Annotated in this window: 100 protein-coding genes, 1 pseudogene and 1 riboswitch (1 of these 102 running past the window's edge); of the genes and pseudogenes, 42 read left to right on the top strand and 59 right to left on the bottom strand. The window is 70.9% G+C overall.

All coding sequences use genetic code 11. The features are described 5' to 3' along the window. On the top strand, positions 1–281 hold the 3' portion of the coding sequence (locus ACIA47_RS26615) for a peptidoglycan-binding protein (RefSeq protein ID WP_396711177.1). The gene continues 292 nt to the left of window position 1, outside the view; the window shows 281 of its 573 coding nt (coding positions 293–573); its start codon lies off the left edge, out of view; its stop codon occupies positions 279–281. Between the two features lie 173 nt (positions 282–454). Here the strand turns inward: ACIA47_RS26615 and ACIA47_RS26610 are convergent, their stop codons facing one another. The 3 genes from ACIA47_RS26610 to ACIA47_RS26600 all read right to left on the bottom strand — a co-directional run bounded on the left by ACIA47_RS26610 (position 455) and on the right by ACIA47_RS26600 (position 5,757). After that, on the bottom strand, positions 455–973 hold the full coding sequence (locus ACIA47_RS26610; RefSeq protein ID WP_396711176.1) for a TrmH family RNA methyltransferase: 519 nt from the start codon (positions 971–973) through the stop codon (positions 455–457). 210 nt (positions 974–1,183) lie between these two features. After that, positions 1,184–3,667 carry a DNA topoisomerase (ATP-hydrolyzing) subunit A gene (locus tag ACIA47_RS26605; protein ID WP_396711175.1) on the bottom strand — a complete coding sequence of 828 codons (2,484 nt, stop codon included), beginning with the start codon at positions 3,665–3,667 and terminating at the stop codon, positions 1,184–1,186. A 32-nt stretch (positions 3,668–3,699) separates the two neighbouring features. Further along, positions 3,700–5,757 carry a DNA topoisomerase IV subunit B gene (locus ACIA47_RS26600; protein ID WP_203120398.1) on the bottom strand — a complete coding sequence of 686 codons (2,058 nt, stop codon included), beginning with the start codon at positions 5,755–5,757 and terminating at the stop codon, positions 3,700–3,702. 379 nt (positions 5,758–6,136) lie between these two features. On the opposite strand from ACIA47_RS26600, the gene ACIA47_RS26595 reads away from it, so the two are divergent. Then, on the top strand, positions 6,137–7,393 hold the full coding sequence (locus ACIA47_RS26595) for a hypothetical protein (RefSeq protein ID WP_203120399.1): 1,257 nt from the start codon (positions 6,137–6,139) through the stop codon (positions 7,391–7,393). 141 nt (positions 7,394–7,534) lie between these two features. Next, positions 7,535–8,398: an alpha/beta fold hydrolase gene (locus ACIA47_RS26590; protein ID WP_203120400.1), complete on the top strand. Its 864-nt coding sequence runs from the start codon at positions 7,535–7,537 to the stop codon at positions 8,396–8,398. Positions 8,399–8,417: 19 nt separating this feature from the next. On the opposite strand, the gene ACIA47_RS26585 is transcribed toward ACIA47_RS26590, so the two are convergent. After that, positions 8,418–8,588 carry a hypothetical protein gene (locus tag ACIA47_RS26585; protein WP_158629581.1) on the bottom strand — a complete coding sequence of 57 codons (171 nt, stop codon included), beginning with the start codon at positions 8,586–8,588 and terminating at the stop codon, positions 8,418–8,420. 197 nt (positions 8,589–8,785) lie between these two features. Here ACIA47_RS26585 and ACIA47_RS26580 point away from each other — a divergent pair, with 197 nt between their 5' ends. Beyond that, positions 8,786–9,409, top strand: a complete 624-nt coding sequence (locus ACIA47_RS26580) for a hypothetical protein (RefSeq protein WP_203120401.1) — start codon at positions 8,786–8,788, stop codon at positions 9,407–9,409. Positions 9,410–9,609: 200 nt separating this feature from the next. Further along, positions 9,610–9,981 carry a hypothetical protein gene (locus ACIA47_RS26575; RefSeq protein ID WP_396711174.1) on the top strand — a complete coding sequence of 124 codons (372 nt, stop codon included), beginning with the start codon at positions 9,610–9,612 and terminating at the stop codon, positions 9,979–9,981. 36 nt (positions 9,982–10,017) lie between these two features. Here the strand turns inward: ACIA47_RS26575 and ACIA47_RS26570 are convergent, their stop codons facing one another. Next, positions 10,018–10,923 carry a DUF72 domain-containing protein gene (locus tag ACIA47_RS26570; protein WP_203120402.1) on the bottom strand — a complete coding sequence of 302 codons (906 nt, stop codon included), beginning with the start codon at positions 10,921–10,923 and terminating at the stop codon, positions 10,018–10,020. A gap of 133 nt (positions 10,924–11,056) precedes the next feature. Here ACIA47_RS26570 and ACIA47_RS26565 point away from each other — a divergent pair, with 133 nt between their 5' ends. Next, positions 11,057–11,560 carry a DinB family protein gene (locus tag ACIA47_RS26565; protein ID WP_396711173.1) on the top strand — a complete coding sequence of 168 codons (504 nt, stop codon included), beginning with the start codon at positions 11,057–11,059 and terminating at the stop codon, positions 11,558–11,560. A gap of 54 nt (positions 11,561–11,614) precedes the next feature. Here ACIA47_RS26565 and ACIA47_RS26560 read toward each other — a convergent pair whose 3' ends face one another. The 3 genes from ACIA47_RS26560 to ACIA47_RS26550 all read right to left on the bottom strand — a co-directional run bounded on the left by ACIA47_RS26560 (position 11,615) and on the right by ACIA47_RS26550 (position 14,714). Then, positions 11,615–13,678 carry a glycogen debranching N-terminal domain-containing protein gene (locus ACIA47_RS26560; RefSeq protein WP_396711172.1) on the bottom strand — a complete coding sequence of 688 codons (2,064 nt, stop codon included), beginning with the start codon at positions 13,676–13,678 and terminating at the stop codon, positions 11,615–11,617. Continuing rightward, positions 13,675–14,124 carry an SCP2 sterol-binding domain-containing protein gene (locus ACIA47_RS26555; protein ID WP_396711171.1) on the bottom strand — a complete coding sequence of 150 codons (450 nt, stop codon included), beginning with the start codon at positions 14,122–14,124 and terminating at the stop codon, positions 13,675–13,677. The genes ACIA47_RS26560 and ACIA47_RS26555 overlap by 4 nt, the downstream gene beginning before the upstream one ends. A gap of 80 nt (positions 14,125–14,204) precedes the next feature. Then, a complete protein-coding gene (locus ACIA47_RS26550; RefSeq protein WP_396711170.1) occupies positions 14,205–14,714 on the bottom strand; it encodes a DUF664 domain-containing protein in 510 nt (169 codons plus the stop codon). Between the two features lie 78 nt (positions 14,715–14,792). Between ACIA47_RS26550 and ACIA47_RS26545 the strand changes: the two genes are divergently transcribed. Then, positions 14,793–15,308, top strand: coding sequence for a 2'-5' RNA ligase family protein (locus ACIA47_RS26545; RefSeq protein ID WP_203120407.1), 516 nt, complete (start codon positions 14,793–14,795; stop codon positions 15,306–15,308). 209 nt (positions 15,309–15,517) lie between these two features. Then, the gene (locus tag ACIA47_RS26540) at positions 15,518–15,703 is read left to right on the top strand and encodes a hypothetical protein (RefSeq protein ID WP_091401337.1); all 186 of its coding nucleotides are present in this window, start codon (positions 15,518–15,520) and stop codon (positions 15,701–15,703) included. A gap of 16 nt (positions 15,704–15,719) precedes the next feature. Here the strand turns inward: ACIA47_RS26540 and corA are convergent, their stop codons facing one another. After that, on the bottom strand, positions 15,720–16,850 hold the full coding sequence (gene corA, locus ACIA47_RS26535; RefSeq protein ID WP_396711169.1) for a magnesium/cobalt transporter CorA: 1,131 nt from the start codon (positions 16,848–16,850) through the stop codon (positions 15,720–15,722). 154 nt (positions 16,851–17,004) lie between these two features. Between corA and ACIA47_RS26530 the strand changes: the two genes are divergently transcribed. The 5 genes from ACIA47_RS26530 (at position 17,005) to ACIA47_RS26510 (ending at position 21,875) form a co-directional block, all read left to right on the top strand. Further along, positions 17,005–18,963 (top strand): amino acid transporter, encoded by a 1,959-nt coding sequence (locus tag ACIA47_RS26530; protein ID WP_396711168.1) that lies wholly within the window; start codon positions 17,005–17,007, stop codon positions 18,961–18,963. Between the two features lie 86 nt (positions 18,964–19,049). After that, positions 19,050–19,161: riboswitch (SAM riboswitch) on the top strand. A gap of 32 nt (positions 19,162–19,193) precedes the next feature. Beyond that, positions 19,194–19,334, top strand: a complete 141-nt coding sequence (locus ACIA47_RS26525) for a hypothetical protein (RefSeq protein ID WP_167362419.1) — start codon at positions 19,194–19,196, stop codon at positions 19,332–19,334. Positions 19,335–19,434: 100 nt separating this feature from the next. Further along, positions 19,435–20,322 carry an ABC transporter substrate-binding protein gene (locus ACIA47_RS26520; protein ID WP_396711167.1) on the top strand — a complete coding sequence of 296 codons (888 nt, stop codon included), beginning with the start codon at positions 19,435–19,437 and terminating at the stop codon, positions 20,320–20,322. Positions 20,323–20,361: 39 nt separating this feature from the next. Continuing rightward, positions 20,362–21,135, top strand: coding sequence for an amino acid ABC transporter permease (locus ACIA47_RS26515; RefSeq protein ID WP_396711166.1), 774 nt, complete (start codon positions 20,362–20,364; stop codon positions 21,133–21,135). Beyond that, a complete protein-coding gene (locus tag ACIA47_RS26510; protein ID WP_238410783.1) occupies positions 21,132–21,875 on the top strand; it encodes an ATP-binding cassette domain-containing protein in 744 nt (247 codons plus the stop codon). Before ACIA47_RS26515 ends, ACIA47_RS26510 begins: the two co-directional genes overlap by 4 nt. A gap of 28 nt (positions 21,876–21,903) precedes the next feature. Here ACIA47_RS26510 and ACIA47_RS26505 read toward each other — a convergent pair whose 3' ends face one another. Both ACIA47_RS26505 and ACIA47_RS26500 read right to left on the bottom strand, forming a co-directional pair. Continuing rightward, the gene (locus ACIA47_RS26505; protein ID WP_396711165.1) at positions 21,904–23,478 is read right to left on the bottom strand and encodes a Na+/H+ antiporter; all 1,575 of its coding nucleotides are present in this window, start codon (positions 23,476–23,478) and stop codon (positions 21,904–21,906) included. 113 nt (positions 23,479–23,591) lie between these two features. After that, positions 23,592–26,948 (bottom strand): BTAD domain-containing putative transcriptional regulator, encoded by a 3,357-nt coding sequence (locus tag ACIA47_RS26500; protein WP_396711164.1) that lies wholly within the window; start codon positions 26,946–26,948, stop codon positions 23,592–23,594. Between the two features lie 138 nt (positions 26,949–27,086). Between ACIA47_RS26500 and ACIA47_RS26495 the strand changes: the two genes are divergently transcribed. The 3 genes from ACIA47_RS26495 to ACIA47_RS26485 all read left to right on the top strand — a co-directional run bounded on the left by ACIA47_RS26495 (position 27,087) and on the right by ACIA47_RS26485 (position 29,177). Further along, the gene (locus ACIA47_RS26495) at positions 27,087–27,965 is read left to right on the top strand and encodes an alpha/beta fold hydrolase (protein WP_396711163.1); all 879 of its coding nucleotides are present in this window, start codon (positions 27,087–27,089) and stop codon (positions 27,963–27,965) included. Positions 27,966–28,332: 367 nt separating this feature from the next. Beyond that, positions 28,333–28,782 carry a hypothetical protein gene (locus ACIA47_RS26490; protein WP_203117834.1) on the top strand — a complete coding sequence of 150 codons (450 nt, stop codon included), beginning with the start codon at positions 28,333–28,335 and terminating at the stop codon, positions 28,780–28,782. After that, positions 28,779–29,177: a hypothetical protein gene (locus ACIA47_RS26485; RefSeq protein WP_203117832.1), complete on the top strand. Its 399-nt coding sequence runs from the start codon at positions 28,779–28,781 to the stop codon at positions 29,175–29,177. Before ACIA47_RS26490 ends, ACIA47_RS26485 begins: the two co-directional genes overlap by 4 nt. A gap of 43 nt (positions 29,178–29,220) precedes the next feature. Here the strand turns inward: ACIA47_RS26485 and ACIA47_RS26480 are convergent, their stop codons facing one another. The 3 genes from ACIA47_RS26480 to ACIA47_RS26470 form a co-directional block, all read right to left on the bottom strand. Beyond that, positions 29,221–31,389, bottom strand: a complete 2,169-nt coding sequence (locus tag ACIA47_RS26480; RefSeq protein WP_396711162.1) for a hypothetical protein — start codon at positions 31,387–31,389, stop codon at positions 29,221–29,223. A gap of 8 nt (positions 31,390–31,397) precedes the next feature. Continuing rightward, on the bottom strand, positions 31,398–32,600 hold the full coding sequence (locus ACIA47_RS26475) for a low temperature requirement protein A (protein ID WP_203117830.1): 1,203 nt from the start codon (positions 32,598–32,600) through the stop codon (positions 31,398–31,400). A 98-nt stretch (positions 32,601–32,698) separates the two neighbouring features. Beyond that, on the bottom strand, positions 32,699–33,640 hold the full coding sequence (locus ACIA47_RS26470; RefSeq protein WP_396711161.1) for an SDR family NAD(P)-dependent oxidoreductase: 942 nt from the start codon (positions 33,638–33,640) through the stop codon (positions 32,699–32,701). Between the two features lie 131 nt (positions 33,641–33,771). Here ACIA47_RS26470 and ACIA47_RS26465 point away from each other — a divergent pair, with 131 nt between their 5' ends. Next, positions 33,772–34,590, top strand: coding sequence for a helix-turn-helix transcriptional regulator (locus tag ACIA47_RS26465; protein ID WP_396711160.1), 819 nt, complete (start codon positions 33,772–33,774; stop codon positions 34,588–34,590). Positions 34,591–34,615: 25 nt separating this feature from the next. On the opposite strand, the gene ACIA47_RS26460 is transcribed toward ACIA47_RS26465, so the two are convergent. Next, entirely contained in the window at positions 34,616–35,383 is a 768-nt protein-coding gene (locus ACIA47_RS26460) for a TetR/AcrR family transcriptional regulator (protein WP_203117824.1), read from the bottom strand. A gap of 201 nt (positions 35,384–35,584) precedes the next feature. On the opposite strand from ACIA47_RS26460, the gene ACIA47_RS26455 reads away from it, so the two are divergent. The 4 genes from ACIA47_RS26455 to ACIA47_RS26440 all read left to right on the top strand — a co-directional run bounded on the left by ACIA47_RS26455 (position 35,585) and on the right by ACIA47_RS26440 (position 39,479). Then, the gene (locus tag ACIA47_RS26455) at positions 35,585–36,877 is read left to right on the top strand and encodes a sensor histidine kinase (RefSeq protein ID WP_396711159.1); all 1,293 of its coding nucleotides are present in this window, start codon (positions 35,585–35,587) and stop codon (positions 36,875–36,877) included. Next, positions 36,865–37,530 carry a response regulator gene (locus ACIA47_RS26450; protein WP_396711158.1) on the top strand — a complete coding sequence of 222 codons (666 nt, stop codon included), beginning with the start codon at positions 36,865–36,867 and terminating at the stop codon, positions 37,528–37,530. The genes ACIA47_RS26455 and ACIA47_RS26450 overlap by 13 nt, the downstream gene beginning before the upstream one ends. A 102-nt stretch (positions 37,531–37,632) precedes the next feature. Further along, positions 37,633–38,694: a Gfo/Idh/MocA family oxidoreductase gene (locus tag ACIA47_RS26445; RefSeq protein ID WP_396711156.1), complete on the top strand. Its 1,062-nt coding sequence runs from the start codon at positions 37,633–37,635 to the stop codon at positions 38,692–38,694. 236 nt (positions 38,695–38,930) lie between these two features. Continuing rightward, entirely contained in the window at positions 38,931–39,479 is a 549-nt protein-coding gene (locus ACIA47_RS26440; protein WP_396711155.1) for a DUF1062 domain-containing protein, read from the top strand. A gap of 41 nt (positions 39,480–39,520) precedes the next feature. Here ACIA47_RS26440 and ACIA47_RS26435 read toward each other — a convergent pair whose 3' ends face one another. The 4 genes from ACIA47_RS26435 to ACIA47_RS26420 all read right to left on the bottom strand — a co-directional run bounded on the left by ACIA47_RS26435 (position 39,521) and on the right by ACIA47_RS26420 (position 42,144). Further along, the gene (locus ACIA47_RS26435; protein ID WP_203117816.1) at positions 39,521–39,679 is read right to left on the bottom strand and encodes a hypothetical protein; all 159 of its coding nucleotides are present in this window, start codon (positions 39,677–39,679) and stop codon (positions 39,521–39,523) included. A gap of 86 nt (positions 39,680–39,765) precedes the next feature. Further along, complete coding sequence (locus ACIA47_RS26430; RefSeq protein ID WP_203117814.1) at positions 39,766–39,990, bottom strand: winged helix-turn-helix domain-containing protein; 225 nt, start codon at positions 39,988–39,990, stop codon at positions 39,766–39,768. 557 nt (positions 39,991–40,547) lie between these two features. Further along, on the bottom strand, positions 40,548–40,769 hold the full coding sequence (locus ACIA47_RS26425; protein ID WP_030335934.1) for a hypothetical protein: 222 nt from the start codon (positions 40,767–40,769) through the stop codon (positions 40,548–40,550). Positions 40,770–41,049: 280 nt separating this feature from the next. Further along, positions 41,050–42,144 (bottom strand): PIN domain-containing protein, encoded by a 1,095-nt coding sequence (locus ACIA47_RS26420; RefSeq protein WP_203117812.1) that lies wholly within the window; start codon positions 42,142–42,144, stop codon positions 41,050–41,052. Positions 42,145–42,363: 219 nt separating this feature from the next. Here ACIA47_RS26420 and ACIA47_RS26415 point away from each other — a divergent pair, with 219 nt between their 5' ends. Further along, positions 42,364–44,400: a glycosyl hydrolase family 28-related protein gene (locus ACIA47_RS26415; RefSeq protein WP_396711153.1), complete on the top strand. Its 2,037-nt coding sequence runs from the start codon at positions 42,364–42,366 to the stop codon at positions 44,398–44,400. A gap of 45 nt (positions 44,401–44,445) precedes the next feature. Here the strand turns inward: ACIA47_RS26415 and ACIA47_RS26410 are convergent, their stop codons facing one another. The 4 genes from ACIA47_RS26410 to ACIA47_RS26395 all read right to left on the bottom strand — a co-directional run bounded on the left by ACIA47_RS26410 (position 44,446) and on the right by ACIA47_RS26395 (position 48,455). Next, positions 44,446–45,081, bottom strand: a complete 636-nt coding sequence (locus ACIA47_RS26410; protein ID WP_396711151.1) for a hypothetical protein — start codon at positions 45,079–45,081, stop codon at positions 44,446–44,448. 13 nt (positions 45,082–45,094) lie between these two features. Next, complete coding sequence (locus tag ACIA47_RS26405; protein WP_396711150.1) at positions 45,095–46,195, bottom strand: SRPBCC domain-containing protein; 1,101 nt, start codon at positions 46,193–46,195, stop codon at positions 45,095–45,097. A 68-nt stretch (positions 46,196–46,263) separates the two neighbouring features. After that, a complete protein-coding gene (locus ACIA47_RS26400; RefSeq protein ID WP_396711149.1) occupies positions 46,264–47,313 on the bottom strand; it encodes an NAD(P)H-dependent flavin oxidoreductase in 1,050 nt (349 codons plus the stop codon). Between the two features lie 29 nt (positions 47,314–47,342). After that, positions 47,343–48,455 (bottom strand): hypothetical protein, encoded by a 1,113-nt coding sequence (locus ACIA47_RS26395; RefSeq protein WP_238410360.1) that lies wholly within the window; start codon positions 48,453–48,455, stop codon positions 47,343–47,345. Between the two features lie 493 nt (positions 48,456–48,948). On the opposite strand from ACIA47_RS26395, the gene ACIA47_RS26390 reads away from it, so the two are divergent. Together ACIA47_RS26390 and ACIA47_RS26385 are read left to right on the top strand one after the other, a co-directional pair. Beyond that, positions 48,949–51,267, top strand: a complete 2,319-nt coding sequence (locus tag ACIA47_RS26390; protein ID WP_396711148.1) for a M64 family metallopeptidase — start codon at positions 48,949–48,951, stop codon at positions 51,265–51,267. 171 nt (positions 51,268–51,438) lie between these two features. After that, on the top strand, positions 51,439–51,711 hold the full coding sequence (locus tag ACIA47_RS26385; RefSeq protein WP_203117809.1) for a hypothetical protein: 273 nt from the start codon (positions 51,439–51,441) through the stop codon (positions 51,709–51,711). Between the two features lie 29 nt (positions 51,712–51,740). On the opposite strand, the gene ACIA47_RS26380 is transcribed toward ACIA47_RS26385, so the two are convergent. Continuing rightward, a complete protein-coding gene (locus tag ACIA47_RS26380) occupies positions 51,741–53,009 on the bottom strand; it encodes an Nramp family divalent metal transporter (protein WP_112624877.1) in 1,269 nt (422 codons plus the stop codon). A 269-nt stretch (positions 53,010–53,278) separates the two neighbouring features. Here ACIA47_RS26380 and ACIA47_RS26375 point away from each other — a divergent pair, with 269 nt between their 5' ends. Genes ACIA47_RS26375 through ACIA47_RS26365 form a run of 3 tightly spaced genes read left to right on the top strand, consistent with a single transcriptional unit; the run spans position 53,279 to position 55,583 of the window. After that, a complete protein-coding gene (locus ACIA47_RS26375; RefSeq protein ID WP_203117807.1) occupies positions 53,279–53,686 on the top strand; it encodes a GntR family transcriptional regulator in 408 nt (135 codons plus the stop codon). A gap of 20 nt (positions 53,687–53,706) precedes the next feature. Next, positions 53,707–54,597 (top strand): ABC transporter ATP-binding protein, encoded by an 891-nt coding sequence (locus ACIA47_RS26370; RefSeq protein ID WP_203117805.1) that lies wholly within the window; start codon positions 53,707–53,709, stop codon positions 54,595–54,597. Beyond that, positions 54,594–55,583 carry a transporter gene (locus tag ACIA47_RS26365; protein ID WP_203117803.1) on the top strand — a complete coding sequence of 330 codons (990 nt, stop codon included), beginning with the start codon at positions 54,594–54,596 and terminating at the stop codon, positions 55,581–55,583. The genes ACIA47_RS26370 and ACIA47_RS26365 overlap by 4 nt, the downstream gene beginning before the upstream one ends. A 392-nt stretch (positions 55,584–55,975) precedes the next feature. On the opposite strand, the gene ACIA47_RS26360 is transcribed toward ACIA47_RS26365, so the two are convergent. The 7 genes from ACIA47_RS26360 to ACIA47_RS26330 form a co-directional block, all read right to left on the bottom strand. Next, positions 55,976–56,806, bottom strand: a complete 831-nt coding sequence (locus tag ACIA47_RS26360) for an ABC transporter permease (RefSeq protein WP_396711147.1) — start codon at positions 56,804–56,806, stop codon at positions 55,976–55,978. After that, a complete protein-coding gene (locus ACIA47_RS26355) occupies positions 56,803–57,768 on the bottom strand; it encodes an ATP-binding cassette domain-containing protein (RefSeq protein WP_396711145.1) in 966 nt (321 codons plus the stop codon). Before ACIA47_RS26355 ends, ACIA47_RS26360 begins: the two co-directional genes overlap by 4 nt. A gap of 175 nt (positions 57,769–57,943) precedes the next feature. Continuing rightward, positions 57,944–59,206 (bottom strand): ROK family protein, encoded by a 1,263-nt coding sequence (locus ACIA47_RS26350; protein WP_396711144.1) that lies wholly within the window; start codon positions 59,204–59,206, stop codon positions 57,944–57,946. Positions 59,207–59,318: 112 nt separating this feature from the next. Beyond that, positions 59,319–60,422, bottom strand: coding sequence for a sugar-binding protein (locus ACIA47_RS26345; RefSeq protein WP_091401241.1), 1,104 nt, complete (start codon positions 60,420–60,422; stop codon positions 59,319–59,321). Between the two features lie 52 nt (positions 60,423–60,474). Beyond that, the gene (mmsB, locus tag ACIA47_RS26340) at positions 60,475–61,773 is read right to left on the bottom strand and encodes a multiple monosaccharide ABC transporter permease (RefSeq protein WP_396711143.1); all 1,299 of its coding nucleotides are present in this window, start codon (positions 61,771–61,773) and stop codon (positions 60,475–60,477) included. Continuing rightward, on the bottom strand, positions 61,770–63,317 hold the full coding sequence (gene mmsA, locus ACIA47_RS26335) for a multiple monosaccharide ABC transporter ATP-binding protein (protein ID WP_203117789.1): 1,548 nt from the start codon (positions 63,315–63,317) through the stop codon (positions 61,770–61,772). Before mmsA (ACIA47_RS26335) ends, mmsB (ACIA47_RS26340) begins: the two co-directional genes overlap by 4 nt. 544 nt (positions 63,318–63,861) lie before the next feature. Then, positions 63,862–65,040 carry an alcohol dehydrogenase catalytic domain-containing protein gene (locus tag ACIA47_RS26330; protein ID WP_396711142.1) on the bottom strand — a complete coding sequence of 393 codons (1,179 nt, stop codon included), beginning with the start codon at positions 65,038–65,040 and terminating at the stop codon, positions 63,862–63,864. A 134-nt stretch (positions 65,041–65,174) separates the two neighbouring features. Here ACIA47_RS26330 and ACIA47_RS26325 point away from each other — a divergent pair, with 134 nt between their 5' ends. The 5 genes from ACIA47_RS26325 (at position 65,175) to ACIA47_RS26305 (ending at position 69,999) form a co-directional block, all read left to right on the top strand. Further along, the gene (locus ACIA47_RS26325; RefSeq protein WP_396711141.1) at positions 65,175–65,759 is read left to right on the top strand and encodes a TetR/AcrR family transcriptional regulator; all 585 of its coding nucleotides are present in this window, start codon (positions 65,175–65,177) and stop codon (positions 65,757–65,759) included. Next, positions 65,756–66,586: an alpha/beta fold hydrolase gene (locus ACIA47_RS26320; protein ID WP_396711140.1), complete on the top strand. Its 831-nt coding sequence runs from the start codon at positions 65,756–65,758 to the stop codon at positions 66,584–66,586. The genes ACIA47_RS26325 and ACIA47_RS26320 overlap by 4 nt, the downstream gene beginning before the upstream one ends. A gap of 27 nt (positions 66,587–66,613) precedes the next feature. Further along, on the top strand, positions 66,614–66,745 hold the full coding sequence (locus ACIA47_RS26315; RefSeq protein ID WP_396711139.1) for a hypothetical protein: 132 nt from the start codon (positions 66,614–66,616) through the stop codon (positions 66,743–66,745). Between the two features lie 115 nt (positions 66,746–66,860). Then, complete coding sequence (locus tag ACIA47_RS26310) at positions 66,861–68,543, top strand: ATP-binding cassette domain-containing protein (protein WP_396711138.1); 1,683 nt, start codon at positions 66,861–66,863, stop codon at positions 68,541–68,543. Then, positions 68,533–69,999 carry an aminotransferase class V-fold PLP-dependent enzyme gene (locus ACIA47_RS26305; protein ID WP_396711137.1) on the top strand — a complete coding sequence of 489 codons (1,467 nt, stop codon included), beginning with the start codon at positions 68,533–68,535 and terminating at the stop codon, positions 69,997–69,999. Before ACIA47_RS26310 ends, ACIA47_RS26305 begins: the two co-directional genes overlap by 11 nt. A gap of 17 nt (positions 70,000–70,016) precedes the next feature. Here ACIA47_RS26305 and ACIA47_RS26300 read toward each other — a convergent pair whose 3' ends face one another. Next, the gene (locus ACIA47_RS26300; protein ID WP_112638248.1) at positions 70,017–70,415 is read right to left on the bottom strand and encodes a hypothetical protein; all 399 of its coding nucleotides are present in this window, start codon (positions 70,413–70,415) and stop codon (positions 70,017–70,019) included. A gap of 378 nt (positions 70,416–70,793) precedes the next feature. Here ACIA47_RS26300 and ACIA47_RS26295 point away from each other — a divergent pair, with 378 nt between their 5' ends. Together ACIA47_RS26295 and ACIA47_RS26290 are read left to right on the top strand one after the other, a co-directional pair. After that, positions 70,794–72,053, top strand: a complete 1,260-nt coding sequence (locus ACIA47_RS26295) for a glycoside hydrolase family 16 protein (protein ID WP_112585396.1) — start codon at positions 70,794–70,796, stop codon at positions 72,051–72,053. 169 nt (positions 72,054–72,222) lie between these two features. Next, entirely contained in the window at positions 72,223–73,245 is a 1,023-nt protein-coding gene (locus ACIA47_RS26290; RefSeq protein WP_203117779.1) for a DUF4331 family protein, read from the top strand. Positions 73,246–73,328: 83 nt separating this feature from the next. Here ACIA47_RS26290 and ACIA47_RS26285 read toward each other — a convergent pair whose 3' ends face one another. Further along, positions 73,329–73,559: a DUF2188 domain-containing protein gene (locus ACIA47_RS26285; RefSeq protein ID WP_091401205.1), complete on the bottom strand. Its 231-nt coding sequence runs from the start codon at positions 73,557–73,559 to the stop codon at positions 73,329–73,331. Between the two features lie 74 nt (positions 73,560–73,633). Beyond that, positions 73,634–74,293 (bottom strand): M23 family metallopeptidase, encoded by a 660-nt coding sequence (locus tag ACIA47_RS26280; RefSeq protein ID WP_112585386.1) that lies wholly within the window; start codon positions 74,291–74,293, stop codon positions 73,634–73,636. 122 nt (positions 74,294–74,415) lie between these two features. Between ACIA47_RS26280 and ACIA47_RS26275 the strand changes: the two genes are divergently transcribed. The 3 genes from ACIA47_RS26275 to ACIA47_RS26265 are packed head-to-tail and all read left to right on the top strand — an operon-like array spanning position 74,416 to position 78,158. Beyond that, complete coding sequence (locus ACIA47_RS26275; protein WP_396711136.1) at positions 74,416–76,863, top strand: PEP/pyruvate-binding domain-containing protein; 2,448 nt, start codon at positions 74,416–74,418, stop codon at positions 76,861–76,863. Continuing rightward, positions 76,860–77,525 carry a hypothetical protein gene (locus ACIA47_RS26270; protein ID WP_396711134.1) on the top strand — a complete coding sequence of 222 codons (666 nt, stop codon included), beginning with the start codon at positions 76,860–76,862 and terminating at the stop codon, positions 77,523–77,525. The genes ACIA47_RS26275 and ACIA47_RS26270 overlap by 4 nt, the downstream gene beginning before the upstream one ends. Positions 77,526–77,576: 51 nt before the next feature. After that, positions 77,577–78,158: a TetR family transcriptional regulator gene (locus ACIA47_RS26265; protein WP_203117773.1), complete on the top strand. Its 582-nt coding sequence runs from the start codon at positions 77,577–77,579 to the stop codon at positions 78,156–78,158. 23 nt (positions 78,159–78,181) lie between these two features. Here the strand turns inward: ACIA47_RS26265 and ACIA47_RS26260 are convergent, their stop codons facing one another. The 5 genes from ACIA47_RS26260 to ACIA47_RS26240 all read right to left on the bottom strand — a co-directional run bounded on the left by ACIA47_RS26260 (position 78,182) and on the right by ACIA47_RS26240 (position 83,908). Then, positions 78,182–78,454 (bottom strand): SH3 domain-containing protein, encoded by a 273-nt coding sequence (locus ACIA47_RS26260; protein ID WP_396711133.1) that lies wholly within the window; start codon positions 78,452–78,454, stop codon positions 78,182–78,184. Between the two features lie 206 nt (positions 78,455–78,660). Continuing rightward, entirely contained in the window at positions 78,661–79,974 is a 1,314-nt protein-coding gene (locus ACIA47_RS26255; RefSeq protein ID WP_203117769.1) for a hypothetical protein, read from the bottom strand. Between the two features lie 14 nt (positions 79,975–79,988). Beyond that, positions 79,989–81,515, bottom strand: coding sequence for an alkaline phosphatase D family protein (locus ACIA47_RS26250; protein WP_396711132.1), 1,527 nt, complete (start codon positions 81,513–81,515; stop codon positions 79,989–79,991). Between the two features lie 117 nt (positions 81,516–81,632). Then, the gene (locus ACIA47_RS26245; protein WP_396711131.1) at positions 81,633–82,616 is read right to left on the bottom strand and encodes a hypothetical protein; all 984 of its coding nucleotides are present in this window, start codon (positions 82,614–82,616) and stop codon (positions 81,633–81,635) included. Continuing rightward, on the bottom strand, positions 82,613–83,908 hold the full coding sequence (locus tag ACIA47_RS26240; protein ID WP_396711130.1) for an MFS transporter: 1,296 nt from the start codon (positions 83,906–83,908) through the stop codon (positions 82,613–82,615). Before ACIA47_RS26240 ends, ACIA47_RS26245 begins: the two co-directional genes overlap by 4 nt. Positions 83,909–84,128: 220 nt before the next feature. Here ACIA47_RS26240 and ACIA47_RS26235 point away from each other — a divergent pair, with 220 nt between their 5' ends. Then, positions 84,129–85,508, top strand: a complete 1,380-nt coding sequence (locus tag ACIA47_RS26235) for a DNRLRE domain-containing protein (RefSeq protein WP_396711129.1) — start codon at positions 84,129–84,131, stop codon at positions 85,506–85,508. Positions 85,509–85,566: 58 nt separating this feature from the next. Here ACIA47_RS26235 and mmsB (ACIA47_RS26230) read toward each other — a convergent pair whose 3' ends face one another. From mmsB (ACIA47_RS26230) to ACIA47_RS26145, 18 genes are all read right to left on the bottom strand, one after another. Then, positions 85,567–86,817, bottom strand: a complete 1,251-nt coding sequence (gene mmsB / locus ACIA47_RS26230) for a multiple monosaccharide ABC transporter permease (RefSeq protein WP_203117762.1) — start codon at positions 86,815–86,817, stop codon at positions 85,567–85,569. After that, a complete protein-coding gene (gene mmsA, locus ACIA47_RS26225; protein ID WP_203117753.1) occupies positions 86,814–88,352 on the bottom strand; it encodes a multiple monosaccharide ABC transporter ATP-binding protein in 1,539 nt (512 codons plus the stop codon). Before mmsA (ACIA47_RS26225) ends, mmsB (ACIA47_RS26230) begins: the two co-directional genes overlap by 4 nt. An 83-nt stretch (positions 88,353–88,435) precedes the next feature. Continuing rightward, the gene (chvE, locus tag ACIA47_RS26220) at positions 88,436–89,578 is read right to left on the bottom strand and encodes a multiple monosaccharide ABC transporter substrate-binding protein (RefSeq protein ID WP_112585359.1); all 1,143 of its coding nucleotides are present in this window, start codon (positions 89,576–89,578) and stop codon (positions 88,436–88,438) included. A gap of 311 nt (positions 89,579–89,889) precedes the next feature. Next, complete coding sequence (locus ACIA47_RS26215) at positions 89,890–91,545, bottom strand: glycoside hydrolase family 27 protein (protein ID WP_203117744.1); 1,656 nt, start codon at positions 91,543–91,545, stop codon at positions 89,890–89,892. Between the two features lie 326 nt (positions 91,546–91,871). Beyond that, the gene (locus ACIA47_RS26210) at positions 91,872–92,858 is read right to left on the bottom strand and encodes a LacI family DNA-binding transcriptional regulator (RefSeq protein WP_203117743.1); all 987 of its coding nucleotides are present in this window, start codon (positions 92,856–92,858) and stop codon (positions 91,872–91,874) included. 412 nt (positions 92,859–93,270) lie between these two features. Next, positions 93,271–95,379 carry a family 43 glycosylhydrolase gene (locus ACIA47_RS26205; protein WP_203117742.1) on the bottom strand — a complete coding sequence of 703 codons (2,109 nt, stop codon included), beginning with the start codon at positions 95,377–95,379 and terminating at the stop codon, positions 93,271–93,273. Positions 95,380–95,717: 338 nt separating this feature from the next. Further along, entirely contained in the window at positions 95,718–97,220 is a 1,503-nt protein-coding gene (gene araA, locus ACIA47_RS26200) for an L-arabinose isomerase (protein ID WP_203117741.1), read from the bottom strand. A gap of 26 nt (positions 97,221–97,246) precedes the next feature. Further along, positions 97,247–98,236: a galactofuranose ABC transporter, permease protein YjfF gene (yjfF, locus tag ACIA47_RS26195; protein WP_396711128.1), complete on the bottom strand. Its 990-nt coding sequence runs from the start codon at positions 98,234–98,236 to the stop codon at positions 97,247–97,249. Next, positions 98,233–99,303 (bottom strand): ABC transporter permease, encoded by a 1,071-nt coding sequence (locus tag ACIA47_RS26190; protein WP_145791168.1) that lies wholly within the window; start codon positions 99,301–99,303, stop codon positions 98,233–98,235. The genes yjfF and ACIA47_RS26190 overlap by 4 nt, the downstream gene beginning before the upstream one ends. Continuing rightward, on the bottom strand, positions 99,300–100,841 hold the full coding sequence (locus ACIA47_RS26185) for a sugar ABC transporter ATP-binding protein (protein ID WP_203117740.1): 1,542 nt from the start codon (positions 100,839–100,841) through the stop codon (positions 99,300–99,302). The genes ACIA47_RS26190 and ACIA47_RS26185 overlap by 4 nt, the downstream gene beginning before the upstream one ends. 188 nt (positions 100,842–101,029) lie before the next feature. Next, the gene (locus ACIA47_RS26180) at positions 101,030–102,034 is read right to left on the bottom strand and encodes an ABC transporter substrate-binding protein (RefSeq protein ID WP_396711127.1); all 1,005 of its coding nucleotides are present in this window, start codon (positions 102,032–102,034) and stop codon (positions 101,030–101,032) included. A gap of 129 nt (positions 102,035–102,163) precedes the next feature. Next, the gene (locus tag ACIA47_RS26175) at positions 102,164–102,856 is read right to left on the bottom strand and encodes an L-ribulose-5-phosphate 4-epimerase (RefSeq protein WP_181518457.1); all 693 of its coding nucleotides are present in this window, start codon (positions 102,854–102,856) and stop codon (positions 102,164–102,166) included. After that, positions 102,853–104,535: a ribulokinase gene (araB, locus tag ACIA47_RS26170; RefSeq protein ID WP_396711126.1), complete on the bottom strand. Its 1,683-nt coding sequence runs from the start codon at positions 104,533–104,535 to the stop codon at positions 102,853–102,855. Before araB ends, ACIA47_RS26175 begins: the two co-directional genes overlap by 4 nt. 740 nt (positions 104,536–105,275) lie before the next feature. After that, complete coding sequence (locus ACIA47_RS26165) at positions 105,276–106,064, bottom strand: ABC transporter permease (protein ID WP_203117738.1); 789 nt, start codon at positions 106,062–106,064, stop codon at positions 105,276–105,278. Further along, complete coding sequence (locus ACIA47_RS26160) at positions 106,061–107,038, bottom strand: ATP-binding cassette domain-containing protein (RefSeq protein WP_396711125.1); 978 nt, start codon at positions 107,036–107,038, stop codon at positions 106,061–106,063. Before ACIA47_RS26160 ends, ACIA47_RS26165 begins: the two co-directional genes overlap by 4 nt. A 34-nt stretch (positions 107,039–107,072) precedes the next feature. Next, entirely contained in the window at positions 107,073–107,915 is an 843-nt protein-coding gene (locus ACIA47_RS26155) for a DUF4097 family beta strand repeat-containing protein (RefSeq protein WP_396711124.1), read from the bottom strand. A gap of 72 nt (positions 107,916–107,987) precedes the next feature. Then, positions 107,988–108,512, bottom strand: coding sequence for a hypothetical protein (locus ACIA47_RS26150; RefSeq protein ID WP_203117719.1), 525 nt, complete (start codon positions 108,510–108,512; stop codon positions 107,988–107,990). 90 nt (positions 108,513–108,602) lie between these two features. Continuing rightward, positions 108,603–109,751, bottom strand: coding sequence for an FUSC family protein (locus ACIA47_RS26145; protein WP_396711123.1), 1,149 nt, complete (start codon positions 109,749–109,751; stop codon positions 108,603–108,605). Between the two features lie 239 nt (positions 109,752–109,990). Between ACIA47_RS26145 and ACIA47_RS26140 the strand changes: the two genes are divergently transcribed. After that, a complete protein-coding gene (locus tag ACIA47_RS26140) occupies positions 109,991–112,222 on the top strand; it encodes a hypothetical protein (RefSeq protein WP_396711122.1) in 2,232 nt (743 codons plus the stop codon). A gap of 9 nt (positions 112,223–112,231) precedes the next feature. Here the strand turns inward: ACIA47_RS26140 and ACIA47_RS26135 are convergent, their stop codons facing one another. Beyond that, entirely contained in the window at positions 112,232–112,987 is a 756-nt protein-coding gene (locus tag ACIA47_RS26135) for an SDR family oxidoreductase (protein WP_203118589.1), read from the bottom strand. 119 nt (positions 112,988–113,106) lie between these two features. On the opposite strand from ACIA47_RS26135, the gene ACIA47_RS26130 reads away from it, so the two are divergent. Further along, a complete protein-coding gene (locus tag ACIA47_RS26130; RefSeq protein ID WP_396711121.1) occupies positions 113,107–113,760 on the top strand; it encodes a methyltransferase domain-containing protein in 654 nt (217 codons plus the stop codon). Positions 113,761–113,902: 142 nt separating this feature from the next. Continuing rightward, positions 113,903–114,661: pseudogene (locus ACIA47_RS26125) on the top strand (ice-binding family protein); the annotation flags it as partial. 55 nt (positions 114,662–114,716) lie between these two features. Here the strand turns inward: ACIA47_RS26125 and ACIA47_RS26120 are convergent. Beyond that, a complete protein-coding gene (locus ACIA47_RS26120; protein WP_396711228.1) occupies positions 114,717–115,022 on the bottom strand; it encodes a hypothetical protein in 306 nt (101 codons plus the stop codon). 41 nt (positions 115,023–115,063) lie between these two features. On the opposite strand from ACIA47_RS26120, the gene ACIA47_RS26115 reads away from it, so the two are divergent. Beyond that, positions 115,064–115,171, top strand: coding sequence for an LPXTG cell wall anchor domain-containing protein (locus ACIA47_RS26115; RefSeq protein WP_396711227.1), 108 nt, complete (start codon positions 115,064–115,066; stop codon positions 115,169–115,171). The last annotated feature ends 172 nt before the right edge of the window (positions 115,172–115,343 follow it).

Genomic DNA, 115,343 nt, shown 5'->3' with positions numbered 1-115,343 from the left:
ACCAGACCGATGCCGCGACGAAGAACTTCCAGCGCGACAAGGGCCTCTCAGCGGATGGCTCCGCAGGCCGGAACAGCTGGACGAAGGCCGGCGACAAGCTGGTGCAGCACGACAACCAGAACGGATGGCTGTACGTGGTGTACCACGGGGCGACGGGTTCCCGGAGCCCGTACGGCTCGCACCAGTTCGTCCTACAGCGTTCGCCCGACGGGAACTACCGCTTCTACCCGCCCCAGGGCAGCGGCCCCTACTGGGCCGCCTACAACTCCCGCACCTGCTGACCTCGCCCAACCCGGCGGTCTGACCAACTGAGCGTCATCGGGAGTGGCCCGACGCCCGCGCGGTGACCAGCGACTCGCACGGTAGGCCCGGACGCGACGGGACCGGTTGTCCGGACCTACCGTGCGGTTCTCCGGCCCGATCGCCATTGATCCAGCGGCGACCGGGCGCCGTACTAGAGGAGGCCGGCCAGTTTGTAGAGGACCAGGGAGCCGGCTACCGCGACGTTCAGGCTGTGGCCGTGGCCGACCATGGGAATCTCCACCGCCGCGTCCAGCTGGTCGAGCGCCTCGGGCGGGATGCCGGTCGCCTCGTGGCCCAACAGCACCACGGTGCGCCCCCGAGCGGCGGGCAGATCACCGAGCCGGACGGCCTCGTCGGCCAGTTCCACCCCGAGGACCCGGCTGCCGGCGGCCCGTTCGGCGGCCAGCCAACGCAGCGGACTGCCGACCCGGTGAACGCAGCCCGGCCGGCGCAGCGTGTTGCCCCGGGCCAGGGCCTCGTCCACCCAACGGAACGGTGGCACGGCGAGGCAGGCGCCGACCGCGTCGCACGTACGCAACAGGGTGCCCAGGTTGGCGCCGTGCAGCGGCCAGAGTGGCGCGGCGATCAGGTGACCCCAACAGCGGTGGGGCCGGGGACGGCGGGCGGCGCGTAGCTCACGCCTCGGCCGGACCCGGATGGCGGCGCTCACGCCGCGCCGGCGACTCCGCCGGACAGGATAGAAATCATGTTGAGGGGCGCTTCGCGGTGCACCCGGACCCTCACCGACAACAGAGGGCACCACCATACCGTGCTGGCGGAGACCCCACCCCGCATGATCGTGCTCAATCCAGGATCGAGCACGATCTTCGGGCCGCAGGTGCCGGACCGGCCCGGGGGGCGGTGCGACAACGCGGGTGGGTCAGTCGCGTTCGATCAGGTGGCCTACCACCGTCGGGCCGAGCATCACCGCGAAGCCGCTGCCGTCGCGGCGTGGGTCCGCCGCGGGCAGCTCCACCGGGTCGCCGGTGGCTGTCGCGCCGACCGGTCGCGGGCCCACCCAGGCAACGGCCACGTCCGTCTCACCCTTGAGGAAGCGGTGCGCACGCACGCCGCCGGTCGCCCGGCCCTTCGCCGGGTACGCCTTGAACGGCGTCACCTTGACAGTCGCGCCGGTGGAGGTGACCACCATCGGCTCACCGTGCCCCGGGTCGTCGGTGCGCACCGCGCCGAAGAACGCGACCCGCGCCCCGGCCGGCAGGTTGATGCCGGCCATACCGCCGCCCTTGAGGCCCTGCGGCCGGACCAACCCGGCGGGGAAGCGCAACAGCGACGCCTCCGAGGTGACGAAGGTCAGCGTCTCGGTGCCGTCGGTCAGCCAGGTCGCCCCGACCACCTCGTCACCGTCGCGCAGACCGATCACCTCGAACTCGTCGGAGCGAACCGGCCACTCCGGCGAGCAGATCTTCACCGCGCCCTGCCGGGTGCCCAACGCCAGCCCCGGTGAGCCCTCCGCCTGCCCGCCCAGCGGGGCCAGGCCGACGACGGTCTCCCCCGCCGCCAACGGCACCAGCTCGGCCGCGGACATACCGCCACGCAGTGACACAGTGCCCGCCTGCTCGGGCAGCACCGGCAGCGGCAGGACGTCGACCTTGAACGCCCGACCGGCGCTGGTCAACAGCAGCACCCGACCACGGGCGGTGGAGTGCGCGATGGCGCGTACCGTGTCGTGCTTGACCCGGCCGTTGCGTCGGCGCCCCTCGGAGCTCTCCTCCGACTCGGCCGCGGTCCGCGCGACCAGCCCGGTCGCGGAGAGGATCACCTGGCACGGGTCGTCGGCGACCTCCAGCGGGCCGGCCGGTGCGGACGCGGCCAGCACCTCCTTCAGGTCACCGTCGACAAGCGTCGTACGACGATCGGTGGCGAACTGCTTGACCACGGCCGCCAACTCGTCGGAGACCACCTTCTTGAGCACCCGCTCGTCGTCGAGGATCTTGCTCAGCTCGGCGATCTCGGAGCGCAGCCGCTCCTGCTCGGCCTCCAGCTCGATCCGGTCGAACTTCGTCAACCGGCGCAACGGCGTGTCCAGGATGTACGTGGCCTGGATGTCGGAGAGGCCGAACCGGCTCATCAGCCCGTCCTTCGCGGCCTGCGCGTCGTCGCTGCCCCGGATCAGCCGGACCACCTCGTCGATGTCCAGCAGCGCGATCAGCAGACCGTCGACCAGGTGCAGCCGCTCCTGACGCTTGCGCCGACGGTACGAGGTACGCCGGGTGACCACCTCGTACCGGTGGGCCAGGAAGACCTCCAGCAGCGCCTTGAGGCCCAGCGTGCGCGGCTGCCCGTCGACCAGGACCAGGTTGTTGACGCCGAACGACTGCTCCAGGGGGGTCAGCCGGTAGAGGTCGGCGAGCAGCGCCTGCGGGTTGACCCCGACCTTGCACTCGACGACGAGCCGGGTGCCGCTCTCCCGGTCGGTGAGGTCCTTGACGTCGGCGATGCCGGTCAGCCGCTTGGTCTTGGTGACCTCGTTGGTGATCGCGGCGATGACCTTTTCCGCGCCGACGCCGTAGGGCAGCTCGACCACGGTGATCGCCTGACGGCCCCGGCTGCCCTCGATCGGGCCGATCTCCACCTTGCCGCGCATCCGCACCACGCCACGCCCGGTCTCGTACGCCCGGCGCACCTCGTCCAGGCCGAGCAGCACCCCACCGGTGGGCAGGTCGGGGCCGGGGACGAACTCCATGAGTTTGTCCAGAGTGGCGTCAGGGTGGTTGATCAGCCAGCGGGCCGCGGAGACGACCTCCGCCAGGTTGTGCGGGATCATGTTGGTGGCCATCCCGACCGCGATCCCGGACGCGCCGTTGACCAGCAGGTTGGGGAAGGCCGCCGGCAGCACTGTCGGCTGGGTCAGCGACCCGTCGTAGTTGGGCTCGACGTCGACGGTGTCCTCGCCCAGCTCACCGACGAGCAGCATGGCCTCGCGGGACATCCGCGCTTCGGTGTAACGCGACGCGGCCGGGCCGTCGTCGGGGCTGCCGAAGTTGCCGTGCCCGTCGATGAGCGGGACGTTGAGGGAGAAGTCCTGCGCGAGGCGGACCATGGCGTCGTAGATCGCCGTGTCCCCGTGGGGATGGTACTTTCCCATCGTATCCCCGACAATTCGGGCGGACTTCACGTGCCCACGGTCGGGGCGGTAGCCCTGCTCGTACATCGACCAGAGGATGCGCCGGTGCACGGGCTTGAGGCCGTCGCGCGCGTCGGGCAGGGCGCGGGAGTGGATGACCGAGAACGCGTACTCCAGGTAGGAGTCGGAGACCTCGGTGACCAGCGGGTTGTCGAAGACCCGCGCGCCGGCCTGGTCGAACGAGGAGAGGTCGACCTTGTTTTCCTTACGGCGTGCCATGACTCAGCTCTCCATCGGAACGGAACGGGCGCTCATGCGTCGATCGCATCCCGGTCGACGCGGTCGGCGGAGTCGATGAGCCAGTTGCGGCGCGGCTCGACCTTCTCGCCCATCAGCAGTTCGAGGATGCGTTCGGCGGCGTCGACGTCGTCGAGGGTGATCCGGCGGACGGCACGGGTGGCCGGGTTCATCGTGGTGTCCCACAGCTCGTCGGCGTCCATCTCACCGAGACCCTTGAACCGTGGGATGGGCGTGACGATCTGCTTGCCGGCCTTTTCCAGCTTGCGGACCGTCGTCTCCATCTCGGCCTGCGTGTAGGTGTAGACGGTCTGCGGGCTGCGCCCCTTGGTGGTGATCTTGTGTAGGGGCGGCATCGCGGCGTAGAGCCGACCGGCCTCGATCAACGGTCGCATGTACCGGGCGAACAGGGTGATCAGCAGCGTACGGATGTGGGCGCCGTCCACGTCGGCGTCGGCCATGATCAGCACACGGCCGTAGCGCAGCGCGGAGAGGTCGAAGGTACGCCCCGAGCCGGCGCCGAGAACCTGCACGATGGCCGCGCACTCGGCATTGTCCAGCACCTGCTGGAGGTTGGCCTTCTGGACATTGAGGATCTTGCCGCGGATCGGCAGCAGCGCCTGGTATTCCGAGGAACGGGCCATCCGGCTCGTCCCCAGTGCGCTGTCACCCTCGACGATGAACAGCTCACTGCGATCGATGCCGGTCGCCCGGCAGTCGACCAGCTTCGGCGGCATGGACGCGCCCTCCAGGGCGGTCTTGCGCCGGGCGGCGTCCTTCTGTTGCTTCTGGGTGAGTCGCACCCGGGCGGCGTCGACGATCTTCTGCAGGACGGTGCGCGCCTCGGCCTTGGTGCGCCGGTCCTCCAGCCAGGCTTTGATGTGCGCGTCGACCAGGGACTGGAGAACCTTGGTGATGCCGGTGGTGGAGAGCTCGTCCTTGGTCTGCGAGGTGAACTGCGGCTCGGGGATCCGCACGTGCACCACCGCCGTCATCCCCTCCAGGACGTCGTCCAGGGTGGGTGGCTCCTCCTTGGCCTTGAGCAGACCGCGGGTGTTGCGGATCGCGTCGGCGAGCGCGCGGACCAGGGCCCGCTCGAAGCCCTTGCGGTGGGTGCCGCCGTGCGCGTTGCGGATGGTGTTGGTGAAGCACTCGACCGTGCGCTCGTAACCGGTGCCCCACCGGAACGCCACCTCGACCTCGGCGCGCCGCTGCACGTTGGACTGCATGACACCGTTGGCGTCGGCGGCGTTCTCCCGGTAGGTGCCCTCGCCGTTGACCAGCAGGGTGCCGGAGACCGGCCGGTCGCCGGCCGGGGCGAGGAACTCCACCATGTCGCTGAGCCCGTTGGGGTAGTGGAACCGCTCCTCGGCGGGCGCCTCGCCGGTCAGGTCGCGCAGCAGGTAGGTCACGCCGGGGACCAGGAACGCGGTGTTGCGCAGCTTCATCCGGACGGCGTCGACGTCGAGCGCCGCCCCGGTCTCGAAGTAGCGGGCGTCGTGCCACCAGCGGATCGAGGTGCCGGTGCGCTGGCCGCGCTTCATGGCGCCGGCCACCTGGAGCCCGGGGCCGGCGGTGAAGGGGGCGTCCGGCCCGTCGCCGTCGAAGATGCCCGGGACGCCGTGCCGGAACGACATCGCGTGGATCTTGCCGGCCCGGCGGACGGTCACGTCGAAGCGGCGGGACAGCGCGTTGACCGCCGACGCGCCGACGCCGTGCAGGCCGCCGGAGGTCTTGTAGCCGGAGCCGCCGAACTTGCCGCCGGCGTGCAGCCGGGTCAGCACCAGCTCGACGCCGGAGATGCCGGACTTGGCGTGCACGTCGGTGGGGATGCCCCGGCCGTCGTCGTCGACCTGCACCGAGCCGTCGGCGTGCAGGATCACCTCGACGTGGCTGGCGTGACCGGCGACACCCTCGTCGGTGGAGTTGTCGAGGATCTCGTTGACGAGGTGACCCACGCCACGGCTGTCGGTGGAACCGATGTACATGCCGGGCCGCTTGCGGACAGCGTCCAGCCCCTCAAGGTGGGTGAGGTCATCGGCCCCGTACAGGGTGTCAGGCTCTGCGGTCAACTGGTCGTACTCCCCGGTCTCGGCGGTGTGCTGCCGGTTACCGGCGACATCAGCCGGCGTGGCGCGCCGCAGCGAGCCTAGCCCGAGGCTAGGACAAGTGTCGGAGGCCCCGCGCGACCCGCCGCGCGTCGGTCCACGGACGTGAGCCAGCAGACAGCATCAGGTGATCATGGGATCACCCAGGGAGACCGTGGCCGGCCCGCTCCCGACGCTCACGACGATCGCGACCGATTGAGCGCAGGAGCTGACCTCAGCGGTGCGCCTACACACGCGTGTCTTTCACCGAACGAATCTGTTACGGGCCATTGACGCCCGTTGCACGAGGGTGATGTGATCTCGCTCTCAGAGAATCTTTCATCTTTCGATGGTTGGGGGCCCCATGCCCAGGTTCCGGCGTACCGCGCTCGCCGCGGGACTAACGATCGCCATGGCCGCGTTGTCGACCGCCGTCGCGCTGCCCGCACCCGCGTCCGCCGCGTTGCCCACCGCCGCGGTGGCACTCGGGGACAGCTTCATCAGTGGCGAGGGCGCCGGGGCGTACACCCCGGTCGTTGACGTCAACGGAGTCAGCCAGGGCTTCCCCGGTTGGACCGCGGCGAACAACAACGCGTTCTTCTGCCACCGCTCGGCGAACGCCTCGCTCAACCAGGCCAACCTGCCGGGCATCCAGAACCGGTTCAACCTGGCCTGCTCCGGTGGTCAGCCACACGACATCGCCAACGCCTCCCAGGCGCGGACCAACGGTCGTACCGTCGCCTCGCAGCTGAGTCAGCTGCGCGCTGTCGCGCAGACCCAGGACATCGACCTGGTGCTGGTCGGCCTCGGCTCCAACAACAGCTCGTTCACCTTCGGCAGTGTCGCGGAGAAGTGCGCCAACCGGTTCATCGCCGACGCCTGGACCGGCTGGTGGGAGTTCTGGGCGTACCTGAACGGGCCGGTGGAGCAGAAGCCGTGCAGCGACGCCGACCTGGCCACCGCCGCGCAGCTCAGCGCCGCGACCGCGGAGACCACCGCGGCCGTACGCCAGATCCTGACCACCCTCGACCAGGTGGACGCGGACGGGCAGCACCGGGTGGTGTTTCAGGACTACACGAACCCGCTGCCGTTGGACCTGAACCAGCAGTTCCACGAGGAGGACAGCCGGGACGACACCCGGGACAAGTTCCGTGACCTGGGTGCCGAGCGGTACGCGGGCGGTTGCCCGATCCACCGGGCCAGCCTGGCGCCGGGGCACCGCTTCTCCCAGGGCCTGGGCAGCATCGTGAAGTCCACCCGGGACACTCTGGCCGCCGAGTTCCCCGCCGACGAGCTGGTGTACCTGAACGTGCAGCAGGCCTTCAACGGCGCCCGGCTCTGCGAGCAGACCAGCAGCCCGAGCGGCGCGCTGGCCACTCCGATCCGGCTTCAGGACGGCGCGACCGGCACCTTCGTCACCAGCCTCGCCGGCAAGGACAAGATCGCCATTCAGCGCATCGCCAACACCTGCGTCACCTACTTCCAGACCTGCCAGGAGTCGTGGCACCCGAACGCCACCGGGCACCAGGTGCTCGGCCAGTGCCTCAGCGGCGCGGCCTCCACCAGCGCCCGTTCGGTGGCCTGCGTGCGGGCCAGCAACGGGGCGATCTCAGTCTCCTGACCGCAGCGTCCCTCGGAGGGCTCCGCCATTCGGCGGGGCCCTCCGTCGCGTCCGTCGAGCGCGCGGCACGTCCGCCCACCGCTGTCGTGGGCTCCACGCCTGCTACTACCCGCCGGTAACGTCAGGCCGTAGTCTGGGCCGGTGAACGGGGACCCGGAGTACGCGCAGGAGTTCGTCGATGTCGACGGTGGCCGGTTGGGTGTGCAGGTCTATCCGGAGCCGGACGGGGTGCCGGCCGCGCCGGTGGTCGTGATCTGGCCCGCGATGGGGGTCCGGGCCCGGTACTACCGGCCCTTCGCCGCCGCGCTGCGCGCCGCCGGACTGGCCGTGGTCGTGGCCGACCTGCGCGGCACCGGGGCGAGCACGCCCGCGCCGAGTCGGGCGGACCGGCACGGTTACGCCGAACTGGCCGACGACGTCGGCGCCGTCCTGGCCGCCCTCAAGCCACGTCTGGACGGACGAACCCGACTGCTCCTCGGGCACTCGCTCGGCGGGCAGGCCGCGCTGCTGCACCTCGCCCTGCACGGCAGCGGCGAGGTGGACGGGTTGGCGCTGCTGGCGGTCGGCATCCCGTACTGGCGGAGCTATCCGGGCCGGCGCGGCCTCGGCGTACTGCCCTACACCCAGGGGATCGCCGCCACGGCGGCGCTGCTCGGGGTCTGGCCGGGCTGGGGCTTCGGCGGTCGGCAGGCACGCGGCGTGATCCGCGACTGGGCCCACACCGCGCGGACCGGCCGATTCCCCCGGCTCGACGGTACGGACACCGAGGCCGCCGTCCGCGCGGTGCGGACCCCGGTGCTGGCCGTCAGTGTGGACGACGACCAGTTCACCCCGCACGAGACCATGGACCACCTCTGCGCGAAGCTCGCCGGCGCCCCGGTGACCCGGGAGCGGTACACAGTGGCGCAGGCCGGTACGACGTTGGACCACTTCACCTGGGTCCGCGCCAGCAATCCGCTGGCGCGGCGGATCGCCGGTTTCGTCGGCGACCTGCCGCCCCGCTGAGCCGAACCGGCCGGTCGGCTCACTCGTCCTGGTCCAGCGGCACCAGTTCACCGTCCCGCTCCACCTGAATCTCGGCGTGCTCCTTGCGGGGTGCGACCTCTGCGGTGTTCCGGTGTGGGTCGTTGTCGGGGTGCATGAGCACCGCGTCTGTTTTGGGGGTCTTCTCCCGGCTCTCGTCCGGCTGTGACATCGCGTTCCCCTCTCGTCGGCGTCGCTCGGGATCTACCCACCACCGGGCGAACGACTCCTGCTCGGGGCAGATCGACCCGCCGACGCCACGGATGTCCGGTAGCGGCCCTCCACCGCGCGGATCGGCCCGCCCGGGGCGGGGTTAGCCGCCCGACCGGCGGGTAAGCCGCACCGCCCGACACGGCGGAAGGGGATCACATGTCCGAACGGCATACCGCACTGCGCTCGATGCACGATCTGGGCCTGGCGGCCTGGTTTGGCGGCTCCCTCATGGGTGCCTTCGGCGTCAACGGCGCAGCGGCGAAAATCAGCGACTCGACCCAGCGGCTCCCGGTCGCCTCGGCCGGATGGTCCAAGTGGACGCCGGTCAACGCGGCCGCGATCGGCGCGCACCTGGCCGGCGCTGTCGGCGAGCTGGTGACCGAGAGCCCACGGGTGGCGGCCCAGTCCGGCGTCGCCCGGGCCAGCGCCATCAAGACCGCGTTGACCATCGGCGCGCTCGCGGTCACCGGCTACAGCCGATTGCTCGGCATGCGGCTGGAGAAGGCCGGCGGACCGTCGGTGAGCGGCGCCACCGAGCCGAACCACCAGACCCCGGCCAGTGTTGCCTCGTCGCAGCGGCAGATGAAGCTGCTCCAGTGGGCCATTCCGGCGCTGACCGGGACCCTGGTCGTGGTCACCGCGTACATGAGTGAGCAGCAGAAGCCCGGCCAGGTGTTCCGCGGCATGCTCGGTCGCGCCGGTGGGATGAAGGGCGCCTCGAAGAGCATGATCAAGATGGGAATGAACGGCAAGCGGCCGATGGCGATGGCCGGACGCTGAACGTCGGGCCGGCCGGCGTCCCGCCGCCACCTCGACGGCGGGGCGCTGGCCGGCCCTACGCGAGCACCGCAGCGATGACGGGTCGGCGCCCGCAGCGGCGGGCGCCGGCGACATGTCGTACACCGGGCTCGGGCGGGCGGCCCCGGCCCGAGGACTGCACATCGTCCGCCGCTGGCGGCGGACCGACGAGCGGGGTGGCCATGACGGCGCACAAGGGGCGCAGCGGTGACAACGACCGGCAGGAGCCGGAGGCGACCAAGCCGTGGGGCACCGGCGACGGCTTCGACGCCGACGCGCCCTGGGGCACGGCCGACGACTCACCGATGGACGAGGGCAGCGAGGAGACAGCGGTGCCCGAGGGACGGCGCGGCGAGCGACGCGCGGGTGCTCCGGCGGGCCGGTCGGACCCGGCGGGACGGCACGGCTTCGGCTCGGTCGAGCCGACCCGTACGACGATGGCCGGACCGGGCGCCCCACCCGATCCCGCCCCCAGCGGCCGGAGCTTCCCCGACGACGCGGACATCGGCGAGTCGACCCAGGACGCCCTGCGCAGCCGGGGACGGCGGTCCTGAGCGGACCGGCGCCCGGCCGAGCGGCCCGTGCCGCGATCAGCCGGTCGCCGGAGCGGCCTGCTCGACGACCATCGTCTCGGCGAGCAGTTGCGCCAGCCGAGTGGCGTCGCGCTGGGCCTGCCCGGCGCAGCAGTTGTTGAACAGCACGTGCAGCTCGTCGGGGAGATCGGCGAACTCGGCCAGCCGTCCGGCCCAGTGCCGCAGCTCGTCCTCGGCGTACGCGTACCGGAACTTCTCCTGCTTGTCGCCAGCGCCCCAGGCGTCGCTGTGACCGTGGAACCGGACGATCGCCGGTTCCGCCGTCATGGTCAGGATCGGTGGCACCGACGACGGATGCCCCTGTGGCATGTCGACGCAGACCACTGACAGGTCGTGGGCGCGTAGCAGGTCCAGAGTGTCCGCGGCCGCGTCGTCGTCCAACCAGGAGCCGTGCCGCAGCTCCACAGCGACAGGCCACGGCTGGCAGCGCTGCGCCAGCTCGACGATCCGGCGTTCGGCCGCGGGGCTGCGCACCAGCCACGGCGGGAACTGCAACATCACCACACCCAGCTTGCCGGCCGCCGCGATCGGGTCGAGGGCCGCGCGGAACCGGGCCCACAGCTCGTCGTACGCCGGCTCCGGTAGGTCCCGGCGGCGGATCCGGCTCGGGCCGCTGGTCGGTCGCAGGTCCCGGGGCAGCACGGCGACCGGTGTCGGGTGACCGGTGAAGAGGCTGAACGCCTTGACGTCGAAGGTGAAGTCGTCGGGTGTGGCGTCCACCCAGCCCTGGGTCGTCTCCGGCACCGGGATGGCGTAGTAGGACGTGTCCACCTCGACCATCGGGAACTGGCTGGCGTAGAAGCCCAGTCGACGGGCCGGCGTGCTGGCCGAGCGCGGGTACCACCCGGAGCGCAGCAGGGTCTGGTCCGCCCAGGACGACGTGCCCACCTTAATCACACCCATGTCGTTCAGTGGACCGCCACCGGCGCGGATCGGCAACCGCTGGCGGGTCTTCGGTCGTGGAGGTGTCGTGCCCGAGAGTGTCGGTGCCTCGCCCTACGGTGGCACCGGGTGGACATCAACGAAGGGTGGCGGCATGACCAGCACTGAGCAGCTCACCGGTGAGCGCACCGACCTCCTGCAGAGCCTGCGCAGGCACCGCGGTTTCCTCTTGCAGACGGTCGACGGGCTCACCGACGAGCAGGCGGCCAACCGCCCCACCGTCAGTGGGCTCTGCCTCGGTGGCCTCATCAAGCACGTGTCCGGCGTCGAGCACCGGTGGATGCTCTTCGCCGTCGGCGGCGCGGAGGCGATGGGCCGCGAGGAGATCGACTGGGTCGGTCAGTTCCAGATGTTGCCGGGCGAGACACTCGCCGGGTTGGTCGAGCGCTTCCAGAAGGTGGCCGCTCAGACCGACGAGTTGATCGGCACCCTCGACCTGGACGCGGCGCACCCGCTGCCGCAGGCGCCGTGGTTCGAGCCGGGGGCGAGTTGGACAATCCGGCGGGTGCTGCTGCACCTGATCGCCGAGACGGCCCAGCACGCCGGGCACGCCGACATCCTGCGGGAGTCGATCGACGGCGCCAAGACCATGGGCTGACCCTGACCCTGGGCGATCGGCGCTGGCGGGTGCCGCGCTGGTCGCCGACGGGCCTCAGCGGAGTCGGGGGCGGTGCCGACCCTCGGTGGTCCGATCTCTGGCGTAGGCGTCGGAGTGGCCCCAGCGACCCGGGACGTCCAGCAGCTCCAGCCGACCGAACCCCTCCGGGACGGCCGGGTTCACCAGCAGGTTGTCGCCGGCGGGTCGCAACCCCAGGGTGGTGCTCAACAGCATCAGCAGCGCCCCGGACGACCACGACTGCGGGCGGCCGGCCCCCGGCAACTGGACCGGATACTTCGTCAGGCTCCGCTCGTGGCCGGCGATCGCCTCCGGCACCGCCCCGCCGAGAGTCTGCGCCATGTCGAAGATGCCGCCCGCGATCGTGGCTGCCTGCGTGTCGAAACGGTAGCGGCGCAGCCCGGCGGCGATCAGGGCGTTGTCCGCCGGCCACACCGCGCCCAGGTGGGCGCCCACCGGGTTGTACGGGCGCTGCCCGGTGGCGAAGGTGCGCACCCCCCAACCACCGAACAACCGCGGTCCGACCAGATGCTCGGCGACCGCCTCCGCACGGTCGTCCGGGACGATGCCGCTCCACAGCAGATGTCCCATGTTGGAGGCCAGCGCGTCGACCGGCTCACCGTACGGGTCGAGAGCCAACGCGTAGTACTCCCGGTGCGGCAGCCAGAAGTCCCGGTTGAAGCGGTCCTTCAACGCGGCCGCCTCCCGCTCCAGCCGGTCGGCGTACGCGGGGTCGCCCCAGAACTCCCGGGCCAGCCGGGCCCCGCGCCTCTTCGCGTCGTACGCGTAGCCCTGCAACTCGCAGGTGGCGCGGGGAAAGGCGGGTTGCTGGTCGTCGGCGCTGGTGATCCCATCCGGGGAGTCCTTCCAGCACTGGTTGATCGCGCCGTCGCGCTCGTTGCGACGCTGGTAACGCACGTAGCCGTCCCCGGTCAGGTCGCCGTACTCGTCGATCCAGTCCAGCGCCATCCGGGCCGGGTGGCGCAGCTCCCGGACCAGGTCCGCGTCACCGGACCACCGCTCGTACTCGTCGAGCAGGACGACGAAGAGCGGGCTGGTGTCCGCCGATCCGTAGTACAGCGCGTTCGCCCGGTCGCCGAATGCGCCGGACTCGCCGTAGCGGAGGTGGGCCAGGATCTTGCCCGGCTCCTCGTCGAGATCGTCGTCGAGCTGGCCACCCTGCATGAAGGCCAGCATCCGCAGCGTCGCGGGTGCCAGTTGGGGGGTGAACGCCAGCGTCTCCAGACACGTGATGATGCTGTGTCGTCCGCACAACCACATCGCCCACGGCAGACCAGCGATCGGCACCCGGGCGTCGTACGACAGCGGCCGGTACCGCAGTGCCGCCAGGTCGGCCAGGCTGCCCCGGTACATCTCCTCCAGTCCGTCGCGTTCGGCCACCAGTTGCGGTGCCTGGTCCATCCAGTCGGCCAGGCTCTCGCGCATCCCGGTACGCACGGCCCGCTGGTGGGACTGGAGGGAGGCGCGTACGTCCTGCCCGTCCGCACCGCCCATGGTCATGGCGACGTGCAGGTCGGTCTCCCACTTCCCCTCCGGGGCGATCCGGATCCGGAACGTCATTCCCCCCTCGTCCACCTCGACCGGAACGGTGCTCCGCACGGTGGTCTGGCGGACGAACCGCTGCCGCTGGTAACGCAGCACGAGCTGCTGGTTCGCCGAGTCCGCGGTGACCTCGACGGCCCGCTGGCGGAGGCGGCCGATCTCGGCGATGTCGGTGAAGTCGCTGCCCATCTCCACTCGAATCGTGAAGTCGGCGGGCTGTGGCGAGTGGTTGAGCACCGTGATGTTCTCGTGCAGACAGTCGTGGATCGAGCGGTGGCGGATGATCGACACGTCGGCGTCGACGTAGTGGCTGGCCGCGCCGGGGACCAGGAAGAACCGGGTCTCGAAGTAGGTGAGGTCGTCACGGGAGAGCGCGTTGATCCGTTCACTGTCGATCTTGAGCACCCAGTGCGACAGGAAGCGGGTGTCGTACGCGAAGAGCCCCACCGGCGACCGTGGGTCGGCCTCGATGTCGCCCTGGGCGTCGCTGATCGCGAACACGTTGCCGGCGATCACGTGGAGCAGTTCCTGCCTCACGACCGTTGCTCCCGAGCGTCCGTCGCGCTTCGGCCCGAGGCTTGGGCGGCCACGGTGTTTCGGTCCGAGGCCCGAGCGGCCATGGCGGTTTGGCCCAGATCCCGCGGGTGGCGGGCGCCGCTGGGCCCCGCGAAGATCCGCCGCAGCAGCATCAGCAGTTGCATGTTCCCCTGCAGGATCAGCTCGTTGCGCAGCAGAGCCGCGCCGGGGTGCAGCTGCCCGTTGACCATCAGGTCGAACACCCACCGGTCCGCGCGGACCACCAGATCGGCGTCATCGGCCGACCGTGCCGCCCGGACCTGTTGGTCGGCGATGGTCAGGTACCAGTGATCGGTGCCGGCGTCGTCGCGAACGTCCAGCCGCAGCGTCCCCGCTGTGGTCTCCGGCAGGTCGGGCCGCCGACCGGTGTCCAGCTGTCGCAGGTACTGCTCCGCCGTCGCGCCCATCGGGTCCCCTCCCCACGGTTTCCCGCAGGATCACCCGCGTCTGGGTGAGCCCGGCTCACCTGAAAAGGGTGAGGGGCGCGTCAGCCAACCCCGATCAGGCCGCGCACGTAGGCGGCCTGGCCCACGTGTTGCAGGTCGTCGTCGACGATGCTGACCAACCGGACGCCGAGGGTGACCGGCGGGTCCCACGCCTCGTCGACCACGCGGTCCAGGTCTGCCGGGCCCAAGCCGGCCAGGAAGCGTCCGGTACGCGCTGCGACCGCCTGGTAGTAGTCGATCAGCGCCTGCGCGCTCTCCGGCCGCACGGCAGCGACCTGAGCGGGCGAGTGCCCGTAGCCGGTGTTGTCGGGGTCGGCGGCGAGCCCGAACCGACCCGCCCAGTCGCCGCTCACCCAGATCTGCTCGGCGTCGAGCAGGTCGGCGACGTGGTGGTCCTGCACCCGGGTGAGGTGCCAGACCAGCCAGCCGACCGAGTTGGCGCCCGGCCCGGGCTGGTGACGCAGTTGCTCGGGGCTGAGGCCGTCGACGGCCGCGCGAACGAGGTCGGGCAGCCGGTCGTACGCCTCGGTCAGCAGGTCACTCACGTCCACGGGTACGCCTTCCTGGTCGGTTTCCGAACAGGTACCGCCGGACCAGGGCGCGCAAACCTCGGCCGCTACGGTGATCGAATGGTCGCCGCGGTGGAGTTGTACCTGGACCCGGACGCCACCCGCCGGATCCGGGTGCTCTGGGACGCACTGGAGGCCGAGGGGGTGCAGAGCATGCGCTCGCTGCTGGAGCAGCGCCACCGTCCACACGTCTCGCTCATGGTGGCGCCCCGTTTCGACAGGGAGCAGGTCGCCGAGGCGCTACAGGGGACGGTGGTGGCCGCCCCGCTGCGGCTCGACTTCCAGCACGCCGGCCAGTTCGTCGGTCGGGTGCTCTGGCTCGGCCCGGCACCCACCCCGGAGTTGCTGGCGCACCACCGGCTGGTGCACGACCGGCTCGCCGCCGCCGGCATCGCCCTCGCCGAGCACTACCAGCCGGGGCGGTGGGTGCCGCACTGCACGCTCTCCATGCGGGTGCCGAACACGCTGATGGCCGCCGCGGTGCGCCGCTGCCTGGAGGTGTTGCCGCTGGCCGCGACAGTGGTCGGCGCGGCGCTCACCGACCACGCCCGCGGCATCGCCCACCCGCTGTCTTGACCGTGCCTCGACCGTCGAGGCGTAATGTCCGGTTTGGCGGGCGACAGTCGGAAACCCGAAAACAAGCGGTGCGGATGCGGCCGGGCGTGGGAAGGTTCGAGTGGCTGTCGTACCGGTGGTGGGCTGCTCACAGGCGGTCCGCCCATCCGGTGTGGCGCGGGGTCACCCCGCGTCGCCCACGGCGGCTTCGACGAGGAGAGGCAGGGCCCATGCAGGCTCAGCGCAGGCCACCGCGCACGGAGCGGAGCCAGACCCGGGACGACCGGACCGGCGGCGGAATGACCGGGGCGGCCACGCCACTGACGATCTGGGCGGCCGCCGTACTGCTCGGCCGCATCGGTGCCGGCGACGACGACGTCGAGGACGAACGGCACATCCTGCGCGGCATCGAGTGAATCCGGGCCGCGCGGCTCAGAGCCAGCCGCGCCGCTTGAAGATCACATAGAGGGTGCCGCAGACCAGCAGCATCAACAGCAGCGCGAAGAGGTAACCGAAGCGCCAGTTCAGCTCCGGCATGTGGACGAAGTTCATGCCGTACACGGTGCCGATGAGCGTGGGAGCGAACAGGATCGCCGCCCAGGACGAGACCTTCTTCAGCTCCTCGTTCTGCGCGTAGCTGGCTGCGGTGAGGCTGCGCATCTCCTCGTTCTGCTGCTGCGAGACGAGCGTGGCGTTGACGGTGAGGATGTTCTGCAACAGGTGCCGGAAACCGTCCACCCGCTCGACCACCTGGGTCAGGTGGTCGGTCACGTCGCGCAGGTAGCGGCGCAGCTCCTCGTCGTTGCTGGCGCTGCCGGGGCCGTCGGCCAGCGCGTCGAGCACGCTGAGCAGGGGCCGGGCGGCCCGCTGGAACTGGATGACCTCGCGGCTGAGCCCGTAGATGCGGCGGCTGGCGTTCGGGTCGCCACCGAACACCTGGGTCTCGATCTCGTCGATGTCGTTCTCCAGTCCGGCCACCACCGGCGCGTACCCGTCGACGACCTGGTCGAGGATCGCGTACAGGATCGCCTCCGGCCCCCGGGCGAGCATCTGCGCCTCGGTCTCCAGCCGCCGCCGCACCGCGGCCAGGTCGGGCGCCTCACCGTGTCGGACGGTGACCACGAAGCCCGGCCCGATGAACAGGTGCAGCTCGGAGAACTCGACCTCCTCCCGCAGGTCGTTGTAGCGAGCGGCGCGCAGCACCACGAACAGGGTGTGCGCGTACCGCTCCAGCTTCGGCCGCTGGTGGGCGTTGATCGCGTCCTCGACCGCCAGGTCGTGCAGCCGGAACTCCCGGGCCAGCGAGGTGATCTGGTCGATGCCCGGCCGGTACAACCCGATCCAGGCCATCGCGCCGTCCTGCTCCTGGAGGCAGCGGTACGTCTCGGCGAGGCCGGACGGCGAGGCGAACCGGTGCCCTCGGATGTAGACCGCGCTGTCCACCAGGCCGCCGCGGGACTCGGCGGGCGACTCCGTGGGCGGCGGCACACCGACCCTCGTCTCGTACTCGTCGAGTTGGCGGCCGAAGCCACCACCCGGGCGGAAGCGACGGCCGCCGACCATGCCCTGTCCCCTCCCCCGGTGCCGTCCGGTCCAGCCCGGGGCGCTGCTTCCCCAGTGTCCCGGGACCGAAACCCGCCGAGGCGTCGGCTGGGTTCCGCGCACCGGCGGACGTGGCCGGCCCGTCGGGCGGATACTCACGGTGACCGTGGGCGGGATGACGGGGGACGCGCCGGTGACTGTCGACAGACGCGCCGGCCGGTTGCGGGGGTGGCTGCTCGACGCCGGCTCGGACCAGGCCGTGCAGCACCCGGGGCCGCACGGGCGCCCGCCGGAGCACCGGCACCACCCGTGGTGGAAGGTGATGTGCCTGACCGGTGTCGACTACTTCTCCACGTTGGGTTACCAGCCGGGCATCGCGGCGCTGGCCGCCGGGGCGCTCTCACCGGTGGCGACCCTGGTGCTGGTGCTGGTGACCCTGCTGGGGGCGCTGCCGGTCTACCGGCGGGTGGCGGTGGAGAGCCCGCACGGTGAGGGCTCCATCGCGATGCTGGTACGCCTGCTGAGCTACTGGCCGGGCAAGTTGCTGGTGCTGGTGCTGCTCGGTTTCGCGGCCACCGACTTCATCATCACCATCACCCTCTCGGCCGCCGACGCGACGGCGCACATCGACGAGAACCCGTTCTGGCCGAGCGGGCTCAAGGGTCACGAGGTGCTGGTCACGCTGCTGCTGGTGTCGCTGCTGGGCGCGGTGTTCCTCAAGGGATTCACCGAGGCCATCGGGATCGCGGTCGTCCTGGTCGCGGTCTACCTGACGCTGAACGCGGTGGTGGTGGCCGACGCGCTGTGGCGGGTGGTGACGCATCCGAGCGCGGTCGGCGACTGGACCACCATGCTGACCACCGGGCACGGCGATCCGTGGCTGGTGGTCGGGCTGTCGCTGCTGGTCTTTCCGAAGCTGGCGTTGGGTCTGTCCGGCTTCGAGACCGGGGTGGCGGTCATGCCGACCGTACGGGGTGACCCGCAGGACTCGGAGGCACGTCCTCTGGGCCGGATCCGTGGCGCGCGCCGGCTGCTCACCACCGCAGCGGTGATCATGAGCGTCTTCCTGATCACCAGCAGCGTGACGACCACCGTGCTCATCCCGCCGGAGGCGTTCCAGCCGGGTGGGCCGGCGAACGGGCGGGCGCTGGCCTACCTGGCGCACGCCCACCTCGGCGAGGTGTTCGGCACCGTCTACGACCTGTCCACCATCGGAATCCTCTGGTTCGCCGGGGCATCGGCGATGGCCGGTCTGCTCAACCTCGTGCCGCGCTACCTGCCCCGCTACGGCATGGCGCCGGCCTGGGCGCGTGCCGTCCGGCCGCTGGTGCTGGTCTTCACCGCCGTGGCGTTCCTGATCACGATCGTCTTCGAGGCCAGCGTGGACGCGCAGGGAGGCGCGTACGCCACCGGGGTGTTGGTGTTGATCACCTCGGCCGCGACGGCGGTGACGCTCGCGGCGCTCCGGCAACGTCAGCGCGGCCGCACCATCGCGTTCGGAGTCATCGCGGCGATCTTCGTCTACACCACGCTGGCGAACGTGGTGGAGCGCCCGAGCGGCGTCAAGATCGCGGGCTGTTTCATCGGCGGGATCATCCTGGTGTCGGTGCTGTCCCGGCTGATGCGGGCCTACGAACTGCGCGTCGACCACGTCGAGCTGGACCACGCCGCAGCCCGGATGATCGACGAACGCGCCGGACGACGGATCCGCCTCATCGCGCACGAACCCGACCGGCGCGACGAGGCGGAGTACCGCGCCAAGCTGGCGCAGACCATGGCGGACAACGACTTTCCCGACGACGGCGACGTCATCTTCGTCGAGGTCACTGTCACCGACCCCTCCGACTTCGAGACGGAGCTGCTGGTCCGCGGCGGGGTGGTCGACGGTCGCTTCCCGGTGCTCAGCCTGGCCAGCTCGTCGGTACCCACCGCGCTCGCCGCTCTGTTGCTGGAGATCCGCGACCGCAGCCGTCGGCGCCCCCACATCTACTTCGAGTGGTCCGAAGGCGGCCCAACCCGCAACTTCCTGCGCTACCTGGCGTTCGGACAGGGTGCCATCGCCTCGGTGACCCGGGAGATCCTGCGCCGCCAGGAGCCCGACCCGCACCGTCGGCCGCACGTGCACGCCGGCTGACCTGCGAGCCGACAGTCCGTCGCGCACCGTGAGCGTGGTCATAACGACTGGACGATCCACCCGCTCCTGCTGCTAGCCTCGGCGCAGGTCATGAGCGCCAGCGCGAAGCCCCGGCTCGCTGGCCGGCAACCCTCCTCCGCGGTGGGGTGCCCCGGGTGAAGACCAGGCACCGGCAGCACGTCGGTGCAAGCGTGGCCTGGCACCCAGGTCAGCACAGACCCGGGAGAACCATGCGCATCCTCAGCACCACCCCACCGACCGACGTCGCGGACTCCCGCACCGGTCGACCCTCGCCCGCACTGATCCGGCGGCGGCACGTGGACATGATGCGAATGTGCAGCGCCGCCTGTCGTCGCGGCATCGCGCTCTAGCACCACCCTCCCAAGCTCCTTTCCCACCGGTACGCCCATCGGGCGCGCCGTCGGTGGCGCACGTCCGTGCGCGCCGAGACACCACCCTTCGGAGACACCCGTGCGATTCCTTCCTGCCCTGACCCGCGCCGCCGCCCTGGGCGCGGCCACGATCCTGGCCGTCACCGCCCTCACCGCCTGCGGCGACGACAGCTCGTCCGACGCCACCGCCAACCCGTACGGCCTGGCCCAGTCGGGCGTGCTGCGCGCCGGAACGTTGACCGATGCCCCGCCGAACGTGTACCTCAAGGACGGCAAGTTCACCGGCTTCGACAACGACCTGCTGACCGCCGTGGCCGGCAAGCTCGGTCTCACTGTCGAGTTCGTCGGCACCGACTTCTCCGCGCTGCTCAGCCAGGTCAACAACCGCAAGTTCGACGTGGGCAGCTCCTCGATCACCATCACCGAGGCCCGCAGGAAGACAGTCGACTTCGGCAACGGTTACGACTTCGGCTACTTCGGCCTGGACGTCCCGGCCGGCTCGCCGATCACCGGCTTCGACCAGCTCGCCGGCAAGCGGGTCGTGGTGGTGCAGGGCACCGTCCAGGACGACTACGCCACCGGCAAGCAGCTCAACCCGGTGCGGGTGCCCGACTACAACGGCGCGATCAACCAGCTCAAGGCGGGCACGGCCGACGCCTGGATCGCCCCGGCGGAGATCGGCGAGAAGTCGGCCACCGACAGCAACGGCAAGATCACCGTGGCGGCCAAGCAGCTCAGCCCGGCACCGACCGCGTACGCCGTGGCCAAGGGGAACGACAAGCTGCGCGAGGCACTGAACAAGGGCCTCGACGAGGTCATCGCCGATGGCACCTGGAGCCGGTTGCAGGCGCAGTACTACCCGGGCCGACCGATCCCGGCGGATTTCACGCCGGGCAGCGGCACGGTGAAGGCCCCGTCCGCGTCGACCGCGCCGTCGGCGTCGGCGTCCGCGTCGACCGCATCCTGAGCCGGTGACGAGCGAGCAGGGCGGTAGGAGGAGCGACCGATGGATCCGTTGAGCACCCTGTGGGAGACCTTCTTCGACTGGGACGCGATGCGCGAGGCGCTGCCCGAGATGCTGACCGTCGGGTTGCCCAACACGCTGATCCTGGCGGTCTCCGCCGCCCTGCTCGGCTCGGTGCTGGGCCTGCTGCTGGCCGTCGCCGGGATCTCCCGCAGCCGCTGGCTGCGCTGGCCGGCGCGGGTCTACACCGACGTGTTCCGGGGGCTGCCGGCCGCGGCGACGATCCTGCTGATCGGCGTCGGGCTGGCCCCGCTGGGCATGCAGGTCTGGGGTCCGGATCCCTACCCGTTGGGCATCCTGGCGCTGTCGCTCATCGCCGCCGCGTACATCGGGGAGATCTTCCGCTCGGGCATCCAGTCGGTGGAGGCCGCCCAGTTGGAGGGCGCCCGGGCGCTCGGCTTCTCCTGGGCCGACGCGATGCGGCTGGTGATCATTCCGCAGGGCATCCGGCGGGTGCTGCCGGCCTGGGTGAACCAGCTCATCGCGCTGATCAAGGACTCCAGCCTGGTCTACTTCCTCGGCCTGGTGGCCAGCCAGCGGGAGCTGTTCCGGATCGGGCAGGACTACGCGGCCACCACCGGCAACGAGTCGGCGCTGCTGCTGGCGGGGCTCTGCTACCTGGCGTTGACGGTCCCGCTGACGCACTTCGTGAACTGGATCGACCGGCGGCTGCGTAACGGCCGGCCGGCAACCGCGTCGACCGAAGAGGACGACGACATCGCGTCGTACGCCGCGACGGAAGGAGATCGGCGATGACCACCGCCACGACGACCTCGGTCAGCCTCGACGTACGCGACGTGCACCTCGCCTTCGGACCGAACCGGGTGCTGCGCGGCGTCGACCTGTCGGTGCCGCGAGGCGCGACGGCCTGCGTCATCGGACCGTCCGGGTCGGGCAAGTCCACGCTCCTGCGCACCATCAACCGGCTGATCGAACCGGACCGGGGCGACGTGCTGCTGGACGGGCGCAGCGTGCTGGGCGACGACCCGGACGCGCTGCGGCAGCGGGTGGGCATGGTGTTCCAGCAGTTCAACCTCTTTCCGCACATGAGCGTGCTGCGCAACGTCACGCTGGCGCTGCGGCGGCTGCGCAAGCTCGGTACGGACGAGGCGGAGACCGTCGCCCGGGCCCAGTTGGAGCTGGTGGGGCTGGCCGGCAAGGCGAACTCCCGGCCGGCGCAGCTCTCCGGTGGTCAACAGCAGCGGGTGGCGATCGCCCGCGCGCTGGCGCTGCGGCCCGAGGTGATGCTCTTCGACGAGGCCACCTCGGCGCTCGACCCGGAGTTGGTCAAGGGCGTCCTCGGGGTGATGGCCGACCTGTCCGCCGCCGGCATGACCATGGTGGTGGTGACGCACGAGATGGGCTTCGCCCGGCAGGTCGCCGACACCGTCGCCTTCATGGACCGGGGCGTGGTGCTGGAGGCCGGCCCGCCCGAGGCCATCTTCCAGCGGGCCGAGCATCCGCGACTGCGCCGTTTCCTCGACCAGGTGCTCTGAGCCGCGCCGGTCGGACCGCCGCCGACGGTCACTCGTTGGGCCCGCGCCCCAGCAGCCGGATCTCCTCGTTGTCCAGCGCAGATTGAAGTTCCTGGAGCACCAGGTCGTCGATCTCCCGGTTGTCGCGCAGCCGGGTGACCTCCCGCCTCTTGTGGGCGAGAACGCCGAGGCGCAGTCGGCGTTCCAGCCGGCGCTCCTCGGCGGTGTTCCCACCGCTCTCGTCGAGGTCTTCCAGATGCCGCCGGTACTCGGCTTCCAGCCGACGCACCGATTCATCCTGGGCACCGATTTCCGCGGCGACCTGGGGAAGAGCGGCCAGGCCCACCTCGGTGGCCCGCCGCCGGGCGTTGCGGGCCTCGTCGACGCGTTCCGGGTCGCCGCTCAGCCCGGCCCAGCGCACGACCAACGGCAGGGTGGCGCCCTGAAGCAGCATGATCAGCACGATCACCAGCGCGGTGACGAAGATGATCAGATCCCGTTCGACCACCGGTTGACCGTCGACCATCACCGTCGGGACGGCCAGTGCGGCGGCCAGCGAGACCGCGCCCCGGAAACCGGACCAGCCCGCGACGGTCCCCACCCGCCAGGCGGACGGCCCGTGGCTCGGGTCCATTATCCGGCGGCGCCGCAGCCGCGCCGACTGCGCGGTCAGGTAGACGAAGAGCAGGCGGGTGCCGATCACGACCAGGGTGACCACCAGCACGATCAGCAGAGCCCGCTCGGGCGAGGTGCTGGTGATGCTCCGCACCGAGCGGGGAATCTGCGTGCCGAGCAGGACGAACAACCCGCCGTTGATCAGGAACGTGGAGAGGTCCCAGAACGCGTACGCCAGCACCCGGGACCGGGCGCGGATCACCCGTGGGCCGGCGTAGGCCAGCACCAGGCCGGCGACCACCACCGCCAGCACACCGCTGGCGTGCACCGCGTCGGCGAGCAGGAAGGCTCCGAACGGGGTCAGCACGCTGAGCGCGCCCTCGCGCAGCGGATCGTCGAGCCGCTTGCGGATCAGCACCACGGCGGCCCCCACCAGCAGACCGGCGACCACGCCGCCGACACTGGCGCCGACGAACTCCTCGCCGATGCCCAGGACGCCCGGCTCGGCGCTGTGGCTGAGCAGACCCACTGCCACCGCGAAGACCACCAGCGCGGTTCCGTCGTTGATCAGGCTCTCCGCGTGCAGGGTGGTGAGCAGCTTCCGGGGCAGCCGCTTGGCCAGGCCGGTGACCGCGGCGGCGTCGGTCGGCGCGAGGACCGCGCCGAGCACCCAGGCGGCGGCGGGATTCACCCCGAGCGCCTGCGCGGCGAACGACACCGTGACCATGGTGAGCACCACCAGCACCACGGCGAGCAGCCCGATCACCGGCAGGTTGGCCCGGATCTCCCGCAGGCTGATGGTGAGGCTCTCCCGGTACAGGATCGCCGGCAGGAAGATCAGCAGGACCAGGTCAGGTTCCAGGGTGACCCCGGACAGCGGCGGCGTGAGCCCGAGCAGCACGCCCAACGCGATGAGCAGGACCGGCGGGGCGACCCGGTACCGACCGCCGAGGGTGGTGCCGACGAGGACGGTGACACCGAGCACCACGATCAGGATGAGCGCCTCCACGCGTACCCCCCTCGGACCATGGCCGACGGTGGACGCGCCGGTGGTTCCATCTGACCGCACCGGCCGGTGGGTTCCGGCGGAAACTGGCAAGTCGCGGTGCCGGCGGGCGCGGGTCAGTCGGTGGCGCGGGCGCGCGCTGTCACCGCACGGGCCGTACGACGGTGTTCGGCCGCCTCCTCGGGCCGGCCCAGCGCGGCGGCCAGGTCGGCGAGGTGCCCGGCCACCGGGCCGACGGTGAGCACCCCGCTGCCGGCGGCCAGCTCGGCGGCGGCCGGCAGCAGCTCGGCGTGGACCCGGGTCATCGTGGCCTGGTCGTCGAGGGCACGCGCCGCCCGACCGACGAGGCAGAGCCGCACCTCACGCAGCAGATCGTGCGGCCCCTCGGGAAGCGCCCGCAGCGCGGCCGCGGCGGCGTCCCGGTCGCCTTCGGCGAGCAGCAGCAACGGCCGGACCCACGGTTCGTGCGGACCCCAGTCCAGGTCGGCCCAGTCGTCCGCGCCAAGCACGGTGATCAGCCGATCGGCCCCGCCGGGCCCGGTCGTCGGCCGGTCGGCGTCGGCCAGCCGCAGGCCGAGTACGGCCAGTGGGAGCAGCCCCTGGGTCAGCCCCGGCATGCCGTCGGCGCTCACGCCCTCGGCCGCCGAGCGGTACGCCTGTGCCGCCGCGTCCGAGTCGCCGTCGAGGGCCAGGCGCAGTGCGGCGTACCACCGGGTGAAGACGTCGACCAACGGCAGCTCGTACCGTTCGGCGAGGCGGTCGGCGGCGCGGGCGTGCTCGTCGGCGGCGGGCCGGTCGGCCAGCGCGCAGTTGGCCTGGACCAGGACGAGGTGGCCGAGCACCTCGAAGGTCACCAGGTGGTGCCGGGCGGCCAGCTCGACCAGTTCCACGCCGATCCGGGCCCGCGCGTCGGCCAGACCGACGCGGTGGAAGGCGTGCATGAAGCGGGCGTTGAGCGCGAAGGCCAACAGCCCGGGATCGCCGAGGTCGCGGGCGATCGTCTCGGCCTCGACGGCGGCGCGGCGGCCACGATCGGTGGTGGTGCCGCGCAGCTCCAGCGCGAGGGTGCTCAGCAGCCGGCTGCGCTGCATCGAGCCGATCGGGCCGAGCCCGGTCAGGGCGTGCTCGGCGGCTCGGACGATGTGCCCGGAGAGCAGGTCGTCGTCGTTGCGCGTCCAACTGGCGGGCACGTCGAAGCCCGCCAGCGCCTCCTGGATCAGCAGGGGGTCGCCGGTGGACTCGGCGACGGTGATCGCCTCGGCACGCCGTAGCCGTGCCTCGGCCAGCCGGCCCGTCACGGCAAGCGCCCGCCCCAGGCCGAGCAGCGCGCTCACCCGCCCACGCGGCTCGACCCCGCCGGCGCGGTCGTACGCGTCGATCGCCTGGCCCCACAGGCGCGCCGCCTCGTGGGGGTTGCCGCCCCGTTCGGCCCCCTCGGCCGCCACCCGGGCGTACGTCGACGCCTCGGCGGCGTGGACCGGCCCGCCGGCGCGCAGCAGGTGGTACGCGAGGGCCGCCGGCTCGACGGGTTCCCGCTGTCGCAGCACCTCGGCGACGGCCGCGTGCCAGGTGGCGCGGCGCGGCGCGGACAGGTCGGCGTAGAGCGTGTCGCGGACCAGGATGTGGGTGAAGCGCAGCCGCCCGTCGGACTCCCGTTCGGTGAGGAACCCGGCCGCCAGGGCGCGGTCCACGGCGTCCAGCGCTGTCGTCGGGTCACCAGCCAACACGCCCAGCACGTCCGGGTCGAGGTCCCGGCCGAGCACGGCCGCCTGCCGCAGCACGGTACGGGTCGAGGCGGGCAACTGCGCCAACCGGTGCCGGATCACGTCGCGTACCCCGGGCGGCACGGCGGCCAACCCCGCCTGCCCCGTGCTCGCGTACAGCTGGGCCAGTTCGCGGACGAAGAACGGGTTACCGCCGCTGCGCTGGTGGATCGACCGGGCGGTGGCCTGGTCCAGTTCCGCCCCGACGATGGCGCCGGCCAGCTCGCCGGTCGCCGACGCGGGCAGGCCGGCAAGATACTCCCGGACCGGCTCCAGCCCCGCGGCGCGGGCCAGGGTGGCGGTCAGCTCCGGGCTGATCTCGGTGGCCCGGTAGGTGCCGACGATCAGCACCGGCCCGCCGGCCGGCTGCGGGCCGGTGAGCAGTGCGGTCAGCAGGTCCAGGGTGTCGCCGTCGGCGCGGTGCAGGTCGTCGAGGACCAGCAGGACCGGCTCCCGGTCGGCGGCCGCCGAGATCAGCGAGGCCACCGCGCGGTGTCGACGGAATCGCACGGTGGCGGGGTCAGCCGACCCGTCAGCTGACCCGTCAGCCGACCCGTCTTCCGAGTCGGCGGTGACGGCGGCGGGGGCGACGACGGGGGCGGCGGTCCCGGCGAGCGCGTCGGTGATCTGGGTCCACGGCCACGCTGGCGGAGCGCCCTCGTACTCCGGGCTGCGTCCCCACGCCGTGGTCCAGCCCTCGGCGGCGAGTCGCCGGGTCAGGGCCTCGGCCAGCGCCGTCTTGCCGGCGCCCGGGTCGCCGCTGAGCAGGGCGAGCGTGGGCCGGCGGCGAAGGGACGCGGCCTCGGCGGCGCGCCGCAGCCGCTCCAGCTCCGCGTCGCGGCCCACGAACGGGCGCTGCTCCGCCTGGACGGGACGAACGGGTTCCCCGAGGCCGGGGGTGACGGCCCGGTCGAGGGCCGGGGCGAGGTGCGACGCCTGGGCCAGGATGTCGGCTTCCAGCCGTCGCAGCTCGGGCCCCGGGTCCACGCCCAGCTCGGTCACCAGGACGTGGCGGGCCTCCCGCAGCGCGGCCAGCGCGTCGCCCTGCCGGCCGGCGCGGTACCGGGCAGTCGCAAGCAGCCGCCAGGCGTCCTCGCGCAGCGGATGGCTGGCCAGGTGCGCCGGTAGGTCCGCGGCGGCGTCGTCCGGTCGGCCCACCGCCAGGAGCGCCTCGGCCCGCCGCTCGACGGCCAGCATCCGCAGCTCGTCCAGCCGGTTGATCTCCGCGACCGCCCAGGACTCGTTGGCGCAGTCGGCGTACGCGGGCCCGCGCCAGAGCCCGAGCGCCGCGTCCAGCGCGGCCAGGGCCGGCGCGGGACGCCCGACCGCCAGCAGCCGGGCCGCCTCGCCGACGGCCGCCTCGAACTGTCCGGCGTCGACCGCGTCCGGAGCGGCCTTCAGCGCGTACCCGGGCGGCTCGGTGACCAGGATCCGGGCCGGCTGGCGGGGTGGTCTGTCGGGCTCCAGGGCCCGGCGCAGGTCGGCGACGAAGGTCCGGATCGCGCTCACCGCGCCGTCCGGTGCGACCTCCCACAGGTCGTCGACGAGACGATCCACCGGCACCACCCGACCGTGGGCGATCAACAGCCGGCCCAGCACCAGGCGCTGCCGGTGTCCCCGCAGGGGGACCGGGCCGCGCTCGGTAGCGGCGATCACCGGCCCGAGTACGCCGAAGGTCACCGCGACGGGCGCCGTCAGCTGCCTGGTCATGGCACCAATCTAGGCCCGTGGCCCGGTCGGCACTGATCCGACGCTGACCGGCTGCTGATCACCGCCGGGCAGGCTCGGTGAGGTACGACGGCGACGGGCCACCGCCCTCGCCGGCACTGCTCACCAGGAAGGTTCCCCGTGGACCCGAAGATCAACGGATTCGCCTACCGACGCGTCACCGTCGCCGACGGCGTGACGCTCAACGCCGCCGTGGGCGGTTCCGGGCCGGCAATCATGCTGTTGCACGGCTTTCCGCAGACCCACCTCATGTGGCGACACGTCGCCGCCGATCTCGCCGCCGACCACACGGTCATCTGCCCCGACCTGCGCGGCTACGGCGACAGCGACAAGCCCGTCGACACCGACGGCACCGGGTACGCCAAGCGCACCATGGCCGCCGACATCGTGGCGCTGGCCGGCGCGCTCGGTCACGATCGGTTCGCGTTGGCCGGGCACGACCGGGGCGCCCTAGTCGCGTTCCGCGCCGGCCTCGACCATCCGGCGGCGGTCAGTCAACTGGCCCTGCTCGACGTGCTACCCACCCTGGACATGTGGGACGTGCTGCACGGCGCCAGCGCCGCGGTGGCGTTTCACCTCTATCTGATGGCGCAGCCGCCCGGCCTGCCGGAAGAGATGATCGCCGGCAGCCCGGACGCCTTCTTCGGTCATTTCCTGGATGTCTGGACCCGTGATCCGGAGGCCCTGCCGCCGGAGGTGCGGACCGCGTACCTGCGCGCGTCCCGCGAAGCCGTCCCCTCGATCGTCGCCGACTATCGGGCGTCCGCCGGGATCGACGTGGCCCACGACGCCGCTGACCGGACGGCCGGCAACCGGCTGCGGATGCCGGTGACGGTGCTGCAGCAGGACTGGGGTGCGGCGCTGGGCTACGACGCGGCGGCGGTGTGGCGGGCCTGGGCACCGGACCTGGACCACCAGACGGTCACCTGCGGACACTTCATGGCGGAGGAGGCCCCCGCCGAGGTGCTCCGGGCGCTGCGCAAGCTGCTCGCTCGTTGATCCATCGGCGACCCGGCCCACCACTGCCACCATGGGCAAGATATCCGACACCAGTTGTCCCGGATGGCCGTGCGGCCGGGTCGCCGCGCCTCAGCCGCGCCAGAGCCCAAAAAACCGGCCAGTAACAGGCTTTGACCTGCGGGAACGCGACGTTACACCAGGTGGACGCCAACCGGTCATCGGTGATACACAGGCAGATACCGACAGCCAACGACGTCACGTCGCTCCATCTTCTTGCCCAACGACCGTCCACAGGCAACGAACCACTGGGCTCGCCGCACGGACCGCAGCTCGACACTCGCGAACCACCGAACGGCACCGGCCCACCGGGCGCTGCCGGACGCCGGTCCTCGACCAAGGAGTTGCCGTGGGAAACCTACGAATCCGATCCCGCCACCAGCCGTACGAGATCGCTGTTCTGGCCGCGGCGCCGCTCTGCGGCATTCTGATGATAGCCCTCGATGTGCGACCGACGTCCGTCCAGACGTCGATGCCGGAGCCGATCCGGATCGCCTGGGAGCTGGGTCTGATCGCGGTGGGTGTGGGTGGGCTACTGGGCATCCTCTGGCCCGGCCGGCTCTCCACCGGGCTCGGCCTCGAACTCGCATCGGTGCTGGTGCTCGGCACGATCACCGGCATGTACGCGGTGGCCGTGGTGGTCATGTCGGGCCGAAATGCCATCGTCTCGACGTCGTTCGTGATGGCGGTGACGGTCGGATCGCTCTGGCGGGCCGCGCAGATCGCCATCGACCTACGTCGCCTGGCCCGAGCGTGCGAGTTCGTGACCTACGAACAGTTGCAGGCAGGTGTCACGTGAATACCGCACCCGCGCCAGCCGCACCGCACTGGGTGCAGGTGGCGCTCAGCGTGCTCGGCATCCTCGGCGGAGGCACCGGCCTGGCCGCGATCGCCACCGTCGTGGTGCAGCGGGGCAAGTTCAAGGCCGATGCCGCCGACACGCTCACCGAGGCCGCCCTCACGCTCGTGCAGCCGTTGCAGACGCGGATCACCCAACTGGAGGGCGAGGCGTTCAGCGCCCGGTCCGAGCTGGGAACGCTCCGCGAGCAGGTCAACCAGTTGCAGTTCGTGGTCCGGGTGCTCACCCGGACACTGGATCGCTGGCGTGCCGCGATCCGCGCCCCCGACGCCACGTTGCGCAAGGTCCGTGCGACGGTGGCGGAGTCCGATCGCATTCCCGAGATGGACCGTTGACCGCAGTGGTGTCCCCGCACCGCCCGGCCCACGGCCGGCAGGCTCAGCCGGCAGCCCGGAGGCGTTCGGTGAGCTCGCGCACCGCCGACCGGAACTCGGGGTCGGTCTCGCCCGGATGGTGCCCCCGTAGCGGCGGCGCGGACCGCTCCCCCGGTGCCGGCAGCAGGTCCGGTGGGTCCCGCAACCGCCGGTCGACCCGGCCCGCCGGATCGGCCGGGTCCGGGGGTGGATCGCCGGGGCGGTGTGCGGCGAAGACCCAGCCGCCGACCGGGTCGGTGTCCCGCCAGAGGTTGAGCCACCGCCACTCGACCCGCTCCCCCACCTCACGCAGCACCTCCTCGTTGAGGTAGGCCGGAAAGAGCCGGGCGTACAGGCGGTCCAGCGGTGACCCGTAGGTGAGCAGCGCGACCCGCTGACGTACGTGCGGGGGCAGCCGCAACACCGCAAGAGCGAGCAGCGCGGACCCGTGGCTGTGCCCACAGAGCAACACCCCGACGTGCCGCTCGGCCAGTTGGCTGATCCGGTCGGCCAACTCGGGCACCGCGCGGTCGGCGTAGCTCGGCGGCGCGAACGGGTGCGCGGCCCGGGGCCAGAAGGTGCCCAGGTCCCACAGGATGCCGACGTGCCGGCGAAACCACGGAGTCCGATAGGCGAACACACCACCGGTCAACAGCGTGAGCAGCAACGCGGCGAGAAGGTAGCTGCCCCCGCTGAGCCCCATCTGGACGGCTGCGGCCGGCAGCCCGAGCAGTTGCCGGGTCAACTCCTCCGGTTCACGCCCGGTACCCCCCACCAGACTCGTGGCCAGTCCGACCACCGCGAGCGCCGCGTACGTGGCGGCCAGCAGACCCAACCACTCGGTGAACCGCGCCCGGGCGATGGTCTTCGTCGTCAGCAGTAGCCGGCCGACCGCCTCCGGTGGCACGACCGGGAAGTCACGGGCGGCGATCGCCGCCGCCGCACGCCGCCGGCGCCGCCGCGACACGACGCTCAACGCGCCACACAGCAGCACCGCCGCGACCACGTGCAGGAAGAAGGCCAGCAGCGTCCAGCGATACGCCAAAGGTGGCCCACCGTCACCGCGGTAGCCGCCGAGCAACTCCCCCGTCTGGTAGACGAGGCCGGCGGATAGCGCGCCGGTCAGGCCGACCGCGAGGGTGGCGAGGACCGCCGCGCCCAGGCCCCCCGGCAGCGCGGACCGGCCGCCCACCCGACCGCGCTGCCACAGCACCACTCCGCTGAGCAGCACCAGCAACATCATCTGGCCGAGCAGCGCCCCGCCCGCGATCCCGCCGTAGCCGGGAAGCCCGGTCGCCGACGACCAGTCGCGCCGGTCGTTTGCCACGGTGGCAAGGGTCGCCACGCTCAGGACAGCCGACACCGCGCCCGCCGTGCGGGCGGTCCAGGTCGCCGTGCGGGCGGTCGCCGCCCGGTCGATCATCCCCGAAGCGGCGAGCAGACCGACGCAGGTCAGCAACACCGCCACGCTGAGCGCCAGCAGCAGCGTCGTGGAGAACGTCGCGCCGCTGGCGCGACGGGCCGTGAGCAGCATGACATTGAGTACGCCGAGCGCGGCGGCCACGTGGATCGCGCGCAGCCGGTGCACCAGCGGCTCCACGGCCCACAGTGGGTTGTCGGCCGGGCCGGACCGACGGGTGCCGAGGAGCCGCAGAACCGCTATGGCGGCGATCGGCAGGAGCGCCAGCACGGCCAGCCGCTGCCCGACGTGCCGGCCGTCGAGCCCGGCCATTGTGTCGAAGGGCGGACGGCAGCGGGCCGCACCGAGACACCGCCAGGCGAGCAGGTCGAGGGCGACTCCCGCGATGGACACCACGTACAGCACTGTGAGGTTGAGCGCGAGGAGCCGACACAGCACGCTGACCGCGGCGGCGCGGCGGCGGTCCGTGGGGCGCATCCACACGGCCAGGTTGCTGAGCATGAACGGCAGCAGGAAGACCATGGCGAGGGTCCGGCCGACCGTGCCCGAGGGCAGGTCACCCCAGCGGTACGCCTCCAGCGTCACCCCGTCCGGGCCGACGCCGTCCGACCGGGCGGCCCGGTGGAAGCCCCCGCTGCCGTCGCCGGCGACCTGCCGGACCTGCGACTGGTCGAGGATGACCGTGGGGTCCGCCCCGGACACGCCGTGCACCCGCAACTCCACCACGTCGTGTCGTCGCGGTTGGTCGTCGTGCCGCGGCCTTCCCCCTGGCATCGGCGGAGCTATCCGGGTCGCCGCTGGGCGGGTGCGTCGCTCTCCCCGGACTGGCGGATGAACCGCCGCAGTCCCGGCATAGCGTCGAACAGGACGATCAGCAGCAACACCCCGGCGACGACGGCGCTGTTGACAAGTTGCGGGGACCGCACGGTGGCCAGCCCGCCCACGATGATGGCCGGCACACCGACCAGGCGCGCCCAGGGCCACCTGCCGTCGACCACCGCCGCGAGCATGATCCGGGCGGTCAGGAACAGCGCGGGGCCGATGACGCCCACGGTCGTCTGCCCCGTTTCGTGTTCTCCCGGGTGGTCGATCGTCATTTCCATGGCCACCGAGGTGGCCAGCACACCAGCGATCATGACGAGGTGCAGGTAGCCCGCCATCAGCGTCAACTTGCTGCCGGGCGGGCCCTCCGCCTCGATTCTGGCGCCCAGCCGTCCGCCCGCGGGCACCAGATAGAGCCGGGCAAGGGCCACCGCGGTCACGAACGCCAGGGCGAAGGCCGCCGTGCTGTCCCGGCCCAGGCCGGACTGGCTGTAGGTGACGCCGGCGATCAGGATCAGCTCACCCAGGGCGATGATGAAGATCTGTTGGTACCGCTCGGAGAGGTGTGTTCCGTTCACCTGGAGTTCCGGCCAGGTGCTGCGTCCGAGCCGCGGAAACGGCCAGCGCAGCCGCGCCAGGGAGTACTCCAGCACGAGGGCGAGCACCCAGAGCACCTCCCGGGCCGGAGCCACGGCTGCCCCGACCACCCAGAGCACACCGGAGATCGCGAACCAGACCGCCACCCGCAGGCTGCGCACCTGTAGCGGGTGCCCCTGCAGGGCGGGGATCAGGATCGCCGCCCGACCCAGGTGGATGGCCACGTAGGCGACGGCGAACACCATGGCGTGCCGGTCGAACACTGTGGGTACGGCCGCCGCCATCAACAGGCCGCCGAACATCGTCCACAGCAGCAGGGTGACGATCAGCGGGGCCCGGGGGTCGAACCAGTCCGCCGACCAGGCGGTCACGAACCACACCCACCAGAGCGCCGCCAGCATCAGCAGCACCTGGAAGCCACCGTTGAAGCTGGGGTCGTCGAGCAGCGCCCGGGACAACCGGGTCAGCGCGAAGATGAACGCCAGGTCGAAGAAGAGCTCCAGGAACGACGCCTTGCCCGGGTTCTCCCGCCGGAGCAGCAGCTGTCCCGGAAGCCTGCCCGCCATCGCCATCCTTCCCCGGCCCGCAGCTGCCACCGCCGCCCCAGTCGTACCACCCGGACTGCCGGGCCCGGGTCGGTTCCGCCGAGCCTGGGCCGTCGTCGTCAGCGGGCGGCGGTGACGCCGCGCTGGGAGATCAGGTCGGACGCCACGGTCCAGAGCCGCTCGGCGTTGCCCGGGTCGACCGCGTACGCGGCCACCCCGCTGTAGTCGGCGGGCCGTTCGGTGACGACCGGGGCCTCGGCGCAGTCCTCGAAGTAGCGACCCCCGACACCGTCCAGCAACGGGGACGCCGCGAGCAGCACCGAGGTCGCCGCACCCTGTTGCGGGGTCTTGTGCATCTCCTTGGGCGACTTGAGCCCACCGGTGTGCTTCTGCAAGCCGGTGGCGATCGCGCCCGGGTTCAGCGCGTTGGAGTAGATCCCCTCTCCGGACCAGCGGCGTGTCACCTCGACCGCCAGCAGGGCCTCGGCGCTCTTGGACTGCCCGTAGGCCAGCAGCGGGTCGTACGGGCGGAACGCGAAGTGCAGGTCGTCGAAGATCACCGGGGAGAAGAGGTTCCCGCTGGAGCTGACCGACACCACCCGGGCGCCGCCGGCCGCGGCGAGGGCGTCGTGCAGGCCGACGGTCAACGCGAAGTGCCCCATGAAGTTGGTGGCGAACTGCATCTCCCAGCCCTCGGCGGTGCGCTCCAGCTCGGGCAGCGCCATGATCCCCGCGTTGTTGACCAGGATGTGCAGCGGCTGGTCCCAGTCGGCGACGAACTGGCGTACCGAGGTCTGGTCGGCCAGGTCCAGCGCGCGGACGGTGACCCGCTCCGCGCCGATGCTGGCCGCGATGTCGGCGGCGGCCTGCTCGCCGGCCGCGACCCGGCGGACCCCGAGCACGACCTCGGCGCCGGCGGCGGCGAGTGACCGGGCCGTCTCGATGCCGATACCGGCGGCACCGCCGGTGATGACGGCCCGCTTGCCGGTCAGGTCCACCTCGGCGATGACCTCGTCGGCGGTCGAGGCGAAACCGAAGGGGGTGGTGATGCGCTCTGTCATTGCTGTCCCGTCTCTCGATCACCCTTACTCCGACACTGTCACCCCGGTGGCAGGCGTTAGCCGGTTCCCTGTTTTTCCTGGTAGTGGCAGGACCAGGCTGGGCGGTCGGTGGCGGCTCCTACGATGGGCGGGTGAGCACGGCCGGCCCGCTGGGCGAATACCTGCGTGCCCGGCGCGAGCTGATCGGGCCGGGTGACGTCGGCCTGCCCGCGCACGGCCGTCGGCGGGTGCCCGGCCTGCGGCGCGAGGAGGCGGCCCTGCTCGCCGGCATCAGCGCCGACTACTACCTGCGGTTGGAGCAGGGGCGCGATCGGCACCCGTCGACGCAGGTGGTCGAGGCGCTGGCCCGCGCGCTGAGGCTGGACGCGGACGCCGCGGCACACCTGCACGGCCTGGCCCGGCCGGTGCCGGCCCGCCGGGCGGCGCGACCATCGGAGCGGGTGCCGGTGGGTATCCGGCAGTTGGTCGGTTCGTGGGCCGAGCCCGCCTTCGTGCACGGTCGACACCTGGACGTGCTCTTCGCCAACCCCGTCGCGACCGCGCTGGCGCCGATCTTCACCGCCGGGGTGAACCTGCTGCGCGCAGTCTTTCTGGACCCGAGCGTGCCGGCGCTCTACCCGGGTCTGACGGCGGTCGCGGCCAACGCGGTGGCCGGCCTGCGCGCACAGGTCGGCCCCGAGGTGGACGACCCCCGCCTCATCGAGCTGGTAGAGGAGCTGACGGCCGGCAGCGAGCGGTTTCGGCGGTTGTGGGCCCGGCACGACGTCACGGCCCGTGCGGGCGGCGGGGTGCGGGTGTTCCAGCACCCGGAGCTGGGCGAGTTGGCGCTGCGCTACGAGAAGCTCGCGATCAGCGGCACCACCCAGTCGCTGGTCGTCTATCACGCCGAGCCGGGCAGCCCGTCGGCGCGCTCACTGGCCCGGCTGGCTCGACGGGCGGCACCGCGCTAGCCTCGCCGTCCCCGAAGCGGGCCGGCTATCGGGTGGCCGCCCGCTCGGCGACCACCACCGAGATCCCGTCGAGGACGCGTTGCAGACCGAACTCGAACGCGTACTCCGGGCCGTACGCGGCGCCGTGCTGTTGGCCGGCCGCGGTGCCGACCCGGGACGCGGTGGGGTAGGCGCCGGGTTTCAGGAAGGTCTCCAGCCAGGGCGCGTGCGACTGCCACCACTGACCGTCGGTCATGCCGGTCTCGCGCTCCAGGTCGACCACTTCGGAGGCGGCCCGGGCGGCGCTCTTGACGTGACCCAGCACGAGGGTGAGCACCGCGTCGACCTCGACGTCGGTGAGCCCGATGTCGACGATCGCGCCGAGCTCGTAGTCGTACTTGGCCATCAGGTTCGGGCCGAGCACCGGTCGGGCCGTCTCGGCCCGCAGCATCCAGGGATGCCGTTGGTAGAGCGCCAGATTGTCGCGGGCGATCCGTTCCAGCCTGGTCCGCCAGTCGCCCTCGACGACGGGGCGCGGCATCTCGCCGTACGCGGTGTCGATCATGACGGCGACGAGTTCGGCCTTGCCCGGCACGTAGGTGTAGACCGACATCGTGCCGACCCCCAGCGCCTCACCGACCCGGCGCATGGTCAGCGCGTCGAGCCCCTCGGCGTCGGCGATGTCGATCGCGACCCGGACGATCCGGTCGACGCTGAGCGCCGGACCCGCGCTGCGACTGGTCGGCTCGCGGGTGCGCCAGAGAAGGGCCAGGCTGCGGGCCGGGTCTGCGGTCGCCTTGCGCTCACTCGCCATGGTGCGGCCATCCTAACAACGAGGCCGTACGCCGTACGACCGCGCCGGCCGCCGTCAGCACTGGTCACGCGGGCCGCGCGACGGCGCGTTCTTCCCGTTTCCGGAACCCCCGCACACCCGGTCGCCGGTAGTGCTGGGCATACCCGAAGAGTGGATCTGGACGGCTGGGGCACCCGGTCGCTCGCGATTAGCGTCTGCTGCATGACCTCGGAACACCCTTCACACCTGGCCGAGGCGCTACGCCGCCGCCGCTGGCTGATCTCCGCGTGGCCCTGGCGCGCACTGGCCTACCTGGTGACCACAGTGCCGATCGCCGGCGTCCTCGGCGTCGGGCTGCTCGTCATCGGCGCCCCCCTGCTGGCCGCTGCCAACGGGCTCCGACAGCACGGCCGACCGCCGAGCATCGCGCTGATGCTGTTCCTGATCACCGGCAGCATCATCCTGCTGGCGTTGGCCCCGCTCCTGAGCTTCGCGGTGGCCGCCATCGAGCGGTGGCGGGTCGGGCTCGTCGACGGTCGTCCGCTGCCCTCGTCGCCGTGGCCGGGCCTGGCCGCCCGATACCGCAGCGCCGCCACCTGGCGGGAGGTGGCGTACCTGTTCTGGCTGGGCGGGTTCACGCCGGTCGCGTACTGGGTGTTCCTGGTGCTGGTGCTGCTCGACCTCGGGATGATCTCCAGCCCCTGGCTGGCCGGCGACGCCAACCAGCCGGTGGTGATCTGGCAGCCCATCGACAGCACCGGCGAAGCCATTCCGTACGCGATCGTCGGGGTGCTGCTGATCCCGGTGCTCTGGTACGCCATCGGCCTGCTCGCCGCCATCCAGGCAGCAGTGGCCCGGTGGTTGCTGGCCCACCCGGTGGACGCGGCGGCGCTGCGCGAGGTCGCCCGCTCCCGCACCCGACTGGTCGGCGCGTACGAGGCCGAACGCCGCCGCATCGAGCGCGACCTGCACGACGGCGCACAGCCCCGGCTCACCAGCCTCACCCTCCAGCTGGGGCTGGCCCGGCTGGACGTACCCGAGGACTCCCCCGCCTCCCGACCACTCGCCGTGGCGCACGACCAGGCCCGGGGTCTGATGGTGATGCTGCGGCAGTTGGTGCACGGCATCCGCCCGCAGAGCCTCACCGACCTCGGCCTGGCCGGCGCCGTACGCGAGCTGGCCGACGCCGCCACCATCCCGGTCGCCGTGCACGCCGACCTGCACGACGAGCTGCCGGAGATCGTGGAGACCACCGCCTACTTCGTGGTGTCCGAGGCGCTGGGCAATGTGGCCCGGCACTCCCGAGCGACCCGCGTCGACGTACGCCTCACCCGCGCAGCCGGTGACCTCGTCGTCGAGGTGACCGACGACGGTCACGGCGGCGCCGACGCGGCCCGGGGCACCGGCCTGACCGGGCTCGCCGACCGGGTCGCCGCCGTGGACGGCCGGCTGCTGCTGTCCAGCCCGCCCGGCGGCCCTACAGTGGTCCGGGTGGAGTTGCCATGCCGCCGGTGACCCGGGTGGTGCTCGCCGAGGACGAGGTGCTGCTGCGAGAGGGTCTGGTCGCCCTGCTGACCCGCTTCGACTTCACGGTCTGCGCAGCCGTCGGCTCCGCACCGGACCTGCTGGCGGCGGTCCGCGACCACCAACCGGACCTGGTGCTGACCGACATCCGGATGCCGCCGGGTCGCCGCGACGACGGGCTGCGCGCGGCCGTCGCGCTGCGCACCGAGCGACCTGACCTCCCGGTCGTGGTGCTCAGCCAGTACGTGCAGACCGGGTACGCGGCGGCGCTGCTGGACAGCGGCGACGGCCAACGGGTGGGCTACCTGCTCAAGGACCGGGTCGCCGAGGTCACCGAGTTCGTCGACACGCTGCGCCGGGTCGCCGGCGGCGGCACCGCCATCGACCCGGACGTGGTCCGGCAACTTCTGCACCGCCCCCGCGACCCGCTCGCCGCACTGTCCGTCCGGGAACGCGAGGTGTTGGCGCTGCTCGCCGAGGGGCGGTCCAACGCGTCGATCGCCGGCCGGTTGCACGTCAGCGAGGCGGCGGTCGGCAAGCACGTCGGCAACATCCTGCTCAAGCTCGACCTGCCACCCAGCGACGACACCAACCGTCGGGTGTTGGCGGTCCTCACCTACCTGCGCGCCGACCCGGTGGCCTGACCGGCGCCGGGCCGAGATCGGGCCCGACCGCCCCCGGCGTAGATTCTTCTCAGCGGTACCGACGCCAGGTCAGGGCGCGGACCATCAAGACGGGGGCACGGCATGGCGAAGGCGCTGCGGGTTGGTCTGCTGGGGTACGGGCTGGCGGGCCGGGTGTTCCACGCGCCGCTGATCGCCGCGACTCCCGGGCTGCGGCTCGACGCCATCGTGACCCGTGATCCGCAGCGACGCGAGCAGGCCCGACAGCACTTCCCGGACGCCCGCCTGGTCGACGACGCCGACGAGCTGTGGCGTACCCCGGACGCCCTGGACCTGGTCGTGGTGGCGACGCCGAACCGGCAGCACGTGCCGATGGCCCGCGCGGCGCTCGCCGGCGGCCTGCCGGTCGTCGTCGACAAGCCCCTCTCTCCGACCGCCGCGGAGGGCCGCGTGCTGATCGACGAGGCGACCGAGCGTGGGGTGCCGCTGACGGTCTTCCAGAACCGGCGCTGGGACGGCGACTTCCTGACCGTCCGCCGCCTGGTCGAGCAGGGCGAGTTGGGGCAGGTGCTGCGCTTCGAGTCCCGGTTCGAGCGGTTCCGTCCGACGATCAAGCCGGGCTGGCGGGAGCTCGCCGGTCCGGAGGAGGCCGGCGGTGCCCTCTTCGACCTCGGCGCGCACCTCGTCGACCAGGCGGTGCAGCTGTTCGGCCGGGTCGACCGGGTCTACGCGGAGGTGGACCGTCGCCGCGCGGGGGCGGCCGTCGACGACGACGCCTTCGTGGCGTTGACCCACGCCAACGGGGTCCACTCGCACCTGTGGATGGGCGCGGTGACCGCCCAACTCGGGCCGCGCCTGCGGGTGCTGGGCGATCGGGCCGGCTACACCAGTTACGGGCTGGACGTGCAGGAGGCGGCGCTGCACGACGGTGGCCGACCGGACCAGCCGGGTTGGGGCGAGGTCCCGTCGGACCGCTACGGCCTGCTCGGCGTCGACGGTGACCTGCGGCCGGTGCCCACCGAGCCCGGCGCGTACCAGAGCTTCTACGCCCAGGTGGCGGCTGCGCTGCGCGACGGCGCGCCGATGCCGGTGGACCCCCGGGACTCCGTCCACACTGTCGAGTTGATCGAGCTGGCCCACCGGTCGGCGGCCGAGGGCGTGGTGCTGCCGGTCCCGACCGCCTGACCGGGGCCTGACACCCGGTCGGCACGTCCCGCCGGCGGGGCCGTCCTTGCAGACGCGAAAACCAGTGGAGCGGCGCCGCCGTACGCCGTTACCGTGCTGCGCAACCAGGTCGTCTAGGCAAGGACGTGCCGTTGTACACCCTGTGAGACCTCCCGAGAGCTGATCTGTCGCGCGTCGCGCAGCTGCGCCGCGCTCCTTTTTGCTGCGGACTTCTCACTGAAAACCGGTGTACCTCTGTGCTCAGAAATTGGGCCGTCGTGCCCACCTGCCTGCCCATCATTCGCCGCCGTTGCCACGCGTGCGCGTCCCACCGCCTTCGGGCGAGCGGCAAGTTCCGGGTCAACGCCAACCACAAGATCCTCGACGTCTGGCTTCTCGCGCTCTGCACCGGGTGCGGGGAGACGGCGAAGCTCACCGTCCTGGAGCGGATGACAGTGCGCTCCATCCCACCCGAACTGCTGGACCGGCTCCATGCCAACGACCCCGGCCTGATCGCCGACCTGCTCCAGGATCCGGCCGTCCAGCACCGAAACCGGTTCGCCCTGGACTGGACCGACGCCTGGCGTCTCGACACCGGCGGATCGGATCACCTGGACCTCGACGTGATCGACGTCGCGGTCCGCAACGCGGCGCGGATCCCGGTCCGGCCGACCCGACTGATCGCGGAGGGTTGCGGCCTCTCCCGGGCCGAGGTCGACCGACTGATCACGGAGGGGAAGATCGTTTCGGCGTTCCGGTTGAGCGGCAAGCTCTCCGGGGACTTCACCTTCACGCTGAAGCGCTGACCCGCCCTCGGGGCCTGTCGGGCACGACGCCGGGCAGGCCCCTAGTCGGCGTTCCGCTCGGATCGGGCCTCGTCCGGCGCGCGAGCGTCGTCGTCAGTCAAGGCGTCGTCGGACGTCGTGGCCAGGTTGGCGAGCCGGCGCTCGGCCTCCCGGACCTCTTCGTCGAGCCTGGGGTTCTCCTCGTCGGGACCCTGCGACATGGGGACCTCCATGGGGCGCGACCGGCAGACCTTCGTGTACCCAGCCTGAGGGCGGAGACACGGAGGTCTGCCACCGCCCCTTGAAATCAGATGTCCTCGGCAACCCACAGGCCACGGCCCTGCAGACCCACCACCAGGCCGCGTGTCTGAAGAACGATGATCGCCCGCTGGACCGTGGTCACACTGACGTCGTAGAGGTCCGATAGTTCGTTGTAGGTGGGCAGACGCTCCCCTGCCGCGTACTCGCCGCTCTTGATCCGTGCGGCGAGATCCTCAGCCACCTCGCGGTATCCGCCGGTAGGTATGGGCATGTGAAGGTTCCTTCGTTCGGCACCTTCCATCGGATCACGCCGCCCACAGGCCTTCAAGACCAACATTGCCTTAGGTACTAAAGGTCTCTAAGATTGAACGCATAGTGGTCGGTTCCTTCGTTCGGCAAGCGGTGGACCGGACCACGATCCCGCCCAGGGGCGAAGGCGAACAGGTCGACCCTGGGCGGGCCTGATCGCGTCTCGCGAAAGGCGTACCAATCATGCCGATCGACGAACCCGTGTCCAAGGCGACCGAGTTGTTCACGGCCGAACGGGTATTGGATGCCCACTGGACTCGGGCCCTCGAGAGGCCATGGCGAGCTGGCGGCTGCCTTGAGTGCCAAGGTCGCGACAACTGCTCGCAACTGGATTGGGCGTTGGCGCTTCTGGCGGACGTTGCCTCCGTCATGCTTCAGAAGCGGTGACCTGCGAGCTGGACGTGGTCGGCGGGTGAACCGCTGAGCGATTGCGGCGGACCAACGTACCGAGCGCCGGGCCGGTCGGCGGGCGCGCCGGGCTGGAGCCCGGGAGCGTTGCCGACCCGGCCCGGTGCCGGATCAGCGCTGCTTCAGCTCGCGCCAGGATGGGTGGGTGCCGCGCCAGGCGTCGGCGAGGATGGCCGCCGAGGCCCGGCTTGGGCACTGCTGCACCCGCTCACGACCCGACGCCCCACCGATCTGGGCGCGGACCTCCCAACCCTGCCCGTCAGTACGGATGTACACGTCCCGGCGCCCGCGCGGGGTCGTGTCTCCGTTCCACCAGTGCTCCTCCACCTTCATTCGCCGACCGTATAGCAATTCCCGCGCCGAGGGTACGGCGCAGGTATGCCCGGACCGGGGCAATGGCGACAATCCAGACGCATTTCGGGCCAACCGTTGACGGTTCGAAACCATAACGGGCGGTTCTCCGGCTCCTGACTTGCGAATCAGGAGCCCCGCCCCACTCTGCCCCCTCCCCGCAACTCCCACCCCCCAGCCGTTGTTGATCAAGAGGTTCCCGTCCTCAGTCGCGTTCCCGCTGACGCGAACCTTCTGATCGACACGGGCCGGGCGGGGCGGGTCAGGTCTGGGTTGTCAGCAGGTAGTCGTCGGCTTCGGGGCTCCAGCGCAGCTCCAGCACCCCGGCGGTGGCGGCAGCCTTGCAGAACTGCAGGAAGCTGCGGTAGCCGAGCTTCTTCTCGCTGAAGTCGGGGCGGGCCCGGCGTACCTGGTTCTTCAACCCGGACAGCGCCACCGGGTTCCCGCCGCTACCCAGGTCCGCCACGACGCCCCGGAGTAGGCCGAACGCCACCTCGCGGTCGCCGTGCTCGGGTAGCGAGACCTCCGGGTCACCCTTCGCCGGGCCCTCGGCCAACTCAATCACGTTGCGCTCGGCGAGGTGACGCAGCAGTTCGCCGAAGGTGCGGAAGCCGTAGTCGGACTCGCTGAAGGTGGGGTCCTTGCGCAGCAGGGTGCGCTTGAGTCGGGAAGCGGTGACCTCACCGTTGGCGCTGCCCTGCAACCCGGCGACCGACTGGGCCACGAAAACGGCGAGGGCGTCCACGTCCCGGCCGGGCTCCTCCCCCGCCGGACGGCGGTCCACCTCGGGCTCCTGCTCCCGCTCCGGCTCGGGTGGGCGCTGCTCGGCGCCGGCCTGCCGGGTGGCGGGACGCGCGCGCCTACCCCGGGCCGGCGGGATGTCCACGCCCTCCAGCCGGTCGTAGTAGAGGAACTCGTCGCACGCCGGGGGCAGCAGTCCCGAGGTGGACCCCTCGACCCCGACACCGATGACCCGCTTGTTCAGCTCGCGCAGCTTGTGCACCAGCGGCGTGAAGTCGCTGTCACCACTACAGATCACGAAGGTGGAGATGTAGTCGCGTTCGAACGCCAACTCGATCGCGTCGACGGCCATCTTGATGTCCGCTGCGTTCTTACGGGACGCGCCCATCCGCTGCGGGATCTCGATCAGCTCGACGTGGGACCGGGTGAGCATCCGGCGGTCCTCGTCGAAGTAGGACCAGTCGGCGTACGCCCGGCGGACCACCACCCGACCTCGTTCGGCCAACGCGTCGGCGATGGGCCGGAAGTCGAAGGCCGCGCCGCCGCGATGGTCGCGCGCGCCCAATGCGAGGTTCTCGTAGTCGAGGAAGAGGGCAATCCGGTCTTCTTGATCCACGCGAGTCAGCCTACGCCGGGCGTGAGCTGGTCGGGGCGGGCGACGCGCGACACCTCAACTCGATGACCGTCCATTTCTTGCGGCCCGATAGTCGTTTATTTTCGTTGTTCGATAGGTGTCTTGCAGTGCCCTGTCTGGTGCTGCATCATGACGATCAATGTCGGGCGTCGGGGGAACGCCGGGCGGACCTCCACCACCACCCACCCAGGAGGGTCACCGATGTTTCGCAGCCTCACGCCGGCGCGGGGACGCCCCGGCCGGCCCAGCGGCACCGCCGTCGCACTCGCGGCCGGTCTCGCCGTGCTGGTCGCCGGGCCCACCGCGGTCGCCGCCAGTCCACCCGCGTCCGCCAATGTGCAGCCGGTGGTCACCCGGGCCGCCCTCGATCCGGCGCTGGTCGCCGGACGCGGCGCGGACGTCGACTTTCTCGAGCAGGAAGCGGAGAACGCCCGCACCAACGGCGAGATCATCGGGCCCGACCGGACCGCCTACACGGTGCCCGCGGAGGCTTCCGGCCGCCGGGCGGTCCGGCTCACCCCCGGGGAGTACGTGGAGTTCGTCCTGCCCAGCGCGGCGAACGGGATCACCGTGCGGTACAGCATCCCGGACGCGCCGCAGGGGGGTGGGATCACCGCGCCGCTGCGGGTCGCGGTCAACGGCAAGCACCTGCGCACCATGACGCTCACGTCGCAGTACTCGTGGCTCTACAACCAGTACCCGTTCACCAACGACCCGCAGGCCGGTCTGCTGCACCCGGACTGGTGGATCACCGAGTGCCAGTGCGTGCCGTCGGCCACCACGCCGTACCCGAGCATCGACAAGCCGTTCCGACCCACCCACTTCTACGACGAGCAGCGGCTGCTGCTCGGGCGTACCTACCGGGCCGGCGACAAGGTCCGGCTCACCGCGCCGCCCGGTAGCGCGGCCGCCTGGACCGTCATCGACCTGCTCGACTCCGAGTTGGTCGCGCCGCCGCACGTCCGGCTGATCGCCGCGAACGTGCTCGCGTTCGGCGCCGACCCCACCGGCCGGCGGGATTCCGCCGACGCGCTGGACCGGGCCATCGCCTTCGCTCGGCGCGCCCACCTCACTGTGTACATCCCGCCGGGCACCTACCAGGTCAACCGGCACATCATCGTCGACGACGTGACCATCGAGGGCGCCGGCAACTGGTACACCACCATCAAGGGCCGCGAGGTCGCCCTGCCGACTCCCGCGCCGGACGGGTCGGTGCACACCGGAGTCGGGTTCTACGGGCGGGACGCCGCCGACGGCGGGAGCCGCAACGTGCACCTCTCCGGCTTCGCCATCGAGGGCGACGTGCGGGAGCGCATCGACACCGACCAGGTCAACGCGATCGGTGGGGCGATGAGCGACTCCACCGTCGACGGGCTCTACCTGCACCACACCAAGGCGGGCCTGTGGTTCGACGGCCCGATGCGCAACGTCCGGGTCACCAACAACATCATCGTCGACCAGATCGCCGACGCGCTCAACTTCCACACCGGCGTGACCGACTCCCTCGTGTCGCACAACTTCGTCCGCAACACCGGCGACGACGGCCTGGCGATGTGGTCGGAGAAGACGGCCAACGCACGGAACAGGTTCGACCACAACACCGTGCAGTCACCGACCCTGGCCAACGGCATCGCCATCTACGGCGGCACCGACACCACGGTCTCGCACAACCTGGTCGCCGACCCGGTACGCGAGGGCAGCGGCCTGCACGCCGGGGCCCGCTTCGGCGCGGAGCCGTTCGCCGGGCACCTGCGGTTCACCAACAACACCACCGCCCGCGCCGGCACGTACGAGCTGAACTGGAACATCGGGCTGGGCGCGATCTGGGTCTTCGCCCTGGATCGCAGCATCGCGGCGCCCATCGAGGTGACCGGCGACGCGTACCTGGACAACACGTACAACGCGATCATGTTGGTCAGCGACTGGCCGGTGAAAGATCTCTACTCGATCTCCGACGTGCGGTTCCGGGACGTCCGGGTGGACGGCACCGGCACCTCGGTGGTCAGCGCCCGCGCGGCCGGGTCCGCCTCGTTCGCCAACGTGGACGCCCGCAACGTCGGCGCGGTCGGTGTCAACAACTGCGGATCGTTCCACTTCACCCCGGCCGGTTCGGAGTTCACACTGACCGACCTCGGCGGTAACGACGGCGGGTGGCTTGCGCCGTGGCTGCTGCCCAACACCATCACCTGCGACGACCGGCCGCCCGTTTCTCCGCCCCCGCCTCCGGCGCGGTGGTGACAGCGGTGGGCGGTCCGATCGCTCGGGCCGCCCACCGCGCACAGATCAGCGCGTCCTGGCGTACGCCAGCGGCACGGTAGTGGACTGACCGTCCCATCCGCCGCTCAGCGTGCCCCCGGCCGGCCCGTCGGCCCCGGCCCGCGGCCGGCGCACGACGACCAGCTCGACGGTGTCGGTGTCGATGAGCGTGCGGTCCTCGTCGACCACCCGCCGCACCGCGCCGACGGCCGGTACCTGGGCGTCGGCGACGCCGTCGACGACGACCGTCATGGTCGGCTCACGCACCTCGCGCCGGCCGTCGACCTCGAAGTACTGTTGCGCCTGGCCGCTGCCGGTGAGGATCGCGTGGGCGAGCGCGGCCGCGTACACCGGGTCGCCGCAGCCGTCGTACACCCAGCGCCGGCCGAGCACCGAGTGCTCGGTGGTGCCGACCAGCCAGGCGTCCGCACCGTCGAGGGGCGCGGCGCGGTAGGTGAGCGGAACATGGTGGACAGGCCCGTCCGCGGCACCGACCAGCATCGTCTCGATGCCGACCTCGCCGGCCGGGTCGTCGAAGCGGTAGGCGCCCCGGCTCACCACCTCGACGCCGGTCGGTCCGGCGAACCACTGTCGGCCGGGCAGCCAGGCCGTCAACAGGTCCAGTTTCGTTGGGCGCAGGGTCGCCCTGTGCAGCAGTGCCATGACGGCAGCCTAGTCAGAGACCCGCGCACTGCTGCCCGCCGATCGTGCAGCTCTCCGGCTCCCGCGCCTTCGGTCGGCTGTCGCGGACGTCGAAGCTGATCGTCTGAGATCCCCCGGCCGCCACGGCGGCTCCGGTGAAGGTGATCACCCGCCTGTCCTGTCGCCAGTTCGCGCCGTCGACGTCGTCGACGGTGGTGCCTTCGGCGAGGGTGACCACCACGGCCCAGTCCGCCACCGGTGCGCTGCCGGGGTTGCTGACCACGATCTCGCCGGTGTAGCCGAACAGTCGACTGGAGTCGGTCTCGTAGCGGGCCGTGATGGGCGCCGGTGGCGGAGGTGGCGGGGGTGGCGCAGCCGAAGCGGGTGTCCGGGAGGGCTTCGCCGACGGGGTCCGGCTCGGCGGGGTGGTCGCCGACGCGGTGGTCCGGGAGGGGCGCGCCGAGGCAGTCGCCGTGGGGGCAACGGTCACCCTGCCGGCCGTCACGGTAGGTGACGCGGTGGCGGTCTGCGCGGGCGCGGCGGCCGGCTTCGGGTCGGACGGCAGCGTCACCCATGCCGCCGTCCCCGCCACCAGCACGGCTCCGGCGACCACGGCGACCAGCGTGCGACGCCGACGGGGGTTGCGGCCAGCCCTGCCGCGTACGCCGATCAGCGGCAGTTCCGCGGTCATCCCACCGTCGGCCCGGCTCAGGTCGACCTGCTGGAAGGCGAGCCAGTCGAGGATGGCCGGCAGCCGTACCGTCAGCGCCTGCCGGAGCTGTTGCTCGCGCGGCTCGTGCTGCTCGGCCGACCACGCGCCGTGCGTGCTGACCTCCCGTAGCTCCAGTCGGCAGCCCTGCTTCGTGGTCGTGACCGTGCAGGTCAGCTCGCTGAGCCGACCGGCCTCGTCGCAGGCCAGCACGAGGAGGTCCGGCTCCTGCCGCTCGGTCACCTCGACCTCGACGTCGGCCTCGAAGCCGGGCAGGCCGCCGGTATGCAGCAGCATCCGGTCCGCTACGCCCTCGACCATCCCGGCCTCGGCGAACCACCGGCCGAGCAACTCCCGATCGGTCAGAGCGCGCCAGACCCGCTCAGCCGGGTGGGACAGGTCGACCTGCGCACCGATCTCGATCACGGCGAGACTCTAACGGGTTGCCCGCCCGGCCTCTCCCGGCCCGCCCGAGCCGGTTGCCGGCCTCCTGGTCAGCCCCAGCGGCTGGACCGTTCGACCACTGTGGCCAGCGCGGCCCGGGCGTCGGCGCTCACCTCGGCCACCACCTGCGCGGCCGGCACCTCCCGGGCCAGCGGGTGCGCCTGCCCGGCCCACAGGTTGGCCACCGATGCGTCCGCGTCGCGCCGGGCGGCGGCGAGCAGGGGACGCGTAAGGTGCAGCACCTGGGGGTAACCGCTCGGTGCCACCGAGTCGTGCTGACGCAGGAAGTCGTTGGCCACGCCACGGGCCCGCTTACCGGTGTACGCCCGGGTCAACGCGGTCGGCGCGGCACTGGCCACCGCCGCCCGGTGCATCGGCGAACTGCCCGCCTCCGGGCAGCGCAGGAAGGCCGTGCCGAGTTGTGCGGCGGCAGCGCCGGCAGCGAGCACGGCGGCCACCGAGGGGCCGTCGACGAGGCCACCCGCGGCCACCAACGGCCGGTCACAGCGGGCGGCGGTCAGCCGGAGCAGCGGCAGCAACCCGTAGTCGTCGTCGTCCGGCAGGCCGCCGCGATGCCCACCGGCCTCGGTGCCCTGCACCACCACCGCGTCCACACCCAGGTCGGCGGCGGCGGTCGCGGCGTCCGGGCGGGTGACGGTGGCCCACACCTCGGTACCCCGCTCGCGCAGGGCGGTCACCGCCGCCCGGTCGGGCAGCCCGAACACGAAGGACACGACCGGGACCGGGTCCGCGAGCAGCGCGGCCAGTTTCTCCGGGTACGCGTCGTCGCCGCCCACCGGCTCGCCCAGGCCCACGCCGCGCTGCGCGGCCTGCGGGGCGAGCCGTTCGGCGTACGCCCGGATGGCGGCGTCGTCGACGCCCCCGGGGTCGGGCAGGAAGAGGTTCACACCGAACGGCCGGTCGGTACGCGCGCGGACCTCGCCGAGGTCGGTGACCAGCCGGCCGGTGTCGATCATCCCGGCGGCGAGGAAGCCCAGCCCACCCGCGGCGGACACGGCGGCCACCAGCGCGGGCGTGGACGGGCCACCAGCCATCGGGGCGGCGATGATCGGGTGGCGCAACGTGGACAGGACGGACATCCCTCCATCCTGCCGCAGGCCCGGCCCGCTCACCGGCGCGCGGTGTGCCTCCACCACAGCACGCCGGCCAACCCGAGCAGGAACAGCAGTGTTCCCGCACCGAGGGCCAGCGGCCAGGTCCGCCCAGCCCGGCCGCCGATCTCCCCGGCAGCCGGACGGACCGCCGTGGGCGACACCGGGTCGACGGACTCCGTGGAGGGCGCAGCGGTGGCCGTGCTGGCGGTGGCCGGGTAGCGCAGGATCGTCGAGCGGGTGCCTGCTGGTTGGCCGGCGGACTCGGAGACGGTGAGCAACGACCGGCCGTCGCGACTGTAGGTGATCGACTCGCCCTGGGGCTCGTCCGGCAGCGGGGTGATCCGCGGGGTGCCGGTGGTCAACGCGCGGACCACGTCACCGTCGGGCACGTCGTACTCGAAGGCGTCGGCGTAGCTGCGCAGCACCACCCGCCGACCGTCCGGTGCGCTTGCCGCGCCGGTGATAACGCCGCGCCCCAGGAACGAGAACGGGTTGCTGGTCGTGGTCGACGGCACTGTCACCTGACCGAGTGCGGTCAGCGGCGTCGTCACGTCCGATCGCAGCGCGGTGGCCGGCGCGTACAGGAAGACCGTGCCACTGCCGCCCTTGGTGACGATCAGCGGCCGACCGGACGCGTCGAGAAGCAGCGCCTCGGCGTCGTGCGGACGGTCCGGGTAGGTCATCCGGTGCAGCACCGGCTGCTTCGCCCCCGGCGCCAGCCGCCACACGCCGACCGTCGGCCGGGAGCGGTCGTTGTCACCGATGTCGGCGACCCAGACGGTGCCGTCGCGGCCGATGGCCAGGTCCTCGGTGTCGCGGGGCCGGGACGGGAAGGAGACGGTACGCGCCACCGCGCAGCGCTGGTCGAGGAAGAAGATCCGGCGGCGGGCCTCGTCGTCGGCCCCGTCGTTGATCACCACGTACCCCTCGTCGGTGGCGACCATCCCGGAGATCTCGCGCAGCCGGTCGTCGCGCACCTGGCAGACCGGCGTCCCCGCCGCCGCGCCTGCCGTGGCAGCGCCCGGCGCCAGCACCACGGCCGGCGGCAGCACGCCCGCGAGCAACGCGGTCACCACCGCCCCCGCACGAGCACGCCGCCCCCAGGTCAACCGTCCACGTACCCGCATCGCCCACCCTCCTCGTCGGGCCGTGACCGGCCACCCGCCCATCCTGGCCGATCCCGGCCACGGTGGGCGGTCATCGGGGGGACGCGCCGGAACCCCTGGTCGATGTACTGTCGCTCCGCCTGATCTTCAAGTCGAAGGGTGGACATGTCCGTGAGCGACACCGCGCCGGTCACCCGGTTGGGACGGCGGCTGCTGCGTGGTCGTGCCGTTGGCCGTGCCGGCGGAGGTCACGTTGACGCACTTGCCGGCGGAGATGAGCACACATCCATTGATGCTGAGCGCTGAGTTGCGCTGGCTGGGCCGAGCGGTCCAGGGGTGCCGGCCTTCGACTGACCGGCCTTGACGTTCACCGAGGACCGCCGAGGGTTACCTGTCGGTGCGCAGACCGGTACGGTCCGAGATGTCCACGGTCACGGCAGGCCCGGACGACGGCGCCCCCGCCGGGCCCGCCGCCGGGCACCGCCAGGCCGACCGGCCATGGAAGGGGCGCAGGGTGCGGATCAAAGCGGGGTTGTGTGTCGCGGCGCTCGTCGCGGCGGGACTGACGGTCGGCACACCGGCCGCCGCCAGACCGTCCGCCGTCCCGGTGGCCGGCACCAGCGTGGTGCCGATTCAGGTCACCGGTGACCCGGCGACGCGGTTCAACCTGGTGCTGCTGGGCGACGGTTACACCGAGGCCGACCTGCCCACCTTCCGAGCGCACGTGGACCGGCACCTCAACACCCTGTGGACGATCGAGCCGTTCAAGTCCTACCGCAGCTACTTCAACGTCTACGCCGTGGAGATCGTCTCGGCGGAGTCCGGGGTGGACTGCGACCCCGGCCTGTCCGCGCCGCGACGCGACACCGCGCTCGGCATGGGCTTCTGGGGTGGTTGCAACCCGGCGAGCGTGCAACGTCTGCTCACGGTCGACGGCACCGCCGCGAACGCGTACGCCGACCTGGCCGTCGGCACCAACCCCGGCAACCGGCAGCTGATCGCGCTGGCCAACAGCGGCACCTACGGTGGGGCCGGCGGCAGCAACGCCACCGCCTCCGGCGGCAACGCGCTCTCCGCGCTGATCAGCCCGCACGAGCTGGGGCACTCGCTCGGTGGCTTGCAGGACGAGTACGACTACTACGGCCGCGGGGTGCCGGGCGACACCTACAGCGGGCCGGAACCGGACTCGGTGCACCACACCGTGCTGACCGAGCGGCAGATGCGCGACACCCGCGCCAAGTGGTGGCGCTGGCTGGGTGAGCCGAGCGAGGCGGGCGGAACGATCGGCCGCTACGAGGGCGGCCTGTACCTCCAGCGTGGGGTGTGGCGACCGAGCCGGCACTCGATGATGAAGTCCCTGGGCTTCTACTTCGACCAGGTCGGCCGGGAGCGGATGACCGAACGGATCGCCGCCCGGGTCGGCATCGTGCAGGGCGGCACGGCCACCGATCAGGCGGTTGGCGCGGACCGGCTGCTCTGGGTGGACACCCTGCACCCGGTGAGCCACGCGCTGACCGTGACGTGGTCGGTGGACGGCAGGGCGGTGCCGCGTACCGGCAATGCCCGCCATCTGGACCTACGGAGACTACGACTCTCTCCCGGCCGGCACACGGTGACCGCCACGGTGACCGACCCGACGGAGTTCGTCCGCGACCCGGCGGTCCGCAGCTCACCGGCGCTGACCCAGACCCGCGCCTGGACCGTGGACACCGCGGTGCGTACCCCGGCGGTGGAGTCGCCGCTGGCGATCACCGCGTCCACCGCGACCGACCGGCCGGTCGGCGCGCACGATGTGGTGTACGTGCGGACCAGCCAGCCCACCGATCGGGCGCCACGCGTGCGCTGGACGCTCGACGGCCGGCCGGTGGCCGACAGCGGCACCGACCGGGACGTGGACCTGGGTGCCCTGCGCCTGCCGCGGGGTACCCATCGGCTGACCGCCCGGGTAGACGAGCCGGGCACCGGGAGGGCGGTGACCCGCACCTGGACGGTCGACGCGACCCGACCCGATGTGGCGTACGCCCTCTCCGAGCCGCTGCTCACCGTCACCCGGCCCGGCCGACCCACCGAGTACGTGTACAACGGCCCGTTCACCATGGGGTTGACCGGCACCGACGACGGCACCGGCCAGGTCACCTCGGAGTTCCGGCTCGACGGCGATGGGTGGCACAACTACTACGGCTGGCCCACCGACGCCCGATCGCCGTTTCTGTTCACCGCCACCGGCACCGACGTGGACGGCCTGGTCTACGGCAACCTCGGCTCGGGCGGCCTGTCCGTGTCCCCGTTCGCTGAGCGGTCTCCAGGGTACGGCCGGCACCGCATCGAGTACCGGGGTATCGACGCCGTCGGCAACATCGGACCGGCTCGTTCGTTCGTGGCCACGCTGATCCCGCCGCCACCGGCCTGCACCACAGTGGTCACCGGCCGACACGCCCGCCCGCTGACCGTCACCGCCGGTGTCACCTGCCTGCGCGCGGCCACCGTGACCGGGCCGGTCACCGTCGCGCCCGGCGCCGCACTGGTCGCCCAGGGCTCCTCGATCGCCGGGAACCTGACGGCGTCCCGCGCCACGGCCGTCGAGGTGCTGAACACCGAGGTACGCGGCGCGGTGGCGCTGACCGGCACCACCGACCACGTCACGATGGTGGGGGCTCGGGTGGCCGGGCCGTTGGCGCTGACCGGCACCGCATCGGCGCCCATCCTCGCCGGCGGCGAGGTGGGCGCGTTGGCCTGCTCGGGCGGCCCGACCCCAGTCGACCTGGGGGCGCCCACCACGGTGCGGAATCCGACCGCGGGCCACTGCCGTCGGGTCATGCCGCCGGCGGCATGACGATCAGCCTCAAGATCCGCGCAACTACCGGGACGTGCCGCTACCGCCGCCACGGAGGTAGCACTCCCGGGAACTGCACAGATCTTGACCAGCGTGGCGGCGTGAGTGCGGCGCTGGCGGGTAGGCAGGCCCCCCGGCGGCATGTCGACACCCGCCGGGTGGGAGGCTCCGATGAGCACGTACCGGGACGAACAGGGCGGCACGTTTCCTCCGCCCGAGGCGGATGCCCTGGAACAACGGCAGGACGCGGTCGACGTCGGGCCGCCGGACCGGGTGTCGGGTGACGTGGACCCGGAGGCGGCCGAGGCCGACCTGGCCGAGCAGGGCGCCTTCCCGGCGGGCACGCTCGAGGAGGTGACGTCCCTGCCGGCCGACGCCAACCCGGCGGACGCCCTCGAACAGCGCCAGGAGATCCCGGCCCGAGACGAGGGGCGTCGCACCTGACCGCACCCGCTCCAAGCCCACCAGCCGATTCAGCCGGCGACGACCTGCCAGAGGAGGAACGCGTTGAGCGCGACCACCAGCACGGCCACCAGGGACGCGGCGGCGGTGGTGAGCGGGTGGTTGACCAGGTTGCCCATCAGGTCGCGTCGGCGGGTGAAGGCGACCACCGGGATCAGCGCGAACGGGATGCCGAAGCTGAGGATGACCTGGGACAACACGAGCGCCCGGGTCGGGTCGAGGCCGATGGCGAGCACGGCCAGCGCGGGCAGCAGGGTGACCAGCCGACGCAGCAGCAGCGGTACCCGCCGACGCAGGAAGCCCTGCATGATCACCTCTCCGGCGTAGGTGCCGACGCTCGTGGAGGCGAGCCCGGAGACCAGCAGGGCGACGGCGAACCCGAACGCGGCGGCGGTCCCGATGGTCTGGCCGAGCCCGGCATGCACCCCCTCCAGGCTGTCCGCACCGCCCGGGCCGCCACCCCGGAAGCTGGCCGCTGCGATCAGCAGCATGGCGAGGTTGACCGCGCCGGCCGCGCTCAGGGCGAGCAGCACATCGGTGCGCTGACCGCGGAACAGGATCCGACGCTCGGTGTCGTCGGCGGCGGGAATCCGGTCGCGGGTGAGCGCGGAGTGCACGTAGATGACGTGCGGCATGACGGTCGCGCCGAGGATGCCGGCGGCCAACAGCACGCTGTCCGTGCCCTGTAGGCGGGGCACCAGACCGGCCATGGCCGAGGCAGGGTCGGAGCCGGAGGCGAGCAGGTTGGCGGCGAAGGCCAGGACGATGACCCCGAGCAGGACGGCGATGACAACCTCGAAGGCACGGTACCCGCGCGAGCGCAGGGCGAGCACGGCGAACGCGGCCGTGCCGATGATGATCCCGCCGGGCAGCAGGGGGATTCCGAAGAGCAGGTACAGGGCGACCGCGCCCCCGATCACCTCGGCCAGATCGGTGGCCATGGCGACCAACTCGGCCTGTACCCACATCACCCGGTTCACCGGCCGGGGCAGGCGTTCCCGGCACAGCTCGGGCAGGCTGCGCCCGGTGGCCAGACCCAGCTTCGCGGTGAGCGTCTGCACCAGCATCGCCATCAGGTTGGCCACCACCACGACCCAGACCAGCAGGTAGCCGTAGCGGGCGCCGGCGGCGGAGTTGGTGGCGAAGTTGCCGGGGTCGACGTACGCGACGGCGGCGACGAACGCCGGACCGAGCAGGATCAACCGCCCGCGTACGCGGCCCCGGGCGCGGGCGGCCTGTAGTGGAGTCGCCCTCGACGTCGTCAGTTCGTTGGTGACCATCGAACACCTCCCCGTCCACGCGGATCGCTGCCGGTCCCTTCCCCGCAGGCTGACCCTTGGGTGCCAACCGGTGGCCTGCCGGTGCCACCAGGGTCCTGCCCGCCGCGCCGGGCCCGACCCGATGCGCACGCCGGCCAGCAAGCGGCGCGCCGGACGAGACGCGCCGCGCCCGGACAGAACGTGTCGCGCCGGGCTTGACAGTCGGTGGGTCACCGATGAAGCTGTCTATTAGTCCTACTGTCGTAGGACAACAGGAAGGATCATCGGGAGTGATCGAGTTCGTACTGGACAGCCGGTCGAAGGTGAACACCTACATGCAGCTCGTGCAGCAGGTGAAACAGGCGCTACGGGTTGGCCTGCTGACACCGGGCGACCAGTTGCCGAAGGTCCGGGACGTCGCGCAATCCCTGGCGATCAACCCGAACACGGTGCTGAAGGCGTACCGCGAGTTGGAGATTGAGGGTCTGGTCGGTGGCCGACCCGGGGTGGGCACGTTCGTCCAGCGCACCCTGGCCGGCGCGTCCCTGCCCAACCAGGCCGAGCTGCGCGACGACCTGGTCGCCTGGCTGCACCGGGCGAAAGCGGCCGGCCTCACGGCCGAGGACGTCATCGCCCTGGTGGAGACGACGCTGCGCGCCACCCTCGCCGACGACGCCCCGCAGAAGGAGCCCGCATGAACGGAACGAGAGGACAAGGGATGGACATGGTCTTGGAGGCAGACCGGCTCGGCAAGCGGTACGGCAGCACCTGGGCGTTGCGGGACTGCTCGCTGCATCTGCCGGCCGGCAGGATCGCCGCGCTGGTCGGGCCGAACGGCGCGGGCAAGAGCACGCTGTTGCACCTGGCCGTCGGGCTGCTCAAACCCGATGCGGGCACAATCCGGGTGTTCGGTCGCTCCCCGTACGGCGACACGGAGGGCTTGGCCGACATCGGGTTCGTCGCCCAGGACACCCCGCTGTACCGGGATTTCACGGCGTCCGAGTTGGTGATCGTCGGCGGCAAGCTGAACAAGCGGTGGGACGCTGCGCTGGCCCGCCAGCGGCTGGCGCAGCTCGGCATCCCGCCGGACAAGCCGGTCGGCAAGCTCTCCGGCGGTCAACGGGCCCAGGTCGCGCTTGCTCTGGCACTGGCCAAGCAGCCCCGGCTGCTGCTGCTCGACGAACCGGTCGCCAGCCTCGACCCCCTGGCTCGACGGGAGTTCCTCCAGTCGTTGATGGGCAGCGTCGCCGAGTCGGGCACCACCGTTCTGCTCTCCTCGCACCTGCTGGCCGACCTGGAACGCGTCTGCGACTACCTGATCGTGCTCAACGCCTCCCAGGTGCAGCTCACCGGCGCGGTCGACGACCTGGTCGCCGGGCACCGGCAGCTCGTCGGGCCGCGGCACGACGGCGGCGCTGTCGGGGGCGTCGCCGCAGTGATCCGGGCCAGCCACACCGACCGGCAGTCCACGTTGCTCGTCCGCACCGACGGGCCGGTCACCGATCCGGCCTGGACGGTCCGCGAGGTGAGCCTGGAGGACGTCGTGCTGGCCTACCTGGCCGACGGCACCACGCAGACCAGTCACAGCGAGTGGGGGGTAGCAGCATGATCTGGTTGACCTGGCGGCAACACCGCAAGCAGGCGTTCTACACACTGCTGGGGTTCGCGACACTCGCCGCTCTGCTGGTGCCGATCGGCCTGTCGATGCGGAACACCTTCAGCGACCTCGGGCTGGCGGACTGCGTCAGTCAGCTTGCCCGCGCCGACGTGGCGCAGACGACCCGCGAGACCTGCGACGCGGGCTTCCGACGCTTTGGCAACCAGTACGGCAGCCTCAACCTGGTGGCCGTGCTGCTGATCACCCTGCCGGCGCTGGTCGGACTGTTCTGGGGTGCCCCGCTGGTCGCCCGCGAGGTGGAGCAGGGCACGCACCGGTTCGTCTGGACCCAGGGCGTCGGCCGGAACCGGTGGGCCCTGGTGAAGTTCGGACTGGTCGGCGCGGCGGTCGTGATCCTCGCGGCCGCGTACGGGCTGGGCATGTCCTGGTGGGTCGACCCGCTCAACCAGGCCGCGCACGAGGGCCGACTCGGCATGATCGTCTTCGATCTCCAGGGCATCGCCCCGATCGGCTACACCCTCTTCGCCGTGGCGCTCGGCATCTTCGCCGGCACGGTGTGGAAGCGGATGCTGCCCGCCATGGGCATCACCCTCGCCGGGTTCATCGGGGTGCGAGCGGCGGTGGAGATCCTGGCCCGGCCGCACTTCCAGGCCGCCCGCACCAAGACCTTTCCCATCGAGGGGGAGGGACCGCCGGAGATCAGCCGGGGGGACTGGATCCTCACCCAGGGCGTCCGGAACCCGGACGGGACGATGATCGCGGAGGACGCCCGGATTCAGTGCCCGCCGGGCGGGAAGGGGCCGGACGGTCGGGTCTGCGGCGCCGAGTTGGGCCTCGAACCGGGCGCGTACAACTGGCAGCTCTACCAGCCGGCGGACCGGTTCTGGCTGTTCCAGGGCATCGAGACGGGCATCTTCGTCGCCCTCGCCGTGCTGCTGCTCTACCTGGCGGTGCGCCGGATCCGCCGGATCGCCTAGCTGGGCGACGGGTGCTCGTCGGGGAGCGGGGGCCCCGGCGATCACCCGTCAGCGCAGGACCAGGAACTCCAGCATCTGGGTGACGTTGCGGTTGTTGGTCCAGCCCGACGACGGCCAGGGCACGACGCTCGTGTCCGGGATGTCGCGGGAGAGCAGCGGACCGGAACGGCCGAGCAGGTCGAGGACATCTCGCCGGAACGAGTCGTTGGCGCGTCAGCTGACGGACCACTGTCAGCAGGTCGGTCGGACGCGGAGCGGCCAGCAGCTGGGCCCGGATGGCGATCCGCCGCGCCTGGGCCCGATCGAGTCGGTGCACACCCACGCCGGTGAGCCTCACGGCGACCACCGACACCGATCGGGCCCAGAGAACCGAACCCCGCGCCCGCTCGGGCTCAGCCGGCCAGCCGTCGGTACCGGGCGACCGAGAGCGGCAGGAAGACCGCGACCAGGACGAGCGGCCAGAGCACCGCCAGCAGCGGGTAGTGCTGCGCAGCCCAGGAGTCGCCGCCCCAACCGGGGTTGCCGAACAGTTCACGGGTGGCGCCGACGGTCGCCGACAGCGGGTTCCACGCGGCCACCGCGCCGAGCCAGGCGGGCATGGTGGACGGTGCGACGAACGCGTTGGAGAGGAAGCCGAGCGGAAACTCCAGGGTCTGCACGGCCACCACGGCGGTCTGCCCACGGGCGACCAACCCGAGGAAGATGCCGACCCAGATCAGGGCGAAGCGCAGTAGCAGGATCAACCCCACCGCCGCCAGCGTGGCACCGACCCCACCGTGCGCCCGCCACCCGATTGCGAGACCGGTCAGCAACAGGACCCCGAGGGTGACCAGCGCGAACAGCATGTCGGCCACCGCCCGGGCCGCCAGCGGCGCCAGCGGTGAGACGGGCATCGACCGGAGCCGGTCGGTCACCCCGCGCTCCAGGTCCTCGGCAACGGCGATCGTGGTGAGGCTGATGCCGAAGACCATGGTCATCACGAACATGCCGGGCATCAGGAACGCTCGGTAGCTGCCACCGCCGGGCACCTGCAACGCGCCACCGAACAGGTAGGCGAACATCAACACGATCAGGATGTTGAAGCCGAGCGAGGCGATCAGTGGGCCAGGATCGCGTCGCCACCGGGCCAGGCCGCGCCAGATCAGCGTGCCGCTGTCGGCCAGGAGGGCGGGCCCGCCGGGCGTCAGATCAACCGGCGGGGCCGGCGTGCTCACCGCGCTCATGCCGCCACCTCGGCGGTCGCCGCCCGGTGCCCGGTGAGGTGCAGGAACACGTCGTCCAGGGTTGGGCGGCGCAGTGCGACATCCGCCACCGGGACGTTCACGGCGTCGAGCGCCCGCAACACGTCGACGAGTGCACCGGCCTGGTGACCGGCCCTGACGCTCACCATCCGCCGGTCCACGTCGACAGTCGGTTCGTCGTCGGCCGTCCGGCGTATCTGGGCGACGGCGGCGGCAAGGTCGGTCGGCGCTGCGACGACCACCTCGATCCGATCGCCGCCGAGCCGGGTCTTGAGGTCGTCCGGAGTTCCCTCGGCGATCACCCGGCCGGCCTCGACCACCGAGATCCGGTCGGCGAGTTGGTCGGCCTCGTCCAGTTGCTGGGTGGTGAGCAGCACGGTGGTGCCGCTGCGCACCAGTTCCCGGACCGATTCCCACACCTCGTTGCGGCCACGCGGATCCAAGCCGGTGGTGGGCTCGTCGAGGAAGAGGACCGCGGGGGCCAGGATCATGCCGGCCGCCAGGTCGAGCCGTCGGCGCATGCCCCCGGAGTACGTGCTGACCGGCTGCTCGGCGGCGTCGGCGAGACCGAAGCGTTCCAGCAGCTCGACCGCGCGCTGGCGGGCCCGGCGCCGACCCAGGTGGAACAGCCGGCCGAAGAGCACCAGATTCTGCCGGCCGCTCAGCGCCTCGTCGAGCGCGGGATGCTGCCCCACCAGCCCGATGCGGTAGCGCACCTGGTCGGGCTGGCGGGTCACGTCGAAGCCGGCCACCTCGGCACGACCCTCGTCGAGTCGGAGCAGGGTGGAGAGGATCCGTACCGAGGTGGTCTTGCCGGCCCCGTTCGGGCCGAGCAGGCCGCACACGGTTCCCCGCGGCACCCGCAGGTCGAACCCGTCCAGCGCGTACCGGTCCCGATACCGCTTGCGCAGCCCTTGCGCCACTATCGCGTCGGCTCTTGTCATCAGAGCGCTCCCCTCCCGAAACTGTCCGTCCGCGCTACCGTACACCGTACGATAACGTGTACGACAAGCGTCAGGAAAGGCCAGACCGGGTGGGGACAGGGTGGGGCCAGCGGCAACCGTCGGGGCCGACGTCAGGTCACTTCCGGAGCCAGGCGGCACCGGCGGGGAGTCGCGGCTACGCGGGCTCGGCGGTGCCGACCTGGCCCGCGACGCCGACGTTCAACGGGTCGGCCAGGAGTTTGTCGAACGCCAACTCGGCGGCGCCGATCAGGACGGCGTCGCGGCCGAGCGCCGCCGCGCGTAACCGCAGGTGCTCGCGGGAGGCGGGCAGTGGCATGGTGTCGAGCCGGTCCCGGACCACGTCCGCGCCGGCGGTGAAGATGTCGCGCAGCGAGCCACCGAACACCACGGCGTCCGGGTTGACCACGTTGACCAGGTTCGCCACGCCAAAGCCGAGCCAGTCCGCCACCTGCTCGACGGCCGCGCGGGCGGTCGGGTCACCGGCCGCTGCGGCGCGCAGCACCTCGGCCACCGCCGCGCGGTCGCTCGGGTCACGCCCGGCGTGCCGCAACAGCGCAGCTTCGGAGATTTCGGTCTCCCAGCAACCGCGTGAACCGCAGCCGCAGGGCAGGCCGTTGGGGTTGACGACCATGTGGCCGACCTTGCCGCTGTGACCCCGGTGACCGATCACCAGTCGGCCACCGACGATGATGCCGGCGCTGATGCCCAGGTCGCCATGCAGGTAGATGACGTCGTCGATGCCGACCGCGACGCCCCGGACATGCTCGGCCAGGCCGGCGATGTCGGCCAGGTCGCCGGCCACGAAACCAGGGCCGGAGCTGAACTCCGCCGCCAGCGCGGCGCCGAGCGTCTCGTCGATGCTGGCGATCCGGAGCCTGCCGTCCGGGTCGCGGGTGGTGTCGGTGACCGCGGCGGCGCCGCCGACCAGCAGCGCGTCGCCGGCCACCGAACGTTCCATGTCGCGGACCAGGTCGGCGAGGGGCCCGACGGCTTCGATCGCCGACATGCCGCTGGGTCGGGGGATCTCCCGTAGATCGAGGATCTGCCCGCCGAGGCCGACCCGGGCGGCCCGCAGCCGGTCCGCGTCGATGCTCAACGCGTGGGCGTAGACCCGGTCGGAGCGAGGACTGACGACCAGTGAGGGGCGGCCGGCGCGGCGGGCGGTGGTCGGAGCCTCCTCGGTGACCAGGCCGCTGGCGACCAGGTCGGCCGCGAGGGCGCCGATGGTGCTTCGGTTGAGGCCGAGCCGGCCGGTCAGCTCGGCGCGGGACGTCGGTCCGTGCAGGTGGACGTAGCGCAGCACAGCGCCGAGGTTCTGCCGCCGGATCTCCTCCTGGCTGGCGCCGGGGACCGACGGCAGCGGGGATTCGGCGTTGCGGCCGACGCCGGCTGGCCTGGCCCGTACTGGTATCGCCACGGTCAGACCTCCTTCCGGGTCGAGGCCGGTTGGTGCGGGGGTGCAGGGACGACGATGGGTCCCGGTAGAGGAGACCCGGGACCCATCGGCGTTGCTACCTACCGTGCGGTGATTACTTGGTGAGCGGCGCGAGCTTCGGGTCGTTGGCGTACGCCTCAGCCGCGTTCGCCTTGGTGACGGCGACCGGCGGGAGCAGGTACGTGTCGACGACCTTGCTGCCGTTGTTGTAGGACTTGGTGTCGTTCACCTGCGGCTTGTCGCCGGCCTGGAGAGCCTTGACCATGTTGATGGTCTCCTTCACCAGGTTGCGGGTGTCCTTGTTGATCGTCATGTACTGCTCGCCCTTGACGATCGACTTGACCGACTCAACCTCGGAGTCCTGACCGGTGACGACCGGGGTCGGCTTGCCAGCACCCTTGACCGAGGTCAGGATGGCGCGGGCCAGCGTGTCGTTCGGGGAGAGGACGCCGTCCAACTCCTTGTTGCCGTAGGTCGAGGTCAGCAGCTGGTCCATGCGGGCCTGCGCACCCTCGGCCTTCCAGCCCTGGATGGCGGTCTGCTTGACGTCCTTCTGACCCGAGGCGACGACCACGTTGCCCTTGTCGATCTCCGGCTTGAGCACGTCCATCGCGCCGTTGAAGAAGACACCGGCGTTGTTGTCGTCCGGCGAGCCGGAGAACAGCTCGATGTTGTACGGGCCGTTCGGCTTCTTGGCCTTCATGCCGTCCAGCAGGGCCTGGCCCTGGAGCTGGCCGACCTTGAAGTTGTCGAAGGCGACGTAGTAGTCGAGGTCCGGGGTGTTCGTGATGAGCCGGTCGTAGGCGATGACCTTCACGCCGGCCGTGTGGGCCGCCGCGACCTGGGTCGACAGCTGCGCGGCGTCGGTCGCGCCGATGACGATGACCTTGGCGCCCTTGGTGACCATGGCGGTGATCTGAGCCTGCTGGTCGGCGACAGTGGTCGACGCGCCGGCGTACTGCACGTCACCCTGGAAGCCGGCCTCCTTGAGGCCGTTGCTGAACAGGTCACCGGCGAGGACCCAGTTCTCCGAGGTCTTGGCCGGCAGGGCCACGCCGATCAGCGAGTTCGCCGGGAAGCCCTTGGCGGCCTCGCCGCCGGAGCCGCTGTCGCCGTCGCGGCCGGAACCGCAGCCGGCGAGGGCCAGCATGGCAGCGGCGCTGATGGCCACCACCGACGTGCCGAAGAATTTACGCATGGTGAGGACTTGCCTTTCTAGATGGTGAGGCGGGTAGAGAGGTCGGTGGCCGTCAGCCGGACACCGCTGCCTTGGCGGGCTCGCGCTCCGCGTCCGGCGGTGAGGCGGGTGGGGCGGAGTCCTCGCGGCGGAAGGGCCGCATCAGGCTCCCGATGATGGAGAAGCGCCCCTGGCTCTTGTTGTAGACGTCGATCGCGACGGCCAGCAACAGGACCAGACCCTTGATGATCTGGACGCGGTCGGTGCCGACACCCATGAGCTGGAGGCCGTTGTTGAGCACGGCCATGACGAGACCACCGACGATGGATCCGCTGATGGTGCCGATACCGCCGGCGACGGCCGCGCCACCGATGAAGACCGCGGCGATGGCGTCCAACTCCCAGCCGTTGCCGTCCTGCGGTCCGGAGGCCGCCGAACGGGCCACGAAGATCATGCCGGCCAGCGCGGCCAGGACGGACATGTTCATCATGACGAAGAAGTTGACCCGCTTGAGCTTCACACCGGACAGCTCGGCCGCCCGGGAGTTGCCGCCCACCGCGTAGATGTGCCGGCCACCGGCCGTGTTGCGGGTGTAGAAGGAGTACGCGATGACCAGGACCAGCAGGATGATGCCGGAGATCGGGAAGCTGGTGCCGACGCGACCGCTGGCGAAGCGCAGCGCCGCGAAGGCGATCACGCCGACCATGATGGCCATCCGCAGGATGGAGATCCACATGGGCGCCGGGTTGGCGTCCATCGCCTGTCGGGTCTTGCGGGCCTGGATTTCGCGCCACACCACCGCCAACGCCGCGGCCAGGCCGAGCAGCAGCGTGGCGTTGTTGTAGCCGGTGTTCGGACCGAACTCGGGCAGGAAGCCGGAGCCGATCTCCCGGAAGCCCTCCGGCACCGGGACGGTGCTCGCGTTACCGATGAACTGGTTGCCGCCCCGGAAGAGCAGCATGCCCGCCAGGGTGACGATGAACGCCGGCACCCCGATGTAGGCCACCCAGAAGCCCTGCCAGGCGCCGATCACCGCGCCGATGGCGAGGCCGAACACGATGGCAGCGGGCCAGGGCAGGTCCCACTCGGTCATCGACTTGGCGACCAGGATGCCGGCGAAGGCGGCGACCGAGCCGACCGAGAGGTCGATGTGCCCGGCCACGATCACCATGAGCATGCCGATGGCCAGAATCAGAATGTACGAGTTCTGCTGGAACAGCGCGATCAGGTTGTCCGACCGCAGGGTGAGGCCGTCGGTCAGGATCTGGAACAGGACGACGATCGCCACCAGGGTGAAGATCATTCCAAACTGGCGAGCGTTGGAGGTGGTGCCTCCGAACAAATTCTTCTGAAGGTCCTTCAATCGGCTCATCGTGTGGCCATCTTCTTCGTCGAGGTCATCTGCTTCATGAGGGTTTCCGGGGTGGCGTCCGCCCGGGCGATCTCGCCCGTGATGGCGCCTTCGAACACGGTGTAGATGCGGTCGCAGAGCCCGATCAGCTCAGGCAGCTCCGAGGAGATGACGATGACGCCCTTCCCCTGGTCGGCGAGCCGCTGGATGATGCCGTAGATCTCGTACTTGGCACCCACGTCGATGCCGCGCGTCGGCTCGTCGAGGATCAGCAGGTCCGGGTCGGTGAACATCCACTTGGCCAGGACGACCTTCTGCTGGTTGCCGCCGGAAAGCTTGGAGACGCTCTCGTCGACCGTCGGGGCCTTGGTCCGCAGCTCCTTGCGGTACCCCTCAGCCGCCTGGTACTCCTCGACCTCGTTCAGGACGCCGTGGTGCGAGATCTTGGACAGCTTGGCGGCCACCGTCGACGTCTTGATGTCGTCGAGCAGGTTGAGGCCGATCGCCTTGCGGTCCTCGCTGACGTACGCGAGCCCGTTGTCGATGGCATCCGCCACCGACTTCAGGACGATCTCCTTGCCGTCCTTGATGATCGTGCCCGACTCGTACACCCCGTAGGAGCGGCCGAAGACACTCATCGCGAGTTCCGTGCGGCCCGCGCCCATGAGGCCGGCGAAGCCGACGATCTCGCCGCGCCGCACCACGAAGCTCTCGTTCTTGCAGACCTGGCGCTCGGCGGAGATCGGGTGCCGGACGTTCCAGTTGCGGACCTCGAAGAAGACCTCGCCGATCTTCGGCGTGTGGTCCGGGAACCGGCTGCTCAGCTCGCGGCCGACCATGCCCCGCACGATCCGGTCCTCGTCGACCCCGTCCGCCTTGACGTCGAGGGTCTCCACGGTCCGGCCGTCGCGCAGAATGGTGATCTGGTCGGCGATCGCCTCGATCTCGTTCAGCTTGTGCGAGATCATGATCGAGGTGATGCCGCGGGAGCGGAACCCGCGCAGCAGGTCCAGCAGGTGCTTGGAGTCGGCCTCGTTCAGCGCCGCGGTGGGCTCGTCGAGGATCAGCAGCTTCACGTCCTTGGCGAACGCCTTGGCGATCTCCACGAGCTGCTGCTTACCGACCCCGATGTCCTTGATCAGGGTGTCCGGGTCCTCTTCCAGACCGACCCGGGCCATCAGGTCCAGCGCCATCCGGTTCGCGGCCTTCCAGTCGATCGCGCCCCGCTTGCGCGGTTCGTTGCCGAGGAAGATGTTCTCGGCGATCGACATCCCTGGAATGAGCGCGAGCTCCTGGTGGATGATCACGATGCCGGCGTTCTCACTGGCCCGGATGTCGGAGAACTTGCTCTCCGACCCCTGGTAAATGATCTTGCCGTCGTAGGTGCCGTGCGGGTACACCCCGCTGAGCACCTTCATCAGGGTGGACTTGCCCGCGCCGTTCTCGCCGCAGATGGCATGGATCTCGCCGGCGCGAACCACCAGGTTGACGTCGGAGAGGGCCTTGACTCCGGGAAACTCCTTGGTGATGGAGCGCATCTCAAGGAGGATGGGCACGTCGCTCATCGCTCGTACCACCTCGCCAACGTCATCGGTTGCCTCCGGAAGGTTGAACCTTCACTTGGTTTTGTTGTTGACGGCAACGTATTGCGGCCGGAGGGCCATCCGCAAGGCGAGAGACTGTTGAAAAAGTAACAATCCGGCAATATAGACGTAGCAGAGTATTCGCCCGTCACAGACACCTCAGCAGTCCCTCCGGGCACCTTGGCCTGCCGGTGGCAACGTTGTCAAATGGAAGGCAACCCCGCGAACGACTCCGGTCATCCCTGACAGGCCCGCCACCAGGCACAATCCACCACCGGCCGGAGCGGTCGCGGCCGGCGGCACACTCCTTGTCATTGAATGATCTTGATGGCAGCGCGACGCCCACGTCGCGCCCACGACGGCACGATGATCTTCGGTCCACGATGTGACCCACGCCTCTGCCCACCGGCCGGATCGACGATGGTCGTCTCGTCCGGCCCACGACCAGGAAGCGGACGTGTGACTTAACGTCCCTTAAGGGCGTATCGGGGCGGTCCGCCGGTACCGCACCCGTGGTGCCGGCCGGTCAGGACGGGTGCAGCACCGCCTTGATCACCCCGTGCTCCCGCCGGTCCAAGTGGCGATACAGCTCGGGGGCGTCGGCCAGGGTGCCGTGGTGGGTGACGATCACGCTGGGCCGCGCCCGGCCCGCGACGACCAGGTCCCGCAGCAGGACTGTGTAGCGGCGGTCGTGGGTACGACCGAACCGGACCGCGACCCCCTTGCTGAACAGCGCTCCCCAGGGCGCGACCAGGTTCTCGTGGCCGTCCGCGCCCGGGCCGGGGTGGGGGTCCCGGTCCGGGTACACCCCGGCGACCGCGATCGCGCCAGCGGCGTTGACCAGCCGAGCGGCGTCGGCGAGGACCTGGTTCGGGCGCTCCCGGTCGGGGTGCTCCCGGTCGCGGGCCTGGAACCCGACCGCGTCGATGACCTTGTCGACCCCGCCCAGTTTCTCCTCGCCGAGCGGCAGCCCGGTCCGGGCCCGGTCAGCGCGGATCTGCTCGACCGGGTCGCCGCGGCGGAAGTCGATCGGCACGGCGCCGATCTCGCCGGCCTTGTCGAGTCGGGCGTCGACCCCGTCGACGGAGTACACGACCCGGGCGCCTCGGAGCAGCGCCGCGTAGGCGCCGAGCAGGCCGATTGTGCCGGCGCCGAACACCGCCACGGTGTCACCGGGCCCGACCTCGGCGAGGGTGGTGGCGGCGTGCCACCCGGTGACGAACGCGTCGGCCAGCAGCACGAAGTCGTCCTCGTACGCGTCCCCCGGCTCGCCGGGCAGGGGCACGCAGTTGGCGTCGGCCCACGGCACCCGCAGCAGGTCGGCCTGCGCTCCCCGGTACGGACCCATCCCGGCGTATCCGTACGCCGCGCCCGGCCCCTCGGCCCGGGCCCGCAGGCAGGCCGCCGAGAGCCCGCGGGCACACATCACACACGTCCCGCAGAACAGGTGCGTGGGGACCACCACCCGGGTGCCCGGTCGGACGGTCTGCACCGCGGCGCCCACCTCCTGCACCACACCCAGCGGTTCGTGACCGAGCACCAGGCCAGGCTCGGCGCTGGTGCGTCCGTCGTACATGTGCAGGTCGGTGCCGCACAGGGCAGTGGAGGTTATCCGCACGAGCGCGTCGGTCTCCGCCTCCAGCGTCGCGTCGGGCACGTCCCGCACTGCGACCGTCCGGACATCGGTGTAGACGACGGCTCTCATCCCGGCTCTCCTGTTCGGCTGTGGAACGGCCGGTCTTCCCCCGACTGGGACGTTCATGTCCACCCGACCCAGCGGCTGGCGACGGTGCTATCTTAGGAGTCCTAAGTTATTTCCTAGCAAAGCAAAGGTTCGGTATGCCACGGCAGGGTCTGACCAACGCGCGCGTCTCGGCCGCTGCGGCCGAGCTGGCGGATTCGGTCGGCCTGTCCCGGTTGACCGTCGCGGCCGTCGCCCGGCACTTCGGGGTCTCGGACGCAGCCCTTTACGTGCACGTCCGCAGTCGGGACGCGTTGATCGAGCACGTCGCGGTCCGGGCGGCGGCCACGTTCGCCGACGCACTCGCGATCGCGGTGGCGGGGCGGGCCGGCCGCCAGGCCCTGGTCGGGTTCGCCGACGCCTGGCGCGCGTTCGCCGTCACCCATCCGGGGCAGTACGCGGCGACCCAGCTTCAACTGCCGCCCGAGGTCGGCACCCGGTCGGCCGGGCACCTACGCATGATCGAGCTGAGCTACGCGATGCTGCGCGGGTACGGGCTCGACGAGCCGGCCCTGACCGACGCCATCCGATTCGTCCGCAGCACCTTCCACGGCTTCGTGAGCCTCGAAACGGTCGACGGTTTCGGGCATCCCCGCGCTGTCGACGCGTCGTGGCAGTCGATCCTCGACGCGGTGCACACCACGTTGAGCAACTGGCCGACCCAGAAACAGGAGCAGCAGTGAGCAGCCACGATCAGTCGGTCGAGTCGGCCGACGGAACCCACCTGGTGGTACGACGACTGGGTGTCGGAGACCCCGTCGTCCTGGTGCACGGCTCGGGTGGCGGGCTGCACTCCTGGGCCACCGTCGCGGAGCACCTGACCCAGGACCACGAGGTGTGGCTGCCGGCCCGGCGCGGATACGGTCCCAGCGACGTCCCGGCCGGCACCAAGTCCTTCCGGGACGAGACCGCCGATCTGCTCGCCGTCATCGAGGCCGCGCGGCAATCCTCGGGCCGACCGGTCCATCTCGTCGGCGCGTCCTACGGAGCGACAGTGGCGTTGCACACCACCTTGGCCGATCCGCGCGACGTACGCTCCCTGACCATCTTCGAGCCGCCGCTCTTCGCGGCCGGAGCGCAGGTCGCGCCGCTGCTCGACCGGTACCGTGCCGCCTTCGAGCGCGACGACGCCGCCGCGATGGCAGCGGCCCTGAACGACGTGACGCGGGTTCCGGCCGAGATCGTCGCCGCGATGGCCGCCGCCGCAGGCGATCGGGTGCCCGACCCGGTCGAGGCGCGCCGCTCGGCGGTCGGCTGGCTGCACGACCTGGAGGCGCTCGCGCAGGACAGCACCGACATCACCCGGTGGTCCTCGATCGCCGTGCCGACGCTCCTGCTGGCCGGCGCGGACACCTGGGAGCCGATGCCCACCACTATGAACACCCTCGCGAAGGCGATTCCGGCGGCAAGCTACGTCGTCTGGCCAGGTCAGTCGCACTTCGCGACAATGACGGCACCCACATTGGTCGCCGACGCGTTGCGGCAGTTCTTCGCCGGCCCACCGAGGTAGCGCTACGCCGCCGGCTGGTGGCGGCCGGTGATCCACCTGCGCGCGAGGCGGGTGCTGCTCGCGAAGTTGCTCAACGATCCGACCCAGCTGGAGACGCTGTGGCGCAACTGCCTTGATCTCCTCCAGGTGCCGGCGCAGGCGCGGACCACCACCGGCTGAACGGACGACGGCCGCTGACGGTCCACTCCGGGCGCACTGCGCGGACGCTCAGTAACATCGGCGAGGCACGATATTCAGGCGGACCACTCCCCGACCGGATCGAGCACTCGACATGATGACCGAGCAGACCACGTCTCCCCCGCGTGCCGGTGTCGGCATCGCCGCTCAGAGGCTGGGCCAGAGCGTCCGGAGCGGTCGCCAGATCCTGACCGACATCTCCCTGAGCATCGCGCCGGGCGAGCTGGTCGCGATCATCGGCGCCAGCGGCGCCGGTAAGACCACCCTGCTGGAGATCCTCGCCGGGGTACAGCGACCGATGGCGGGCACCGTGACGTACGACGGCAGCGCCGCGGCCGGCACCATCGGTGTGGTTCCGCAGGACGACATCATCCACCGCGAGCTGCCCCTGGCCCGCACCCTGCGGTACGCCGCCAGACTGCGTCTGCCCTCGACCACCGGGCCGGCCGAGATCAGTGACCGGGTCGCGGAGGTGCTCGCCGAGCTGCGACTCACCGACCGGGCCGCCACGCCGGTCGGCCTGCTCAGCGGCGGTGAACGCAAGCGCGCCAGCATCGCCGTCGAGCTGCTCACCCGACCCGGCGTGTTCTTCCTGGACGAGCCCACCTCCGGATTGGACCCGGCGATCGCCGTGGAGCTGCTCCGGGTGCTCCGCGCGCTCGCCGACACAGGCGCCACCGTCGTGCTGACCACTCACCAGACCACCGACGTGGATCACTGCGACCGGGTTGTCGTGCTGACGCGTCAGGGCCGGCTGGCGTTCACCGGCACCCCGGCCGCAGCCCGGGAGTTCTTCGGCCTGCGGTCCCTGGTCGAGGTCCACCTCCGGCTCGACGAAGCGACACAACCCGCCGAGTGGCCCGATCGCTTCGCCGAGCAGCGCGCGGCCGAACAGCCGCCCCGTACCACCGACGACGCTGACATCGCCACGACGCCGCCCCGGCGCGTCGGCCGGCTGCGCCAGTGGGCGGTCCTCACCGCGCGCAACACGGAGATCGTCGCCCGCAACCGGCTGACCCTGGCGATCCTGCTCGGCTCGCCGCTGATGGTGCTCGGCATGTTCGCGCTGCTGTTCCGTCCGGGAGCGTTCGAGCCGACCAGACCCAGCCCGACGGTGACCGTGATGATCCTGTTCTGGATCGCGTTCGGCGGCTTCTTCTTCGGGCTGACCTACGGGCTCCTCCAGATCTGCACCGAGCTGCCGATCCTGCGCCGGGAGCGGCTCGCCGGTGTCCGGCTGGTCCCGTACCTGTTGGCGAAGGTCGCGGTACTGCTGCCGCTGCTGGCCCTGGTGGACCTGGCCCTGCTCGGGGTGCTGCGGGGCATGGACCGGTTACCGCCGGTCGGCGGCGCCGACTTCGCCGCCCTGTACGCAACCCTGCTGCTCTCCTCGGCGGCGGCGCTCGCCCTCGGTCTGCTCTGCTCGGCGGCCGTGTCCGACGCGGCCCAGGCGACGCTCATGCTGCCGATGCTCTGCTTCCCACAGGTGCTGTTCGTCGGCGCGATCCTGCCGGTGCCGGCCATGGCGGTCGGCGGTCAGTGGCTCAGTTACGCGATGTCGAACCGGTGGGCGTTCGAGGGCTTGGGGCACACCGCCGGGGTGGAGCGGCTCTGGCGCGACGGCGGCTCTCCGCTCGGGCCGCCGCTGCTGGCCACGTACGGCGACAGCTTCTCCCGGCCGGTGTGGGTCGACTGGCTGGTGCTCGGCGGTTTCGTGCTGGTCTTCCTGGGCGCGGCCTGGGCGGTCCTGCTCCGACGGGATCCCCGTCGTGCGTCCTGACCCGACGCCGCCCGCCTCCCCCACGACGTTGCCGGGATACGCCGCCACCGGCCGGGTCGACGAGCTGCGCGCCACCGAGTACCGACACCTGGACACCGACGGGCAGGTGTACCTCGACTACGCCGGAGCCGGGGTGGCGGCCCAGGCGCAGATTCGCGCCCACCACGACCGGTTGCTCGCCGGCCTGTACAGCAACCCCCACTCGGAGAACCCCACGAGCGTGGCGGCGGGCTCGCTGGTGGAGTCGGCGCGACGCGCGGTGCTCGACTTCTTCCGCGCCGACCCGGACGAGTACGGGGTCATCTTCACCCCGAACGCCAGCGGCGCCTGCCGGCTGGTCGGCGAGGCGTACGACTTCGGCCGGACCGCGCCGCTCGTGCTCACCTGGGACAACCACAACTCGGTCAACGGCATCCGCGAGTACGCGCGGTCGGCTCGAGCGTCCGTACGCTACCTGCCGCTGAACGGGCCGGAGCTGCGGGTCGCCGAGTCGGACCTGGTCGCGGCGCTGGACGCCGGCAGTGCCGGCCTGGCCCGTCGGTGGGGTCGGCTCGGTCGGCGCGGGCTGTTCGCCTATCCGGCGCAGAGCAACTTCTCCGGGGTGCAGCACCCGCTGGGCTGGGTGGAGCTGGCCCAGCAGCGCGGCTACGAGGTGCTGCTCGACGCGGCCGCCTTCGCGCCGACGAACCGGCTGGACCTCAGCGTCGTCCGGCCGGATTTCGTCTGCCTGAGCTGGTACAAGCTCTTCGGCTATCCCACCGGGGTCGGCGCGCTGCTGGCTCGCCGTCCGGCGCTGGCCCGGTTGCTTCGGCCGTGGTTCGCCGGCGGCACGATCCGCGCGGTGAGCGTGCAGGGCGACTGGCACCGGCCGATGGACGACGAGTCGGCGTTCGAGGACGGCACGCTCAACTTCCTGAGCATCCCGGACGTGGAGTTCGGGTTGCGCTGGCTCGACTCGATCGGCGTGGACCTCGTCCACGCCCGGGTCGGCCTGCTCACCGAGTGGCTGCTGGAGCGGCTGGCGACCCTGCGGCACGACACCGGCGGGCCGCTGGTCCAGGTGTACGGGCCGACGGCGGGTGCGGGGCGCGGTGGCACGGTGACCTTCAACCTCCGCCACCCGGACGGCACGCTGGTCGACGAACGGCTCGTGGCGCGGGAGGCGGCAGCGGCCGGTCTCTCCCTGCGCACCGGCTGTTTCTGCAACCCGGGAGCGGCCGAGGGCGCGTTCGGGATGAGCCGGACGTCGATGCGGCAGCGGCTGTTGGCGGGGGTCGACACGATCGACCAGTACCTCGCCGCGCTGGGGCTACCGACGGGCGGCGCGGTCCGCGTCTCGTTCGGACTGGCCTCGATCGCGACCGACGCGGAGCGCCTCGTCGACTTCGTCCAGTCGACCTACCTCAACCGCAGTGCCGGTACGGAGTCACCACTGCCACCTCGGCTGCGCTGCTGACCTGCCCGACCCGCCGACTAGCTGACCTGGGCGACCGGCGCCGGGCGGTGCTTGATCTCCTCCATGAACGGGAACCGGGCGGTCAGCTCGGCGAACGTCAGGCCGGCCCGCCAGGCCGCGGCCACCTGGGCGACCTGCACCAGGTCCATGACGTCACCGCGCGCGAGAACCTCTCCCGAGACCCGCAGGTCAATCATGAAGTACCGGGCCTGCGACCCCAGCCCCACGCAGACCACGCCCTCGTCGGAGTGCAGCTCGGCGCAGGTGAACCGGGCCCGCCCCTGCTCCGGCGCGGTCACCCGGCCGATGTCGAGCCCGTGGCGGGCAGCGGTTTCGATCAGCGCGGGGGCCAGGCCACCCCGCTCGACCAGATCCGGGTAGAGGCGCACACCCAGCGCCGTCGACGCCTCGCTCATGACTGACTCCCACTTCCTTGTGACAGAGACCAGCAGCGCGCAGGTTACGGGAAAGTTTCCGGCACGCCTCGTCATCCTGTCCCCCGTGGACGCCCCACGGCAATAGGAAGGGTCGATTCGACCGCTATCGAGTAACGCTCGACCGCGCCGAACTCCTCCGATGGGTCGGCGTCGTCCATCTCGGAGGCATCGAGCAGTGCGACGGCGACGACCGGGGTCGGCGCTCAGCGCTCACTGCTCAGCATCGGGCGGTAACGGACGGTCGTGATATTGGAAACACTCTTGACAGAAAGACATCATATCGACATGCTTCGCTTTAGAGAGCGCTCTCCATCCCCGGTAAACCGCCTCCACCACCCCCACGCTGAGGAGCCTCCCGTGTTCACAGCCCGGCCCAGCCTCCGCTTCCGCCCCCTCGTACTCCTGGCGGCCGCCCTCGTCGCGACCGCGACGGCGCTCGTCGTCCCGGCGCACCCCGACCGGGCCGAGGCCGCCATCGGCCCCATCAGTTGGCAGGACGAGTTCAACTCCCCCGCCGGCACGCCCGTCGACCAGAACAAGTGGCGGTTCGACATCGGCGGCGGCGGCTGGGGCAACAACGAGCGGCAGTACTACACGAACAGCACCAGCAACGCCGTCCACGACGGCCAGGGCAACCTGGTCATCACCGCCCGCCGGGACAATCCCGCCAACTACCAGTGCCACTACGGGCGCTGCGAGTACACGTCGGCGCGGTTGCTGACGGCGGCCACCTTCACCCAGACGTACGGGCGGTTCGAGGCCCGGATCAAGATCCCGCGTGGTCAGGGCATCTGGCCGGCCTTCTGGATGCTCGGCACCGGCGGCGGGTGGCCCGACGCTGGCGAGATCGACGTCATGGAGAACATCGGTCGGGAGCCCAACACCGTCTACGGCACCGTGCACGGGCCCGGCTACTCCGGCGGCGGCGGCATCACGGGCAGCCGCACCCTCGGCGCGCCGCTCGCCGACACCTTCCACACCTACCGGGTGGACTGGGAGCCGAACGTCATCACCTGGTACGTCGACGGGGTGCAGTACCACCGGGTTGATCCCGCTCGGCTCGGCGGCAACCGCTGGGTGTTCGACCACCCCTTCTTCATGATCCTCAACGTGGCGGTCGGTGGTAACTGGCCCGGCTACCCGGACGGCTCGACCCAGTTCCCGCAGCAGATGCTCGTCGACTACGTCCGGGTGTCCAGCTACACCTCGGGTGGCGGGGGCGACCCAACTCCCGGCACCAACCGGATCCGGGGTGCGCAGAGCGGTCGCTGCATCGACATCCCCGGCGCCAACCCGGTCGAGGGCGCGAAACTCCAGATCTGGGACTGCAACACCACGGCGGCCCAGAGCTGGACCTTCGCCTCCGACGGGACCGTCCGCGCGATGGGCAAGTGCATGGACCCGGCCTGGGCCGGCACCGCCAACGGCACCGAGGTCAACCTGGTCAGTTGCAACGGCAACACCGCCCAACGCTTCACCCTCAACGCCTCCGGCGACCTGGTCAACCTCAACGCCAACAAGTGCGTGGACGTACGGGAGGCCAACCCCAACAACGGCGGAAAGCTGCACCTGTGGGACTGCCTGGGCGCCGCCAACCAGAAGTGGTCTCGCATCTGATCACCCGAGCACGAAGGCGTGGGCCGTCCGAGGAGAACTCGGGCGGCCCACCGCCGTTGGAGCCCCCGTCCACCTCCTCGAACCGGATTAACTCGATGGGCGGGGAGGCCAGGCTCACGCCCACTATGTTCGGATTAGTCCAGGATCCGGCAGTTCCGGGAGTGAGCTCATGTCGCACCACCTCGATACGCCCCTGGCCGCCCAGGGCGGTCAGCTCTACATCGACGACCTGTTCGTCTTCAACGGTGATCGCGCCACTGTGTTCGTCATGGACGTCAACAGTTCGGTGACCAAGGCCGACATCAAGCGCGGTTTCCACGCCGAGGCGCGTTACGAGATCAAGATTCATATCAACGGCGCCGAGGTGGAGGACCTGACCTACCGGTTCGCCTTCGGCGAGCCGGACGGCGACGCCCGGCAGGCCCTCCAGCTGTACGAGCTCACCGGAGCGGACGCCCGCGACGACGCCGCGATGGGCACCCCCATCGCCGAGGGACGAACCGGCGAGGTGACGACCGGCGGCAACGTGCGGGTCTGGGCCGGCCGGATCACCGACCCCTTCTTCATCGACCTCGACGAACTCGCCACCATCAACGGCGCGGTCAAGAACGGTTCGCGGGTGGACCGCTCGGCGTGGCGGGCCGACCAGGCCAAGAACAGCTTCGCCGGCACCACCGTCGAGTCGATCGTCCTCGAGGTCTCCCACGACGAGCCACTGCTGCGCGACGGCACCGAGATCGGCGTGTGGTGTCGCACCATGCTGGCCACCGACGCCGGCGGATGGCGCCAGATCAACCGCGCCGGCCACCCCATGATGTGGCCGATCTTCTGGCCCCACGACACCGACTTCTCCGACCCCGCCAACTTCCGGCACCCCAGCAACGACCTCACCGAGGGCGGGGAGGAGATCGCGAACGCGGTCGCCGGGGTGGTCAAGGCGAACGGCACCGCACCGGACCCGCAGGCGTACGGCTGGAGCGTCGCCCGGCAGCTCTACCCCGACCTGCTCTCGTACAAGGTCGGCACGGCCGCGAACTTCGGCTTCGCGGTCCGCAACGGGCGCACCCTGGCCGACAACGTGCCCGAGGTGATGTTCTCCCTGGTCCTCAACACCGGCACCACGGCGGGCCTCACCTCGGAAGTCACCAAGGCCGCCCGTTCCGCCACGTTCCCCTACGTGGTCGCGGCCTGAATCCGCTCGACCACCCACCACGCGAGAGCGGACCGACCCCCTGGGTCACGCCGAGGAGGTCGGTCCGCTGAGACTGGAAGCTGTCAGCCCTCGATGTCGCGGGGGTCACGGCTGCGGGGGTAGGTGTTCTTCTCCCCGATCGTGCCGTCCTGCTTCTTGATCACGTGTTCGACGCCGCGGTCGGCCGCCATCTCGCGGCCCTGGGCCTGCGCGTCAGCCTTCACGTCGTGCGTGCTGCTGGCGCGCTCCTGGCCCTCCGGCTTGTTCTTCCACTGCCCGTCCTCGTGGTACGTGTCGACGTCACCCTTGGCCATGACCGGCTCCTCCCCTACGTCTGCACTGTCTCCAGAATCAGTGCCCCCGAGCCGCGCCGGGCAAACTGCGGTCCTCAGGAGACGGCGGGGCAGTTGTTGCTCACCCGCCGCAGGATCTGTTCGCGTTCGTCGGTGGTGATGCCCGAGGGCGTGCCGTCGAAGTGGGTCTCGACCTTCTCCCAGCCGCGGCGCTGCTCGTAGTGCAGGTGCGGGGCTCCGGAGTTGCCGGTGCTGCCGAGCCGCCCGATCTGGTCACCCTGGGCCACCTTCTGACCGACCGTGACCAGCGGCGGTTCGAGCATGTGCAGGTACTGCGTCTCCCACTTGCCGCCATGGTCGATCTTCACCCAGTAGCCGCCGCCGCGCCCCCGTGGGCCATCCGGGTTCTCCGGGTTCCGACCACCCAACGAGCCGTTGATGCCCGCCACGGTGACCGTGCCGGCGTACGAGGCGAGCACCGGCCGCCCCCACGTCTCGCCTTCGGTCGGGAAGAAGTCGACGTCGTAGTCGTCGTGACCGGGGTAGGTGCTGAGCTGCCACGTCTCGCCGCAGGTCACCGGCATCTGGAAGAGCGGGCGCGGCCCGGCCGGTCGCAGCATCGGCACCGCGACCACCGCGACGCCCAGGACGGCCGCCGCCGCGACGAGCGCGAGGAGGACGCGGATGGCGCGGCTTCGAGGGCGGCGGTGGGAACGGGCTCTGGTCGGGCGGCCGGTCGTCACCGGCCCGAGCATGGCAGATCCGGGCAACGTTCCGATCCCGAGGTGGCGCATCCACAACGGTGACATTGCAGTCGCATCGCCAAGAGGGTACGGTCAGATGCAATGCAGTTGTATTGCAACGAGAGTGGGCCGCCATGCACGTGATCGCGTTGTCCGAGGTAACCGCCCAGATGACCGCCCTGGTCGGCGGCAAGGCGGCCGGGCTGGGCGAGCTGATCCGGCACGGCGAGCGGGTCCCCGACGGATTCTGCGTCACCACCGAGGCACACCGGCTCGGCGTCGTCCCCACGGCCGAGGTCGTCGCCGCGTACCAGCGGCTCGGCGCAGGCCCGGTGGCGGTGCGCTCCAGCGCCACCGCCGAGGACCTGCCGGACGCGAGCTTCGCCGGGCAGCAGGACACCGTCCTCGACGTCACCGGCACCGCCGAGCTGATCGCCGCCATCGAGAAATGCTGGGCTTCGCTGCACGGCGACCGGGCGACCGCCTACCGCGACGCCCACGGCATCGATCACCAAACGGTGCGGATGGCCGTCGTCGTGCAGCGCATGGTCACACCCACGGTGGCGGGAGTGCTGTTCACCGCGAACCCGCTGACCGGGCGCCGCGACGAGATGGCCGTCGACGCCGCTGCCGGCCTCGGCACGACAGTGGTGGACGGCGCCGCGGCCGTCGACCACTACATCCTCGACGACGTCACGCGCACCGAGGCCGGATGCCTGACGGCCACCCAACTGGCCCGCCTCCGCGCCACCGGCGAGCGGTTGCAGGCCCACTTCGGCTGCCCGCAGGATGTCGAGTGGGCCATCGACGCGGACGACGTGCTGTGGCTCCTCCAGTCCCGGCCGATCACCAGCCTGTTCCCCGCCCCGCCGCTCAGCGAGAAGCCCCTCCCCCGCGTCTACCTGGAGTTCGGGCACGTTCAGGGCATGCTGCAACCGGTCACCCCGATGGGCATGTCGACCCTGCGAACGCAGATCGCCGCGATGCTCGCCGCGCTCGGGGTGCGGGTCGAGATCGTCGACATCGGCGGTCGCCTCTACGGCGACCTGACCGACCTCGCGCGCGACCGGTCGTCCCGCAAGCGACTGGTGAAGCTCCTGGCGGTCGACTTCGGGCCGCGCGCCCAGGCGGTGATGCAGCACGTGTTGGCCGATCCCCGGTTCGCCCCGACCAGCGGCGGCGCCCGGCGCGGTGGGGCACCGGGAGCCGCGTCGCTGCGGACGGCCCGCCGCGCGGTGGTGGGAATCCTGCGGGCGCTGGCCCGTCCCGAGGCCGCGCGGACCCGGATGTTCGAGGCGATCGAGCAGCTGAGGGTAGGTTCCGCCGCCCCCGCCGACCTGCGTACCACCGCCGACCGGCTGCGCTTCGTGCAGGCGCAGGACGACGACGCCAACGCCGATGACAGCGCCGACGCGATCATGTGGCCGATCGTCGCCGGGATGCTCGCCGCCGCCCTGCCGACCGCGCTGCTCAAGGGCGTCGCCGGCCCGGACGAGATCCACACCGTGCTCGGCGGCATGCCGCACAACGTCACCATCGAGATGGACCTGGCCCTGTGGCGGCTCGCCCAGGGCGTGGGCGAGCACCGCCAGCTCCTCCTCGACACCCCGCCGGCCGAGTTGGCCGCACGCCACCTGCGCGGGACGCTGCCCGACATCGGCATGGCGGCCTTCCTGGACGTCTACGGGCACCGGGGCGTCGCCGAAGTCGACCTCGGGGTGCCGCGCTGGGCGGAGGACCCCACGCCGGTCTTCGCCGCGGTCGCCAACTACCTGCGGGTCAGCGATCCGCAACAGGGCCCCGACCAGCGCTTCCGGCGGGCCGCCTCGGCGGCCGAGACAGCGCTGGAGGAACTGGCCACCCGAGCTCGCCGTCGACGGCCGGTGCGGGGCACGATCGCCGGTTTCCTGTTGCGCCGGGCGCGGTCGTTGGCCGGCCTGCGCGAGGCCGGCAAGTTCGCCGGGCTGTACCCGTTGCGCGAGACCCGTCGCCAACTGCTGCTCATCGGCGCCGACCTGCACGCCCGCGGGTCGCTGGACCAGCCCGACGACATCATGTTCCTGACCCTCGACGAGGTGCACACAGTCGTACACCAGGGTGTTGATCTGCGCGGCACCGTCACCGCCCGGCGGGCCGTGCACCGCCGGGAGCTGCGGCGTCGGACGGTCCCGGTGGCACTGCTCTCCGACGGTACGGATGTGGAGACCGTCCTGCCGCCAGCATCGAGCGGCGACGCGACGCTCGCCGGAGTGGGTGCGTCGGCGGGCCGGGTGACCGGTCCCGCCCGGGTCGTGCACGACCCGGGCACCGCCCACGTCGAGCCCGGCGACGTCCTGGTGGCCGCGACCACGGACCCTGGCTGGACCCCGCTGTTCCTCACCGCGGCGGCGCTGGTCACCGAGACTGGCGCGATCATGGCGCACGGCCCGACGGTGGCCCGTGAGTACGGCATTCCCGCCGTCATCTGCGTGCCGGACGCCACCCGGACCATCACCACCGGGCAGCTCGTCACAGTGGACGGCGGCGCCGGAACCGTCACGCTGCACGGACCGTCGGCGCCCGAGCAAGAAGGACGACCATGACCGACACGACGACACCGACCAGGGCGCGAGTGGGCCTGCTGCTGCGTCGGGCGGCCGAGGCCGAGGCCGCGACGTGGCGCAGCCTGTACGTGTGGGCGCGACGTCGTCCACTACCGCTGGGGCCCGGCGACGAGCCGTTCGGCTACCTCGGCGTGGTCAAGCCGATCCTGGGCATCTTCATCGGCCTGTCGGTCGTGGAGATCCCGATCTTCGACGTGGTGGTCACCCACGTGGTGCCGTGGCGGCCCGCCCGCTGGATCGTGCTGGGCCTCGGCATCTGGGGTCTGCTCTGGATGATCGGCCTGTTCGCCAGCATGACGATCCACCCCCACGTCGTGGGCGACCGGGGCCTGCGGGTGCGGCTCAGCTGGGGCATCGACATCTGGATCCCGTGGAAGGACGTCGAGGCGCTGCGCAAGCGCTACCGATCGCTGCCGTCGAGCAGATCGGTGCAGGTCGAGCAGGAGGGCGACCGCCGGGTGGTGTCCATCTCGGTCGGCAGCCAGACCAGCATCGACGTCCTGCTGCGTCGGCCGCTGACCTTCGACCTGCCGAAGGCCGGGTCCACGCCGGTCAACGAGCTGCGACTGTACGCCGACGACCCGGACGGTCTGCTGCGCAGCGCTCGGGGCGCTCCGGTGAGCCAAACCGTCAGCCGGTGACCGTCGCGCTGGCGGAGTCTTCGGGCCACCCACTGTGAAACGATCGAGGCCATGCCCAAGAAGGTCGATCACCAGGAGCGACGCACCCTCATCGCGGACGCGCTGATGCGGGTCGCCGCGGATCAGGGCTTGGAGGCCGTCAGCCTCCGGCACGTGGCTGCCGCGGCCGGCGTGTCCGCCGGGATGGTCCAGCACTACTTCCGGACCAAGGACGAGATGATGGCGTTCGCGTTGAGCGTGGTGCGGGAGCGCAGCCAGCTCCGCATCACCGAGGCGGTGGCAGGGCTGGGCGAGACCCCGTCGCCTCGGCTGCTGCTGCGCACGATGCTCGCCGCGCTGTTGCCGCTCGACGAACGCACCCGCGACGACGGGCGGGTGGCACTCGCGTTCCTCGCCTACACGGCGGTGCGACCGTCGGCCGCGCCCAGCCTGCACGAGGACACCGCGCAGTTCACCGGGTTCATCGCCAGCGCCCTGCCCGACCGCCACGGTGCCGCCGCCGCGGCCGGCCTGCTGGCGCTGATGGAAGGGCTCGGCGTCTATCTGCTGGGCGGGCAGTACACCGCCGAGCAGGCGCTGGGCGCGCTGGACGCCCAGCTGGACCTGCTCTTCGGCTCGTCGACGAGGGCCTGAGCGGTAGTGGTCGTACCGCTCCCTCAGCAGCGCGGCACGTTCGGGACGTACCCGTCGTAGCCGGTCAGCAGGAAGGCGTCCAAGACGTAGCGGTTGGTGCCGATCCGGTTCCAGACGGCGGTCGTGCCGTACGGGCCGGTGACCGTGCTGCCGGTGGCCTGGCAGTAGACGGCGACGGAGGCGCCGTCGGCGACCGAGCCGACGACCGGGTAGCTGGCACCGGGGCCGGAGCGCACGTTGAGGCTGGACGCCTCGGTGACGACCGTGCCGGAGCCGATGCCGGTGATCCCGTTCACCACGAGGATGAGCGACGAGCCCACGCCCTTCGGTGGCAGCAGGTGCTGGTGGCCAAGCGCCGACTGAGCCGGTGAGCACCCGGAGGATCGGCGTGATCGACTCGGCTTTGCGAAAGTCGCGGTGTCCCTGGTAGCGGGACACCGCGACTTCACCAAACCCGAGTGGATCACGCTGCTCGTTTTCCACGCCAGGCGGTCCGCCTGGCTCAGTGGGTGGTGACGCCCGCCCGCGCCTTCAGTCGGCGCAGTTCGTCGGCGGACATCAGCCAGGTGGAGTTCGTCGTACCCAGGCCGAGGAGCACCTGGTCGAAGGAGTTGCCGTCGTTGTCGTCGGTGTAGCAGACGCTCACCTCACCCCAGGGCGACGCGGCGACCCCGAAGTGCTCCTGTCGGCCCGTCGTGGTCTGGCTCAGCGCCTGGGCCGCCAGCCGACCGGTGGACGTGCCGTCCGGGTTGAGGCCACGCGCCCAGACGTCCGGGTTGGCGCCGGACACCGTCCAGCCCACCACCACGTTGTCCTGGTCGTCGATGCCGACCCCGGGGGCGACGGCACCGGTCCCGGTGGAGACCGGAACCTCGTCGTGCCGGGCCGTGCCGGTCGCGGTGAACGATCGGGCCCAGACACCCCGGGTGCCGGTGTGGTCGGACTCCCACCCGACGGTGAAGTCACCGGCGACGTTCGCCGCCACCGAGGCGCGCTGCTGCTGCCCGCCGCTCTGGGCGTTGGCCGTCCGCCGCGACAGCGCCACGGCACCGTTGGACCGGGCCAGCCGGGTCAGCCCGATGTTGTACGAGCCGTTCGCGTCGGCGTCCTCGTCCCAGACCACCAGCGCCTCGCCGGAGGCGGACACCGCCACGTCGGGACGGTGGTGCGTGCCCGTGGTCTGCGACGCCGTCACCTCGTACCCCTTGGTGGTGGCCGCGGTGAAGCCGGCGGCCCTGACGGTGGCGGGAGCGGTTCCCTGCACGTCCTCCCAGACCACTGTGAAGCCGACCGCGGCGGTGGTCGGCGCGCCGTCCGGGTCGACCGCCACCTTCGGCCAGATCTGCTGCCCGGCGTCGCTGGCGTTGGCCTGTCCCGAGCCGAGCACCGCGCCTGCGGGTGACACCACCCGGTACTGGATGTTGTAGACGCCGTTGCCGTCGCCGTCGGCGGCCCAGACCACCACGGCGTTGCCCCGGTCGTCGAGCCCCACGTCGGGGCTGAGGTGTCGCCAGGCGGCTCCGCTGGTCCCCCCGGTGGAGAGCTTCAGCTCGTACGCGGCGGTGCCGTCGCGGAACAGCCGCAGGTAGATCTCGCTGTGGGTGTCGTCCTCCGGGGCGGTGCCGTCCCGGTCGTCCTCCCAGACCACTGCGACGTGGCCGTTGCGGTTCATGGCGATGGAGGGCAGGTCCTGGTCGCCGGTGGCGACGCTGTTCGCGGTGGTCCAGGTGACCGCCTCGGCGGTCATCGCGGTCGGGCCGGGAACGACGTTCGGGACCAGCAGGGACGCGGTGAGCAGTGCGGTGATCGCGGTCATGGTGGCTCTCTCCCTTACCCGGCCTGCAGGCCGGGCTGGCCGTCGAGGATGACGAACGAACGCACTGTGGACGCCGCCGCGCCATGCTCGGTCACGGTGTTCACCGCGCGGAAGTCCGCGCGGACCTGGCCGCGGCTGATGGTGGTACGGACGTAGCCGCGCCGGTCCGAGTAGAACTTCAGGTGCGGGTTGGCCGCCGCGTTCGGGACCGTGGTGCTGCCGCTGCCGTTGCCGGTGGAACTGATCGAGGTGCAGACCAGCTCGGTGCCGATGGTGGCCGAGGAGGGGTTGGCGTAGTCGGCCTTGAGGTCGTTGGCCCACGACCGGTGCACGTCGCCGGTGAGCACCAGCGGGTTGCGTACCCCACGTTGCTGCCAGCCGGTCTGGATGCGGCTGCGGGAGGCCCGGTAGCCGTCCCACGCGTCCATGCTCGCCGCCCCGTTAGCGTCGAGCTGCTGGGCGAAGAAGACCTGCTGGCCGAGGATGTCCCAGGTGCCGTAGCGCTGGGCCAGCCCGTCGAGCAGCCACGCCTCCTGGGTGGCGCCGGTCAGCGACCGGGAGGCCAGGTCCGCGTCGGCGCAGACCTTCCAACCGTCCCCGCAGGCCTGGTCGTCGCGGAACTGCCGGGTGTCGAGCATGTGGAAGGTGGCGAGCTGCCCCCACCGGACCCGTCGGTACAGCGGGATGCTGTTGCCGATGGCGGCGGACGCGGGTCGCAGCGGCATGTTCTCGTAGTAGGCCCGGTACGCGGCGGTGCGGCGGGCGGTCCACTGGGCTGCGGTCAGCGTGGGGCTGCTGTCGTTGCGGACCATGTTGGCGTAGTTGTTCTCCACCTCATGGTCGTCCGGCACCACCAGCCAGGGTGCCGCCGCGTGGGCCGCCTGCAGGTCCGGGTCGGACTTGTACAGCGCGTACCGGCGGCGGTAGTCGGCCAGCGACACGATCTCGGCACCGATGTGCTGCCGCACCGTGGAGCTGCCGACGCCGCCCTCGTAGATGTAGTCGCCGAGGTGCAGGATCAGGCCGGGGTTGTCCTCGGCCATCCGCCGGTACGCGGTGTAGTAGCCGGCCTCGTAGTGGGCGCAGGAGGCGAAGGCCATCACCAGGTCACGGCCGAAGGCGCTGGGCGCCGGGGCGGTCCGGGTCCGCCCGACCGGCGAGATCTGGCCCTGGGCCCGGAACCGGTAGTAGTAGTCGGAGTCGGCGGCGAGCCCGCCCGCGATGGCGTGCACGGAGTGCGCGTCGGCGTACCGGGCGACCACCGAGCCAGAGGCGACCAGCGAGGTGAACCGGTCGGTGGTGGACACCTGCCACTCCACTGTCACGTCGGCGTTGGTCATGCCGCCCTGCCCGTCGGCGTTGAGCGGAGATGGTGCCAGCCGGGTCCAGAGGACCACGCTGTCGGGCGCCGGGTCACCGGACGCCACACCGAGTTTGAAGGGATACGGCACCGCGGCGCGGGCACCCTGGCGGGGTGTCACCGCGGCTCCGGCGGTGACCAGTCCACTGAGGACGAATATGCGACGGCTCAGCCTTGTCATGGTCAACAGCCTCGGGAACGTCGATGAACGGCGATGGCTGCGGGGCGGAATCCGACATGACGGAATGCTGTCCGCGCCAAGGCGCTCAGGTGTCCGGACCGCCGGGGGCCGGGGGGGTCAGGTGAGCGGCGACGGCGACTCGGCGCCGGGGATCACCAGCGTCGGCGTGCCGGCCCCGTCCGCCGGGACGCTCCAGACGTCGGGCTGGCCGTCGTCCCGGCGCAGCGTGTAGGCCAGCTCTCCGTTGTCCAGCCACGCGGCCTGGTCATCGACGCTGCGGACCTCGGCGGTCGCGGTGACCCTCATGCTCGACAGGTCCAGGACCGACAGCCGCCAGCCCTTCGCCGGGTCGGCGTCGACCGCCTCCTTGAACGCGAGCCGGGTGCCGTCCGGTGACAGCGACGGGCACTCGACGTTCTCCTTCAGCGTCTCGACCGTACGGGCCGCGAGGTCGCCCCGGACGAGGTACCTCTTACCCCCGGTCGCCATGGTCGCGTAGAAGCGGTTGTCGTCGGCGGTGAAGGTGACGCCCCAGTAGTTGACGTCCGCGTTGCGGTAGCCCCGGCCGTCCCGGGTGATCGCGAACCCTTCGAGCGAGGCCACAGTGGTGCCGGTACGGGTGTCGAGGATCCCGGTGCGGCTGGAGAAGCCACTGGAGGTGTACGAGTCGCCACCGACGAACGTCGTCCAGGAGACCATCCGGCCGGAGGCCGAGACCCGGGCCCGGTTCGGCAGCCCCGGCACACTGACCGCGCGGGCCTGGCGCAGCGTCGCGTCGAGCACGACAACCTGGTACGACCACGCGGTCTCCGGCTTCAGGCAGACCCCGGTGCCGGCCGCCGCGTACACCCGGAGGCATTCCAGGCCGGCGACCCTGCGCGGCCCGGCGGGGTCGGTCGCGGCGACGGTGGAGACGTGCCGGTCGGTGATCGCCAGCAGACGTGGCCCGGGTGCCAGGGTGACCGCCTGCTCGCCGCCGGCGGGTGGCGGTGTCCGGGGAGCCTGCGCGGCCGTGGCGGCGTAGCCGGCTGCCAGCGCGCCCAACAGCACGGCCGAGGCGACCACCACGCTGAGCTTCGCTCGGGTCGACATCGCGGTCATCGGTGCACCTTCCGGGTGGTGAGTCGGGACGGGGAGGCCAGCAGGAGGAGCGTGCCGACCAGGACGCCGGCGACGGCGACGGCCGCCGCGCGGATCGCGTTCTCCGGCCCCCACGCCTGCCAGGCCAGACCGAACAGCACGGAGGAGACGAGGTACGCGAGTGCCTGCCCGGTCTGCACCAACGCGATTCCGGTGGTCCGCAGCCGCGCCGGGAGCACCGGACCGGCGAGCGCGATGAGCACGCCGTCGGTGGCCGCGTAGAACGCGCCGTACAGCGTCAGCGTCAGCGCGATCAGGGGCCAACCGTCGACCGGGCCGGCCAGCAGCAGGTACGTCGCACCGAGGGCGGTGTAACCGCCGATCACCACGGGCAGGCGACCGATCCGGTCGGCGAGTACGCCGAGCGGAGCGGCGAGCACCAGGTAGGCCAGGCTGGTTCCCACCGCGAGCAGCGGAAACCAGCGCAGGCCGAGGTCCTCCCGGCGTTGCAGCAGCAGGTAGACGAAGCCGTCGCCGATGGTGGCCAGCCCGAGCATCGCGGCGGCCAGCACCAGCCGCCGGGCCGGGCCGCCGCGCAGCAGCCCGAACGCCTCGCGGACGGAGACCTTCGGGTCATTGGTCTCGTCCGCCGCCGCGCCGTCCGCCGCCTCGCCGTCCGGCTGCTCCCGGACGAAGAGCACGAGCACCACGACGGCCAGGGCCGCGATGCAGAAGCTGGTGACGAAGACCGCGTCGTACGACTGCCCGACGACCAGCAGGACCGCGAACGCGGCGAGTGGCCCGAGGAACGCGCCGACGCTGTCCATCGCCCGGTGCACCCCGAACGCCCGACCCAGCGCCTCGGGTGGCGTGGAGAGCGTGATCAGCGCGTCGCGCGGCGCGCTCCGCACCCCCTTGCCGATCCGGTCGACGGCGATGACGGCGCCGATCGCCGGGATCGACCGACCGGCGAGCAGCAGGCCGAGCTTCGCGACCGCCGAGAGCGCGTACCCGACGCCGGCGATCAGCTTGCGCCGCCGGAACCGGTCGGCGGCGAAACCACCGACGACCCGCAGCAGCGCGGTGGCGCCGGTGTGGACGCCGTCGAGGACGCCGAAGGCCACCGGACTGAGGTGCAGGCCCAGTACCAGATAGAGCGGCAGGACCGCGGCCACCATCTCGGCCGACACGTCGGTGATCAGACTGACAGTGCCGAGCGCGACGACGTTGCCGCTGACCATCGCGAACCGGCGGCGTCGGGGCCCGGATCCGGGTTGGTCGACGACCGGGCGGGAGACGGTCGACAGGTACACGAGCATCTCCTCTGATCAACGGTCGGCGGGCAGCCATCGTCCGTACTCGGTGGAGGTGGCACAACGGACCGCGAGTGGCATCCGGGCGAGGGTCGGATGAACGAGCTCCCAACAGCGAGGTGTTCGCCTGGCGGGATGCACTGTTCATCCGCCTGTCGCCCGCCGGCTCATCGACCTTCCTACATTCCTTGCGCTCTTCCCACGAGGTAAGGAGTCCTGGATGGACATTCGATTCCCCCGTCCGTCGGTGACGCTGGGGGTGGTCACGGTGATCGTCGCCGCGACCGCCGCCGTCGTCGTGACCGGCGCTGGCGCGGCGTCGGCGGCGAGCGTGACCTTCACGCCGGTCGCCGACACCTACGTCCAGAGCGACGCGGCTGCCACCAACTACGGCACGTCCACGCAGGTCGTGGTCGACAACTCGCCCGTGCGGCGCTCGTTCCTGCGCTTCACGGTGAGCGGTGTCAGCGGCACGGTGACCGGCGCGAAGCTGCGACTGCGCACGATCAGCGGCAACAGCGGCAGCGACGCCGGTGGCACGTTCCGCCGGATGTCCAACACGACCTGGTCGGAGACCGGCACCACCTGGAACAACCAGCCGACCATCGACGGGGCCACGCTCGGCACGATCGGCGCGGTCAGCGGCAACACCTGGTACGAGGTCGACGTCACGGCCGCGGTCACCGGCAACGGCACGTACAGCTTCGGCGCCACCTCGGCCAGCGGCGACGGCGCCTACTACGACACCCGCGAGAGTGGCGCGGACGCTCCGCAACTGGTGGTCACCACCGGGACCACCACGCCACCCCCGTCGGGCGACCCGGTGTTCGTCGGTGCCGGCGACATCGCCGACTCGGGCTCCGGAGACAGCGCCACCGCAGCGCTGCTCGACAGCATCCCCGGAACGGTCTTCACCACCGGCGACAACGTCTACGACAGCGGGACGGCGTCGCAGTTCAACAGCTACTACGAGCCCACCTGGGGCCGGCACAAGTCCCGCACCCGCCCGTCGCCGGGCAACCACGACTACAACACGTCGGGCGCGACCGGCTACTACAACTACTTCGGTTCGTCCGCCGGCCCGAGCGGTCGCGGCTACTACTCGTACGACCTCGGCAACTGGCACGTCGTGTCGCTGAACTCGAACATCAGCATGTCGGCCGGCTCGACGCAGGAGCAGTGGCTGCGCGCGGACCTGGCCGCCAGCAGCAAGCCGTGCACGATCGCGTACTGGCACCACCCGCTGTTCACGTCCAGCTCCAACCACGCGCCGTCGACGTCGACGCGTCCGCTGTACCAGGCCCTCTACGACTACAACGCCGACGTCGTGGTGTGGGGGCACAACCATGTGTACGAGCGGTTCGCCCCGATGAACCCGGCCGGTGGCGCCGACTCCAGCCGAGGTCTTCGCAGCTTCGTCGCCGGGATGGGCGGCGCCGGCCACTACGGCTTCGGCACCATCCAGCCCAACAGCGAGGCGCGCAACAGCTCGGCGTGGGGCGTACTGAAGTTCACCCTGCACTCCGGCAGCTACGACTGGCAGTTCGTGCCGGTGGCCGGTCAGACCTACACCGACAGCGGCACCAGCAGCTGCCACTGACAAACGCGTGCCCCCTGTCCGCGAGGCGGGCAGGGGGCACGTGCGTACCGGCCGAACGTCAGCGGGCGGTGCCGGCGCGGCGCTTGTTGTAGACGTCGAAGGCGACCGCGACGAGCAGGACGAGACCCTTCACCACCGACTGGGTCGACTGGTCGATGCCCATCAGCTGCATGCCGTTGCTCATCACCGCCATGATCAGACCACCGACCATCGCGCCCACCACGGTGCCCACGCCACCGGTGACCGCCGCGCCGCCGATGAAGGCCGCGGCGATCGCGTCCAACTCGAACATGTTGCCGGCGGCGGGCTGGGCGCCGTTCGACCGCGACGAGTAGATGACGCCGGCCACCGCCGCCAGGAAGCCCATGTTGACGAACATCCAGAAGTTGACGGTGCGGACCTTCACCCCGGACAGCGCCGCCGCCGACAGGTTGCCGCCGATCGCGTAGACCTGGCGACCGAAGACGGTACGCCGGGTGAGCAGGCCGTAGACCAGCACCAGGACCGCCAGGATGATCAGCACGATCGGCAGCCCTCGGGCGTGCGCCAGCTGCCAGGCGAAGTACATGAGCACCGCGCCGACCAGCACGACCCGGGCGACGAAGAGCGGGAACGACTCGACGGGCTGCTGGTAGCGGATCCGCGCCACGCGGGTGCGGAAGCCGCTGACCGCGTAACCGGCCACGGCGATGGCGCCGATCAACAGCGTGAAGGCGTCGAAGCCCTGCCCACCGAGCAGGCCGTTGAGGAAGCCCGCCGCGACCTGCTGGTACTCGGACGGGAACGGCGACAGCGAGATGTTGTCGAGCACCCGCAGGGTCAGACCCCGGAACAGCAGCATGCCGGCCAGGGTCACGATGAAGGCCGGAATGCCGGCGTACGCCACCCAGAACCCGTGCCACGCGCCGACCGCGACGCCGACGACCAGCGCGGCCACGACGCCGATCCACCAGGGGTGGCCCTGCTGGATCACCAGGACGGCGGAGACCGCTCCGGTGAGCGCGACGACGGATCCGACCGACAGGTCGATGTGCCCGCCGATGATCAGGATGACCATCCCGATCGCGAGGACCAGGATGTACGAGTACTGAAGGACGATGTTGGTGATGTTGCCGGGGCTCAGCAGCACCCCGTCGGTCAGGACCGCGAAGAGCGCGACGATGACGACCAGGGCGACGTAGATCCCGCTCTGCCGCAGGTTGTTCAACACCAGCGCCCGCAGGTCGCTCGTCCCACTGTGCAGGGCGGCGGTCGGCGGGCTGTCCGGGGGCGTGGGGTGCTCCGTCGAAGGGGTCTTGATGCTGGTCATCCGACGAGCTCCTTGTCCTTGGTCATCAGCTCCATGAGGCTCTCCTGAGTCGCCTCGGCCACCGGCATCTCGCCGGTGATCCGGCCGGCGGCGAGGGTGTAGATGCGGTCGCACATTCCGAGCAGCTCCGGCAGCTCGGAGGAGATGACGATCACCGCCTTACCGGCGGCTACCAGCCGGTTGATGATCGTGTAGATCTCGTACTTGGCGCCGACGTCGATGCCGCGGGTGGGCTCGTCGAGGATCAGCACGTCCGGGTCGGTGAACAGCCACTTCGACAGGACGACCTTCTGCTGGTTGCCGCCGGAGAGTTTGCCGACCACCGCCATGACGCTCGGCGTCCGGATGTTCATCTCCTTGCGGCTCGCCTCGGCAACCTTGATCTCCTCGTTGCCGTTCACCCAGCCCAGGCGGGACAGCCGGTCCAACGCGGCGGCGGACACGTTGCGCCGCACGTCGTCGATGAGGTTGAGGCCGTAGCGTTTGCGGTCCTCGGTGACGTAGGCGATGCCGTTGTCGATCGCCTCGGCGACGGTGCGTGCCTGCACCTCCCGCCCGTGGACGAAGAGTCGGCCCCGGATGTCGCGCCCGTAGGACCGACCGAACACGCTCATGGCCAGCTCGGTCCGCCCGGCCCCCATGAGGCCCGCGATGCCGACGACCTCGCCGGCGCGTACGGACAGCCCGACGCCCTCGACGACCATCCGGTCCTGGACCGGGTGCCGCACGGTCCAGTCCTCGATGCGCAGGACCTCGTCACCGGGGGACGACTCGCGGTCGGGGTAGAAGCTGTCCAGGTCGCGCCCGACCATGCCCCGGATGATTCGCTGCTGGGTCACCTCGTCGGACCGCATGTCGAGGGTCTCCACGGCGCGCCCGTCGCGGATGACAGTGGTCGAGTCGGCGATGGCGGTGATCTCGTTGAGCTTGTGCGAGATCATGATGCAGGTGATGCCCTGCTCCTTGAGGGCCCGCAACAGGTCGAGCAGGTGCGCCGAGTCGATGTCGTTGAGCGCGGCGGTCGGCTCGTCCAGGATGAGCAGACGCACCTTCTTCGACAGGGCCTTGGCGATCTCCACTAGCTGCTGCTTGCCGACGCCGAGCTGGATGACCGGGGTGACCGGGTTCTCGTGCAGCCCGACGGACGCCAGCAGCTTCGCCGCTTCGGCGTTGGCGAAGTTCCAGTCGATGAGCCCGCTGCGGCCGCGCCGCTCGTTGCCGAGGAAGATGTTCTCCGCGATCGACAGGTACGGCACCAGGGCGAGCTCCTGGTGGATGATGACGATGCCGTTGGCCTCGCTGTCGCGGATGCCACGGAACTGCATCGGCTTGCCGTCGAAGAGGATCTCACCGTCGTACGAGCCGGACGGGTAGACGCCGGACAGCACCTTCATCAGGGTGGACTTGCCGGCGCCGTTCTCACCACAGATGGCGTGGATCTCCCCGCGGCGCACTGCGAGGGTGACGTCCTCCAGCGCGGTCACGCCGTGGAAGGTCTTGGTGATGCGACGCATCTCGAGGATGGTGTCGTCCATGGTCACTGTCCTCCGTCAGGTCTGGACGTGGTACGCGCCCAGGCGTCGGGCCCGGCGGGTGACCGCCGGGCCCGACGAGTGGCTTACTTCTTGGCCTGACCGGCGGCGACCTCTTCCGCCGTCCAGTAGCCGGAGTCGATCAGCGTCGCCTTGATGTCGTCCTTGTAGACGGTCGCGATCGGCAGCAGGTACGCCGGGACGACCTTGACGCCGTTGTTGTACGTCTTGGTGTCGTTGGCCTGCGGCTGCTTCTTCTGCAGGAACGCCTCGGCCGCGTTGACGGCCTGCTCGGCCAGCAGTCGGGTGTCCTTGAAGACCGTGGAGCTCTGCACGCCGTCGTTGATCAGCTTGATCGAGGCGATCTCCGCGTCCTGGCCGGTCACCACCGGGAGCTTCTTCGCGCCCTTGCCGTAGCCGGCGTTCTGCAGGGCGGTGATGATGCCGCGGGAGATGCCGTCGTACGGCGAAAGCACCCCGTCGACCTTCGAGCCGTCGTTGTAGCTGGAGGTCAGCAGGTTCTCCATCCGCTTCTGCGCGGTCTCCTGCTGCCACCGCAGGATGGCTACCTGCTCGGGGGTGGTCTGCTTGGACTTGACGACCAGCGTGCCGTTGTCGATGAACGGCTTCAGCGTGTCCATCGCGCCGCCGAAGAAGTACTGGGTGTTGTTGTCATCCAGCGACCCGGCGAAGAGCTCGACGTTCAGCGGCCCCTTGGCCGTGCCCTTCGAGCCGTCCTTGTTCAGCAGGCCGAGACCGACGAGCAGCGCGGTGCCCTGGGCGACGCCAACCTTGTAGTTGTCGAAGCTGACGTAGAAGTCGACGTCCTTGCTGCCCCGGATCAGCCGGTCGTAGGAGATGACCGGGATCTTCGCGGCCGCGGCGGCCTGCAGCTGGCTGCTGAGCGCGGTGCCGTCGATCGCCGCGAGGACCAGAACATCGGCACCCTGGGTGATCATCTGGTCGACCTGCTGCGACTGCGTGGGGATGTCGTCGCCGGCGTACTGAAGGTCGACCTTGTAGCCCTTGGCCTCCAGCTTCGACTTCACCGCGTTGCCGTCGGCGATCCACCGCTCCGAGGTCTGGGTCGGCATCGACACACCGATGGTCAGATCGCTCGGCTTCTCGTCGCCGGACTTCTCACCGCTGCCCGCACCCCCGCCGCTGCACGCCGCCAAACTCAGCGCGAGTGCCGCGCCGCCGAGAGCAACCAGGAATTTCCTGCCCACGGGCTTCTCCTCTCTGGACTCCCCCGCCGACTGCCGGGGCCAACTGTCATCTTTCGGGTAGTGTTAGCGCTCACATAGATTGCGTCAACACCAGATCCGAAATACCGGTGTCACGGTCTCGTAACGGAGCATCCAGGCGAGCGTAGCCATGTGACCGATCCGCCGGAAGGGCAGGACGCGGCAACTCAGCGTGGTCGTCCGCAGCACTCTACAGACCGATGCCCGCGGACGAGGTCTGTCGTCCGCGGGCATCAGCATCACGCCGGATCAGGTGGGTCGCCGCGACCTCGGCGGTCGGCGGTCCCGATCGGCTACCGCTGCGACCACCGCTGGTTCGCCGCGGCGGTGCAGGTCCAGAGGATCACCGTGGTGCCGTTGGCCGTGCCGTTGTTGTTGACGTCCAGGCAGAGCCCCGACTGCGTGTTGCTGATCGTGCCGTTGGCGTTGACCGCCCACTGCTGGTTGGTCCCGCCGTTGCAGTCCCAGATCTGCACCTTGGCGCCGGCCGCGGCGTTCAGCGGCGCGTCCAGGCACTTGCCGAGGGCCTGCAGGGTCTGACCGGTCCGGGTCCAGCGCTGGTTGGCGGCGCCGTTGCAGTCCCAGATGACCGGCTGCGTGCCGTTGGCCGTGTTGCTGTTCGGCACGTCGAGGCAGCGGCCGGAGGCGGCGCTGGCATACGCGCTCGACGTCGTCGGCGGCGGCTCCGTCGGAGGAGTCGTCCCGCCACCGCTGACCCGGTACACCACAGTGCCGTGCGCGGGAACGCTGGCGCTGATGGTCCCGCTGCTGGAACTGGTGCCACCGGTCCATGCGTCCACCAGCGTGAACGACGAGCCGGACTTGCCGATGGCCGCGGCCGTGGTCGAGATCGTCGTCGTCGAGCCGCCCTGGTTGAAGAGGGCCACGGCCACGTCACCGTTGGCGAGCCGCTTGGCCAGCACCCGACGCGTGCCGTCGAACGACACCTGCGTCCCCTGCAACCCGAGCGAGTCCTGGTTGATCGCGATCAGGTTGGCGTTCTTGAGGATCGTCTGCGTCGCGGCGTTCATGTTCCGCACGTCGTTACCGGCGATGAGCGGAGACGCCATGATCGCCCACATTGCGAAGTGGCTGCGCATCTCCGTGTCGTTCATGCCGCCGCGGCCGACCTCCATCATGTCGGGGTCGTTGAACCCACCCGGCCTCGCATAGGACGCCAGCGGAACGGTCACGTTGATGATGTTCTGGATGCCCATCGGGTAGCCGTTGCTCTGGCCGGTGTCCCACGCGTTGGTGATGTCCTCGGTGGTTCGCCACATGTTCGCCACGTCGCCCCAGTTGCGTTGCGGGCCGGTCTTGGCGTGGATGCTGTTCGGGTTGATGCTGTAGACGATCGGTCGACCCGTGGCGGCCAGTGCGTCACGCATCTTGGCGAAGGTGGTCACCTGGTCGTTGATGCTGCCCTCCGGCGAGCACCAGTCGTACTTGAGGAAGTCGACACCCCAGGCGGCGAACTGGCGCGCGTCCTGCACCTCGTGGCCACGGCTGCCGGTCGCGCCGGGGTAGGAGCCGAAGTACTGGGCGCAGGTCTTGTCGACCGGCACCTGGTAGAGGCCGAACTTCAGGTTCCGGGCGTGCAGGTAGTCGCCAAGCGCCTTCATCCCGCTGGGGAACCGGCCGGGGTCGCCCTGGATGTTGCCGGAGCTGTCCCGGTTGGGGTTGAACCAGCAGTCGTCGACCACGACGTAGTTGTAGCCCAGGTCCCGCATCCCGCTGCTGACGATCGCATCCGCCGTCTGCCGGATCAGCGCCTCGTTGATGTTGCAGCCGAACGAGTTCCACGAATTCCAACCCATGGGGGGAGTGCGCGCCACGCCGTTGTCCAGTGCCTGCGCCGTAGGGGCGCGAAGGCCGACCAGGCCACCGGCGAGCAGAATTCCGGCCGCCAGTACGCTCCCCCAGCGACGACCTCGGGTATTGCGGTTCATCGAGCCTCCTTGTCGGTGACGCCCGCCCGTGATTACGATCTCTGGTCGGCACGCCGATAGTTGGACGCCAATTGTTGTTAGCGTTAACAGAGACGCCCATCATGTTACGGCGACATTTCACGAGGTTCAATACCTTCACCCGTCGTATCGCTTGGCATCGATTGGTAACACCCTGCAACCCATCGAGTCACGTCTTATCAGGCGAGGAAGCTGAAAATTGGCGCGCGCTGGCGCGGGCCTCACACGCGCGTGCACCGCTGGGCGGGGAGCGGCGGCCGACCACTCTCCGCACTGCACTCGGGGGCGACCGCCGGTTGGTCCGACCGTCAGCGACGAGGTGGGGCGACGCTCTCGCGGACGACCAGAGCGGGGGCGATGGTCTGCCGCAGCGCCCCACCGGTGCCCGACTCGATCTGGGACAGCAGCATCTGCAGGCTCGCTCGCGCCACCGCGTCGAAGTCCGGTCGGACGGTGGTCAGCGGCGGAATGAAGTACGCCGCCTCCGGTACGTCGTCGAAGCCGACCACGCTGATCTCGTGCGGCACCCGTCGACCGAACTCGTGCAGCGCCCGCAGCACGCCCAGCGCGAGATGGTCGTTGGCGGTGAAGACGGCGGTGACCTCCGGCATCCGCGCCAACATCTGCCCGCACCGGTAACCCGACGCGGCGGACCAGTCCCCCGGCATCGGCGGCGGCGGATCCAGCCCGGCGGCCAGCAGCGCCTGCCGCCAGCCCTCGATCCGACCCACGCTGTCGAACCAGTCGGTCGGCCCGGAGACGTGCCAGACAGTGCGGTGCCCGGCGTCGAGCAGATGTTGCGTCGCCGCCCGGGCGCCCGCCACCTGGTCGACAGTCACCAGCGGCACCGGCCGACTCGGGTCACCGTCGACAGTGACCAGCGGGACATCCTTGGGCAGGCGCTCCAGCGCCTCACCGGCGGACTCGACCGGGGCGATGACCACTATGCCGGCGACCCGGTGCGACAGGTGCCGCTCGACGGCCGCCGAGATGGAGCGGTGGTCCAGGTTGCGCACGCTGCCGACGCTGACCGCGAAGCCCTCTTCAGCGGCGGTCTGCTCCAGGGCGGCCAGCAGTGACGCCGGACCGTAGAGCGTCGTGTTCTGCGCGACCACACCGATGACCTGCGATCGACCGGTCACCAGGGCGCGTGCCGCGCCATTGGGGCGGTAGCCGAGTTCGGCGATCGCCGCGCGTACCCGAAGCCGGGTCTGCTCACGGACGTTGGGGTGCCCGTTGAGCACCCGCGACACCGTCTGATGGGAGACACCGGCGAGACGAGCAACGTCCGTCATCGCGGGACCGTGGACGGCCATTTCACTCCCCCCGCTACATCTCCGGCCCGCGGCCCGTCGACGTCGACTGGAGCGGCCCGGCCCGATCCCCCTCGCTCAGTCACCACGCCGGTGCTGAATCCCAGGTGACCAGCGCTGGATCGCCGACAGTCTACGCCAGCAACGGCCCCGAACACGGCACGGCTCTGCGGGGACCGCTCGACGCGCCGAAGCCTTACGACGCGGTGCCCGTCCGGAATACGCATCCAGCCGGTAGGGGGCACGATCCCGATGTGGTACGCCGGCCTGCCCTCGCTCCTGGACAGAGCGTGGAACAGGCCGGCGAGGACCTGACGCGGTGGCGCGGACTGCACATGCCGCCAGGGCTGTGTTGCCAGCGCCACCGGTCAGAGCGATCGTCGTGTGACCGGTGTCACGGGGTGGTCAGGTCGAACCGCCGCACGGTGACCGCGCCACCGAGCGCCTGCGTCGCGTGGTTGAAGATGGCGAATCGGTAGCCCATGAAGAACTGCCAGTTGTTCGCCAGCGTCAGGGCGTTGCCGAACGAGGTGAAGTTCACCCCGTCGGTGCTGTACGAGAAACGGGCCTGTCGGCCAGAGCCGGGTCTGATGTCGGCGTTGGCGCGCAACCAGATCCGGCCACCGGAGACGGCGGTGCTCGCCACCTCGCTGCCGGTGCTGGTGGTGTTCCAGCTGCCGTCCATCGTCAGGCCGTTCTGCATGACCAGTCGGGTGGAGCCGTTGTCGCGTCGGACCCCGATCCAGGCCGACGAGTTGCGCAGCACCGCCAGACCGGTGCGATCACCGTCGCGCATGGTGGAGTAGTCCAACTCGATCGTCGCGGTCGAGGTGGGGCCCTGGATGCGGTGGGTCAGCGTGTTGCGCGCCTTGTACAGGTCGCCGGTGACGGTGGCGGTCTGCAGGTTCAGCCCGTTGTTTACCGACCACTTGCTGTTGTCCGGGTTGTGGTTCCACTCCCACTGCGGGCCGAGCGTGGTGCCCGCGAACGTGTCGGTGCCGGTGAGCGGCTTGACCGCCCGGGGCGGCGCGGGCAGGTTCGGCTTCGGGTACGAGCTGCCCCAGGTGCCGTTGACCGTCTGCAGCACCGGCCAGCCGTCGCCGGTCCAGGTGATCGGGGCCATGGCCGGCATCCGACCACCGGGGTACGCGTCGACGAAGGACATGTAGTACCAGTCGCCGTTCTGGGTCTGCACGAGCCCACCCTGGTGCGGCACACCGCCACCGGAGATCGGGCCGGGCAGGTTGAGCAGCACCTGACGCTGCTCGTACGGGCCGAACGGGCCGTTCGTCGACTTCAGCACGTACTGGCCGTTGGCGGGGCGGGTGAGCCAGATGTAGTAGGCGCCGTTGCGCTTGTAGAAGCGGGCGCCTTCCAGCGTCCCGATGCTCGACGGCGTCTGGTACACCTGCTGGGCGCGGACCTGGGACTTCCCGTCCGCGGACAGCTGCGCCACGCTGATGGTGCCGTTGCCGTACGCCACGTACATGGTGTCGTTGTCGTCGATCAGCATCCCCGCGTCGTAGTAGCAGTTGGGGATGGTGGTGTGCTTGCTCCAGGTGCCGTCGACGGCGGACGCGGTGTAGATGTGCGTCTGCGCGAAGTCGATGCAACCGGCCCAGTAGTACGTCCGGTTGCTCGGCCGGTAGTTCAGCGTCGACGCCCAGATGCCGTCGACGTAGGCGTTACCACCGCTCATGTCGTACTTCGAGCCGAAGTCGAGTCGGGGCACGGAGTGACCGGCGAATTCCCAGTTCACCAGGTCGTACGAGCGCAGGACCGGCGCGCCCGGCGAGTAGTGCATGGTGGACGCCGACATGTAGTAGGCGTTGTCCACCCGGATGATGTCGACGTCGGCGAAGTCCTGCCAGACCACCGGGTTCGTGTACGTGCCGTTCGACGGGGGTGGCGTCGTGGGGTCGGTGCCGCCGTCGACGCGGACGAGCTGCCACTGCTGGTTGGTGCCGTTCCAGTCGTCGTACTGCACGATGTTGCCACCGTCGGCGGTCGAGGCGCCCTGCACCTCCATCGCCTTGTTGCTGTTGCGGTTGATCAGCCGGACGTACCCGCCGTCGGAATCTGCCAGCCGGAACTGCTGGTTGGTGCCGTTGTTGTCGCTCCACTGCACAACGCTGGCGCCGTTGGCGGTCGAGCGGCCCGAGACGTCCAGCACCTTGCCCGACAACCTCGACTTGAGCCGGTAGTAGCCGCCTCCGGAGTCCACGAACTGCCACTGCTGCTGGTTGCCGTTGTTGCGCGTCCACTGGGTGATCCGCGCACCGTCATTCGTGGCCAGGTTGTACACGTCCACGGCCTTGCCACTGTTGCGGTTCAGCAGCACGTAGTAGGCGTTGGTGTCGACCGTCGCCGCTGACGCGGCGGTCGGCGCGACGGCCGCCAGAGCGCCGCCGACCACCACCGCTACCGCGGCGGCGACGAGTCGCGACAGCCGACCACGCCCCCGTGCTGGTCTTGTCCAGGGAACCCGACCGATGGCAACCATGATCCTCCTTATGCGTTCCGAACGGCCCGGGTCGTCATCCGCGGCACTGGGCGGTGTGCCGAGCTGGCCTGACCGCACAATGTGATCGCTAACATCACTCATCGTGGTCCACGCTCTGGATCTATCGAACACGGGGAGAGAGATGATCGCGGCCGGGCCAGCCACAGACATCGACCGTCTTGGTTATAGACTGTGAGCGATAACACGGCCTTAGTCAAGACGTAACCCAATCAGCTCGCGACCGTGCTAGCGGATACGCAAACGGGTGGCCCGCCCCTGCCCGAGGGATGTCAGGCAGGGACGGGCCACCCGTCCGGGGCGCGGTCGAGCCGCGTGAATCAGAAGCCGCGGGCCAGCCGGTAGTAGGCCTGGTTCCAGCGCAGCTCGTCGGCGAAGCGGCGGGGTTCCGTGGCGGCGTCGATGACGACGAGTTCGGTGCGGCTCATCTCCGCCAGGTCGTGCAGCTCCTCCACGCCCACCGCCTGGGAAAGCACGGTGTGGTGCGGGGCGCCCGCGGTGATCCACGCCTCGGCCGAGACCGGCAGGTCGGGGCGCGGACGCCAGACGGCACGGGCAACCGGCAACCGGCGCAGCGGCTGCGGCGGCGCCACCACGTCGATCTCGTTGGCCACCAGCCGGAAACGCTCCCCCATGTCGGCCAGCCCGAGCACCACGGCCGGACCGGGTGCGGCGTCGAACACCAGCCGGACCGGGTCCTCCCGGCCACCGATGCTCAGCGGATGGATCTCCACGTTGGGCACGTCGGAGGCGATCGTCGGGCAGACCTCCAGCATGTGGGCGCCGAGCACCAACTCGTTGCCCGGGGTGAGGTCGTAGGTGTAGTCCTCCATGAACGACGTGCCGCCGCTCACGCCCACCGACATCGCCTTGAGGGTGCGGACCAGGACCGAGGTCTTCCAGTCGCCCTCACCGCCGAAGCCGTAGCCGTCCGCCATCAGCCGCTGCACGGCGATGCCCGGCAGCTGACGCAGCCCCCCGAGGTCCTCGAAGTTCGTCGTGAAGGCCCGGAACCCGCCCGCGTCCAGGAAGGCGCGCATGCCCAACTCCACGCGCGCGGCGTACCGCAGCGAGTCGTGCTGCTCGCCGCCGGGAAGCAGCTCGCCGACGATGCGGTAGGTGTCCTCGTACTCCTTGACCAGGTCGTCGACCTGCGCGTCGGTGACCTCGCCGACCACCTCGACCAGGTCGTTGACGCCGTAGGTGTTGACCGAGACCCCGAACCGCAGCTCGGCCTCGACCTTGTCGCCCTCGGTCACCGCGACGTCGCGCATGTTGTCACCGAAGCGGGCCAGGCGCAGCGACCGCATCGCCGACCAACCCAGCGCGGCGCGGGCCCAGGCCCCGATCCGAGTGGTCACCCGCGGGTCGCTGACGTGCCCGGCCACGGTCTTACGCGCCACACCGAGACGCGTCTGGATGTACCCGAACTCACGGTCGCCGTGGGCGGCCTGGTTCAGGTTCATGAAGTCCATGTCGATGTCGTTCCACGGCAGCAGAACGTTGGCCTGGGTGTGCAGGTGCAGCAGCGGTGTCTGCAACGCGTCCAGACCGGAGATCCACATTTTGGCCGGTGAGAACGTGTGCATCCAGGCGATGACCCCGACGGCACCCTGAGCGGCGGCGTCCCGGCAGACCTGCAGGATCTCACCGCTGTTGGTCAGGACGGGCTTCCAGACCACGCGGGCGGGAATCTGCGGCGAGTCGTCGAGTGCGGCCGCGATCTGGCGAGACTGCTCGGCCACCTGGCGGAGCGTCTCCTCGCCGTACATGCCTTGGCTGCCGGTGAGGAACCAGATCTCGGGTTCGGTGTGTGGTGCCATGGAGTTGCCTTCCGCGAGAGGGGCGGTTACTTGTAACGGATTCCGATGAGGCGCTGAAGGAGGATGAACGCGAAGAGCAGACCACCAATCACGATCTTGGTCCACCAGGAGTTGAGGCTCCCGTCGAAGGTGATGAGGGTCTGGATCACGCCGAGGACCAGCACGCCGAGCACCGTGCCGAAGACGTAACCCGCGCCACCGGTGAGCACCGTGCCACCGATGACGACGGCGGCGATGACGTCCAGCTCCATCCCCACGCCGATCAGCGGCGCGCCGGAGAGGGTGTAGAAGGACAGCAGGATCCCGCCGATGGCCGAGCACAGACCACTGATCGTGTAGACGGCGATCCGGGTCCGGCCCACCGGCAGGCCCATCAGCAGCGCCGACTGCGGGTTGCCGCCGATGGCGTACACGTTGCGCCCCAGCCGGGTGTAGGCCAGCGTGTACGCGGCGATGACGACCACCACGAAGGCGATCAGCACGCTGATCGACACGAAGTTGCCCCGGGGGTCCCCGATTCGCTCCTGCGACATCGAGGTCCAGAACCCGTCATTGATCGGGATCGACGCGCCGGAGATGAAGGTGCACATGCCCCGGGCGAAGAACATCCCGGCGAGCGTGACGATGAACGGCTGGATCTCGAAGAAGTGGATGACGCAGCCCATCAACAGGCCGAGCGTCGGACCGATGAGCAGGGCGATGACAAGCACCAGCGCCGCCGGCATGCCATCCTGCAGCAGCGCGGCCGACACCATCGCCGTCATGGCGACGACCGAACCGACCGACAGGTCGATGCCACCGGTGAGGATCACGAAGGTCATACCCACCGCGACGACGAGCAGGAAGCCGTTGTCGATGAAGACGTTGAAGATGACCTGGACGTTGGAGAACGCCGTGTACTGCGAGACGCCGATGCCGTACATCACCAGCAGCAGGGCGAGCGTCGCCAGGACCGGTATCTGCTTCCTCGGCAGCCGGAACCGGGTACGACCGGCGGTAAGCGTTCCAGTGGTCATGCCGGCACCTGCTCCTTTGGCTTGTCGGCGATGGTGGCGGGCGGCGGGGCGTTGCGCCTACGTCGGCTGAACCGGGCCCGGAAGGCCGGCGCCTGGATGAGGCAGACGGCGATGACGACGACCGCCTTGAACAGCAGCGAGGTCTGCGGTGAGATGTCCATGGCGTACACCGTGGTGGTCAGGGTCTGGATGATCAGCGCGCCGATGATCGTGCCACTGAGGAAGAACCGGCCGCCCGCAAGGGACGTACCGCCGATGACGACAGCGAGGATCGCGTCCAGCTCGACCCAGAGGCCGGCGGCGTTGCCGTCGGCGCTGGAGACGTTTGCCGTCATCATGAAACCGGCGACCGCCGCACAGGCGGCGCTGATCACGTACACCAGGAAGATGACCCGGCCGGACCGGATGCCGGCGAGCCGGCTGGCCATGGCGTTGCCGCCCACCGACTCGATGATCATGCCGAGTGCGGTGCGGCGGGTGAACGCGGCGACCAGCAGGGCCGCGGCGAGCGCGATGAAGATGGCCAGCGGCAGGGTCAACGCGTGGCCCAGGCCGATCGCCCGGTACGGCTCGGAGTTGATGGTGATGATCTGGCCCTCGGTGATCAGCTGGGCGAGACCCCGGCCGGCGACCATCAGGATCAGAGTGGCGATGATCGGTTGGATACCGATCACGGCCACCAGCACCCCGTTCCAGGCGCCGAGCACGAGCGAGACACCCAGCGCCATCGCGAGGGCGGTCACCACCACACCAAGGCTGTTCTGGTCGGGCTGCTTGCTGATGTACATGCAGGCGATCGCGCCGCTGATCGCGCAGAGCGAGCCCACCGACAGGTCGATGCCGCCGGTGGAAATGACCAGGGTCATGCCCAACGCGACGAGGATCAGCGGTGCGCTCAGCCGCAGGATGTCGATCGGCGTGCCGTACAGGTGCCCGTCCTTGAGCTCGATGGACAGGAACCCGGGCCGGTAGATCGTGTTCGCGGCGAGCATGACGAACAGCACGGCGGCGGGCCAGAACAGCCGGTGACCGATCATCGTCCGATAGCGGCTCATGGTGTCGTTCATCGGTCTGCCTCCTCCCGGTGGGATCCGCTGGCGATGGTCTGCATGATGCGGTCGGCGTCCAGGCTCTCGTCGTTGGCGAGCTGCGCGACCATCTGCCGGTCCCGCATGACGGCCACCTTGTGGCTGAGGCGCAGCACCTCCTCCAGCTCGGCGGAGATGAACAGCACCGCCATGCCCCCGTCGGACAGCTGCGTCACGAGCTTCTGGATCTCGGTCTTCGCCCCGATGTCGATGCCCCGGGTCGGCTCGTCGAGGATCAGCAGTCGTGGTTCGGTGATCAGCCACCGGGCCAGCAGCACCTTCTGCTGGTTGCCGCCGGAGAGGTTGCGTACCGGCACCTCCGGGTCGGCGGGCCGGATGTTGAGCGCCTTGACGTACTTGTCGACCAGTTCGTCCTGGCGGCGACGCGGAATGGGCCGCAGCCAGCCGCGTGCCGCCTGCATGGCGAGGATCATGTTCTCGCGGACCGACAGGTCCGCGACGATCCCCTCGGCCCGGCGGTTCTCCGAACAGAAGCCGATGCCGTGGTCGATGGCCTGCGCGGGGGTGCGCAGGCTGCTCGCCATGCCGTCGATCGTCACCTGACCGCCGTCGGTCCGGTCGGCGCCGAACAACAGCCGGGCGACCTCGGTACGCCCCGAGCCCAGCAGGCCGGCCAGGCCCACCACCTCACCGGCGTGGATGGTGAGGCTGAACGGCTCGACCGCACCCGCCCGACCGAAGTCCGACACCGCCACCAGCGGGGTGCCCTCCTCCAGCGTGGCCAGGTCCCGCCGGGAGTGCTCCTCGATGCCCTCCAGGACGTCGAGCTCCTTGCCGATCATCTTCTCCACCAGGGAGAGCTGGGGCAGCTCGGTGGTGAGGTACTCGCCGACGAGCCCGCCGTTGCGCAGCACGGTGATCCGGTCGGCGATCTCGTAGACCTGGTCGAGGAAGTGGGTGACGAACAGGATCGCGATGCCCTCGTCGCGCAGTTGCCGCATGATCCGGAACAGCTGGGCCACCTCGCCGGCGTCGAGGCTGGACGTCGGCTCGTCCAGGATCAGCACCCGGGCCTTGATGTCGATCGCGCGGGCGATGGCGACCATCTGCTGGATCGCGAGCGAGTACGAGCCGAGTGGCGCGCTGACGTCGAGGTCGAGGTCGAGGCGGGTCAGCAGGGCTCGGGCGCGACGGCGAACCTCACCCCAGCGGACGGCGCCGAGGAGCCGAGGCTCACGGCCGATGAAGATGTTCTCCGCCACCGAGAGGTTGGTGCAGAGGTTGACTTCCTGGAAAACGGTGCTCACACCGGCGGCGGTCGCCTGCATCGGCCCGGTGAACGACACGGGCTCGCCGTCGAGGGTGATCGCACCCTGGTCGGTGTCGTAGACGCCGGTGAGCACCTTGATGAGGGTGGATTTGCCGGCGCCGTTCTCGCCCATCAGGGCGTGCACCTCGCCGGGGAAGAGCCGGAAGTTGACGTCGTGGAGTGCGCGCACCCCGGGGAAGGACTTGCTGATCCCGGTCATCGTCAGGACCGGACGGCTATCCGTCATCCCATCAGACCTCTTCTGGGTTGTCGACACGGAAGGGCCGCCACGCTCCCGGCACGCCCGCCCGGTCGTCCCTGGGGGGTCGCTCGGGCGGGCGTGGTTCGGAGGTCGTCGCGGGCCGAGCCCGGTCCGTTTCGGGTAGGAGGCGACGCGGCGGGGCCGCCACGCGAACGCGGCGACCCCGTCGTCGATCAGTACTTACGGTTGGGCAGAGCTTCCTTGGCCTGCTCGGTCGTGAAGGTGGTCTCCTCGGTCTCGATCCGAGGCGGCACCTCCTGGCCCGCGTGGACCTTCTTGGCCAGGTCCATCAGCTGTGGGCCGAGCAGCGGGCTGCACTCCGCGATGAAGTTGAACTTCCCGTCGGCGAGAGCCTGCATGCCGTCCTTGACGGCGTCGACCGTGATGATGGTGATGTCCTTGCCGGGCACCTTGCCGGCGGCGGTGATCGCCTCGAGAGCGCCCAGACCCATGTCGTCGTTGTGCGCGAACAACACGTCGATCTGCTTGTTGGCCTTGAGGAACTGCTCCATGACCTGCTTGCCGCCGGCCCGGGTGAAGTCACCCGGCTGGGAGGCGATGATCTTCAGGTTCGGGTTGGCGGCGATCGCCTCACCGAAGCCCTTCTTGCGATCGTTCGCCGGCGCCGCACCGGTGTTGCCCTGCAGCTCGACGATGTTCACCGTGCCCGAGGCGCCCTTCTTCTGCTCGACCAGCCACTCACCGGCGAGCCGGCCTTCCTTGACGAAGTCCGAGCCGAGGAAGGTCTTGTACAGCGACTTGTCAGCCGAGTCCACCGAGCGGTCGGTCAGGATGACCGGGATGTCGGCGTCCTTGGCCTCCTTGAGCACGGTGTCCCATCCGGACTCCACCACCGGCGAGAAGGCGATCACGTCGACCTTCTGCTGGATGTAGTTGCGGATCGCCTTGATCTGGTTTTCCTGCTTCTGCTGAGCGTCGTCGAACTTCAGCTCGATGCCCTCGGCGGCCGCGGCCTCCTTGATCGAGGTGGTGTTCGCGGTACGCCACCCGCTCTCCGCACCGACCTGGGAGAAGCCCATCGTGATCTTGCCGTCGTCCTTGGTGCCGCCGCCGCCGGTGTCGCTATTGCCGCAGGCCGCCACGCCGCCGACCAGCAGCACACTGGCGAGGACCGCGGCAGCGCGCCACGGAGCGGACTGCGTTCGCATCTTTCCCATCGAATCTCCTTGGCTGGATGTGGTGGGTAACCGCGCCAACCGCCGAGGTGCGAAGAAGCGGCGTACGCGGGTGGTGCGTGCTGGTGCGTCGTGGTGCAGACCGACGGGTCTCGGATGATCGGTGCAGGGTCAGGAACCCGCCGGTGCGACTGGTTGTTGACCGTAGACGTTCTGGTAACGGTCATAAAGAGCATCGATGTCTGCCTGGGCCATCGGGACCGGCTGCCCAAGGGTGTGGGCGAGGTGCGCGGTGCGGGCCACGTCCTCGCACATGACCGCCGCCTTGACCGCCGCGCGGGCGTCGCGGCCGATGGTGAACACGCCGTGGTTGCGCATCAGCACCGCGGGCGAGCGGTGCCCGGCGAGCGTGGCGACGATGCCCTTGCCGATGTCGTCACCGCCGATCAGCGCGAACGGGCCGATCGGGATTTCCCCACCGAACTCGTCGGCCTGGGCGGTGAGGTGGCAGGGGATCGACTCCCCACACGCGGCCCAGGCGGTCGCGTACGAGCTGTGCGTGTGCACGACGCCACCGACCTCGGGCATGGCCCGGTAGACGTAGGCGTGGGCGGCGGTGTCGCTGGACGGGGCGAAGTCGCCCTCGACGAGAACGCCGTCGAGGTCGCACACCACCATCGTGGCCGCGGTGAGGTCGTCGTAGCTCACCCCACTCGGCTTGATCACCATCAGGTCCTGGCCGGGGACCCGCGCGGAGACGTTGCCGGACGTCCAGGCGACCAGGTTGTACCGGGTCAGCTCGGCGTGCAGGCGGGCGACGGTCTCGCGCAGCTCGGCGATCTGTCGGGTCACCTCGGCGTTCACGCCACCACCTCCAGCGGGGCCTCGTAGGTGGTCGCGGCGGTCTCGACCGCCGCGTTGCGGATCGCCCGCAGGCGGAGCATGACGTCGTTGCCGCCACGTCCGAAGTGGTCGTGCAGTGCCCGGTACTCGGCGTAGAGGGCGTCGTAGGCGCGGGCCCGCTCGGGGTCCGGACGGTAGACGGCCTCGTGCACGCGACCCATCGCCTGCGACGCCTCGTGGATCGAGGGGAACTCACCGGCGGCGACGGCGGCGTGGATCGCCGAGCCCAGCGCCGGCCCCTGCGCCGAGGCGATGATGTTCAGCGGTCGCCTGGTCACGTCGGCGTAGATCTGCATCAGCAGCGCGTTGTTGGTCAGACCACCGGCGATCACCAGGTCGTTCACCGGGACTCCGGCGTCGACGAACGCCTCGATGATCATCCGGGTGCCGTACGCGGTGGACTCCAGCAGGGCCCGGTAGATGTCCGCCGGCCGGGTGGCCAGGGTCATGCCGACGATCATGCCGCTGAGGTCGTGGTTGACCAGCAGGGAACGGTTGCCGTTCCACCAGTCCAGCGCGATCAGGCCGTGCCCGCCGACGGGCTGACTCGCGGCCAGCTCGGTGAGGCGCTCGTGCGAGTCGACGCCGGCCGGGGCGGCGTGCTCGACGAACCAGCCGAAGATGTCGCCGACACCGCTCTGCCCGGCCTCGTAACCCCACGCGCCGGGGCTGATGCCGCCGTCCACCACACCGCACATGCCGGCAACCTCGGCGACCTCCGCGCCGTTGACCACGTGGCAGGTCGAGGTGCCCATGATGGCGACCAGCCGACCGGGCTGCACCGCCTGCGCGGACGCCGCGGTGACGTGCGCGTCGACGTTGCCGACGGCCACCGCGATCCCCTCCGGCAGGCCGGTCCAGGCGGCTGCCTGGGCGGTGAGCGCGCCGGCCCGGGCGCCGAGGGGCAGCAACGGACCGTCCAGCTTGGCCACGAAGTCGCCGAAGTTGGGGTTGAGCGCGGTCAGGAAGCCCTCGGAGGGGTAGTGACCGTCCTGCAGGATGCCCTTGTAGCCGGCCGTGCAGACGTTGCGGGTCTCGGTGCCGCAGAGCTGCCAGACGATCCAGTCGGCCGCCTCGATGAAGCGCTCGGCCCGGTCGTAGACCTCCGGGTCCTCCTCCAGGATCTGCAGACCCTTGGCGTACTGCCACTCGGCGGAGATCTTGCCGCCGTACCGGCCGATCCACGGCTCGGCCCGCTCATGGGCCAGCGCGTTGATCCGGTCGGCGTGCGGCTGCGCGGCGTGGTGCTTCCACAGCTTGACCCAGGCGTGCGGTCGGTCGCGCAGCTCGGGCGTCTCGCACAGCGGGGTGCCGTCGGCGAGCGTCGGCAGCACGGTGCAGGCGGTGAAGTCGATACCTATGCCGACCACCGCCGCCGGGTCCACCCCCGCGGCGGACACCGCCGCCGGGACGGCGTACCGCAGAACGTCGCGGTAGTCCTGTGGGTTCTGCAGGGCCCAGTCCGGGGGCAGCGTTCGACCTCCCGGAAGCGCCGTGCTGATCACGCCATCGCCGTACTCGTGCACCGCGGTCCCCAACTCGGCACCATCGCCGACACGGACCACCAGAGCTCGCCCGGACAGGGTGCCGTAGTCGACACCGACGACGTAGCGGTCGTCAGCTCCGTCCACACGGTTCATGTTCACCTCCACCGTTAACGGGGATAGTGTTAACGCTCACATCCAGGCTCGTCAAGACATCTACCCGCAACAGCTCCGTAACGGAACGCGGAAGGCGGACCGACTCGGGAGGGTAGATAACGGACCGGTGCAAACCTGAAGATTCCACCCTCAACTGCGGCAGCCATCCGACGAATGGGGCCCGAGTCCGGTGCAAGTGCCACCCGGAGACCCGACGACAGGCGGCGCGACAGGTCCAGCGCGCCGCACACCTCGGCATCGCCGTCCGATAGCGACCACTTGCCCTCCGGCGATGATGGCAGCGATAACATTGCCAGGGCGTCGCGGTCGGCGCCCGGATCCGCCCGACAGCCATCGACGACCATGCGGGCTCATGGCTGAGCGCTCCAGAGGGCGACCCGCCCACCGCAGAGCCGGACGGCGGGCCGGTGTTATCGATAACATTCAACGTCTTGGTGGGCCACCTCGCGCGGGTCGGTCCCCGCGCCCGACGACCGCGTGGGGCGGCGCCGGATGACGGATCCACTCGTGCTCCTTGAAGTCGCGGGGTCCGCGGCGGCGTGATCGGCCGACTTCACGAAAGCCGAGTCGATCACGCGCTCGCTCCGCCGACCCGCCGCCCGATCACGCACTCGCGCCAGCGGGCCGCCGGTCGCACTACGTCACGAGCCGGCGGCCCGACCCTGTGGGCCGAGCCGCCGGCTCTCCGTTGCGTTGGCGGGACCGACGCGCCGGACGGATCAGGCCGTCCGGTTGCGGTTGTACAGAGCCTTGGCCCAGAGGAAGCAGCCCACGGTGATGACGGTGCACCAGACGACCGCGATGATCCCGTTGGCGCCGATCCCGGTACCCAGGAGCAGGCCGCGAAGGGTCTCCATGACGGGCGTGAAGGGCTGGTAGTCCGCGAACCACCGCACGGCGGTCGGCATGGAGTCGGTGGGGACGAACCCGCTGCCGAGGAACGGCAGGAGGATCAGCGGCATGGGCAGGTTGCTGGCCGTCTCGACGCTGTCACTGACCAGGCCGAGGGCGACGGACAGCCAGGTGAGCGCAAAGGTGATCATGGCGAGCACGCCGATCGCGGCGAGCCATTCGACCGGGTTGGCCGTGGGCCGGAACCCGACCAGCAGCGCCGCGACGGTGACGGCCGCGAGGCTGAGCATGGTCTGCACCAGGCTGCCCAGTACGTGACCTGTCAGGACCGACGGTCGGAAGATCGACATTGTGCGGAACCGGGCGATGATCCCCTCGGTCATGTCCATCGCGACCGAGATGGCGGTGCCCTGCGCGGCGCTGACCACCGTGATGAGCAGGATGCCGGGGGTGACGTAGTTGGCGTACTGGGAGCGGTCGCCGGACGGGCCGAGACCGGCGCCGAGCGTGCCGCCGAAGACGTAGACGAAGAGCAGCAGGATGATGATCGGAATGCCGATGAGCAGGAACGTCATCGACGGGTACCGCCGCATGTGCAGCAGGTTTCGCCGCAGCATGGTGCTCGAGTCGCGGACGGCGAGGGAGAGGGTGCTCATCGCGCGGGAGCCCTTTCGTGGTCGGGTCGGCTGGCCCGGGTGTCGGGCTGACCGGTGAGGGTGAGGAAGACGTCGTCGAGGTCGGGGGTGTGCACGGAGAGTCCCGCCACGCTGATCGAGGCGCGGTCGAGCTGGTCGAGCAGGGATCGCAGCGACCCGACCCCGCCGTCACTCGGCACCTGGAGGGTGAGCGCCGCGTCGTCCCGGGTGGCGGCGTCGAACGTCCGGGCCGCCGAGTCGAGCCCCTCCTGGTCGGCGAACTGCAGGACGACGTGGCCGCCCGGGATGAGCCGCTTGAGCTCGCGCGGCGTGCCCTCGGCGATCAGTCGGCCGTGGTCGAGGAACGCCACCCGGTCGGCGAGCTGGTCGGCCTCCTCCAGGTACTGCGTGGTGAGCAGGATGGTCACGCCCTCGGCGGCGAGCGCGCGGATGATGTGCCACATGGCCCGGCGGCTGCGCGGGTCGAGGCCGGTGGTGGGCTCGTCGAGGAAGATGACCCGGGGCTCGCCGACCAGGGTCATCGCGAGGTCGAGCCGTCGGCGCATGCCGCCGGAGTACGTCGACACCGGCTTGCCCGTCGCCTCGGTCAGGTCGAACTGGTCGAGCAGGTCGGCGATGCGCCGCCGACCGGCAGCCCTGTCCAGGTGGCACAGGTCGGCCATCAGGATCAGGTTCTCCCGACCGGTGAGCAGGTTGTCGACGGCGGAGAACTGGCCGGTGACGCCGATCAGCGCGCGTACCGCGTCGGGCTCCCGGGTCAGGTCGTGGCCGAAGACGCGGGCGTTACCGCGGTCGGCGTCGATCAGGGTGGACAGGATCTGCACGGTGGTGGTCTTGCCGGCGCCGTTCGGACCGAGCAACGCGAAGATGGTGCCCTCGGTGATCATCAGGTCGATGCCGTTCAGCACGACCTTGTCGCCGTAGGACTTGCGCAGGTCGGTGGCGACGATCGCGGGGTTCATGGAGCTGGTCATGGTCTCCTCATCTGTGGTCGGCGGGGCGGTGGGGTCAGGCGCGGCGGATCATGATGTCGCCGTAGGAGGTGTTCGCCCGGACCTCGACCGTCTCGTCGGTGTGCGCCGGGCTGTCGGTCGACTCCAGCGCGTTGTGGACGCGGCCGTGCTTGGAACTGACGTCGAGCCAGGCGGCGGTCCCGCGACGGATGCCGACCTCGATCGCGCCGTAGGAGGTCTGTGCGTCGATCGCGCCGCGGGTGACCGCACCCAGCCGGAGGTTGCCGTAGGCGGTGCGCGCCGTCACCGAGGCCTGCGAGGCGTCCACGGTGATGTCGCCGTAGGCCGTGTTGATCCGGACGTCGCCACCACTGTGGCCGATCCAGCAGTCGCCGGACGAGTTCTTGATCTCGGCGGTGCCGTCGACCGCGCCGATGCGCACCTTGCCGGACGAGGCCTTCACCCGGGCGGAGCCCAGCACACGCTCGACCGCGACCTCGCCGTGGCTGCTGTCGATCTCCAACGGCCCGGTCTCGTCGAGTCGGATGCCGCTGCCGGTCTTGATCCGACACTCGCCGAGCCGACCCTCGCAGCGGAATGCCGCCCACGCCGCCTCGGCGTACACCTGCGACCCGGTCGGCACCTCGATCTGGACGTCGACCGACGGCCCCGGGCCGAACCCGTAGCGGCGCCAGCTCTTCGGCACCCGGATCACCAGTCGCCCGGCGGTGAACTCGACGGTGCTCTGGTCGGCGGCGCTCACGTCGGCCTTGCTCGACGGGTCGCGGGGCCGCACCGTCACCACCGTGTCGGTGCGGTCGCTCGCGGCGATCCAGGCATCGCCGATCGGCAGCTCGATCTGGACGGAAATCGGCTCTGGCGTCTCGAAAACAGGCATGGTGGTCTCCCGAAAGATGGTCGGCGGAGGTCGCCGCTGGTCAGCGGCGTGGTGGTGGAGGGGTACGGGGAGTTAGCGGGCCCAGCCGGTGAAGTGCTGGCCGGAGGTCGGCTCCACCCGGCGGGGTGGACGACGCTGCGTATCGCCCGCTGCGATGGCACCGGCGACGGCGCGCACCAGCCAGGCGTTGACCGAGAGCCCGGCGCGGCCGGCGGCGTCCTCGACGCTGGCCTTCAGGTGGTCGGGGAGCCTCAGGTTGATCCGCGAGGTGCCGCCCTCGTCACCGTCGGGCGCGGAGACCGGCACCGACAGCGGTGGCGGGCCACTGGGCTCGCTCGCCACCTCGACCGGCGGGCTGGCCGGCGTCACCACGAAGTCGGGCTCGCGGCCGCGCAACCGAACGTGCACCGATCCCGGTGCGAGGTCACGGGTGATCTCGTCGGCCGCGTCGGACAGCGCTTCGAGCAGCGTGAGACGGGTGGCTGCCTCCAACTGCGCGAAGAGTCGTTCGGCCAGCGCCCGGGCCTCCGGGTCCACGCCCTCCGCGGCCACGGCGAACTCGTTACGCAGGTTCTCGACGTACGACCTCAGTTCCATGGCACCATCATGGCACCACTTTGGCTCAAGATGCAACAGGCGTGGCTCAGAGGATGCCGCCGTCTGGCTCCGCCGGGGCTCACCTGGCCCTCAGAGGTCGCCGAAAAGCGTTCGGACCAGGTGATTCGCGTCCTCCTGGCTCAGGCCGGAGGCGACCAGGAGGTCACTGACGGTCGTCCGGACCTGCGCCACCACCACCGCACCGGAGAAGCCAACGCCGTCCCGATAGGCGTGCCCGGCCGTCCGGACCGCTCGTAGCGCCTGCTCCCGGGCCCGGTTCGGCTCGGCGCCGGCGGCGAACTGCCGCTTGAGCAGGCGGACCGCCTCGGCGAGGTCGAACACCGCCGTCGGCAGCGACTCCGGCACCGGCTCGCCGTCCTCGATGAGCGTCACCGACCGTCGGATCAGGGTGCCGCTGTTGCGCATCGCCCGGTCGATCGGCTCCGCCGCCTGCGCGTAGCGGCCCACCGGCCCGTGCCGTTGATGCCAGTACACCGGTGACAGGGTGCTCGCCTCCCGGGCGCCCTGGGTCGCCTCGACGAACGCCTTCAACCGGCCCGCGCTCTGCCGCAGCTCACCCCGGGCGGTACGGGCCAGAGCGGCATCCCGCTCGGCCAGCGCCTCGGCGGTGGCGTCGAGCTGGGTCGCGAGGAGATCCAACGCTGGCCGCGCGGCCCGGTTGAGCACCCGCAGCGGGTTCAACGGCAGCAACACGGCGGTGACCAGCAGCGCCACCCCTCCCCCGATGAGCGCGTCCACGAACCGGGGGATCTCCAGATCCCGGACGGCCGGGCTGAGCGTGGCGATCAGCACCGCCGTCGCCCCCGCCTGGATCACCACCGCCGCGCTGCCCGCGAGGAAGAGCGCGACGACGATCGCCAGCACGACGATCAGGGCGAGCTGCCACCACCCGGTGCCGATCACCAGGAGGAGCAGATCGCCGATCAGCACTCCGACGGTGACACCGATGATCAGCTCGACGGTGCGACGCAACCGCTGGCCGACGGAGGCGGCGAGCGTCGAGACGGCCGAGATCGGCGCGAAGACCGGCTGCGACACGTGTAGCAGCGAATGCGCCACGAACCAGGAGAGCGCCGCGGCCAGGCCGGCCTGTAGGGCCAGCCCGCCGATGGTTCGTACCCGACGGACCCGGTCGCGCAACGCGGCCACCACGCGGTCCCAGAGCCGGACGACGGTCGACGGGCCCGCGCCCGCTCCGCGCCGACCGGCAGCGACCATGGCGGCACCTACCCCGCCACGACCGGATCAATCCTCGCCGGCACGGCCCGGCGGGTGACCGCCGGTCGGGCCCGGCATGGGCAGTAGCGCCCCGGCCGGCCGAGATTGAGGGCGTCCGGACCGGGTAGACCCGGCTCTGCCGTCACCGCGGTCGGCGGCCCGGCGCGTGACCTCGGGCTGGGTCGCGCGGGACAAGGGCTGCGAGACGCGTCGGGGGGACATCGGATGGATCAGCGCGGTTGAGCGGGCCGGAGGACTCCGGTGACGTCGTGGAGCTACGGGTGCACGGAGTCTCCGGCGCGAGCGCGGCACAGGTGCTGGACCTGCAACAGACCAGGCAGGTCGCCGGTGACCGCAGTGGGGGGTTCTACCGGCCGCGCCCCCGGTGCTCGGAGAGCACCGGCGAGCACGGGGTGACGCTTGAGGCGTACCGCTGGGGTGACCTGCCCTCCGGCACCGTGACCCGCACCCTGGCAGTGGTCTTCCTGCTCCCCTTCATGCTGGTCAACGTCGCGATCTGGATGCGCCCGGCGAACCCCGGGTCCGAGGCGACGGTCAGGTCACTGTGCCGGGTGCTGGGGCTCACGCTCACCGTGCTGTACGTGCTCGCCATCGCCGGCGTCGCCCTGGATCTCGTCGGATGGAAGTGCCTGGCCTCGCCGGACTGCCTCGCCGGACGCAGCTGGTTGTCCTGGTTGGGTGGGCGGACGATCGGGCTGCGGCTGGCGGTACTCGCGCTGGTCCCGGCCGCCGCGATCGGCCTGATCTGGCGGGTCAGCTACCGTCCGGGGCGAACCTTCGAGGCGTTTCGCGCACCCGATCCGGGCAGCTCCGCGTCCCGGCTCGACACCGTCGGCCAGTGGGACGCCGAGCCGCTGGTGGGCCGGTTGCGCGCCATCCACGTCGCCGCGGCATTCGCGACGCTGGACCTCGTCCTGCTCCTGGCCCAGGGTGCGAGAGACGCGTCGGCGGCCACGATCGCGCTGACGGCGATCACGGGGGTGATCCTCACGGGCTGCGTGGGGCTGCTCTGCACACCGCCGCTGATGGACCGGTCCCCCGCCGACCAGCGGCTCGACCGGGTCACCCGCACCCTCCGGACCGCTGCCATCATCCTGACCGTGGCCGTCGTGGCACACGTGCCGACCAGTTCGCAGCCGTGGCCGCAGGAGCACGGGCTGCCCGGCTACGACCCGACCCTGGTCGGTGTGTTCGCGGCTCAGACGGCACTGTTGGCCGCCCTGGGCGTGGTGCTGCTCTGGCACTGGCGCCGGGAACGCGGCGCCACCCCGCTGTTCGGGCTGGGCGCTCTCGTTGTCGCCGCCACCGGGATCAGCATGGCGGTGGCGTACTCGGCGGAGCTGGTCTGCCGGGTGGCGGACTTCCTGGACCGCGGCGTGCCGACGGGAGCGGGCATCGCCTCCGGCCCATCCCGCGCCTACACCTGGGCGATCTACGGCTTCTTCCGCGCGGTGCTGGTCACCACGATCGTCGCCGGCCTCGTCGCCCTGATCTCCCGTCGCGGTCGACGGCGGGCCGCCGCGGCGATCGTCACGCGCGACTTCCCGAACCCGCCGGCCGAGGCAGAGCCCCGACTGCGGCAGGTCCGAGACGCGATAGCTCGGGCTCGCTTCACCGAGAAACTGGTGCCGTTGGCAGTGGTCTACGGCTGCCTCGCCGGACTCGGCACGGCCACCACCACGATCGGCCTGCTCGGGCAGTTCCCGGGCGCCGTCATCGAACGCAGCATCGGGTTGCCGGCGGAGGCGACCACGTTCGCCATCGCGTTCAGTAGCTGGGTGATCGGGGCGATCATCCTCGGCCTGATCATCGGCGGCATCTTCGCGCACCGGACCGAACCGTACCGCCGGTACATCGGTGTCCTCTGGGACCTCGGCACCTTCTGGCCCCGGGCCGCCCACCCGTTCGCGCCGCCCTGCTACTCCGAGCGGGCCGTACCGGAACTGGCCCGCCGGATCACCTACCTCGTCGAACGCGGCCACGCGGTGCTGCTGACCGGGCACAGCCATGGCTCGATTCTGCTCGCCGCCACGGTGCTCCGACTGCCGCCGCAGGTCGGCGACCGGGTCGCCCTGCTCACCCACGGATCACCACTACGCCGCCTCTACGCGCGGCTCTTCCCCGCGTACGTCGACGACGCGGCACTGCACGAGATCGGCCGGCGGGTGGGGTGGCGCTGGGTGAACCTGTGGCGCGACACCGACCCCATCGGTGGCTGGATCTTCTCGCCGCATCAGGCACCCGCGCCGGCCACCACCGGTGACCCGGCCGCCGCGGTGGATCGTCGACAGCGTGATCCCCGCGACGTGGTCAGACCACCCGGGGACAGCGTCGCCCCACCCATCCGAGGGCACTGGCCGGGTGAGTCCGACGAATTGTTCACCGACGCGGTACGGGAGTTGGTGCAGCGCCTCGGTAGGCGGGCCGACCCGCCCGGGACGCCGAGGTAGCGGGCCGGCTCAGTGTCCCCGGCCCGCCCGGGTACGCCAGTCGTCCAAGCCGGTGCCGGCGAGGCGGGCACCGTCGGCCGGGACGAGCGAGCGTTCGCCCAGCTTGGCGCCGAAGTACCGGGCGTCGGGGTCGGCCACCACCGAACGACGGTCCTGTTGATCGGTGAGGAGGGATCGGCCCAGTTCGTCGAGGCGGAACTGCTCCGGGCCGGCGACCTCGACCACGGAGTTCGTCGGCGCGCCGAGCGCCACCTCGGAGACCGCTGCCGCGACGTCGTCCGCGGCCATCGGCTGAATGAGCACCGGCGCGAGGTGCACGGTGTCGCCGTCCGTGGCGGTGTCGATGATGCCCTGGAGGAACTCGAAGAACTGGGTGGCGTGCACCACCGAGTACGGGAGTCCGGACGCGACGATGAGCTTCTCCTGGGCGACCTTCGCGCGCATGTACCCGCTGTCCGGGATCCGGTCGCACCCCACGATGGAGAGCGCCACGTAGTGGTTCACCCCGGCGTCCGACGCGGCAGCGAGGAGCGTCCGGGTCGAGGTCTCGAAGAACTCCAGTACGGCCGCGTCCTCGAACGACGGCGAGTTCGACACGTCGACGACGACCTCGGCGTCGGTGAGCGCACCGGCCACTCCCTCGCCGGTCAGGGTGTTCACGCCGGTCTTCGGCGATGCCGGCACCGCCTCGTGGCCCTGGGCGCCGAGGCGGTCCACCAACTTGGAGCCGATGAGGCCGCTGCCCCCGATGACGACGATCTTCATGGTCGCACCACGTCCTGTCTGCACTGGGTTGAGTCGTGCTGCAAACCAGTAAGACGGAAAGCGTGCACGGATGCAGGACAATCGCCGGAGAACAGTTCGACGGAGATCAGGAGGTCGACGTGGCCACGGTGTCCCACCCGGTGTTCGCTCGGGTTTACGAGCGGCTCAGCGTCGCCATGGACCGCGCCGGCACGGCGGCGTTCCGGCGGGACCTGGCCGCCGGCCTCTCCGGCCGGGTGATCGAGATCGGCGCGGGCAACGGGCGGATGTTCGCCCACTACCCGCCGGGGGTGACCCAGGTCCTCGCGGTCGAACCGGAGCGACGTCTCCGGGTCGCCGCCGAGCGCGCCGCGTCGGACGCGCCGGTTCCGGTCACTGTCGTCGACGGTCTGGCCCAGGCGCTGCCCGCCGGGGACGGCGAGTTCGACGCGGCGGTGGTTGCGTTGGTGTTGTGCACCGTGCCCGATCAGGCGAGCGCGTTGGCCGAGGTCAGCCGGGTGCTGCGACCCGGAGGCCAGGTGCGGTTCTTCGAGCACGTGGCCGCCGAGGAGGCCACCGGTCTGCACCGCGCTCAACGACTCGTCGACGCCACACTGTGGCCGAAGCTCTTCGCCGGCTGCCACACCAACCGCGACACCGTCGCCGCCATCGGCGCGGCCGGCTTCGAGGTGGAGGAGCTGCGCAGGTTCCGTTTCCCGGCCACCAGCAACAGCCCCTCCTCCCCCTGCGTCCTCGGCCGCGCGATCAGGCCGCTCCCAACGGGCCGGCGGTAGGCCGAGATCCGCTCGGTTGCTCTGGCCGCGCACCCGCCCGTTATTCACGGAATCGGCAAACGAGAACGCGAACGTCAGGCCAATTCAGCTAGACGGACTTGGGCTATTGTCCCAACTTGCCCCCATTAGAACACCTGCCGTGATGTGGTGGTCAGCGCGCTTATCGGCGCATACAGGCCGTATCACGCAGGACGCCACTGGCTGGCCGTCTCCTGCGAGTAGTACCCACGGAGGGTGTTCTGTGACAGCTAAACCCAAAAATTGGCTACGGCGGCGAGTGGTCCTGCCGTCGCTCGCTGCTGGCGCAGCCGCCACAGTGGCAGCCAGCCTGCTGCTCTTCAGCTCGACCGCCGCAAACGCGCAGGAAGCACCGGTCAACCTCGGGACGGCGGCCGACTTCTCCGTCCTGGCCGGAGCGGAGCCCACCAACACCGGCCCCAGCTTCCTGGCTCAGAGCCTCGGGCGGTTCCCCGGAAACACCGCGTCCGGATTCGAAACGGCAACCATCGGCGGCGAGGTACACCTCGGTGACGCGGTCGCGCTACAGGCCCAGAGCGACCTGACCATCGCCTTCAACGACGCCGCCGGCCGGACCCCGTTCACCATCCTGCCGGCCGAGCTGGGTGGCAACACGCTCAACGAAGGGGTCTACCGGATCGGGGCCGCCCAACTGACCGGACCGTTGACGCTCAACGGCCAGGGCGACCCGTCGGCCGTGTTCATCTTCCAGGTCGACTCCTCGCTGACGACGGCGTCGAACAGCAGCGTCGTGCTGATCAACGGGGCATCGGCCTGCAACGTGTTCTGGAAGATCGGCAGCTCGGCGACGATCGGCACCGGCACCACCTTCGTGGGCACCATCATGGCTCAGGCCGCGATCACGATGGCCACGGGTGCGACCCTCCAGGGTCGCGCGCTGGCGCGCACCGCCGCCGTCACCCTCGACACCAACGTCATCACCGCGCCGAACTGCGCCGGGCCGACGGGCCCACCCGGGCCGACCGGCCCACCCGGGCCCACCGGTCCGCCCGGCCCGTCCGGTCCGCCCGGTAGCCCAGGAGCACCCGGCAGCCCCGGCGCACCCGGCAGCCCAGGAGCCCCTGGCAGCCCAGGAGCACCAGGTAGCCCAGGAGCACCAGGTAGCCCAGGAGCACCTGGTAGCCCGGGCGCACCTGGCGCACCCGGTAGCCCCGGAGCACCCGGTAGCCCCGGCGCACCTGGTCCGTCCGGACCTCCCGGAGCACCTGGCGGCCCTGGCGCACCCGGTCAACCTGGTGGCGGCGGCAAGCAGCCCATCCTGCCGGTGACCGGCGGCGGTGCGGTCCCGGCCATGACCGGCGTCGGAAGTGTGCTGGTCGTGCTGGGCGCGGTCGCGTTCTTCCTGGCCCGGCGTCGACGCCTGGAGTCCTGATCGGCGGCCCGGCCAGTGTGATCCCGGCCGGGCCACGTCACGTCGTCGGGGCCCCCCCCCCCCCGGGGGGGCGCCCCCCCCCCCCCCCCCCCCCCGCGCCCCCCCCCCCCCCAAAAAACCCCACGCGGGGGGCGCCCCCGCGGGGGGGGGGTTGTGGCGGATAACGGTGCGG

The organism is Micromonospora sp. NPDC051227 (assembly GCF_044455385.1).
GTDB lineage: Bacteria > Actinomycetota > Actinomycetes > Mycobacteriales > Micromonosporaceae > Micromonospora.
The sequence above is the reverse complement of the archived record's forward strand: the minus strand, read 5'-3'. Positions and strand labels throughout refer to the sequence as shown.

Coding starts and splice junctions, on each gene's coding strand:
- ACIA47_RS26245 (WP_396711131.1), bottom strand. CDS start 82,616: ATGACCGCGATGTCGACCCGAGCGAAGCTCAGCGTGGTGGTCGCCTCG.
- ACIA47_RS26430 (WP_203117814.1), bottom strand. CDS start 39,990: ATGCCCATACCTACCGGCGGATACCGCGAGGTGGCTGAGGATCTCGCC.
- ACIA47_RS26330 (WP_396711142.1), bottom strand. CDS start 65,040: ATGAGAGCCGTCGTCTACACCGATGTCCGGACGGTCGCAGTGCGGGAC.
- ACIA47_RS26500 (WP_396711164.1), bottom strand. CDS start 26,948: ATGACCAGGCAGCTGACGGCGCCCGTCGCGGTGACCTTCGGCGTACTC.
- ACIA47_RS26515 (WP_396711166.1), top strand. CDS start 20,362: ATGGATCCGTTGAGCACCCTGTGGGAGACCTTCTTCGACTGGGACGCG.
- ACIA47_RS26265 (WP_203117773.1), top strand. CDS start 77,577: ATGCCCAAGAAGGTCGATCACCAGGAGCGACGCACCCTCATCGCGGAC.
- ACIA47_RS26370 (WP_203117805.1), top strand. CDS start 53,707: ATGGACATGGTCTTGGAGGCAGACCGGCTCGGCAAGCGGTACGGCAGC.
- ACIA47_RS26355 (WP_396711145.1), bottom strand. CDS start 57,768: ATGACAAGAGCCGACGCGATAGTGGCGCAAGGGCTGCGCAAGCGGTAT.
- ACIA47_RS26135 (WP_203118589.1), bottom strand. CDS start 112,987: ATGAAGATCGTCGTCATCGGGGGCAGCGGCCTCATCGGCTCCAAGTTG.
- ACIA47_RS26565 (WP_396711173.1), top strand. CDS start 11,057: ATGACCAGCACTGAGCAGCTCACCGGTGAGCGCACCGACCTCCTGCAG.
- ACIA47_RS26310 (WP_396711138.1), top strand. CDS start 66,861: ATGACCGAGCAGACCACGTCTCCCCCGCGTGCCGGTGTCGGCATCGCC.
- ACIA47_RS26545 (WP_203120407.1), top strand. CDS start 14,793: ATGGTCGCCGCGGTGGAGTTGTACCTGGACCCGGACGCCACCCGCCGG.
- ACIA47_RS26415 (WP_396711153.1), top strand. CDS start 42,364: ATGTTTCGCAGCCTCACGCCGGCGCGGGGACGCCCCGGCCGGCCCAGC.
- ACIA47_RS26150 (WP_203117719.1), bottom strand. CDS start 108,512: ATGGAACTGAGGTCGTACGTCGAGAACCTGCGTAACGAGTTCGCCGTG.
- ACIA47_RS26555 (WP_396711171.1), bottom strand. CDS start 14,124: ATGGGCGCGACGGCGGAGCAGTACCTGCGACAGCTGGACACCGGTCGG.
- ACIA47_RS26605 (WP_396711175.1), bottom strand. CDS start 3,667: ATGGCACGCCGTAAGGAAAACAAGGTCGACCTCTCCTCGTTCGACCAG.
- ACIA47_RS26205 (WP_203117742.1), bottom strand. CDS start 95,379: ATGGTTGCCATCGGTCGGGTTCCCTGGACAAGACCAGCACGGGGGCGT.
- mmsB (WP_203117762.1), bottom strand. CDS start 86,817: ATGACCAGCATCAAGACCCCTTCGACGGAGCACCCCACGCCCCCGGAC.
- mmsA (WP_203117789.1), bottom strand. CDS start 63,317: ATGAGCGACGTGCCCATCCTCCTTGAGATGCGCTCCATCACCAAGGAG.
- ACIA47_RS26385 (WP_203117809.1), top strand. CDS start 51,439: ATGAGCACGTACCGGGACGAACAGGGCGGCACGTTTCCTCCGCCCGAG.
- corA (WP_396711169.1), bottom strand. CDS start 16,850: ATGGTCGGCGGCCGTCGCTTCCGCCCGGGTGGTGGCTTCGGCCGCCAA.
- ACIA47_RS26180 (WP_396711127.1), bottom strand. CDS start 102,034: ATGGGAAAGATGCGAACGCAGTCCGCTCCGTGGCGCGCTGCCGCGGTC.
- ACIA47_RS26360 (WP_396711147.1), bottom strand. CDS start 56,806: ATGAGCGCGGTGAGCACGCCGGCCCCGCCGGTTGATCTGACGCCCGGC.
- ACIA47_RS26300 (WP_112638248.1), bottom strand. CDS start 70,415: ATGAGCGAGGCGTCGACGGCGCTGGGTGTGCGCCTCTACCCGGATCTG.
- ACIA47_RS26185 (WP_203117740.1), bottom strand. CDS start 100,841: ATGACGGATAGCCGTCCGGTCCTGACGATGACCGGGATCAGCAAGTCC.
- ACIA47_RS26470 (WP_396711161.1), bottom strand. CDS start 33,640: ATGACAGAGCGCATCACCACCCCCTTCGGTTTCGCCTCGACCGCCGAC.
- ACIA47_RS26210 (WP_203117743.1), bottom strand. CDS start 92,858: ATGACGGACGTTGCTCGTCTCGCCGGTGTCTCCCATCAGACGGTGTCG.
- ACIA47_RS26215 (WP_203117744.1), bottom strand. CDS start 91,545: ATGAACCGCAATACCCGAGGTCGTCGCTGGGGGAGCGTACTGGCGGCC.
- ACIA47_RS26155 (WP_396711124.1), bottom strand. CDS start 107,915: ATGCCTGTTTTCGAGACGCCAGAGCCGATTTCCGTCCAGATCGAGCTG.
- ACIA47_RS26480 (WP_396711162.1), bottom strand. CDS start 31,389: ATGCCAGGGGGAAGGCCGCGGCACGACGACCAACCGCGACGACACGAC.
- mmsA (WP_203117753.1), bottom strand. CDS start 88,352: ATGGACGACACCATCCTCGAGATGCGTCGCATCACCAAGACCTTCCAC.
- ACIA47_RS26255 (WP_203117769.1), bottom strand. CDS start 79,974: ATGACCGCGATCACCGCACTGCTCACCGCGTCCCTGCTGGTCCCGAAC.
- ACIA47_RS26540 (WP_091401337.1), top strand. CDS start 15,518: ATGCAGGCTCAGCGCAGGCCACCGCGCACGGAGCGGAGCCAGACCCGG.
- ACIA47_RS26165 (WP_203117738.1), bottom strand. CDS start 106,064: ATGAGCACCCTCTCCCTCGCCGTCCGCGACTCGAGCACCATGCTGCGG.
- ACIA47_RS26365 (WP_203117803.1), top strand. CDS start 54,594: ATGATCTGGTTGACCTGGCGGCAACACCGCAAGCAGGCGTTCTACACA.
- ACIA47_RS26450 (WP_396711158.1), top strand. CDS start 36,865: ATGCCGCCGGTGACCCGGGTGGTGCTCGCCGAGGACGAGGTGCTGCTG.
- ACIA47_RS26145 (WP_396711123.1), bottom strand. CDS start 109,751: ATGGTCGCTGCCGGTCGGCGCGGAGCGGGCGCGGGCCCGTCGACCGTC.
- ACIA47_RS26425 (WP_030335934.1), bottom strand. CDS start 40,769: ATGAAGGTGGAGGAGCACTGGTGGAACGGAGACACGACCCCGCGCGGG.
- ACIA47_RS26410 (WP_396711151.1), bottom strand. CDS start 45,081: ATGGCACTGCTGCACAGGGCGACCCTGCGCCCAACGAAACTGGACCTG.
- ACIA47_RS26395 (WP_238410360.1), bottom strand. CDS start 48,455: ATGCGGGTACGTGGACGGTTGACCTGGGGGCGGCGTGCTCGTGCGGGG.
- ACIA47_RS26595 (WP_203120399.1), top strand. CDS start 6,137: ATGCCCAGGTTCCGGCGTACCGCGCTCGCCGCGGGACTAACGATCGCC.
- ACIA47_RS26190 (WP_145791168.1), bottom strand. CDS start 99,303: ATGAACGACACCATGAGCCGCTATCGGACGATGATCGGTCACCGGCTG.
- ACIA47_RS26445 (WP_396711156.1), top strand. CDS start 37,633: ATGGCGAAGGCGCTGCGGGTTGGTCTGCTGGGGTACGGGCTGGCGGGC.
- ACIA47_RS26510 (WP_238410783.1), top strand. CDS start 21,132: ATGACCACCGCCACGACGACCTCGGTCAGCCTCGACGTACGCGACGTG.
- mmsB (WP_396711143.1), bottom strand. CDS start 61,773: ATGAGCCGATTGAAGGACCTTCAGAAGAATTTGTTCGGAGGCACCACC.
- ACIA47_RS26250 (WP_396711132.1), bottom strand. CDS start 81,515: ATGACAAGGCTGAGCCGTCGCATATTCGTCCTCAGTGGACTGGTCACC.
- araB (WP_396711126.1), bottom strand. CDS start 104,535: ATGAACCGTGTGGACGGAGCTGACGACCGCTACGTCGTCGGTGTCGAC.
- ACIA47_RS26270 (WP_396711134.1), top strand. CDS start 76,860: ATGACCGACACGACGACACCGACCAGGGCGCGAGTGGGCCTGCTGCTG.
- ACIA47_RS26435 (WP_203117816.1), bottom strand. CDS start 39,679: ATGTCGCAGGGTCCCGACGAGGAGAACCCCAGGCTCGACGAAGAGGTC.
- ACIA47_RS26525 (WP_167362419.1), top strand. CDS start 19,194: ATGCGCATCCTCAGCACCACCCCACCGACCGACGTCGCGGACTCCCGC.
- ACIA47_RS26285 (WP_091401205.1), bottom strand. CDS start 73,559: ATGGCCAAGGGTGACGTCGACACGTACCACGAGGACGGGCAGTGGAAG.
- ACIA47_RS26380 (WP_112624877.1), bottom strand. CDS start 53,009: ATGGTCACCAACGAACTGACGACGTCGAGGGCGACTCCACTACAGGCC.
- yjfF (WP_396711128.1), bottom strand. CDS start 98,236: ATGACCACTGGAACGCTTACCGCCGGTCGTACCCGGTTCCGGCTGCCG.
- ACIA47_RS26585 (WP_158629581.1), bottom strand. CDS start 8,588: ATGTCACAGCCGGACGAGAGCCGGGAGAAGACCCCCAAAACAGACGCG.
- ACIA47_RS26570 (WP_203120402.1), bottom strand. CDS start 10,923: ATGGGTGTGATTAAGGTGGGCACGTCGTCCTGGGCGGACCAGACCCTG.
- ACIA47_RS26580 (WP_203120401.1), top strand. CDS start 8,786: ATGTCCGAACGGCATACCGCACTGCGCTCGATGCACGATCTGGGCCTG.
- ACIA47_RS26275 (WP_396711136.1), top strand. CDS start 74,416: ATGCACGTGATCGCGTTGTCCGAGGTAACCGCCCAGATGACCGCCCTG.
- ACIA47_RS26530 (WP_396711168.1), top strand. CDS start 17,005: ATGACGGGGGACGCGCCGGTGACTGTCGACAGACGCGCCGGCCGGTTG.
- ACIA47_RS26455 (WP_396711159.1), top strand. CDS start 35,585: ATGACCTCGGAACACCCTTCACACCTGGCCGAGGCGCTACGCCGCCGC.
- ACIA47_RS26280 (WP_112585386.1), bottom strand. CDS start 74,293: ATGCTCGGGCCGGTGACGACCGGCCGCCCGACCAGAGCCCGTTCCCAC.
- ACIA47_RS26400 (WP_396711149.1), bottom strand. CDS start 47,313: ATGTCCGTCCTGTCCACGTTGCGCCACCCGATCATCGCCGCCCCGATG.
- ACIA47_RS26460 (WP_203117824.1), bottom strand. CDS start 35,383: ATGGCGAGTGAGCGCAAGGCGACCGCAGACCCGGCCCGCAGCCTGGCC.
- ACIA47_RS26160 (WP_396711125.1), bottom strand. CDS start 107,038: ATGACCAGCTCCATGAACCCCGCGATCGTCGCCACCGACCTGCGCAAG.
- ACIA47_RS26290 (WP_203117779.1), top strand. CDS start 72,223: ATGTCGCACCACCTCGATACGCCCCTGGCCGCCCAGGGCGGTCAGCTC.
- ACIA47_RS26475 (WP_203117830.1), bottom strand. CDS start 32,600: ATGGCGGGCAGGCTTCCGGGACAGCTGCTGCTCCGGCGGGAGAACCCG.
- ACIA47_RS26235 (WP_396711129.1), top strand. CDS start 84,129: ATGGACATTCGATTCCCCCGTCCGTCGGTGACGCTGGGGGTGGTCACG.
- ACIA47_RS26345 (WP_091401241.1), bottom strand. CDS start 60,422: ATGCGTAAATTCTTCGGCACGTCGGTGGTGGCCATCAGCGCCGCTGCC.
- ACIA47_RS26575 (WP_396711174.1), top strand. CDS start 9,610: ATGACGGCGCACAAGGGGCGCAGCGGTGACAACGACCGGCAGGAGCCG.
- ACIA47_RS26325 (WP_396711141.1), top strand. CDS start 65,175: ATGCCACGGCAGGGTCTGACCAACGCGCGCGTCTCGGCCGCTGCGGCC.
- araA (WP_203117741.1), bottom strand. CDS start 97,220: ATGGCACCACACACCGAACCCGAGATCTGGTTCCTCACCGGCAGCCAA.